Source organism: Paenibacillus sp. NPDC056933 (assembly GCF_042674385.1).
GTDB lineage: Bacteria > Bacillota > Bacilli > Paenibacillales > Paenibacillaceae > Paenibacillus.
Map to the genome: position 1 here is coordinate 3,240,270 of NZ_JBHUQN010000001.1, position 115,343 is coordinate 3,355,612.

At 46.5% G+C, this 115,343-nt stretch carries 97 protein-coding genes (2 of these 97 cut by a window edge); 70 read left to right on the forward strand and 27 right to left on the reverse strand.

The features are described 5' to 3' along the window. A protein-coding gene (locus ACFTRD_RS14345) for an RICIN domain-containing protein (protein WP_379380841.1) crosses the window boundary here: on the forward strand, positions 1-1,763 show its 3' portion. The gene continues 82 nt to the left of window position 1, outside the view; only the last 1,763 of its 1,845 coding nucleotides appear in the window; its start codon lies beyond the left edge, outside the window; the stop codon is at positions 1,761-1,763. 218 nt (positions 1,764-1,981) lie between these two features. Here ACFTRD_RS14345 and ACFTRD_RS14350 read toward each other — a convergent pair whose 3' ends face one another. After that, positions 1,982-4,588 carry a winged helix-turn-helix domain-containing protein gene (locus ACFTRD_RS14350; protein WP_379380843.1) on the reverse strand — a complete coding sequence of 869 codons (2,607 nt, stop codon included), beginning with the start codon at positions 4,586-4,588 and terminating at the stop codon, positions 1,982-1,984. A gap of 130 nt (positions 4,589-4,718) precedes the next feature. Here ACFTRD_RS14350 and ACFTRD_RS14355 point away from each other — a divergent pair, with 130 nt between their 5' ends. The 5 genes from ACFTRD_RS14355 (at position 4,719) to ACFTRD_RS14375 (ending at position 7,467) form a co-directional block, all read left to right on the forward strand. Then, entirely contained in the window at positions 4,719-5,474 is a 756-nt protein-coding gene (locus tag ACFTRD_RS14355; protein WP_192269700.1) for an exodeoxyribonuclease III, read from the forward strand. 29 nt (positions 5,475-5,503) lie between these two features. Next, positions 5,504-5,716: a hypothetical protein gene (locus ACFTRD_RS14360; RefSeq protein WP_379380846.1), complete on the forward strand. Its 213-nt coding sequence runs from the start codon at positions 5,504-5,506 to the stop codon at positions 5,714-5,716. Positions 5,717-5,742: 26 nt separating this feature from the next. Further along, on the forward strand, positions 5,743-6,177 hold the full coding sequence (locus tag ACFTRD_RS14365) for a hypothetical protein (protein WP_379380848.1): 435 nt from the start codon (positions 5,743-5,745) through the stop codon (positions 6,175-6,177). Positions 6,178-6,193: 16 nt separating this feature from the next. Next, a complete protein-coding gene (locus tag ACFTRD_RS14370; RefSeq protein ID WP_379380850.1) occupies positions 6,194-6,340 on the forward strand; it encodes a hypothetical protein in 147 nt (48 codons plus the stop codon). 149 nt (positions 6,341-6,489) lie between these two features. Beyond that, positions 6,490-7,467 (forward strand): diaminopimelate dehydrogenase, encoded by a 978-nt coding sequence (locus tag ACFTRD_RS14375; RefSeq protein WP_379380852.1) that lies wholly within the window; start codon positions 6,490-6,492, stop codon positions 7,465-7,467. Between the two features lie 142 nt (positions 7,468-7,609). On the opposite strand, the gene ACFTRD_RS14380 is transcribed toward ACFTRD_RS14375, so the two are convergent. Continuing rightward, positions 7,610-8,467 carry a pentapeptide repeat-containing protein gene (locus ACFTRD_RS14380; protein ID WP_379380855.1) on the reverse strand — a complete coding sequence of 286 codons (858 nt, stop codon included), beginning with the start codon at positions 8,465-8,467 and terminating at the stop codon, positions 7,610-7,612. A gap of 198 nt (positions 8,468-8,665) precedes the next feature. Between ACFTRD_RS14380 and ACFTRD_RS14385 the strand changes: the two genes are divergently transcribed. After that, positions 8,666-11,380: an S-layer homology domain-containing protein gene (locus ACFTRD_RS14385; protein WP_379380857.1), complete on the forward strand. Its 2,715-nt coding sequence runs from the start codon at positions 8,666-8,668 to the stop codon at positions 11,378-11,380. A gap of 83 nt (positions 11,381-11,463) precedes the next feature. On the opposite strand, the gene ACFTRD_RS14390 is transcribed toward ACFTRD_RS14385, so the two are convergent. Next, the gene (locus ACFTRD_RS14390; RefSeq protein ID WP_379380859.1) at positions 11,464-11,730 is read right to left on the reverse strand and encodes a hypothetical protein; all 267 of its coding nucleotides are present in this window, start codon (positions 11,728-11,730) and stop codon (positions 11,464-11,466) included. A gap of 248 nt (positions 11,731-11,978) precedes the next feature. Here ACFTRD_RS14390 and ACFTRD_RS14395 point away from each other — a divergent pair, with 248 nt between their 5' ends. Further along, complete coding sequence (locus ACFTRD_RS14395) at positions 11,979-12,518, forward strand: NADPH-dependent FMN reductase (protein WP_379380861.1); 540 nt, start codon at positions 11,979-11,981, stop codon at positions 12,516-12,518. Positions 12,519-12,746: 228 nt separating this feature from the next. On the opposite strand, the gene gdhA is transcribed toward ACFTRD_RS14395, so the two are convergent. Next, entirely contained in the window at positions 12,747-14,123 is a 1,377-nt protein-coding gene (gdhA, locus tag ACFTRD_RS14400; protein ID WP_379380863.1) for an NADP-specific glutamate dehydrogenase, read from the reverse strand. Positions 14,124-14,512: 389 nt separating this feature from the next. Between gdhA and ACFTRD_RS14405 the strand changes: the two genes are divergently transcribed. The 5 genes from ACFTRD_RS14405 to ACFTRD_RS14425 all read left to right on the forward strand — a co-directional run bounded on the left by ACFTRD_RS14405 (position 14,513) and on the right by ACFTRD_RS14425 (position 18,882). After that, positions 14,513-14,986: a GreA/GreB family elongation factor gene (locus ACFTRD_RS14405; RefSeq protein WP_379380865.1), complete on the forward strand. Its 474-nt coding sequence runs from the start codon at positions 14,513-14,515 to the stop codon at positions 14,984-14,986. Continuing rightward, positions 14,976-15,482 carry a cation:proton antiporter regulatory subunit gene (locus tag ACFTRD_RS14410; protein ID WP_192269655.1) on the forward strand — a complete coding sequence of 169 codons (507 nt, stop codon included), beginning with the start codon at positions 14,976-14,978 and terminating at the stop codon, positions 15,480-15,482. The genes ACFTRD_RS14405 and ACFTRD_RS14410 overlap by 11 nt, the downstream gene beginning before the upstream one ends. Before the next feature lie 3 nt (positions 15,483-15,485). Further along, the gene (locus tag ACFTRD_RS14415; RefSeq protein WP_379380867.1) at positions 15,486-16,691 is read left to right on the forward strand and encodes a cation:proton antiporter; all 1,206 of its coding nucleotides are present in this window, start codon (positions 15,486-15,488) and stop codon (positions 16,689-16,691) included. A 367-nt stretch (positions 16,692-17,058) separates the two neighbouring features. Then, a complete protein-coding gene (exlX, locus tag ACFTRD_RS14420; RefSeq protein WP_379380869.1) occupies positions 17,059-17,775 on the forward strand; it encodes an expansin ExlX in 717 nt (238 codons plus the stop codon). 150 nt (positions 17,776-17,925) lie between these two features. Next, positions 17,926-18,882, forward strand: coding sequence for an alpha/beta hydrolase (locus ACFTRD_RS14425; protein ID WP_379380871.1), 957 nt, complete (start codon positions 17,926-17,928; stop codon positions 18,880-18,882). Here the strand turns inward: ACFTRD_RS14425 and ACFTRD_RS14430 are convergent. Next, the gene (locus ACFTRD_RS14430) at positions 18,877-19,755 is read right to left on the reverse strand and encodes a PhzF family phenazine biosynthesis protein (protein WP_379380873.1); all 879 of its coding nucleotides are present in this window, start codon (positions 19,753-19,755) and stop codon (positions 18,877-18,879) included. The two genes, ACFTRD_RS14425 and ACFTRD_RS14430, sit on opposite strands and share 6 nt — an antisense overlap. Before the next feature lie 320 nt (positions 19,756-20,075). Between ACFTRD_RS14430 and ACFTRD_RS14435 the strand changes: the two genes are divergently transcribed. The 5 genes from ACFTRD_RS14435 to ACFTRD_RS14455 all read left to right on the forward strand — a co-directional run bounded on the left by ACFTRD_RS14435 (position 20,076) and on the right by ACFTRD_RS14455 (position 24,601). Next, positions 20,076-20,627 carry a GNAT family N-acetyltransferase gene (locus ACFTRD_RS14435; protein ID WP_379380875.1) on the forward strand — a complete coding sequence of 184 codons (552 nt, stop codon included), beginning with the start codon at positions 20,076-20,078 and terminating at the stop codon, positions 20,625-20,627. 272 nt (positions 20,628-20,899) lie between these two features. Continuing rightward, on the forward strand, positions 20,900-22,015 hold the full coding sequence (locus tag ACFTRD_RS14440) for a hypothetical protein (RefSeq protein WP_379380877.1): 1,116 nt from the start codon (positions 20,900-20,902) through the stop codon (positions 22,013-22,015). Positions 22,016-22,092: 77 nt separating this feature from the next. Further along, entirely contained in the window at positions 22,093-23,055 is a 963-nt protein-coding gene (locus ACFTRD_RS14445) for a helix-turn-helix transcriptional regulator (protein WP_379380879.1), read from the forward strand. 91 nt (positions 23,056-23,146) lie between these two features. Then, the gene (locus tag ACFTRD_RS14450; RefSeq protein WP_379380881.1) at positions 23,147-23,776 is read left to right on the forward strand and encodes a type 1 glutamine amidotransferase family protein; all 630 of its coding nucleotides are present in this window, start codon (positions 23,147-23,149) and stop codon (positions 23,774-23,776) included. 87 nt (positions 23,777-23,863) lie between these two features. Continuing rightward, positions 23,864-24,601 (forward strand): cyclase family protein, encoded by a 738-nt coding sequence (locus ACFTRD_RS14455; protein WP_379380883.1) that lies wholly within the window; start codon positions 23,864-23,866, stop codon positions 24,599-24,601. Positions 24,602-24,683: 82 nt separating this feature from the next. Here the strand turns inward: ACFTRD_RS14455 and ACFTRD_RS14460 are convergent, their stop codons facing one another. Further along, a complete protein-coding gene (locus ACFTRD_RS14460; protein WP_113053611.1) occupies positions 24,684-24,884 on the reverse strand; it encodes a hypothetical protein in 201 nt (66 codons plus the stop codon). A gap of 186 nt (positions 24,885-25,070) precedes the next feature. Between ACFTRD_RS14460 and ACFTRD_RS14465 the strand changes: the two genes are divergently transcribed. Beyond that, positions 25,071-25,565 (forward strand): hypothetical protein, encoded by a 495-nt coding sequence (locus ACFTRD_RS14465; RefSeq protein WP_379380886.1) that lies wholly within the window; start codon positions 25,071-25,073, stop codon positions 25,563-25,565. Positions 25,566-25,643: 78 nt separating this feature from the next. On the opposite strand, the gene ACFTRD_RS14470 is transcribed toward ACFTRD_RS14465, so the two are convergent. The 3 genes from ACFTRD_RS14470 to ACFTRD_RS14480 form a co-directional block, all read right to left on the reverse strand. Then, complete coding sequence (locus ACFTRD_RS14470) at positions 25,644-27,470, reverse strand: ABC transporter substrate-binding protein (protein WP_379380888.1); 1,827 nt, start codon at positions 27,468-27,470, stop codon at positions 25,644-25,646. Positions 27,471-27,746: 276 nt separating this feature from the next. Then, entirely contained in the window at positions 27,747-29,261 is a 1,515-nt protein-coding gene (locus tag ACFTRD_RS14475) for an ABC transporter permease (RefSeq protein ID WP_379381364.1), read from the reverse strand. A 12-nt stretch (positions 29,262-29,273) separates the two neighbouring features. Continuing rightward, a complete protein-coding gene (locus ACFTRD_RS14480) occupies positions 29,274-30,716 on the reverse strand; it encodes an ABC transporter permease subunit (protein WP_379380890.1) in 1,443 nt (480 codons plus the stop codon). A 146-nt stretch (positions 30,717-30,862) separates the two neighbouring features. On the opposite strand from ACFTRD_RS14480, the gene ACFTRD_RS14485 reads away from it, so the two are divergent. Next, a complete protein-coding gene (locus ACFTRD_RS14485) occupies positions 30,863-32,614 on the forward strand; it encodes an ABC transporter ATP-binding protein (protein WP_379380892.1) in 1,752 nt (583 codons plus the stop codon). Between the two features lie 101 nt (positions 32,615-32,715). Here the strand turns inward: ACFTRD_RS14485 and ACFTRD_RS14490 are convergent, their stop codons facing one another. From ACFTRD_RS14490 to ACFTRD_RS14500, 3 genes are all read right to left on the reverse strand, one after another. After that, complete coding sequence (locus tag ACFTRD_RS14490) at positions 32,716-33,504, reverse strand: hypothetical protein (protein WP_379380894.1); 789 nt, start codon at positions 33,502-33,504, stop codon at positions 32,716-32,718. Positions 33,505-33,619: 115 nt separating this feature from the next. Then, positions 33,620-34,378, reverse strand: coding sequence for a LuxR C-terminal-related transcriptional regulator (locus tag ACFTRD_RS14495; RefSeq protein WP_379380896.1), 759 nt, complete (start codon positions 34,376-34,378; stop codon positions 33,620-33,622). A gap of 18 nt (positions 34,379-34,396) precedes the next feature. Beyond that, complete coding sequence (locus tag ACFTRD_RS14500; protein ID WP_379380898.1) at positions 34,397-35,461, reverse strand: suppressor of fused domain protein; 1,065 nt, start codon at positions 35,459-35,461, stop codon at positions 34,397-34,399. A 148-nt stretch (positions 35,462-35,609) separates the two neighbouring features. On the opposite strand from ACFTRD_RS14500, the gene ACFTRD_RS14505 reads away from it, so the two are divergent. The 7 genes from ACFTRD_RS14505 (at position 35,610) to ACFTRD_RS14535 (ending at position 44,056) form a co-directional block, all read left to right on the forward strand. Continuing rightward, positions 35,610-35,900: a hypothetical protein gene (locus tag ACFTRD_RS14505; protein ID WP_379380900.1), complete on the forward strand. Its 291-nt coding sequence runs from the start codon at positions 35,610-35,612 to the stop codon at positions 35,898-35,900. 279 nt (positions 35,901-36,179) lie between these two features. Next, positions 36,180-37,637 carry a glycoside hydrolase family 1 protein gene (locus tag ACFTRD_RS14510; RefSeq protein ID WP_379380902.1) on the forward strand — a complete coding sequence of 486 codons (1,458 nt, stop codon included), beginning with the start codon at positions 36,180-36,182 and terminating at the stop codon, positions 37,635-37,637. Between the two features lie 139 nt (positions 37,638-37,776). Continuing rightward, a complete protein-coding gene (locus ACFTRD_RS14515; RefSeq protein WP_379380904.1) occupies positions 37,777-38,700 on the forward strand; it encodes a hypothetical protein in 924 nt (307 codons plus the stop codon). Next, positions 38,619-39,458 (forward strand): S-layer homology domain-containing protein, encoded by an 840-nt coding sequence (locus tag ACFTRD_RS14520; RefSeq protein ID WP_379380906.1) that lies wholly within the window; start codon positions 38,619-38,621, stop codon positions 39,456-39,458. The genes ACFTRD_RS14515 and ACFTRD_RS14520 overlap by 82 nt, the downstream gene beginning before the upstream one ends. 49 nt (positions 39,459-39,507) lie before the next feature. Continuing rightward, positions 39,508-40,932 (forward strand): glycoside hydrolase family 1 protein, encoded by a 1,425-nt coding sequence (locus ACFTRD_RS14525; protein WP_379380908.1) that lies wholly within the window; start codon positions 39,508-39,510, stop codon positions 40,930-40,932. Between the two features lie 231 nt (positions 40,933-41,163). Then, positions 41,164-42,015: a BglG family transcription antiterminator LicT gene (licT, locus tag ACFTRD_RS14530; protein WP_379380910.1), complete on the forward strand. Its 852-nt coding sequence runs from the start codon at positions 41,164-41,166 to the stop codon at positions 42,013-42,015. A gap of 127 nt (positions 42,016-42,142) precedes the next feature. Next, the gene (locus ACFTRD_RS14535) at positions 42,143-44,056 is read left to right on the forward strand and encodes a beta-glucoside-specific PTS transporter subunit IIABC (protein ID WP_379380912.1); all 1,914 of its coding nucleotides are present in this window, start codon (positions 42,143-42,145) and stop codon (positions 44,054-44,056) included. Positions 44,057-44,158: 102 nt separating this feature from the next. On the opposite strand, the gene ACFTRD_RS14540 is transcribed toward ACFTRD_RS14535, so the two are convergent. After that, positions 44,159-45,052, reverse strand: a complete 894-nt coding sequence (locus ACFTRD_RS14540; RefSeq protein WP_379380914.1) for a LysR family transcriptional regulator — start codon at positions 45,050-45,052, stop codon at positions 44,159-44,161. Between the two features lie 185 nt (positions 45,053-45,237). On the opposite strand from ACFTRD_RS14540, the gene ACFTRD_RS14545 reads away from it, so the two are divergent. Both ACFTRD_RS14545 and ACFTRD_RS14550 read left to right on the forward strand, forming a co-directional pair. Further along, the gene (locus tag ACFTRD_RS14545; RefSeq protein WP_379380916.1) at positions 45,238-45,822 is read left to right on the forward strand and encodes an ankyrin repeat domain-containing protein; all 585 of its coding nucleotides are present in this window, start codon (positions 45,238-45,240) and stop codon (positions 45,820-45,822) included. Beyond that, on the forward strand, positions 45,819-47,165 hold the full coding sequence (locus ACFTRD_RS14550; RefSeq protein WP_379380918.1) for a uracil/xanthine transporter: 1,347 nt from the start codon (positions 45,819-45,821) through the stop codon (positions 47,163-47,165). Before ACFTRD_RS14545 ends, ACFTRD_RS14550 begins: the two co-directional genes overlap by 4 nt. 58 nt (positions 47,166-47,223) lie before the next feature. On the opposite strand, the gene ACFTRD_RS14555 is transcribed toward ACFTRD_RS14550, so the two are convergent. Further along, the gene (locus tag ACFTRD_RS14555; RefSeq protein ID WP_379380920.1) at positions 47,224-47,601 is read right to left on the reverse strand and encodes a PilZ domain-containing protein; all 378 of its coding nucleotides are present in this window, start codon (positions 47,599-47,601) and stop codon (positions 47,224-47,226) included. A gap of 253 nt (positions 47,602-47,854) precedes the next feature. Between ACFTRD_RS14555 and ACFTRD_RS14560 the strand changes: the two genes are divergently transcribed. The 9 genes from ACFTRD_RS14560 (at position 47,855) to ACFTRD_RS14600 (ending at position 55,741) form a co-directional block, all read left to right on the forward strand. Next, the gene (locus ACFTRD_RS14560; protein WP_379380922.1) at positions 47,855-48,304 is read left to right on the forward strand and encodes a DUF6386 family protein; all 450 of its coding nucleotides are present in this window, start codon (positions 47,855-47,857) and stop codon (positions 48,302-48,304) included. A gap of 111 nt (positions 48,305-48,415) precedes the next feature. After that, on the forward strand, positions 48,416-49,039 hold the full coding sequence (locus tag ACFTRD_RS14565; RefSeq protein WP_379380924.1) for an SMI1/KNR4 family protein: 624 nt from the start codon (positions 48,416-48,418) through the stop codon (positions 49,037-49,039). Between the two features lie 46 nt (positions 49,040-49,085). Then, positions 49,086-49,412: a hypothetical protein gene (locus ACFTRD_RS14570; RefSeq protein ID WP_379380926.1), complete on the forward strand. Its 327-nt coding sequence runs from the start codon at positions 49,086-49,088 to the stop codon at positions 49,410-49,412. 141 nt (positions 49,413-49,553) lie between these two features. Then, entirely contained in the window at positions 49,554-50,102 is a 549-nt protein-coding gene (locus ACFTRD_RS14575) for an RNA polymerase sigma factor (RefSeq protein WP_379380928.1), read from the forward strand. After that, a complete protein-coding gene (locus ACFTRD_RS14580; RefSeq protein WP_379380930.1) occupies positions 50,092-51,234 on the forward strand; it encodes a DUF4179 domain-containing protein in 1,143 nt (380 codons plus the stop codon). Before ACFTRD_RS14575 ends, ACFTRD_RS14580 begins: the two co-directional genes overlap by 11 nt. Positions 51,235-51,432: 198 nt before the next feature. Further along, positions 51,433-52,485 carry a pectate lyase family protein gene (locus ACFTRD_RS14585; RefSeq protein ID WP_379380932.1) on the forward strand — a complete coding sequence of 351 codons (1,053 nt, stop codon included), beginning with the start codon at positions 51,433-51,435 and terminating at the stop codon, positions 52,483-52,485. A 288-nt stretch (positions 52,486-52,773) separates the two neighbouring features. Continuing rightward, on the forward strand, positions 52,774-54,255 hold the full coding sequence (locus tag ACFTRD_RS14590) for a methyl-accepting chemotaxis protein (RefSeq protein ID WP_379380934.1): 1,482 nt from the start codon (positions 52,774-52,776) through the stop codon (positions 54,253-54,255). A 261-nt stretch (positions 54,256-54,516) separates the two neighbouring features. Then, entirely contained in the window at positions 54,517-55,047 is a 531-nt protein-coding gene (locus ACFTRD_RS14595) for a hypothetical protein (RefSeq protein WP_379380936.1), read from the forward strand. 22 nt (positions 55,048-55,069) lie between these two features. Next, entirely contained in the window at positions 55,070-55,741 is a 672-nt protein-coding gene (locus tag ACFTRD_RS14600) for a GNAT family N-acetyltransferase (protein ID WP_379380938.1), read from the forward strand. A 51-nt stretch (positions 55,742-55,792) separates the two neighbouring features. On the opposite strand, the gene ACFTRD_RS14605 is transcribed toward ACFTRD_RS14600, so the two are convergent. Both ACFTRD_RS14605 and ACFTRD_RS14610 read right to left on the reverse strand, forming a co-directional pair. Beyond that, positions 55,793-56,158: a VOC family protein gene (locus ACFTRD_RS14605; RefSeq protein ID WP_379380940.1), complete on the reverse strand. Its 366-nt coding sequence runs from the start codon at positions 56,156-56,158 to the stop codon at positions 55,793-55,795. A 260-nt stretch (positions 56,159-56,418) separates the two neighbouring features. Beyond that, complete coding sequence (locus ACFTRD_RS14610; RefSeq protein ID WP_379380942.1) at positions 56,419-58,071, reverse strand: alkaline phosphatase; 1,653 nt, start codon at positions 58,069-58,071, stop codon at positions 56,419-56,421. A gap of 285 nt (positions 58,072-58,356) precedes the next feature. On the opposite strand from ACFTRD_RS14610, the gene ACFTRD_RS14615 reads away from it, so the two are divergent. The 4 genes from ACFTRD_RS14615 to ACFTRD_RS14630 all read left to right on the forward strand — a co-directional run bounded on the left by ACFTRD_RS14615 (position 58,357) and on the right by ACFTRD_RS14630 (position 65,433). Beyond that, positions 58,357-59,664 carry a hypothetical protein gene (locus ACFTRD_RS14615; protein ID WP_379380944.1) on the forward strand — a complete coding sequence of 436 codons (1,308 nt, stop codon included), beginning with the start codon at positions 58,357-58,359 and terminating at the stop codon, positions 59,662-59,664. 284 nt (positions 59,665-59,948) lie between these two features. Further along, the gene (locus tag ACFTRD_RS14620) at positions 59,949-61,463 is read left to right on the forward strand and encodes an AbgT family transporter (protein WP_379380946.1); all 1,515 of its coding nucleotides are present in this window, start codon (positions 59,949-59,951) and stop codon (positions 61,461-61,463) included. Between the two features lie 50 nt (positions 61,464-61,513). Further along, positions 61,514-62,773 (forward strand): amidohydrolase, encoded by a 1,260-nt coding sequence (locus ACFTRD_RS14625; RefSeq protein WP_379380948.1) that lies wholly within the window; start codon positions 61,514-61,516, stop codon positions 62,771-62,773. A gap of 416 nt (positions 62,774-63,189) precedes the next feature. After that, the gene (locus ACFTRD_RS14630; protein ID WP_379380950.1) at positions 63,190-65,433 is read left to right on the forward strand and encodes a carboxylesterase/lipase family protein; all 2,244 of its coding nucleotides are present in this window, start codon (positions 63,190-63,192) and stop codon (positions 65,431-65,433) included. 108 nt (positions 65,434-65,541) lie between these two features. Here the strand turns inward: ACFTRD_RS14630 and ACFTRD_RS14635 are convergent, their stop codons facing one another. Then, entirely contained in the window at positions 65,542-67,128 is a 1,587-nt protein-coding gene (locus tag ACFTRD_RS14635; RefSeq protein ID WP_379380952.1) for a choice-of-anchor I domain-containing protein, read from the reverse strand. A 258-nt stretch (positions 67,129-67,386) separates the two neighbouring features. Here ACFTRD_RS14635 and ACFTRD_RS14640 point away from each other — a divergent pair, with 258 nt between their 5' ends. The 5 genes from ACFTRD_RS14640 (at position 67,387) to ACFTRD_RS14660 (ending at position 71,093) form a co-directional block, all read left to right on the forward strand. After that, positions 67,387-67,605 carry a helix-turn-helix transcriptional regulator gene (locus ACFTRD_RS14640; protein WP_062325685.1) on the forward strand — a complete coding sequence of 73 codons (219 nt, stop codon included), beginning with the start codon at positions 67,387-67,389 and terminating at the stop codon, positions 67,603-67,605. Further along, a complete protein-coding gene (locus tag ACFTRD_RS14645; RefSeq protein ID WP_379380954.1) occupies positions 67,586-68,029 on the forward strand; it encodes a hypothetical protein in 444 nt (147 codons plus the stop codon). Before ACFTRD_RS14640 ends, ACFTRD_RS14645 begins: the two co-directional genes overlap by 20 nt. A gap of 163 nt (positions 68,030-68,192) precedes the next feature. Then, a complete protein-coding gene (locus ACFTRD_RS14650) occupies positions 68,193-69,140 on the forward strand; it encodes a helix-turn-helix transcriptional regulator (protein WP_379380956.1) in 948 nt (315 codons plus the stop codon). A 116-nt stretch (positions 69,141-69,256) separates the two neighbouring features. Next, positions 69,257-70,573 (forward strand): MFS transporter, encoded by a 1,317-nt coding sequence (locus tag ACFTRD_RS14655; RefSeq protein ID WP_379380958.1) that lies wholly within the window; start codon positions 69,257-69,259, stop codon positions 70,571-70,573. 76 nt (positions 70,574-70,649) lie between these two features. Then, positions 70,650-71,093: an Hsp20/alpha crystallin family protein gene (locus ACFTRD_RS14660; protein WP_379380960.1), complete on the forward strand. Its 444-nt coding sequence runs from the start codon at positions 70,650-70,652 to the stop codon at positions 71,091-71,093. 168 nt (positions 71,094-71,261) lie between these two features. Here ACFTRD_RS14660 and ACFTRD_RS14665 read toward each other — a convergent pair whose 3' ends face one another. Beyond that, positions 71,262-71,819, reverse strand: coding sequence for a DUF1697 domain-containing protein (locus tag ACFTRD_RS14665; RefSeq protein WP_379380962.1), 558 nt, complete (start codon positions 71,817-71,819; stop codon positions 71,262-71,264). A 34-nt stretch (positions 71,820-71,853) separates the two neighbouring features. Continuing rightward, positions 71,854-72,504 carry a hypothetical protein gene (locus ACFTRD_RS14670; RefSeq protein WP_379380964.1) on the reverse strand — a complete coding sequence of 217 codons (651 nt, stop codon included), beginning with the start codon at positions 72,502-72,504 and terminating at the stop codon, positions 71,854-71,856. Positions 72,505-72,747: 243 nt separating this feature from the next. Here ACFTRD_RS14670 and ACFTRD_RS14675 point away from each other — a divergent pair, with 243 nt between their 5' ends. Beyond that, complete coding sequence (locus ACFTRD_RS14675) at positions 72,748-73,554, forward strand: alpha/beta fold hydrolase (RefSeq protein WP_379380966.1); 807 nt, start codon at positions 72,748-72,750, stop codon at positions 73,552-73,554. A gap of 29 nt (positions 73,555-73,583) precedes the next feature. Further along, the gene (locus ACFTRD_RS14680) at positions 73,584-74,576 is read left to right on the forward strand and encodes a sensor domain-containing diguanylate cyclase (protein WP_379380968.1); all 993 of its coding nucleotides are present in this window, start codon (positions 73,584-73,586) and stop codon (positions 74,574-74,576) included. 139 nt (positions 74,577-74,715) lie between these two features. Here ACFTRD_RS14680 and ACFTRD_RS14685 read toward each other — a convergent pair whose 3' ends face one another. Then, positions 74,716-76,206, reverse strand: coding sequence for a DUF5123 domain-containing protein (locus ACFTRD_RS14685; protein WP_379380970.1), 1,491 nt, complete (start codon positions 76,204-76,206; stop codon positions 74,716-74,718). Between the two features lie 219 nt (positions 76,207-76,425). Between ACFTRD_RS14685 and ACFTRD_RS14690 the strand changes: the two genes are divergently transcribed. Together ACFTRD_RS14690 and ACFTRD_RS14695 are read left to right on the forward strand one after the other, a co-directional pair. After that, entirely contained in the window at positions 76,426-77,082 is a 657-nt protein-coding gene (locus tag ACFTRD_RS14690; protein WP_379380972.1) for a DUF2625 family protein, read from the forward strand. 42 nt (positions 77,083-77,124) lie between these two features. Continuing rightward, positions 77,125-77,580 (forward strand): SMI1/KNR4 family protein, encoded by a 456-nt coding sequence (locus ACFTRD_RS14695; protein ID WP_379380974.1) that lies wholly within the window; start codon positions 77,125-77,127, stop codon positions 77,578-77,580. Between the two features lie 118 nt (positions 77,581-77,698). Here the strand turns inward: ACFTRD_RS14695 and ACFTRD_RS14700 are convergent, their stop codons facing one another. Together ACFTRD_RS14700 and ACFTRD_RS14705 are read right to left on the reverse strand one after the other, a co-directional pair. Continuing rightward, on the reverse strand, positions 77,699-79,042 hold the full coding sequence (locus tag ACFTRD_RS14700; RefSeq protein ID WP_379380976.1) for an MFS transporter: 1,344 nt from the start codon (positions 79,040-79,042) through the stop codon (positions 77,699-77,701). Positions 79,043-79,234: 192 nt separating this feature from the next. Further along, positions 79,235-81,886 (reverse strand): cation-translocating P-type ATPase, encoded by a 2,652-nt coding sequence (locus ACFTRD_RS14705; RefSeq protein ID WP_379380978.1) that lies wholly within the window; start codon positions 81,884-81,886, stop codon positions 79,235-79,237. A 312-nt stretch (positions 81,887-82,198) separates the two neighbouring features. On the opposite strand from ACFTRD_RS14705, the gene hcp reads away from it, so the two are divergent. The 5 genes from hcp to ACFTRD_RS14730 all read left to right on the forward strand — a co-directional run bounded on the left by hcp (position 82,199) and on the right by ACFTRD_RS14730 (position 87,927). Beyond that, complete coding sequence (hcp, locus tag ACFTRD_RS14710) at positions 82,199-83,491, forward strand: hydroxylamine reductase (protein WP_379380980.1); 1,293 nt, start codon at positions 82,199-82,201, stop codon at positions 83,489-83,491. A 551-nt stretch (positions 83,492-84,042) separates the two neighbouring features. Next, the gene (locus ACFTRD_RS14715; RefSeq protein ID WP_379380982.1) at positions 84,043-85,713 is read left to right on the forward strand and encodes a ParB N-terminal domain-containing protein; all 1,671 of its coding nucleotides are present in this window, start codon (positions 84,043-84,045) and stop codon (positions 85,711-85,713) included. After that, positions 85,710-86,639, forward strand: a complete 930-nt coding sequence (locus tag ACFTRD_RS14720; protein ID WP_379380984.1) for a ParB N-terminal domain-containing protein — start codon at positions 85,710-85,712, stop codon at positions 86,637-86,639. Before ACFTRD_RS14715 ends, ACFTRD_RS14720 begins: the two co-directional genes overlap by 4 nt. Positions 86,640-86,795: 156 nt before the next feature. Continuing rightward, positions 86,796-87,209, forward strand: coding sequence for a hypothetical protein (locus ACFTRD_RS14725; protein ID WP_379380986.1), 414 nt, complete (start codon positions 86,796-86,798; stop codon positions 87,207-87,209). Beyond that, positions 87,148-87,927, forward strand: a complete 780-nt coding sequence (locus ACFTRD_RS14730) for a hypothetical protein (RefSeq protein WP_379380988.1) — start codon at positions 87,148-87,150, stop codon at positions 87,925-87,927. Before ACFTRD_RS14725 ends, ACFTRD_RS14730 begins: the two co-directional genes overlap by 62 nt. A gap of 120 nt (positions 87,928-88,047) precedes the next feature. Here ACFTRD_RS14730 and ACFTRD_RS14735 read toward each other — a convergent pair whose 3' ends face one another. Beyond that, positions 88,048-88,773 carry a MerR family DNA-binding transcriptional regulator gene (locus tag ACFTRD_RS14735; protein WP_379380990.1) on the reverse strand — a complete coding sequence of 242 codons (726 nt, stop codon included), beginning with the start codon at positions 88,771-88,773 and terminating at the stop codon, positions 88,048-88,050. A gap of 462 nt (positions 88,774-89,235) precedes the next feature. Between ACFTRD_RS14735 and ACFTRD_RS14740 the strand changes: the two genes are divergently transcribed. Next, positions 89,236-89,427, forward strand: coding sequence for a collagen-like triple helix repeat-containing protein (locus tag ACFTRD_RS14740; protein ID WP_379380992.1), 192 nt, complete (start codon positions 89,236-89,238; stop codon positions 89,425-89,427). A gap of 350 nt (positions 89,428-89,777) precedes the next feature. Next, entirely contained in the window at positions 89,778-90,656 is an 879-nt protein-coding gene (locus tag ACFTRD_RS14745; protein WP_379381366.1) for an alpha/beta fold hydrolase, read from the forward strand. Positions 90,657-90,684: 28 nt separating this feature from the next. Here ACFTRD_RS14745 and ACFTRD_RS14750 read toward each other — a convergent pair whose 3' ends face one another. After that, positions 90,685-91,443 carry an undecaprenyl pyrophosphate synthase gene (locus ACFTRD_RS14750; RefSeq protein ID WP_379380994.1) on the reverse strand — a complete coding sequence of 253 codons (759 nt, stop codon included), beginning with the start codon at positions 91,441-91,443 and terminating at the stop codon, positions 90,685-90,687. A gap of 425 nt (positions 91,444-91,868) precedes the next feature. Here ACFTRD_RS14750 and ACFTRD_RS14755 point away from each other — a divergent pair, with 425 nt between their 5' ends. The 3 genes from ACFTRD_RS14755 to ACFTRD_RS14765 all read left to right on the forward strand — a co-directional run bounded on the left by ACFTRD_RS14755 (position 91,869) and on the right by ACFTRD_RS14765 (position 95,736). Beyond that, the gene (locus tag ACFTRD_RS14755) at positions 91,869-92,411 is read left to right on the forward strand and encodes a CueP family metal-binding protein (RefSeq protein ID WP_379380996.1); all 543 of its coding nucleotides are present in this window, start codon (positions 91,869-91,871) and stop codon (positions 92,409-92,411) included. A 284-nt stretch (positions 92,412-92,695) separates the two neighbouring features. Beyond that, positions 92,696-93,691, forward strand: a complete 996-nt coding sequence (locus ACFTRD_RS14760) for an ABC transporter substrate-binding protein (protein WP_379380998.1) — start codon at positions 92,696-92,698, stop codon at positions 93,689-93,691. After that, positions 93,688-95,736, forward strand: coding sequence for an iron ABC transporter permease (locus tag ACFTRD_RS14765; RefSeq protein WP_379381000.1), 2,049 nt, complete (start codon positions 93,688-93,690; stop codon positions 95,734-95,736). Before ACFTRD_RS14760 ends, ACFTRD_RS14765 begins: the two co-directional genes overlap by 4 nt. A gap of 665 nt (positions 95,737-96,401) precedes the next feature. Here ACFTRD_RS14765 and ACFTRD_RS14770 read toward each other — a convergent pair. Beyond that, positions 96,402-98,462, reverse strand: coding sequence for a methyl-accepting chemotaxis protein (locus tag ACFTRD_RS14770; RefSeq protein WP_379381002.1), 2,061 nt, complete (start codon positions 98,460-98,462; stop codon positions 96,402-96,404). Positions 98,463-98,682: 220 nt separating this feature from the next. After that, positions 98,683-99,852, reverse strand: coding sequence for an aminotransferase class I/II-fold pyridoxal phosphate-dependent enzyme (locus tag ACFTRD_RS14775; RefSeq protein ID WP_379381004.1), 1,170 nt, complete (start codon positions 99,850-99,852; stop codon positions 98,683-98,685). A gap of 486 nt (positions 99,853-100,338) precedes the next feature. Here ACFTRD_RS14775 and ACFTRD_RS14780 point away from each other — a divergent pair, with 486 nt between their 5' ends. The 4 genes from ACFTRD_RS14780 (at position 100,339) to ACFTRD_RS14795 (ending at position 106,366) form a co-directional block, all read left to right on the forward strand. Then, positions 100,339-102,246 (forward strand): carbohydrate-binding protein, encoded by a 1,908-nt coding sequence (locus ACFTRD_RS14780; RefSeq protein WP_379381006.1) that lies wholly within the window; start codon positions 100,339-100,341, stop codon positions 102,244-102,246. Positions 102,247-102,320: 74 nt separating this feature from the next. After that, positions 102,321-104,393, forward strand: coding sequence for a beta-xylosidase family glycoside hydrolase (locus tag ACFTRD_RS14785; RefSeq protein WP_379381008.1), 2,073 nt, complete (start codon positions 102,321-102,323; stop codon positions 104,391-104,393). A 258-nt stretch (positions 104,394-104,651) separates the two neighbouring features. Continuing rightward, complete coding sequence (locus ACFTRD_RS14790) at positions 104,652-105,344, forward strand: hypothetical protein (protein WP_379381010.1); 693 nt, start codon at positions 104,652-104,654, stop codon at positions 105,342-105,344. After that, complete coding sequence (locus tag ACFTRD_RS14795; RefSeq protein ID WP_379381012.1) at positions 105,341-106,366, forward strand: leucine-rich repeat domain-containing protein; 1,026 nt, start codon at positions 105,341-105,343, stop codon at positions 106,364-106,366. The genes ACFTRD_RS14790 and ACFTRD_RS14795 overlap by 4 nt, the downstream gene beginning before the upstream one ends. An 82-nt stretch (positions 106,367-106,448) precedes the next feature. On the opposite strand, the gene ACFTRD_RS14800 is transcribed toward ACFTRD_RS14795, so the two are convergent. Beyond that, entirely contained in the window at positions 106,449-108,734 is a 2,286-nt protein-coding gene (locus tag ACFTRD_RS14800; RefSeq protein WP_379381014.1) for a helix-turn-helix domain-containing protein, read from the reverse strand. A 265-nt stretch (positions 108,735-108,999) separates the two neighbouring features. Between ACFTRD_RS14800 and ACFTRD_RS14805 the strand changes: the two genes are divergently transcribed. From ACFTRD_RS14805 to ACFTRD_RS14825, 5 genes are all read left to right on the forward strand, one after another. Further along, on the forward strand, positions 109,000-109,968 hold the full coding sequence (locus ACFTRD_RS14805) for an ABC transporter permease (RefSeq protein ID WP_379381016.1): 969 nt from the start codon (positions 109,000-109,002) through the stop codon (positions 109,966-109,968). 13 nt (positions 109,969-109,981) lie between these two features. Beyond that, the gene (locus tag ACFTRD_RS14810; RefSeq protein WP_379381018.1) at positions 109,982-110,851 is read left to right on the forward strand and encodes a carbohydrate ABC transporter permease; all 870 of its coding nucleotides are present in this window, start codon (positions 109,982-109,984) and stop codon (positions 110,849-110,851) included. Positions 110,852-110,899: 48 nt separating this feature from the next. Then, complete coding sequence (locus ACFTRD_RS14815) at positions 110,900-112,459, forward strand: extracellular solute-binding protein (RefSeq protein WP_379381020.1); 1,560 nt, start codon at positions 110,900-110,902, stop codon at positions 112,457-112,459. Between the two features lie 68 nt (positions 112,460-112,527). Next, the gene (locus ACFTRD_RS14820) at positions 112,528-114,804 is read left to right on the forward strand and encodes an Ig-like domain-containing protein (protein ID WP_379381022.1); all 2,277 of its coding nucleotides are present in this window, start codon (positions 112,528-112,530) and stop codon (positions 114,802-114,804) included. Between the two features lie 42 nt (positions 114,805-114,846). After that, on the forward strand, positions 114,847-115,343 hold the 5' portion of the coding sequence (locus ACFTRD_RS14825; protein ID WP_379381024.1) for a glucosamine-6-phosphate deaminase. The gene runs 286 nt beyond the window's last position; only the first 497 of its 783 coding nucleotides appear in the window; it begins with the start codon at positions 114,847-114,849; its stop codon lies beyond the right edge, outside the window.

Consider the following 115,343-nt stretch of genomic DNA (forward strand, 5'->3'; position numbering starts at 1 on the left):
CAGCCGCAGGTTCTTACACAGCTGTGGCCGATCCCTCGAAGCAATATCAGACCATCGAAGGATGGGGAACATCCCTTGCCTGGTGGGGCAAAGTGGTTGGAGAGTACTCCAATCGGGATGAGTATGCAGAAAAGATGTTTAGCCCTGTCAACGGGCTCGGTCTGAACGTCCTTCGTTACAACATTGGAGGCGGCGATAATCCATCATCCAATGTTCTGGAATATCGCAAAGCTGTGCCGGGATATCAGCCTTCTCCGGGCGTATATGACTGGAATGCAGATGCGAATCAGCGGTACATGTTACAGGCTGCCAAATCGTATGGAGTCAACGTGTTTGAAGCCTTTGCGAACTCTGCACCCTACTGGATGACGATCAGTGGAAGTGTTTCCGGCGCAGCGAATGGCGGCAATAATCTTAAGCCGGATTACTATGATGATTTTGCAGATTATCTTACGGAGGTTGTGAAGCATTTCAGAGATAACTGGGGTATCACGTTTGACACAGTTACCCCGCTCAATGAACCGATATCGACATGGTGGAAACTGGGCAATGATCAGGAGGGCATGCACTTTGACCGCGCAGATCAAAACACGATTCTCAGTCAGGTGCAATCCTCGCTTACAGCAAAGGGACTGTCCACGAAGCTGAGTGCGCCGGAAGAGTACAGTCTGGATGATTCACCAACTTCCTTCAACAGCTACAGCAGTGCCGTGAAGTCGGCTATCAGCCAGATCAACACCCATACGTATGGCGGCAGCAATCGCACAGCTCTGCGCAATACAGCGACATCTGCGGGCAAGCATCTGTGGACATCCGAATACGGGGATGGCGATGCAAGCGGGTTGACGATGTCACGCACGATCCTTAAGGACATGCGCAGCATGGGCGCAAGTGCGTGGGTATACTGGCAGGCGGTAGACAGTGCAGAAGGATGGGGATTTTTCAAAAACGTACTGAATAATACCCAAACCACCAGCTACACTGTGAACCAGAAATATTATGTGATGGGCAATTACAGCAAGTTTATTCGTCCGGGGTACAAGATTATCGGCATGAGTGATGCCAATACGCTTGCCGCCTATGACGCTGCTTCAGGTAAAGTGGTGCTGGTCACCACCAACTCGGAATCCACCGATACAACGGTGACCTATGATCTGAGCCGATTTACAAGCCTGGGGTCTTCCGCTCAAGCTTATCGTACATCTTCTACAGAGAAGTTGCAGCAACTGACGAACCTTTCGCTTCAAAACAAAACGTTTACAGCAACAGCTAAAGCTAACTCGGTCACGACTTATGTCATCTCAGGTGCAGCATACAACGGTAGTACAGGATATGAAAGCGGGGCCATCTACAAGCTGATCAATCGAAACAGCGGCCTTGCTCTGGATGTCAACGGCGCTTCAACTGCCGGGGGTGCAACCATCATCCAGTGGAATGACAACGGAGCGGCCAACCAGCAATGGAAGCTGGAGACGGCTGGCAACGGGTATTATATCATCCGCAATGTAGCCAGCGGGCTTTTGCTGGATGTGAATTCGAGTTCCACGCAGGGTGGAGCTGCACTGATCCAGTGGCAGGATAACGGCGGCAACAATCAGCAGTGGCTGCCCGTGGACGTTGGGGGTTATCTCGTTCTTGTGAACCGCAACAGTGGTCTAACAGTAGATATCAATCAAGGGTCCATGAGTGCGGGAGCTTCAACGATCCAATGGGCCGACAATGGCGGGGCCAATCAGCAATGGAAACTCGTTAAGGTCAATTAGCTTCTGTCCATGTTTGGAGCAGCATCAGGAGGTGAGGAAGGGGAGAGGCATCATTTGAAGCTATGAAAAAGCCGCGGTGCTCCGCGGCTGCATGAAGGCCGATCATGATCCGCCCTGTGTATGAGCAGGCTAACCAGAATGTGCTGGTTAGCCTGTTTCGGTATGTTTGACCTGACTGATCGACTTGACCGACTTGGTGTGTCATCCTTCCGTCATCTTCATTCTTCGTTTAATCCGGCTTCCAGCGCCTTACCAATGGCTTCCAGTCTGGACGTGACGCCAAGCTTGCTGTATATGCGATTGATATGTGTTTTTATGGTGCCCGTCCCAATATTCATTCGGCTCGCAATTTCACGGTTTGCATGTCCATGTGACATATGGATCAGTACCAGCCGCTCTTTCGGGGTGAGTGAAGCGATGGTTTCCATCAGGTGGGGAGCCGTGGAATCCTGCCCGAAAAGAGGGCGGGGATTGAAGGCCTGAAGCACCTGCTTCACATAAGAGGTGGACGGTTTATTTCTGATGCTCCGTTCATGTCTGGGCTTCAGCTGCATATAGGACTGGATCAACCCGGCTGAGGCAGCGTTCTCTTGCAAAAACAGGGCAATAAAGTCTTCGGCCTCTGCCAGATGAAGCGCTTGGCCCATATAGATCAGTGCGGCATCCATTCGTCCCGAGCCGGAGAATGCGAGTGCATGAAGCAGATTGGCTTCAATGGCTTCGATGGGGCGTTTCTCCTGTTCAGTCAGTTGATCTAGCCGTTCAATCAGCGGCAGGGCCTGCTCTGTTTTGCCCATTAGGATGAGAAATCGTGCCAATTGCAAATAGATATGCAAATGATAGATGGAGATGGGATCTGTGGCAGCAAGTTTCCACCGACCAATCCAGTCGATGGCCTGTCTGGTATCACCATTCATCAGGAGCATGCGAGCGAGCTCTGCCTGCACGTGAATGACGGCATCATCCATCTGATGCTCTTCCAGTTCAGCCACTGCTTCGTTCAGGTATTGCACCGCTTCTTGATGCCGTTGCTGAAGAGTCAGGCTGCGCGCCATGTAGATCCAGCCGGGAAGGCGGATGCTTGCGCGATGTTGTGTATCTTCAAACTGATCAGCGGCTTCCATGCCCAGTTGAATATAATGCTGTGCTTGGTCCATTTCATTCCAGTGATAGTGCAACTCGCCGAATCCAATATAGAGCCAAGCCAGCACAGGTTGATTCAGATTGCGCATCAGTTCGATAATGTGCAGCAGAAAGGGCTCTGCGATAGACTTGGCAAGCTGTCCGAGTTGACCACGGAATGCACCAAGCATGGTAGGATGGGCTGGCCCGTCAAACATACCAAGAATAAAGTTGCCCATATGGGGCAGATGCTCCTGGAACCGCTGAAGATTGTTCAGTGCAGCCAGATTGTTCTGTTCGTTGAACGTCGAGTAGAGCGAACGCATCAGCACCAGATTGCCGGATACCGATTGACGCTCGGTTTCAGTCCAGTTCGCCCCGTCTGAGGCAAGCCTGCGTTCCATTTTGCGTAGCTCGGATTCAAAGCGTATACTTTGGCGTCCGAACAGGAGCGAGAGTATATAAGAGAAGTGCAGGGTGGGCCGGGCAAGCAGCACGTATTCAGGCAAAGCCCCCAGCCAGCTACCAATCGTCGACCATTCACGCATGAGGGTACGATCCGCCATGTTCTCCAGCAGATCGGCCACCTGATCATAATCGCCTGCGGCTAGCCATTGCTCTATGGCTTCTTCGGGCATGTGCTGCGACATGCACCACTCGGCAGCCCTGCGTCGTCGTTCATTCTCCCTGCCGGGATATAACTTCATGAGGTGAGCGAGCAAAAAAGCGGAGAACAGGGGGTGAAAACGATACCAGCCTCCTGCATCATGTAGCGGAATCAGAAACAGGCCTGATTTCTCGGCTTCTTCCAGCATAATTCCGGGCTGCGGGTGCTGGCTGACGGCACCGCACAGAGCGGCGTTGAAGCGTGGCAACACACTGCAGTCCATCAGAAATTGCTGCATTACCGGAGCAAGGTCGCGGAATACTTCCTCCAGCAAGTAAGATTCAAACAAGCGAGGGTTGCTCGTAAGCTCTTTGAGCACGTGGTGTGAGCTATGCTTTTCCATCGCGAGAGCAGCAAGCTTCAATGCAGCAATCCAACCTTCGGTACGATCCACGAAGGAACGTGAGGTCTGTTCGGGCAGCTCCAGTTTCATCAGATCACGGAAAAACAATATTCCTTCTACCTCCGTAAACCGCATATCATCGGCTTCAATCCGGAGCACCGCCTGTTCAAGCTCCAGTTTGGCAAGTGAAAGATCGGGCAGTTCACGGCTGATCAGAATAACATGCAGGCTGGCAGGCATGAATTCAAGGAAATAAGCAAAGGCGTGCCTGATTTCATCCGCCTGAATGAAATGGAAATCGTCCAGCACGATAACCAGCGGCCCTGCCATTCGACTGAGTTCATTCAATAGATATACCGTCGCCATCTCGTTGTCGCCACTGAGGAGCAGGTGGTTGAACGCGTTAATCTTCACACCGAATTCAGGCAGGGCGGTTTGAATACCGGCAGCGATATATTGCCAGAATCGGATAAGCTCGTTATCTCCGGCATCCAGTGATATCCACACCAACGGCTGTGTGATCTGGCTGCACCAGCGGCTGACCAGCGTTGTCTTCCCATATCCGGCAGGCGAAGTGACCAGCGTTAATTTTCGAAAAAGTCCTTCAGCCAGTAGGTGATTCAGACGTTCACGCTCCAGTGTGGGAACATGGAGGTAAGGCAAACTCAGCTTGGATTGAAGGGTCATCAACATATATGTTTCCTTTCATGATCATTCGGAGTATATCCCCCATAATTCGACAAAAACACGGGAATTCCTCTTCATCTGCTTGTCCTTCCGAATTCGCGCATGCTATATTGGAGAGATGTGAGGAGATGAGGATATGAAGCTGGTGTCCTGGAATGTCAATGGATTACGGGCATGTGTAACCAAAGGATTCATGGATTATTATAACGAGAGTCAGGCCGATATTTTCTGTGTGCAGGAGACCAAGCTGCAGGCAGGACAGATCGAGATGGATCTGGGAGAAGACGTGTATCAATACTGGAATTATGCAGTGAAAAAAGGATACTCCGGCACTGCCATATTTACTCGAATCAAGCCGTTATCCGTCTGGTACGGGATAGAGGAAGACAGCGAGCCGGAAGGCCGGATGATTACGCTGGAGTTTGACCATTTTTACCTGATCAATGTGTATACCCCCAACGCGAAGCGGGATCTGACCCGGCTTCCTTACCGACTGGAATGGGAGGATCGATTCCGGGAATATGTGCTGCAATTGGAGCAGACCAAGCCGGTGATCATGTGTGGAGACCTGAATGTAGCCCATCAGGAGATCGATCTGAAGAATCCAAAGTCCAATCTGGGCAACTCGGGGTTTACACTCGAAGAGCGAGCCAAGATGACCGATCTGCTGGCCGCAGGATATGTGGACAGTTTCCGCCATCTGTATCCGGATCGGACGGATGTGTATAGCTGGTGGTCTTATATGCCGAAGGTCAGAGAGCGGAATGTGGGCTGGCGTATCGACTATTTTCTGGTGTCCAATCAACTGACTTCGAAGGTGAAAGACGCACATATCGATTGTCATGTCATGGGTAGTGATCATTGCCCGGTGGGTCTAACACTGGAGCTGTAGCTGCAAGATGGCCGGGAAGAAGTCGGTTTATGATCATTAAAAAAGTGCTACCGCAAGTTTCCGTCATCGGAGATTTGCGGTTTTTTGGCATGGTATCCATCCCCGCAGGACAGGAAGGCGTAACATCTTTTTACGCCACAGGTAGGGGAGAGAAACTGGACTTTGGTTGGGGAACGAACTGGACCCTGGATTGTTCCGTTTCCACCAGTTCTTGGTTAGGATTGAAGCATACATATAGATGAACCTGGGAGTAAGGGGTTGAGGATGAATGAATAAAGGATTACATCGAGGATTGAAAGTGCTGGGAGGGTTGATGCTGGCCGCAGGACTTGTACTGCTGACGGGTACGGCATATGAGGCTTATCAATCGACGCAGGATATGAAGGCTTATTCCCCATCAGGCACATACGACGAAATGAGCGGTTCCAATATGGATCTCTACACAGCAGGAAAAGATGGCGCAACGATGGTGTTTGCCTCAGAGTGGGGGGCGCCTAACCCTATGGGTTTCAGTTCGTTGTATGAACCGTTGAAGTCGCATATGAAACTTGCAATGGATGATCATTTTGGTTACGGGTACAGCGACTTTACGGATCGCCTTCGCGGGTTGGAAACCGTGACGGAGGAGATTCATCCGTTGCTGCGAGTATCCGGTCAAGTAGCCGCAGAATTTCTGAAGATAGCGCACTCGTTCAATGAGTAATGAACGGGAGAGCTGGATGAAAAATATAAGCGTTGTCGCCCGCTTTCTGTCCATCCTATTGGCAAGTTGCCTGTTATCCTTAACGGTTTTGATCGTATCGGTTGTAGGGGCAACATCCCCTGTAAATGCCTTTCCTGATATGCATTCGATTGAACATGATTAGAACAAGGGGGAACGCGTTTAGCAAAATGCGATAGCGAATTTCTGTTGAAATAGCCTTTACCTACTGGAAACCTGACAAGTTACATGGTATGTTATATCATTATACTAGAGTAGTAGGCAACTATAGATGAAGACAGGAGAGGATTGAACATGATTAAAGTTGGTATCGTAGGGTACGGTAACCTGGGTAAAGGTGTGGAGAAAGCCATTTCACAAAATGAGGATCTGGAACTGGTTGCGGTCTTTACGCGTCGTAATCCGGAGCAGATGGTCGCTGAAGGCACAGAGGTTCGTTTCGAGCATATCTCTGCGGCTGAGCAATACATAGGCAAAATTGATGTCATGATTCTATGTGGCGGCTCGGCAACGGATCTTCCGGAACAGACGCCTGCCATCGCCAAATTGTTCAATACGGTAGACAGCTTCGATACACATGCCAAAATCCCTGAATTCTATAAGGAAGTTCATGCTGCGGCAGAGCAAGGTGGACATGTGAGTGTCATCTCGACAGGATGGGACCCGGGTTTGTTCTCGATGAACCGTCTGCTTGCGCAATCCATTCTGCCAGAAGGCAAAGAATACACATTCTGGGGCAAAGGGGTCAGCCAAGGGCACTCGGATGCCATCCGCCGTGTTCCAGGTGTTAAAGCTGGTGTTCAGTACACCGTACCTGTCGAAGAAGTGATTAACCGCATTCGTGCCGGAGAGACACCTGAACTGTCCACACGCGAGAAGCATTTGCGTCAATGCTATGTGGTGGCTGAAGAGGGTGCCAATCAGGATGAAATTCGTGAAACGATTGTATCCATGCCGAACTATTTCTCGGATTACGATACTACGGTGACGTTCATTACTGAGGAGCAGCTAAAGGCTGAGCACGAAGGCATGCCGCATGGCGGGTTTGTCATTCGCAGTGGAGTTACAGGCGCAGGCCAGAAACAAATTATTGAATTTGGTCTGAAGCTGGACAGCAACCCGGAATTCACAGCGAGCGTGCTTGTGGCGTATGCCCGAGCTGCACAGCGTCTGAGCCTGGAAGGGCAGAAGGGTGCGAAAACGGTATTTGATATTCCGCTGGGTCACCTGTCTCCGAAGTCGGCTGAGGACCTTCGCCGCGACCTGTTATAATACGGTAATGCAAGTCACAGGGCATTGCATTTGAACGGCTTTTTTATCTTTGTAAAATAGAAAATAGCAGCCCGCCCTTCGCCTAAAGAAGGACGGGCTATTTGCTGTACAATCTGCTCTACGCGTCTTGGCTGAATCATGCCTATGACCAATGCTCAGGCATATGCAGATGGACCGGCAGCTTGGTGCGGGCGTTGCCCTTAGCTGCATTGATCTGGGATTGCGTCAGGAAAATGCCGCCGGTCAGATCCGCTCCGCCAAGATGGGCATCACGCAAGTCGGCACCGATCCAATCGGCATGTCGCAGGTCCGCATTGCGCAGATCACAAGCGATCATCAGAGCACCCCGGAAGCTGGCGCCCCGCAGATCAACCCCTGTCAGATTCGCTCCTATGAAGTCACTTCCAGTACGTTTTTGGCTCTTCTGCTTTCCCTTTCCATGTTCACGACTCGTAGGTGGTGCACTGGCGCGTACCAATGTACTTGCCTTGACCAAAAGCTCGTTCACCCTCGCACGATGAGCTGGAATGTCCAGGCGCAGCAGGGCCGATGGCTCCAGATTGGCAAGATGCTGTATCTCCTCATATCTTTCTCGCAGAGCCGCATGAAGTGTAGACGTTTCTGGCCGCATCAGCATTTCATTCAGATAACTGAGCAGCTCATGAAGTTGTCTCAGGGCAGGCAGGCAATCGAACATCTCGCTTGCGGATTCCGGATGATCTCGCCAATCCTTGCCTGCATAGGTTATCTGGGACAGCTTTTGTCCGGCGCCAAAACAGTCATACACGGTACAGCCCTTGAACCCTTTTTGCCGGAGCTGGGTATGGATTCCGCAGCGATGGTCTGTACGCAGGTTGGGACAGGGAGTACCACTGGATTTGTCAAAAGCAAAATCGGATGATTTGCCATAGGGCAAGGCAACACAGCACAGACCGAAACATTGCTCGCAGTCCGCTCTCAAATGAGGATTGGCTGTGGTGGCGTATGGTTGGTTAGACAAAATACACACTTCCTTTAATAGTAAAAAACAGATTGAATCAGTTCAGTACCACTTTACCATTACACTGGGATTCGATCAATTCGAATCAGGAATTTTGTTTTCTCTACCGGGGGGTAGACGCCGGCTTTGCATTTTAATCTTAAAATAGGGTTATTCAATTTGCAGGTACTACACTGCTGGTCATGTGGGGGAGAACAAATGCGGATAAGAAAGACGGGAATTAGTTTGTGGATTGCAGTATTGGTGACAAGTCTGTTGTATGGGTATGGACCAAACGTACATGCCGACGCCGGTGGTCGAACGTGGGAAGTGGATGTCACCAGATATGACGGTTTTTCGGTCATTGATGCCAAGCCAACGGAAGATGGCGGATATATTTTGGCAGGCAGGAGCGGGAATCAGAGTGCGCTGCTGAAAACGGATGCGGAAGGTAAGGAGTTATGGCGTAAACAGCTGACCGAGGGAGCGGAGTCGAAATACGATGTGAGAGCTGTTATTCCGCTGCGGGACAATGAGTACATGTATGCAGGAATCGATAACAATGATCTGAATCAATCCGTCATTGGCAAACTGAATGCGGATCAGGAGATTGCCTTTTCTGTAGTGGTCGAGGGCAGTGTAAGCTCCTTGCTCAAGACAGATCATGAACTGATCCTGTTAACCGGTTATCGACGTTCTGCAAACGGTGAACTGGACCCGATGGCAGTGATGCTGAATCCAGGAAGCAGTCAGATATTTAATACAACCTATGCGCAGCCCTATAATCAATTTATACACGCCAGTCTTCGCTCCTTTAAGGGCACCCACCTGCTTGGAGGTTCGACCCAACAGGATGGGGTCAGCTGGTATACCGATGCGCTCTTGACAGAAGTCGATGTGACAGGTGTGCAGATCAATCAGAGAACATATGGTACACCGGATGCAAGCGAAACGATTGAGGCTATGGCGCCGGTGAATGATTTTGGGTTTATTCTGACGGGAAATGTGGTCATTGGCTCAAAACAGGAGATCATGCTGCTTAAACTGGATGCCAATCTGGACCAAGAGTGGATGAGGACATATCCTGTAGGAAACCATGGTGTGGACGTAAAGCTGGCTGTTGAAGGGGGATATGTGGTATCAGGCACGGATAGCGATCTGAACATGCTTGTATTGAAAACCGATGAAGTAGGCAATATGCAGTGGGTTCACCAGCTATCCGAAAAGGGATCAGGTTCAAGCACCAAACAAAACCCTGATGGGAGTTACTCGTTTCTAGGCGGGGACGACAATGGTGGATGGTATGGCCTTCGGGTTGCTGCGCCTGAACAAATTGCCGTGGACGATCAAGCCAATCTTATTGTAGGCACAACGCCCGATATGGAGTTTTCAACCAATGCTGGCGTGAGCTATACTTCCTTTGCCGTTGAACCATCACCGACTTTTCCCGGGAATGAAGAGGTGTGGGTAAGGTATCGGAAAGACAGGGAACAAGGTTATGGTGCGGGCCAAGTCCGGGTTCTACAATTTACTGCCAATGCAGCAGATGCCCGTTTACACAAGCTGGCTATCGATGGATTGCCCTTGACCGGATTCGATCCTGAGCTTGAAGAGTATACAATTCAAGTCTCGAAGGATGCATCATCCATTACGGTAACAGCCAGTACGTATGAGCCCGCTGCCAGCCTGCTAGTTGATGGACAGTCTGCACAATCGGGTCAGGGTGTAAATGTGCCTGTAATTGCGCCAACGCAGGACGTCGTTATTGAAGTTACAGCGGCGGACAGGATCAATCAACGAAATTATACCCTGCATGTTGTTCAAGAGACTGATCCGGCTACAGGGGAACCGGGAGGGCCCGAGAACCCGGAAAACCCGGAGAACCCGGAGAACCCAGGAAATCCAGAGAACCCAGGAAATCCTGAGAATCCAGGGACTCCAGGGACTCCAGAGGAACCTCCTGTGCAGCCAGGGAATCCATCTGGACCATCGGTTCCAAGTGTTCCCTCATCTCCAGTGGGACAGCAAAGTGCATCGGCTGCACCTGCCATCTCGTCCAACTTAACAGGGTTGAACGTTTCGCCAGGCAAACTTGAACCTGCATTTTCCCCGGAGCAGTTTCGCTACCGGCTAACATTGCCAGCAGATACCTCAGCGGTAACCCTGCATTGGCCTGTGATCGGACAGAGTATTACGGTGAACGGCTCCCCGGCGCAGCAGGGCAATATTACGCTGGTGAACCTGAACCCTGGCAGCAATCCGGTTACGATCGGTGTCAAAGGCTTGGATGACGAGGCCAAGGAATATTACATTGATATCGTTCGGGGTGAGACGGAGACTTCTGAATCGGAGGAGGGTCCTGCTCTCGGGGAAGATCTCACTGCCATTGAAGGCCATCCGGATTGGGCTGATCGGGCGATGGCGCTTGCCGCTCAAAAGGGCATTGTGCTGGGTTATGGAGATGGCACCTATAGACCGCATGAAATACTTACCCGGCTGGAATATGCCGTTATGCTGCAACGAATGCTTCAATTGCCTTTGAGGGAAAGAGAGGCAACACAGCGTAGCTTCAAGGATCAGGAGAATATTCCGGCTTGGGGGCTCGCGGCCGTATCAGCGGTAAGTGAAGCAGGCATTATGCAGGGCTACCCGAATGGAAATTATGCCCCTGATCTTGCCATAACCCGGGCAGAGATGTCGGCCATTGTAGTTAGAGCTTTTCAGTTGAAGAACGAATCGGATTCGACGAATTCATCGTTACCGTCATTCCGTGATGTGGATCAGGTGGCCCTGTGGGCACGCCCCTACGTGCTGACCCTGCAACAGCTCGGTATTGTCCAAGGGAGAGCAGGCCATACATTCGCTCCACGGGATGTGCTTACACGGGCTGAAGCGGTCATGATGCTGCTTCGGATGCAACAGAAAATGAATTAATTCATGAACGACAATATGAATGAAAATAACCGACTTCCATCAGGGGAAGTCGGTATATTTTCGTTCTCCCTGGTAAAGGGCAATTATTCTTCAGGTGAGCTGACGAGAGGAATACAGGATCTGCGTTCCACAACTTTTGTATTGACATAAATATGGGCACCGCTATTCTCCCGATTATCCAGATGATCAATAATCAGCTTCACGGCAGAGCCGTATATATGGATATTCAGGCGAAGCAGCAGGGGCAAGTGAACCAAGGTGAAGCTCTGATCACTGTAAAATAAAGGGATGCCAGACAGTTCAGCAAGGCTACGACGAAAAATAACAGAAAGGTCCATTCCCAGATTCATCGGGAATGGACCTTTTTTTTATGTAGTTGCAAGGGCTGGCAACATAAATAGGAACCGGCATTGATATGATAGATAGAGATAAAAAATAATTTGCAAACTTTATGTAAGTTACTTGACTAAATAAATTAAGTCACTTATATTTAATACAAAGCTAATCAACTAAACGGATGCAGGATGGTGTAAATATGGGATTTATGGATAAGTTATTCGGAAAAACAAATAACAATACACAAGAGGAGGAAACAATCATGTCGAAATTGAACATTGGAATTATTCTTGGGAGCACACGTGAAGGGCGGTTGAGTCCGCAGGTCGGAGAATGGGTGAAACAGATTGCAGATGCGCGTGGAGATGCCAACTACGAAATCGTGGATATTGCTGATTACAAGCTGCCGTTATTGGGCGAAGCTGATGCAACAGAACAGGCTGCTGCCTGGAACATGAAGCTGGCGAGCTTGGACGGGTTCGTGTTTATCGTGCAGGAATATAATCACAGCATCTCGGCATCGCTGAAGAATGCATTGGACTATGCCCGGGAGGCATGGAACGATAAAGCTGCAGGGATTGTCAGCTATGGCTCGGTAGGTGGTGCACGTGCTGCAGAACATCTGCGCGGCATTCTCGGAGAATTGTCAGTTGCGGACGTGCGTGTTCATCCGGCATTGTCGCTGTTTACGGATTTTGATAACGGAACGTTCAAACCGGCTGATCTGCATTTGACCAATCTGAACGGCATGTTGGATCAAGTGTTATCCTGGAGCGGAGCGTTGAAAACCATTCGTTCGTAAGCCATATTGTCTGTTAGATAGCCGCCATTTAGGCGGCTTATTTGTTTTAGTAAGGATAAAGACTACATTGTATCTATATGTTCTGTTGAACTTTTATACGGCTCGCTTCAGTTAAAAGAAAAATGAAAAAAGGACAGCTCTCCTCATGGGGAACTGCCCTTCATCAATAAAGGTAAGATTAATTCTGATGTTACACACTCTTTGAGTCAACGACCCAATTTCTTGAAGTTAGACGATACCTTGCGCGAGCATGGCATCTGCCACCTTCAGGAAACCAGCGATGTTTGCGCCGGCAAGCAGGTTACCTGCACAGCCGTACTCATCCGCTGCCTGAACACAGCTAGTGTAGATGTTCGACATAATGTCATGCAGCTTGGCGTCCACTTCTTCAAATGACCAGGACAACCGCATGCTGTTCTGTGACATTTCAAGTGCGGATACGGCTACTCCGCCAGCATTAGCCGCTTTGGCTGGTCCAAACAGCACGCCTTCTTTATGGAAAAGGTCAATCGCAGCCAGAGTGGAAGGCATATTTGCTCCTTCACCGATGGCTTTAACTCCGCCTTTCACGAGCAATGCAGCAGACTGTTCGTCAATTTCATTTTGCGTAGCACAAGGCAGTGCGATATCACAAGGGATCGACCAGATGCCTTCACAGCCTTCGGTATAAACGGCATGCGGATGCTCTTTAACATATTCGCTGATCCGCAGACGATCAACCTCTTTTAATCTTTTCACTGTATCCAGATTGATTCCTTGAGCATCATAGATGTAACCTCCAGAGTCACTACATGCTACAACAGTAGCTCCAAGCTCTTGAGCCTTCTGGATAGCATAGATGGATACATTACCTGAACCGGAGACAACTACCGTACTGTCCTTGAAGCTCAGTCCTTTGGATGCCAGCATCTCCTTCACAAAGTACACACATCCGAATCCGGTAGCTTCCTTACGTGCAAGACTTCCTCCGTATAGGAGCCCTTTACCTGTAAGTACGCCGGCTTCATGTCCACCGCTGATGCGTTTGTACTGTCCGAACATATAACCGATCTCCCGTGCACCTACACCTATGTCGCCGGCAGGTACGTCCGCATCGGAACCGATATATTTGTACAGCTCCGTCATGAAGCTTTGGGTGAAACGCATGACTTCCAGATCTGACTTTCCTTTTGGATCGAAGTCGGAACCGCCTTTACCACCGCCGATGGGCAGGCCAGTCAGGGCATTTTTGAAAATTTGTTCGAACCCGAGGAACTTAACGATTCCCGAGTAAACGGAAGGATGGAAACGAAGTCCGCCTTTGTATGGCCCAATTGCGCTGTTGAACTGAACACGGAATCCACGGTTCACTTGTACCTTGCCCTGATCATCTACCCAGGGTACGCGGAACGTAATGACACGTTCTGGCTCAACAAGCTGTTCAAGCAAGCCATTCTCCCGATATTTCGGGTGAGCTGCAATGACAGGAATAAGCGAGTCCAGGATCTCTTTGACAGCCTGATGGAATTCACTTTCCTGTGGGTTTCTGGCGATAACCGATTCGTAAACGGAATGAACATACTCTGCAGCAGTTACTTGAGTTGAATCCTTAGTTATAGTCGACACTTTTTCAATGCACTCCTTTATTGTGTTAAAGTCTTGGGATGGCTATTTGTATAAATTGCATAAAAGTTTGTAGTTAAATATACAGGAAACCAAATAAAAATACGAGATGAAAATCCATAAAATGTTTTTTATGACGTTATTAAAATCTTCTATGGATCTGTCATATGATGTAAAGGTTAAGTTTGGAAGCTGGATGGACTGCCCTTTTATCGTTATATAACACGAAGTTAACGGAATAGACTGGATTAAAAAATTTGTTTTGGTAAGATGGTAGTAAGACCTCGGTATCCGTGGTTTTTTTATCTATAAGAAGGAGGAGTACAACATCATGAAGAAAAACATGCGAATCAACATGGAGAACAGGGCTTGTATAGGAGGTGAGATCTATTATGAACCATAGGTCTACTCGCCAAAACTGCAGAGAGAAGCTGGTAAACCAGCTGATTATATTGGGTGAAGAGAAAAGAACATTTCTCGACGCCTATTTTGACGTGCGTGATCCGGAACGTTCCCAGATGGAGCGGCTGCTTGCGACTTATACGACATGTGTGGAGGAACTGCTCCTCGGAACGGATGAAAATCTGGACTCGGTGGTACTCATTGGCAGTTTGATTCGTTTTGAATACGTTGACTTCCACACATCCGATTCGTTCACGATTGTTATGCCGGATGACGCGGATCCTGATGCGGGATGTATTTCCTTCCTTTCCCCTGTAGGTCGGCAATTACTGCTTGGACACAAGGGAGAAGTGAGGTCGATTAATATACCGGCTGGCTCCATGCGGGTTCGCATTACGGATATTGTGTTGAACAATGAATCCTTGAACCGGATGCCGACTGGTGGTGCAGATAATGCACTTTAAAGAGACGGATTTGCCGGGAATTGGACGTAAGTATTGGCTGCATACACGCAGCGGTGAGCATCTGGTCATCGTCATCCATAATGATGAGCGACGTGACCTGTTTCACATGGAATCAGGCGATTCGCCTGAAGAACTGGGAGACATGGTGTCACTGGTCACACTGGATGATGATGAGGCACGTGCGGTAGCGGCTATTGTCGGCGGCATGACGTACAAACCAACGTTTCAGGATGAGCGTGAAGTGATGCTGGAGGGACTGTTAATTGAATGGCTCCGCATTGAGCCGCATTCAGAGAGTATAGGAAGAACGATCGGAGAACTGAACATCCGCCAGGCAACAGGAGCAGTTATTCTGGCTGTGGTGGAGAAGAACAAGACGAAGCAGTTTAATCCGGGTCCAGACTATACCTTTACCGCGGGGGCTACGATTGTTGTCGCCGGTGAACGGGATCAGATCAAACTGTTAAAACGGTTGTTATCCAATGGACGGCTCTAGCCTATGGATATGCTCATATTCGAAGTGGGAATTGCCGTTGCGCTGATTACACTTACGGGGCTGATATCTGCACGATTACGATTTTCGGTTATTCCTTTCTATATTCTGATTGGTATGGCTGTTGGACCGCATGCACCACAGATCGGCATTGTAGATTTGCGTTTTATCGAAAGCTCGGAATTTATTGAATTTATGGGCAGGCTGGGTATTCTGTTTTTGCTCTTTTATCTGGGATTGGAATTTTCGGTATCCCGTCTGTTGAAGTCAGGTAAAGCCATTCTGACCGGAGGTATGTTCTACGTTGGACTAAATTTTGCTTCCGGTCTGCTGCTGGGATGGTTCATGGAGCTGCCACTCAAAGAAACGTTAGTTGTCTGTGGTATTATGACGAGTTCTTCCACAGCAATTGTGGCTAAAGTACTCGTCGATCTGAAGCGCACGGCGAACCCGGAGACGGAGATTATTATGGGGATGATCATGTTTGATGATCTGTTCATCGCCATTCATATCTCGATCCTGACGGGGCTTGTACTTAGTGGGGCTACCTCATTCCTCAGCGTCTTGCTTGTCTCCCTGTCTGCGCTGCTCTTTATTGTGCTATTTCTGATTATAGGCAGGAAATGCATCAAGTATATTGATAAGGCACTCAACATCAAGTCATCGGAGTTATTTCTGCTTACGGTTATGACACTGCTCTTTCTGGTGGCAGGTTTCTCGGAAACGCTGCATGTAGCCGAGGCGATTGGAGCTCTGATGATGGGGCTGGTTCTGGGGGAATCCAGACATGCCAGCCGAATTGAGCATCAGATTATGCCGTTCAAAGATTTCTTTGGTGCCATCTTCTTTTTCAGCTTTGGCCTGACCATTGAACCTTCATCCCTAGGCGGGGCGGTTGGAATGACTGTTATTGCCGTTATTCTGACGATTGTCAGTAACTATGGTGCGGGCATGATCGCGGGCCGATTGGCCGGGATGACACCAAAGGCTTCTCTCAATGTGGGCTTCACGCTCGTTTCTCGGGGAGAATTCTCTATCATTATGGCGAACATCGGTAAGGCAGGAGGCCTGATGGCGTCCATTCAATCTTTTGCTGTGTTATACGTGTTGATTCTGGCAGTGCTTGGCCCGATTCTGACGAAAGAATCTCCCTGGATTTATAGTCAATATGCTCGCTTGAGGAAAAGAATGAAACGAAGGCAGACGGGATGAACTGTGCAGCTCTCTGCGGCGCTTGTGAAGCGGAGTGGTAACCAACAGATGTGAATATGGATTGAGTTTCTGATCTCGTGTCCATAAGCGTCACACCGCTTGGAGAAGTGAATTTCTCCCCGGTGTGGCGCTTTTCTTTTTTTAGGAATGGATGAGTACATTGTCGGGTCTAAGCACCTGACTCCAGTGAGATAAACAAGTTGTTTTCATACTCGTGAAGGTTCAAGCCTGGGACAGGACTTTGGATGCAATTTAGCTAATTAAATTGAAAATAATCATAATTTATGTAAAATAATGTTATATTCGAATCTAGCAACCTAGCAACCTAGCGATCTAGCATGTATTTGACGACAAGGAGGATTTTGACATGAATCAAAAAAGCAGATTTCAACGGTTAAAATGGGTAGGTACCTCGTTATTGTTAGGCTTAGTCCTGTTTGCATTACCGGCATCTGCCGCATGGAATGATACATACAAAGGTTACGCTACTTACACAGGTTCAGGATACTCGGGAGGGGCTCTGCTATTAGACCCTATTCCTGCGGACATGAAAATTACGGCACTTAATCCATATCAGCTTAATTATAATGGCGTCAAGGCTGCTCTGGCGGGAGCGTATCTGGAAGTGCAAGGTCCCAAAGGCAAAACGACCGTATATGTAACGGATCTGTATCCTGAGGGAGCCAGTGGTGCGCTGGATCTTTCACCCAATGCCTTTAACCTGATTGGGGATCCGAAGGCAGGCAAAATCGATATCAGTTGGAAAGTCGTGAAAGCTCCGGTCATAGGTAACGTCTCCTATCGGATTAAGGAAGGCAGCAGTCAGTGGTGGGCAGCGATCCAGGTTCGTAATCATAAATATCCGGTGCTGAAGCTCGAAGTGAAGCAAAAGGACGGCACATGGCTCAATCTGGAGAAACAGGACTATAATCATTTCCTGGGAACTGGACTGGGCAAAGAAAAACTGAACATCCGCATCACTGATATTCGCGGGCAGGTAGTGAATGATACCATTGTGGCTTTGCCTGAAAGTGGATCGGGTGGAGCCTATATTGTACCGGGCAATGTACAGTTTCCTGACTGACAGAGGTATGAAGATTTTTTACAAAGAATCATGCTGCTCAAAAGTATGCTGAATGAAAAGTCGTGCAATGCACGGCTTTTTTTGGTTATATAAGATGATGCTCATGCAACTGAATTAAATGGGTTTTACGACAAGAGGAGAATGTAAAGCATGGATAATCTGCCTTCATATCATTCATCACATCATTACTGGAAACAGTATCAAGCCTTCTTCCCGGAAGAATTCAGGCTAGGGGAACATGCGAATCCTGAAGAGGAGTGGTGGGAATCAAACGGGGTTCATCTGCACATCGATCGTCTGCCTGCGCCCGAGTCACCAATTAAAATTCTGTTCATTCACGGAGCCGGAGGCAATGGCAGGTTGCTCGCTCCTTATGCCCGAATGTTGCAGCTCCAAGGCTATGAGGTCGTATCGCCAGATCTTCCACCGTATGGGTTAAGCTATGCGTTGTCTGGCACACGTCTCAATTATGATCTATGGATCAAGCTGCTTGTTTCACTCGCTGATCGTGAATATAAGAAAGACGGCAAGCCGATCGTGGCGTTGGGAAGCAGCATCGGGGGAATGCTGGCGTATCACACAAGTGCACGCAGTGAGCACGTACAAGGCTTGATTGTAACAACCTTTGTGGACACGAGTGATGCTGATATGCGTGACCAGCTTGCACCGAACCGTCTGGTTAGCCGCTGGGGCAAACGCATGATGGATCAGTTCTCGGCTTTACTGGATCATATACGAATCTCTGTGAAGCAAGTATCGCGTATGCAACTGATTACCAATAATCCGGATTTAACCCGACTTATTATGAATGATCCACAGGCGGCAGCGACGCGTGTCCCGCTGGAACTATTAAGAACATTCCTGAATAAGAAGCCGGAGGTAAACCCGGAAGAGTTTGACCAATGTCCCGTATTGCTGGTTCACCCCGAACTGGACCCGATGACCCCATTACGGTTCAGCCATTCTTTTTTTGAGCGATTGAAAGTGGAAAAGGAATGCGTAGTGTTGGAAGGAGCGGGCCACTTCCCTATAGAACAACCCGGCCTGAATCAATTGGAAGAAGCCGTGTTACGGTTTTTACATCAGATTCAAGCGCAAAATTCATGAAAGTTGGATTCGAATGTTCTCTATATGAACCGCGACTCCGCCCACTTGAATCTTTGTAATGTCATTGGAATGGTCTAGCGTTAATTTGGCTCGGATCTCCGAAGGACGGTTCATGGTGTATCCTTGTCTAATCGTATAGGTTGTATCGTGGGGATCTGAAAGTTGGTTGTATTGATGTAAATAACAGAGTAAAGCACCGTTAGATGTACCTGTTGCGCTCTCTTCCGGGATATCGTAAAGGGGAGCAAAATTCCGGCATTCTGCCAGAGCGACCTTAGCATCTGGTTCGAGTGCAAACACATGATAACCTACGACATGGTTAGCTTTGCTAATTTCAGTGATAAGCCGAAAGTCAGGGATGATTTTGGACAGAACATCAACATGTTTAACCGCAATGAAGATATCGCGTAATCCGGTAGACACAATCTGTACAGGTAATTCGGCGTGTAAATCATGTGCAGGAATACCCAGAGAATCTGCAATGTTTTGTCGGTCAACAATCTCTCCAAACTCCGGTAGCGCTTGAGATAGATAGACTTCACCATTATTCTGGACAACCACTTCAAGTATTCCGGCCAGCGTCTCCAGTGTGTACATACCTACCTCAACGATATGCTGTGCTTTCATTAAATAAAATAAGGCAATCGTTGCATGCCCGCATAGATCAACTTCATCACTAGGGGTGAAGTAACGAACTTTGAAATCAGCCTGATCCGATGGCATAACAAATGCCGTCTCTGAAAATCCGACTTGTCTGGCAATCTCCTGCATCTGGGAGTCGGATAAGTGTTCTGCTTGTAAAACAACGCCTGCGGGGTTTCCTCCAAGAGGCTTGTCCGAAAATGCATGTAACGTGCTTACTTCAATTTCCACATTGCTACCTCGCTTGTTCAGTTATTTGGATTCAACAGTTCTACAGTATACCACAGTTCCTGATCGGGATTGTGAACCCAAAATTGGACATACCCAAATGGGGAACCAGTGACATTTTAGTAGGTGTATTTTTTGTGCGGAAAAGAGAGTACACGAATAATATAATTTGAAGGAATGGAATATTACGGTATATACTTGATGTAAGTGTTGAAAGGAATGAGAACGATGTAATCTTTGAAGACATAGCTCCCAAGGCCAGATCTCCGCCTTAATTCAGATATGAGTAAGGTAAGAGTAAATAAACCTTAGGAGGATCTAAAATGAAAAACAATATTTGGACAGGTCATAAAGTTAGATTACGTGCAATTCTCCCAACTGATTGGGATAAGTTCCACAATAATGATTCTGATTCTGACTGTGCTAGACTTTGCGATGTAATAAATTTCCCAAGATCGGAAGAAGGTACAAAGGCTTGGGCTGAACAGCAAGCATCCCATGGTCCTGATGGGGATAAAATTATGCTCGCGGTCGAGACTTTAGATGGAGTATTAGTGGGAAGTATAAGTTCGAATAACTGTGATACCCGAAACGGAACTTTTACGTACGGTGTTGCTATCTTTAGAGAATTCTGGCGTAATGGTTATGCTTCAGAAGCTGTAAAAATATTGTTGCGATATTACTTTGAGGAATTACGCTATCAGAAAGTTACCGCACACGTTTATGCTTTTAATGAAGGTTCGCTAGAACTTCATGAGCGTCTTGGATTTGTCCAAGAAGGGAAACTCAGAAATATGGTATTTACTAATGGACAGCATTACGATGAATATCTCTATGGTTTGACTAAAAGTGAATACTCGAAAATGAAGATATGAGAGAAGGCTACCCTAGTGGTAGCCTTTTTTCGAATAACGGAAACGATAATTCAAATCTGAGGCGGAATGATTTTATTTAAGAGACGCTTCGTTTTGAGGATGTTCATACTCAAATGAAATCTTAGATCATGACCCTCTAAAAGGTGTCTTGGTATTAGGCCACGAATAAGATAAATGTCCCAAAATTGCTAGGATCAGTTTTAAGCTAACCGCTACTTTAACGAAGGTGTACAGGAGGACAATATTAACTTGAATTATAAGGAAGTGATCTGATGGTTGATGTTTTTGCTGTCTCAGACATTATTGTAAAACATATTAAGACCCATTACCCTCAAGATGTTGCCATTGTCGGATATTACGGATCATATTTGCAGGGGCGGGCGACTGAACGTTCGGATTTGGATTTCTTCTTCATTCCGGCGACGGCCAAGGGTAGAGAAGTGGAGTGCCAGTTTATGATCGACGGTATCAGTTTTGATTTCTGGCCCATCGGATGGGATCGTGCTGAAAGAATGGCAACATCTGAAGAGTGGAATACGACGATTATAGCAGACTGTAAATTGTTATATGTCCGGTCAGATGATGATTTTGCCAGGTTCATGAAACTTCGCGAAACAATATCCAACATGGGGAGTAAATCCAAAACACCTGATATGATCAGCAAAGCCGAATCCGTATTAAAGGAATGCTTGATCAGCATGGCTAAAATGCGTCTTTCCAAAAGCGCCAAGGATCTGTCCTATTGTCGAACCCAGGCTCAAGAGATTTCTGGAAACATTTTTATGTCACTTGGCTTCTTGAACCAAATCTACTATAAGCGCAGTTGGGGCCACTACCGTGAGCAAGTCAGAAATCTCCCCATTAAACCGGATCAACTGGACCCATACCTTGATACCATTATGTTCAGTACTTCTCCAGATGAAATCATGTCAGCGTGCGAGAATTTGATTGCGGATACAATTTCTCTTATATCGGAGCATCAAAACAGCCAAGGAGAGGTTCGCTCTTATAAAGATCAAATGCGGGGGTACTACGAAGAGGAAAAGGGTATGATGAATAAACTGTTAACCGCGTGCGAAAAAGGCCATTACGAAACAGCTTTCTTCGTTGCTATAGGGGTGCAAGACGGGTTATCCCGAATATTGTACGCGGCGGAAAAGGGACGCTGGCCTGGTGTTATTGACTTGGGTGAGCATCGCGAGTATTACGTTCAATATGGGTACCCAGATCTGGTTGGACTGTTGGATCCAACCGATTTTGAACCGTTGCGACTAGCCGTCCTGCAGCTTATAGATATGTTGGAGAATCAGCTCGAAAGAGAAGGTGTATCTATCAACCAGTTCGACTCTGTTGCTGAGTTCGAATCATTTTACATAAACAGAGTTTAAGGATGTGGTTGTTGATAACTCCATTTCAATTATCATAATGAAGGCTCTAGGGTCTAACGAATAATGAGGTGAAATGAATGACTAAAATAGATAATATGATGAATATCTTATGGATGTTGAACTCAGGCAGAAGAATTACTGCAAAGCAAATATCCGAAAAGTTAGAGATGAATATCAGGACTGTTTACCGTTATATGGATGCCCTTTCAGCCAGTGGTGTGCCGATTATATCGGACACGGGTCATCATGGTGGGTATATTCTATTGAATACGTTTATTAAAAGTCCGCTTCTTTTTGATGTTGAAGAGCAAACAACATTACTTCACGCTGCTGTGTTTGCCAAAGAAGCTGGATATTTTTCAGGTGAGGCATTAGACAGAGCAACCTCAAAGCTGAAGATGTATACCAATCCAGAGCAGGAAAGAATGATCAAGCAGCATGTTGAAGGGCTTGAAGTAATAAATCCCATTGGAGATCCATCGATGGAGCCCATACTGAAAACATTGGAGCAAAGCGTAGTAAGCGAATCAGCTGTAGAAATTGAATATCACAGCAATCGTGAAGAGCAGTCCCAATGCAGGATTGTTGATCCATATGGAATTGTATATTGGAATAACAACTGGTATGTGGTTGCGTTTTGTCATCTAAGAGATGAAATCCGTAGTTTCAGAGTGGGGAGAATACGCCGGATTATTCAAACCGAAATGACTTTCAATCGTCCAACAAATTTCTCGGCAGGTGAGTTTTTTATGAAAAGCCTGCTTCCGGAAGTAGAAAATAAGCAAGGATTCATGCCTCTAGTTGTTGAGGGTGAGACAAGTGCACTGGATAACTTATGCCAGCATTGGTTTCTAGGATACTATGTCAAAGAGCGGACTCCGAAGAAAGTGACATTTCTGCTAGAAAAAAAAGCAATTCATACGTACGTACCCTATTTACTTTTACCCTATGGCAAATCTGTTCAAGTCATTGAACCCATAAGTTTGAAGCAAAAACTAATTGAAGTTCTATATGAGTTAATTGATTATTATCAAGTTTAAAAAACTTTACTGACGGAAGATGTCAGTAAAGTTTTTTTATAATAAGGTATATCGATTAATCGATGAATTGATTACAGAAGGAGAGTGCATTATGCATACCAAAAAAGTGTATCTTTATGTATTTAATACGATGTCAGACTGGGAGGTAGGTTATTTAATTGCTGAACTAAACTCGGGAAGGTATTTTAGAAAAGAGCTGGCGCCGATAGAAGTGGTTACCGTTGGTCCTGATAAAAGTCTGGTGACTACCATGGGAGGGTTAGATATACTACCTCGTATTTCTGTGGATGAGTGTATGTTGGAAAGTACGGATGTGTTGGTTCTGCCAGGTGGAAATACTTGGATGGAAGCCATTCACGAGCCTATATTGAGAAAAGCCTCGATAGCTTTAGAAAAGGGTCATGTTGTTGCGGCCATTTGTGGTGCAACCGTTGGACTTGCCAGGATGGGGTTGCTAGACTCCAGAAGGCATACAAGCAACGATCTGGAATATATGAAAATGATTTGTCCTCATTACAAGGGAGAAAAATATTATGAGAGGGTACCGGCGGTAACGGATGACAATTTAGTTACAGCATCGGGCATAGCTCCGTTGGAATTTGCGATGCATGTATTGAAGGTGCTAGATGTATTTACACCGGAGACTTTAGATTCATGGTTCAATCTGTATCAGACTCATGAACCGAAATACTTCTTCGAGTTAATGAATTCTATCAAATAGCTGGCATTTCGATATTTTCGCATGGAGTGGAATAAGATATAATAGGAGGAATTTATTCCATTCTATTCTATGTATGAGGTGATTCGGATGTCCAATGAGCTCATTCAAGCGATTCAATTATTAAAAGAAAAGAAGTGGGTGGATCTGACCCATACGTTTGGACCGGAATCTCCACATTTCTCAGCTTTTGATGCAGCATCTTTCGATACGCTGTTTAATCACGATCAAGGTTTCTTTGCCCAGAGTTTCAGGTTTCCTGGTCAATATGGTACGCATCTCGATGCGCCGATTCACTTTGTGCGGGATACCCGGTATCTGGATGAACTGGGTTTGAAGGAGCTTGTGCTGCCGCTTGTGGTCATTGACCAGTCTGCCGCGGTGGAGCGCAATCCGGATTTCACGCTGGATGTCGAGCATATTCTTGAGTTTGAAAAAGAGCATGGCGTTATCGAAGCAGGCAGCTTTGTCGCACTGCGTACCGATTGGAGCAAACGCTGGCCGAGTCATGAAGCATTCGACAACAAGGATGCTGAGGGCAATAGTCATGCACCGGGATGGTCAGTCTGTGCGCTAATGTTTTTATTCGAGGAAAGAAAAATACAGGCGATTGGCCATGAGACCTTCGACACCGATTCTGCCGTGGATTATCAAAAGAACGGGGCACTTCTGGCAGAGTATTATGTACTTGCCCAGGATACATATCAGGTAGAGCTGTTAACGAATCTGGATCAGGTGCCAGCCAAAGGTGCGGTGATCTTCAATATCGTACCCAAGGCGGAAAAGGCATCCGGCTTTCCAGTCCGTTCATTTGCCATACTACCGTAAAACAAAGTTGAACATAGAGGGATTTGTGCAAACTGCTCATGTAAATAACAAAGGAGGCGTATTCCGCCTCCTTATTATGTGGTTACTTTTGATCCGAAGAGGGATCCTGATTGAATCGTTGTGAAATTTTCTTCTCTGTCTTCTTACGCCGAATCCAGCGTTTGAATATACTTTCTTCTTTTCTTCCCTGCAGTGTTTCCTTCATGCCTTGGATCATAAATTCGGATCTTCGTCTGTCATCCCGACTAATCTCGCGTAGTTCCTTAATAAATTTGTCGTCCATATCTGCCTCTCGCTCATTAAGTATAACCCTATTATACCGAACGTATGTTCTTTTATCAAGTTTTACCATAACCTAATTTTTTCGGGACGATTTTAGTGAGAAAGAGCACAGGATCTGTCTTCTCCATATGTGAAAATGAAGTGAAACATTCATCAAAATCTGTATAACATGTCTGGAGGGTGAGGGATGAGGAACGGTGATGATGATGAAAGGAAGCATAAATGTGGACCTGAAAGATCGTGGGTGCTCATTATAATGCAGGGGCTGTTGGGCATCGGTGCAATTATTGGAGGGGGAGTTCTCATTATTGATCCATCGGGAAGTCTCGTCGGTATGCCGCCTTCGTTGTTGGAGCATTCCCCGTTTGGCAGTTTTTTGATCCCGGGAATTATACTATTGTTGGTTCTCGGCGTTGTACCGATGATCATTGCGATTGCACTCATTCGTCACGCTCACTGGGGAATAGGTGAAAAACTGAATCTTTACCCGAATCAATATTGGGGATGGACGTTCTCGTTATATACAGGATTTGCTCTGATTATCTGGATTATGGTGCAGGTATACTGGCTCCAGCATGTATCTGTTATCCATCTGTTCTATTTTGCCTGGGGAGTGGGGATCCAGATTGTTACTCTGTTGCCTGGCATACAGCGAAGATACAAGGCAGACTGCTCATCATAATCTAATTCTCTCTATAAAATAAAACGTCTGTCATCCGGATCTTGGAGTGATCCAGATGACAGACGTTTATCTTTATTGTTACTTGGAGGCCTGGTAGGCGCTCAAGAATTCTTTCACTTTTGCCGGATCGGACTTCAATTCATTCCCGGTCTGCACGAGTGGACTTACGGTAGAGTATGCCTTAAGTTTATTGTTTTTGTAGAACTGCAAAATGTCATTCTGATTGATGGAGTACAGTACGGCTTTTCTCAGGTCACTGCTCTTGGCAACTTTCCGATTGGCTGTGTTGAACAACAGATAGGAAACCGCATTGCTTGGAATGCTCTGCAATTGCAATTTGCTGTCACCTTTGATAATGTCATACTTCGTTTCAGGTACCCCATAGTATAAGTGGATTTCGCTACTGCGAAGAGCAGACAACGCACTGTCGGCATCCGAGATGAAACGGACATTCACCTGAGAAATCTTGGGTGCATATTCAGAGCCTTTACGGTAGCCGGGGTTCTGATAGAATACACCTTCATAATCATTTTTATAGGCCAAGATATATGGGCCGCTGGCATACAGAGTGTTGTTGTATGCAGCGCCTTCTGTCACCGTATTCTGATCGCCGTAAGGAATGTCCTTATTCACGTCAAACGAAGCCACATCATACGTATTGATGCTCTCCACCTGCTTTTTGGACACAATGCCAGCAGATTGGTGGGCCAGATAGTTCAATACTTGCGGGAAAGGTTCCGTGGTTGTGAGTTTCACGACCTGATACTTGCCGGCAGCATTATCGGCTTTGTTTTTGTCCGTGACCAGTTCCGTAATTTGGGTGCCAAGCCCTTGTTCCAATGCTTCTTTAATCGAACCTCCGCCGCTGGATTGCTGAATGGATTCCAGGGAACTTAGATCCGTTACCAACTCGGCCTCCTTGATATGCTCGTGAAGGCTGTATGTCCGGTGATCCGGTACAGAATCTTTGTTTTTGGCGCGATCAAGAGAGAAAATGACATCATCTGCACCGACACGCTCACCCGTATCTACAGCTTTTTTATGTTCAATCTTCGCAAAGTTGATATCGTCTCTGAGAATGAAATAATACTCCGAGTTTCCTTCTGCAATACTGAAATTGTGGGAGAGTGACCCGTCTGCTGTCAGTTGATCGTCATCCGTCAGGTTAACGAGACGTACATACATGTTGGTGTTCAATTGGTTGATGGAACCGTCATTTCCTTTGATCGGGTCAAGGGAAGTCAGGACGGAAGCGGTTTGAGTCAGTATTAATGGTTCTTTTGTATTTTTGGAGCTGTCTTTGAATTCAATGGGTTCCCATGCCATGGCACGGGATTTGGACAGACGAACGGTGTCTGCATTCAGAATGTCTTTGTTCACAGCCTGACTTTTCAGGGAAATGTACAGCGGAGCGATATAGGCTTGATCGGTTACCAATCGATCCTCCAATTGTTTATATGTATCCTTGTATTCATCCGGAGTCTGAGTAGCGGCCTGGTCAATAAGCTTATCGATTTCCTCATCAGCCAGAATGCTGTAATCCCCACCTGTTTTGAAAAGAGAACGGACTGCATAATCCGGGTTTCCGGTAACGGTTGTCCAGCTGGACAGGGCAATATCATAATTGCCTGCATCCTGTTGGGATTTGTAGCTACCGTAATCCGGCTGCAGGTTCAGCTTTACATTGAAGCCATTCTTGGTGAGCTGGTCGCGGATAATATTCACGTCATTTTCGGAAGAGCTCTGAGCCAGTAATTCGATGTCCACTGGTTTTTGGTTTTGCGAATTTTCCGTTGTATCCGAAGGAGTGGTTTCCGATTGGGATTCCGTCTTGGTCTTCACATTGCAACCGGAGACCACAAGGACGAGAATCAATAGTAATGCTATCAACGTACGTTTTTTCATGGAAATACCTCCAGATAAGTTCATATTCAATAGAATTCAATTTGAGTTGATCGACAACTTTACACTTAATCACTACGATGACAGAATAACCTTCCGATCGCTGTTATCCCCAGATTTTTTTGATTACCTTATGAAAAGGTAAAATCCGGTGATAGCGTATGCTTCCGATGCAGCTTTCTTTCAGAAAGCTTTTAGGCGAACGCTTCGCTTCTCCAGTTTTTTTCTGTCCTCTCCGTTATTGTGTAAAATCCAGATCACTTTATGTTGTATAAGCGGTTAATCCTTTTCCAGCTTTGGATCAAGCGCATCGCGCAGTCCGTCTCCAAGAAAGTTGAACGAGAGTACGAGCAGAATGATTGCCAGACCTGGATAAATGGCCAGATACGAATGGGTTTCCAGATACGTACTGCCCAGCTTGAGAATGTTGCCCCACTCGGGAATATGCGGCTCCACGCCGAGCCCCAGATAACTTAAACTGCTGGTGGCGATGACCGCCCCGCCGATGGTGAGCGTAGACTTGATAATCATGGGTGCGAGCGAATTCGGAATAATATGTTTAAAAATAATAGAACGATTGTTGTAACCCAGTGCGCGTGCAGCTTCAACAAATTCAAATGTAGATACATAGAGCACACTGGCCCTCATAGTTCGTGCATAGGTTGGAATCGAGCCCAGGCTGAGTGCCAGAATCAGATTGATCGTATTGGCCCCGAACGCCGCAATGATGGCGATGGCAAGCAGAATACCCGGTATGGCATAGAGAATATCCAGCAGTCGCATGATGATATTGTCCGTGTGTCTTCCGTAGAATCCCGAGAATGCTCCCAGAATTCCACCGGTCAATACCGGAATCAGAGTGGACATGAATCCCACGATCAACGATATACGGGCTCCGAATACAATCCGGGAAAATAAACACCGTCCAAAGTCATCCGTCCCCAAGGGATAGGCGAGTGACGGGGGCTGGAGCAAGGCAGAGTAGTTATTTTCCACCGCCATGCCATAGTCAAAGGTAAAAAAGCTGCAAATCGATATCGAGAACAGGAAAATGATAAAAAACAAACCGGACATTGCCGTGACATTCGGAGCAAGACGCTCCCACAGATCATTCCAGAAGTTTGATTTTTGTTTACCCTGTCTGCGGATTCGTCCAATGATGGAAATCCCCAGCAGCAGTGCGAATACATTCCCTGTGACCGATGTCAGGATTAGTATCGTACTCACGCCCAGCATCCAGCGCGGGATGATCGAGCCTGAGGTATACCGGGATACGATAAACAGCACAACCAGATCAATCACCAGGATAAACACCAGCGCTGCCATGGCTGGCAAGAACGTATCCGAAACATACGGTTTGAATATATTGAGTGCCGAGACCCCAATAACGAACAGCTGGGTCAGCAGCATATACACCGCAAATGTATACTCAATGCTCTTTGTCTTTTTGATCAGGTGGAAAGCGGCTGTGACGATAAAGATATTGCCAGATACGATACCCAGTAGCTGAATCCAGGCAAGCCTGCGAGTCCGTACCGAGATTGTGCCCTGCCGAAGCAAGTCTCTTCGAATCCGAAGCGTCAGAACACTTTGGACGAGTGTGAAAAATAGATAGATAACGAGTGCTGTCAGCAGAAATGGCTTGAACACCTGAACACTCCAGTCATAGCTGTTAAGCAGCAGCAGTACCGTCAATAGAAGGGAAGCGACCCAGGCGAAGTTTGCCTGGCTGTACTCCTGTGACGACTTAAGCCGAAAGCGTATTTCTTGAGATAAGGAACCCGATTTTGTCATCATGCACCTGCTTTAATATTGTTTCATCTTGGAACGTACCCGCGGATCAACAAAAGCGTAGAGAAGATCTACCACCACATTAATAATAGAGATCGTGATTGCCGTGTAAACTACTCCGCCCATAATACTCGGAATATCGGGTATAAATTGTTTATCCACAATGTAGCTGCCGAGTCCGCTAATATTAAACACTTTCTCCGTTACTGCCGCCCCGCCCAGCATGCCTCCGAATTGCAAGCCAATCACCGTCACTATCGGAATTAATGCATTGCGTACTGCGTGTTTCAGCATGACATGCCGCTCACTTAATCCTTTGGCGCGAGCGGTCATCACGTAATCCTCATGAATAACCTCCAGTGTGGAAGACCGGGTCATACGGGCCACCGCGGCGGTTAATCCCGTTCCCAGAACAATCGTTGGCATAATCATAGATAGCCAGTTCTGTGGATTGAAGGTAGCGGGAAGCCATTGCAGTTTGATCGAAAAATTCAGGATGAAAATAAGTCCTTGCCAGAAATTCGGAATCGATAATCCAATCAATGCGATAAACATGAACGTGTAGTCAAACAGTGAATTGGGCTTGATCGCCGAGATGATGCCGATTGGCAATGCAATGATAAGGGCAAGCAGCAAGGAGATAACGGCCAGGGTTAACGTGATTGGAAACTTTCTGGCGATCGTAGCCGTGACATCTTCATTCCCTGAAAATGACTTGCCGAGATCAAATAGCGCTATGCCCTTGATATTGTTCCAGAGCTGGACAAGATAGGGCTGATCCAGGCCGTACACATGGTTAAAAGCTGTGATCTGTTCCTGTGTCGCTGTCTCTCCGAGAATGTTGGCCGCCGGATTGAATGGAGACAGGTATAAGATGGTGAATACAAGTGCAGCTACGCCCAGAATGACAAAAATCGTCATCAGAATTCTTTCGAATATGTACTTTAAATAAGGATTGCCATACAACAATAAAATGGCGTACATCAGACAGCCTGGAATAACCGATATTGCAATAAACCAAGGTTTATCGATTAGTGATTGGAATGTATCGGCCATTGTCAGGCGCTGTTTTCCCTGTTCCTGAAGTTTGCTGAAAGTTCGCTCCTTCAACTCCTTCTGAGCCGATTCTTCCAGCCACTCCTCCGTCTGACGCTTAAACTCTGCCTCACTAACTCGCTGCCGAAAGAAACGGTGTTTACGCCTCAACTGTTCTTCCACTTCCGTCCGAAGCCTGTCCCGATAATTGGTGGAAAGCATATCGTGTTCAACGTCCTGTTGAACCATGGCCCAACCATCCTTTTTCCTTCTGGATTGCCAGATTAGAAGCACAACCAGATTAACGGGCAGTCCTAGAATTAACAAAACATATCGATAGGAGGGATGAAGCAGCATTTTGCCATAAATGAACCCTAGATTATGCACAAGCCGTGACATTCTGCTGCCTTCTGCAAGATTCAAACCATGCGAGCCTCCTTTCATCTTATTTTAAATTGCATTATTCCGATTGATATAGTATATATTATTTAGAGTCTATTCGATTGTCAAGGTATGGAAGAGAATACATATGAGTACATGTGAAAATATGGATGAGGACTGGTGATCACATGCAACCCTTGCTAAAAGTAAATGAGTTGTCCATTTCTTTTCATTCCGGAGAGAGTGAATTTCAAGCGGTGAAGGAAGTCAGTTTTGAAGTGCAGAAAGGGGAGACCCTTGGCATTGTAGGGGAATCCGGCAGTGGGAAGAGTGTAACGGCACGTTCCATTATGAGGCTGCTCGCCTCTCCTCCTTCGCAGATGAAAAAGGGTGAGATCCTGTTTAAAGGGGTAGATTTGGTCCATAAAACGCAAAAAGAGATGGAGGGCATCCGTGGCCGTGACATCGGCATGATCTTTCAGGACCCTATGAGCTCTCTTAATCCGACCATTAAAATAGGGAAACAGATTACTGAAAGTCTGATTAAACATCAGAAGCTTTCCAGAAGGGAAGCGAAGAAACAGGCGATTGCCATGCTGGAGCTGGTTGGTATCACCCGGAGTGAAATACGATTCAATCAGTATCCACATGAATTCTCCGGAGGCATGCGCCAGCGGGTGATGATTGCCATAGCTCTTGCTTGCCGACCTGAATTGCTGATCGCAGATGAACCCACAACTGCGCTTGATGTAACCATTCAGGCCCAAATCCTTAATTTGATGAAGGAAATGCAGGCCCAGCTGGGAACCTCCATTATTCTGATTACCCATGATCTTGGTGTTGTAGCAGGTATGTGTGATCGGGTCGCAGTCATGAAAGACGGGCAGATCGTGGAATCCGGGACAACCACAGAGATTTTTGCGAATCCAAAACATCCGTATACCTCCAGACTGCTGAATGCATTGCCTCGACTGGATGAGAAGAAAAAGCCGAAACTCGTTTCGTTAGTCCCGCGGGATTTGGGGGATGATCAACCTTTGCTGGAGGTGAAGTCCCTCCGGCAGCACTTTAATTTGGGTAAAGGCAACACCTTAAAAGCTGTGAACGATATCAGTTTCGAGATTCGTCAAGGAGAGACGCTTGGGGTCGTCGGTGAATCTGGTAGCGGAAAATCCACGACAGGTCGAGCCATCCTGAGACTGCATGAGCCTACAGGTGGGGATGTGCTGTTCAAGGGTGTGCCGCTCAATCGTCTGTCTGTCGCGGAGATGAAAACGATGAGGCGTCATATGCAGATTATTTTCCAGGACCCGTATGCCTCGCTTAATCCCAAGTTTAGAATCATGGACATTATTGGCGAAGCCTTGGATATTCATCATCTTGCCAGCAGCCCGGCTGAGCGGGAAAAGCGTGTGGAGGAATTGCTGGAGATGGTCGGTCTCGATCCGGCTCATGCCCAGCGTTACCCTCATGAATTCTCGGGTGGACAACGGCAACGGATCGGAATTGCTCGCGCACTGGCTGTGGAACCGGAATTCATCGTATGTGATGAGCCGTTATCTGCGCTGGATGTGTCCATTCAGGCTCAGATTGTACAGCTGCTTGAGGAATTGCAGCAGCGACTTGGTCTGACCTACCTGTTCATCGCGCATGATCTGTCCATGGTTAAACATATCAGTGATCGTGTGGCTGTCATGTATAACGGGAAGATTGTGGAATTAGCAGAAAGTGAGGAGCTCTATTCCAACCCTCAGCATGCATACACAAAGGCATTGTTGTCAGCCATCCCGGTTCCGGATCCGGCTGTGGAGGCGAAGAAAAAACGTCATGCTGTGAACGGAACGTCAAGAGAAACGGTAGAAGTGGAAGACCGCTATAATCTGGAACAGTCCAGATGGGTGGAAGTAAAAGAGGGACATTGGGTGGCGATTTCCGGATAAGTTGAACCATTCAACTTCACCATAAAAAGAACCCCGGCAGTGATCTGTGGAAGATCATTGCGCGGGGTTCTTTTCCAAGCCCGTCAGGCACGGTGGATGTATTATTTGAACTGAACAGATTTCTTAATGGTGTCGATCTCGGCCTTCGTTGCATCATCCAAATAGGTGAAGATGAAATTGAACGCATAACCTTCAATAATGGTGCTGTAGTAATCCTGGGTAATGGTTGAACCATCGCCTGCATCCATGGTGATCTGCATCAGATCCATCTCTTTGCCACCAATGGTTTCGGTTGTGAACTCCTTATATTCATACGGGAACTGGCTGTCGACCATGAATTTCTTGGTTGCTTCCAGATAATCTTTACCTGTACGAATCCCTTGGAGCAAGCTGACTTTCTCAGCAATCGCCATGGCGGAAGGTCCGACTTGTCCTCCGTCCAATGGATATTGTGAAGCCATGAGCAGGTTCAGTGTTTTGGTCTGAGATAGTTCAATTTGCTTTTTCTTCGTTTCGTCGTCACCAGCTATAGCCTCGGACGAAGCGCTGGTTAGTTCATTCATGCCTTCAGCATCCTGGAACTCCCACGCTTCCGGGAATTGAAGTGATACTCCAAAATATTCATTGGTATAAGAGCCTTTTTTCGTAGTTCCCAGTTCAACATCTTTGGAGTTATCGGCTTCCTTGGACTCCGAAGTCGATGCTTCTGAGCTTTCTGTATTCTCTGTATCTTCCGTCTTGGCAGTGTCTGTATCTGTGCCGGCGGTGGTTTCAGTCGGAGTGGATTCATCCGTTTTGGCGGTGTTATCCGACTTGTCACCGCAAGCAGCTGCAACCAGCAGAATCATAATTAACATGGCAAACAATAAAGCTTTTTTTGGAATAGACATATTACCCTCCTGAAAAATGTGTGTGTGTTCTTTTTCTCTCTCTAATTCATGCGTACCTAAAAAGCTTAGCACAGATGTTCGTGTTTACTACCTATAGGAATCTATAGGGGTACCCTTATAGATAAGACAGTCGGCTGGCAATTGAAACAGCTTCCGCGCTGGATTGTACACCTAACTTGTTGAAAATCACTTTTTTATGATGATTCACTGTGCATTCCTTAATTTTCAACTTCAATGCAATGGCTTTGACCGTCAGCCCTCTGGCAATCATCTTCAGAATGGTTAACTGGCGCTTGGTGAACTCAACCGATGGCTGGTCTGTTTCCGGTGAGGCAAGGTGAGACTGATAACAATTTTGCATATGGGCTGGAATCAGCTTGGCGATTGCAATCAGTTCACTTTGCATGTCTGCATTAATAGTGGAGACGTCCAGGTACCCGGCATGCTGAAGCCCGACAGACAGTGGCGTTGCGTAACAGTGCCAGCTCTGGAAAAGGGGATGGTCATGCTGCTCTGGTGGCAGAAGAACAGGTTTCTGTTTGTCCTTGGTTTCCGATATGGCATTCACACCACAGCTCGTTGCCGTAAAGACCATGCCCGGACGGATCGGTGATTGTTTCACCACCTGTTCCAGATCACAGCTGTAATCCATGGCGAGCAGCACCCCGTCAGCATCTGTAAGCAGAAAGAGATACGTACTGGACAGATTTTCCTTAATCTCCGAGAGGCTATGCTGGAATGCGCTAATTAAAAAATGATTGATTTTACGAATCCTGTCCAGATTGGTTTTTGATAAATATTGGATAGGTGCTATACCGGGAACATATATTTCGTTCTCGGACCAGCTCTTCCGTAAGGTAGATGTACTAGACATATGGTTTCCTCCTTGTAATCAACCGATCGTTTCGATCACATGACCATCCTGATCGGTAATTTCGGTGCGGGCAATTCGAAAAAGAATGCCAGGCAATGAAGCAATCTCAAATGATTGCTCGACAGGGCGAAGGTTGGCAGCCAAATCCAATACGGCTTGTTCATGTACAACCACCGTAATCTGATTGCCATCCTCCGAAAATGAAGGCGCTTCTCCAGCTTCAAACGTAATGTTCACTCCTGATCCGATGAGGGACAGTGGAGCACCCTTTGAAAAACGGCTGCGGAGTATCTTTCCGATAATTTGGGCCTGTTTTGCCCCGATTTGGAGTTCAGCGGGTGCATTTTTCTGCAATATTCTCTTGCGTGGGGGTGTCCAAGCCAGTTGTTGTATGAATAGAAATGCTGTACTGGAGCCTTCCCGTTCAATACCGTGTTCAACAGCCTGAATCACTGAGGGGATATCCAAATATGAATTCCTCATAAGATCCGTGACATACTTCGGCATGAATTCAACAAAGGCTTCTAACAATCCGCGTGTATTCCATGTCTGCATCGTTTCGAGTTCCGGACCCGTGATTCCTACCATCTGAATGAATTTCACTGTTCCATTGGGTGTGGATATCTCTGTCAAATCAGGATCTTCAATAAAAGAAAGTGCTGTTAATAACGTATCTGAACCAAGGCAAATGGGGCCATTTGCATCCATGTAATCTCCAGCATGAAAGACGTTCCCGCTAGTAAAAACGTATCGTCCAACGTTCTGTAACAGATTCAATGCCCAAGCCGGAGGAGCAGTCTCTTCCTGCCTCCGGGTAAGCCGAAACGTCATTTCAAATCCATAACTGCTGTGCTCCAGATCGTCCGATTCCTTCTCATACAGTTCCGAAAATCCATAAGTAATGAAATGCCAGTGAGGCACGGGTGCATCCACCTTGTAGACGCTAATTCCATTTAACGGATCAGGTCCACCGAGCATATATGGAATGGCTGTACCATAGTGATGTGGTTCCTGATCTCCATATAACTCACCAACTGCTTTATCAATGGCATCCCAACCGGATGTGTTTGTTTCTTCAGTCATTGTTGTGTTCCTCCTTGACTATCCATTTCCCCAAAAAATATTTAAAATTAAGTCTACCTTTTCCAGAATCGGTTTCAAGCGGCTTAAGGATGAATTACTTAACGTAGGACTTCGGGGTTAAGATGTCTAATACAGGGAGGGAATTTACATGAGTATGAAAGAGTTATATCTGACGGAGTTCAATCAACTCAGTTGGGACTCATTTGTGCTGCTTTTCGAAAAAGCCTATTTGCATGTGGACCCAAAATGGGTTGAATGTGCAGAACAGCGGGGGATTCCGGCAGATATTAGCAAGGTTCTTTTATGTGAAATGGGTGAATATGCGCTGCGATGGATAGACATGAAAGTTCCCGCCTTGGGCGACGAAAGTCCTGCCAACTACCTCAAAAATGAGGATTCGAATGCACTAAGAGCAGCCATTATGCGAATGCCTCGATAACGTTCAAACTGGTCAGCGAGTGGATTGAGCGGAAAGTTGATTTTGCAAAACAGATATGTTACGCTTACATTACAAGAGAAAACAACAGAATACGCAATAACATCTTTTGATGGATTGTAACTGTGCAGACAGGCAAAACCTAAACTGATGGTGAAATGAAGGCTCTTTTTTTGCGAGCTATTTTACCTTGAGTTTAGGTTTTTCTTGTTTTTTAGCCTGAAATACAATTGGCCGTATTCGGAAAAAACCTAAATAAAATTCGAAAAGAGGTTGTTCTTTATGACCACGGCAAAAAAAGGATTCCCCGAAAACTTCCTGTGGGGAGGCGCTACAGCTGCCAACCAATTGGAAGGTGCATTCGATAAAGACGGCAAAGGTCTTTCAACGGCGGATATGATTGCGCATGTTCCCAAAGAGAAGCGTACAGGTGGACACGCCATGGAAATCTCCTCTACACGGATTGAAGAGATCCTCTCCGGCAAAATTGAAGAACGTTTCCCTAAACGTTTTGGTATTGATTTCTATCATCACTATAAAGAAGATATCGCGTTGTTTGCTGAAATGGGCTTCAAAGTGTTCCGTTTGTCCATTCACTGGGCACGTATTTTCCCGAACGGTTATGATCAAGAGCCGAATGAAGCAGGTTTGAAATTCTACGACGACGTCTTCGACGAATTGTTGAAATACGGGATTGAACCACTGGTAACCTTGTCTCACTACGAAACTCCGCTGGGTCTGACACAGAAATACAATGGCTGGGCAGGACGTGAAGTGATTGGTCACTATGTGAGATATGCAGAAACGGTGTTCAACCGTTATAAAAATAAAGTGAAATACTGGCTGACATTTAATGAAATTAATGTGATGCTGTTTAGCCCATACACAGGCGGCGGTATCCTGATCGATAAAGTGGACAACCAATTGCAAACAACGTATCAAGCGCTGCATCACCAATTTGTAGCAAGTGCACTGGTAACCAAGCTTGCACATGAGATTATTCCTGGTTCTCAAGTCGGCTGTATGCTCGCTCGTATGGAAACGTACCCGGCGACTTGTAACCCGGTAGATGTTCGACTGGCGCAACATGAGAATCAGATTAACCTCTTCTTCACGGATATGCATGCTCGTGGTCAATACCCGAACTACATGGCTCGTTATTTTGAAGAAAACAACATCGTGATTCAAAAAGAAGCAGGCGATGATGAAATCTTGCTGAACAATACCGTTGATTTCATCTCCTTCAGTTACTACATGTCCGTAACCAAATCTGCATCCGCAGACAAAGAAGAAACAACAGGTAATCTGACTGGCGGCGTAAAAAATCCTTATCTTGAAGCCTCCGACTGGGGTTGGGAGATCGATCCCATTGGTCTGCGCGTCACGTTGAATAACTTCTGGGATCGTTACCAGAAACCATTGTTCATCGTTGAAAATGGACTTGGAGCTTATGACAAGGTAGAGGAAGATGGTTCCATTCATGACTCCTACCGCGTGGATTATCTGAAAAAACATATCGAACAAATGAAGGAAGCCATCAAAGACGGTGTGGATCTGATTGGATTTACAGCATGGGGCCCGATTGACCTGGTAAGCATGTCTACGTCCGAGATGTCCAAACGATACGGTTTCATCTACGTCGATCTGGATGACGAAGGAAACGGAACACTCAAACGTTCCAAGAAAGATTCGTTCGATTGGTACAAAAAAGTGATTGCCAGCAATGGTGAGCAACTGTAGTTCTCCCGTTTCATGAGCGGGCAAAACCTAACATGAAAGTTGGCATATGGATGGAGCCAGGTGTTCCTTTACCGCCCTTTTAGTTGGTATTTGTCCGCTTTTTCGTGTGTTGCACCATTACATTGGAGGGGATGATCCTTTGAAAAGATGGAATATGAACACAAGAAATATGGGGTGGGTACTGGCATTGACGCTAAGCTTGAGTGTGATCTGGCCTGCAACCGTTGGTGCGGAAAGTACCCAGATTACGCGAATCCAGGCCAATACTTATGTGGGTGATCCGGGAGAGATGGTAGAGTCCTTTGATATTACCGTTGCGAGTATGGAGAAATATCAGAATCTGAAAGCTTCTGACTTCGAAATTACAGGTAATTATGATGGTTATCCCTTAAATGAAGCAGAAGAGATCGTGCAAAACGATTATGAAGATGACGGGATAAAATTGACCATTCAGGATCATACCATCCATATGGCTGTAAAGCCTTTCAAGTATCCGGGGGGCATGAAATCACAATTTGCAGTAACCAGCAAGACGTATCCAGAGCTTTCTTTTGACGAGAAAAGTGTGAGTCAGGTGAAAGCACGCACAGTTGATGATTTTGAAAAAGGTCAATTTACAGGCAGTAATGGTGCGACCCTGTCCTATCAACTGAAACGAAGCCCGTCCGAAGGGCCGAAGCCACTCATGGTATGGCTCCATGGTGGTGGAGAAGTTGGTACGGATGGACGCAGTCATCTTACCGCAAATCGTGGAGCCGTAGTCTGGACAGAATCGGGGTATGATACTTCGGTACTGGCTGTACAGTATCCTGAAAATTACAGCTTCAAAATCTATGATAACCCGGAGCAATTGGCCCAGATGCAGGCGTACTTCGTCGCACAATATGAGTTGATTCAGAGCTGGTTGCAGATGGCGAAGTTGATCCGAACCGGATCTACCTGTCTGGTGTATCCAGTGGTGGTGGAGGCGCGTTTCGCTTTTTGGCTCAATATCCGGATCTGTTTGCCGGAGCGATCATCGTTGCAGCTAAAGATACCGTGGCGGATTACACAGGGTCTGTAGAAGCATTCAAGAAAGAACTGAAAGATATTGTGGGTGTTCCAATGTGGATCATGCATGCAAAAAATGATCCAACCACAGATAGCCGGACAAGTTCTCTGGCCTATCAGGCTTTGAGTGAACTTGGTGCGAAACACGTGAATTTAACGTTGTATGACGATGCTTACATGGATAGCGAAAGACTGTATGGAGGCATGAAGCATTGGTCCTGGGTACCGGCTTTTAACAACAAAGAAGTACTTGCCAACCTGTTCCAGCTAAGCAAAGATGCTTCGGGAGAACAGGATGGAGATAACACAGAGCATGGAACGAAACCGACGGAGCCTGTGACTAGAGCACAGATCGCCCTCGTCCTTGCCGACAAGCTAAATCTACCTGAAGTTTCCGAATCAGCCTACCCGTACACGGATTCTGCTCCTGAATGGGCTCGTCAGTCCATCGCAACAGTGACCAGGGCGGGACTGATGAATGGTGTCAGCAATCAGGTATTTGCCCCGGAGTCGGAAGTAACACGTGCACAGATGGCAGTGATTGTAGACCATATTCTGTCGAGTCGCGACTGGAATCCTGAAGGCGAGTCCACTGTATTATCGTTCAAGGATTTGAATGATAAACACTGGGCTTATGAAGCCGTTCAGAATAGTGTCAAAGCAGGTATGATGTCCGGTATGTCCAAAGATCAATTTGGTCCATCGAAGTCGGTAACAGGTGCCCAGTTGGAGCTAATTCTGCAACGATTGGAACAATTGCAATTGAATTAAACGCTATAACTAACCTATACAATGATAAATAATGAGAGGAATGATTGATATGACAACACCATTTCCGAAGGATTTTCTATGGGGCGGCGCTGTAGCAGCCAACCAGCTTGAAGGAGCTTATAATGCAGATGGTAAAGGACTGTCTGTCCAAGACGTAATGCCTCACGGGATTACGACGCCAAGAACGGAAGGGCCTACAGAGGATAATTTGAAATTGATCGGGATCGATTTCTATAATCGTTACAAAGAGGATGTCAAACTGTTTGCTGAAATGGGCTTCAAAGTGTTCCGTACATCCATTGCATGGTCTCGTATTTTCCCTAAAGGGGATGAATTGGAGCCGAATGAGAAAGGTTTACAATTCTATGATGATCTGTTTGATGAGTGCCACAAATACGGGATTGAACCTCTCGTAACGATCTCTCATTACGAAACACCGCTGCATTTGTCCAAGACCTATGATGGCTGGGTTAACCGTAAAATGATCGAGTTCTACGAGCGTTATGTAACCGTCTTGTTCAACCGTTTTAAAGGCAAAGTGAAGTACTGGCTGACGTTCAATGAAATTAACTCCATTCTGGAAGAGCCATTCATGAGCGGCGGAATTTATACGCCAAAAGCAGAACTGTCCAAGCAGGACCTGTACCAAGCGATCCACCATGAACTGGTGGCAAGTGCGCTCGCGGTGAAACTGGGTCATGAAATTATGCCTGAAGCCAAAATCGGCTGTATGGTTCTGAGCATGCCTACGTACCCGCTGACACCAAACCCGGATGATGTGGTGGCTGCAATGCATGCAGAACAGCGCAATGACATCTTTGCCGATATTCATGCACGTGGCTATTATCCGAAATACATCAATCGTTACTTCAAAGCGAATAATATCAACATCAAGTTTGAAGATGGCGATGCTGAAATTCTGAAGCATACGGTGGACTTCATATCGTTCAGTTACTACGTAAGTATTTGTGAGACAGGTGACCCTCAGAAGCGCGTTGAAGGCAAAGGGAATTTGTTTGCAGGTGTACAGAACCCTTATCTCAAAGCAAGTGACTGGGGCTGGCAGATTGATCCGCAAGGACTGCGCGTAACCTTGAACAAGTACTGGGACCGATATCAAAAACCGCTGTTTATTGTCGAAAATGGTTTGGGTGCAGTCGATGAGCTGATCACAGACGAGAATGGCAATAAAACAGTGAATGATGATTATCGTATTCAATATCTGAATGACCATCTGGTACAAGTGGGTGAAGCGATTGAAGACGGAGTTGAAGTCATGGGCTACACATCGTGGGGCTGCATCGATCTGGTGAGTGCATCTACAGCAGAAATGAAGAAGCGTTACGGCTTCATATATGTGGATCGTAACAATGATGGATCGGGTACCCTTGATCGGTATAAGAAAAAATCATTCCATTGGTATAAAGAAGTTATTGAAACTAACGGAGCGAGTCTAAAGAGCGGCAATAATTAATCATTAGTTCTATAGACCTAGTTGATTTGCATCTTCTCGCATCATATTAGAGCAAATTAACCGCTTTCACAAAAACATTGTCAGATGAATAATTATATGGTAAGATAGGCCTAAGGCTAATGAATACTGGATTGTTACTGTTCAATCAGGCAAAACCAGAAGCAGGGCGTGTGAATGACCTGTTTTGGTTTTGCCTTTTACTACTTTGACGGTGCAAGGTGATGTGAAGAAATGAAAATTGAGAAGGTGCTGAACAACAACGTAGTTACTGTGATTGATCCGGGAGGAAACGAACTGGTCGTCATGGGACGGGGAATTGCCTTCAAAAAGCATACTGGTGAAACAATAGACGAGAGTCTCGTCGAAAAAATATTCTCGCTTGAAAGCAAGGAAGTATCGCAGAAATTGAAAACGCTTCTGTCCGATATTCCAGTTGAATATGTCGAATGCTCGGATGAAATTATCCGTTATGCAGAGACCGTGTTAGGTGAGAGGTTACATGAGAGCATCTACATTTCACTGACGGATCATATTCATTTTGCCATTGACCGGCATCGTCAGGGGTTACTGATTCGTAACGCATTGTTCTGGGAAATCAAGCGCATGTACCGCAAGGAATATGCGATTGGGCTCAAGGCGCTGCAGATTATTGAAGAAACCTTGGGTGTTCTGCTTCCTGAAGACGAATGCGCATTCATCGCCATGCATCTGGTTAATGCACAGATGAACGGTGAGATGAGGGAAACGATCAGTATCACGAATATTGTTAAGGATATACTCAACATTGTAAGACGGAGTTTCGTTATTGAGTTGGATGAAGATTCATTGAGTTATTATCGATTTTTAACTCATCTGAAGTTCTTTGCCCAACGTGTGTTGCAAGGAACGGCGATTGAAGATAAAGAAGAAGATAATCCGCTTCATGACTTGGTGAGCAAACAGTATCCGGAAGCACATGCATGTGCAGTAAGGATCAGTGACTATACGCGTAAGATCTATAATCGGGTGTTGTCCAAGGAAGAAATCCTATATCTGACTATTCATATTGAACGAGTTGTCAGAACTGAACAAACAATTGAATAATTTAGGATTGTTACTGCAAAAAAGGCAAAACCTAAACGTTGAATAATGATAAGCTGAAACTGCTTTGTCATTATTCAGTGTTTAGGTTTTTTTTTAACTTCATTACACATAAAAGGAGCAAAACACAATGGATAAACAACAATTGTCCAAGGATATTTTGAAGCTTGTTGGTGGCGAAGAGAACATCGATCAAGTCACACACTGTATGACAAGACTCCGATTTAACCTGAATGACAACAAATTGGCGGACAAAGCGACGCTGAAAAATACACCAGGTGTTATGGGCGTGATGGAGAACGGCGGTCAGTTCCAGGTCATTATCGGGAACGATGTACCTGTTGTGTATAATGCACTTGTAGGCAACATGTCCAAATCTCCAAATGCAGACGCTGGATCAACCGGTGCTTCGACTGGGGAGAAGAAAAAGAGAAATCCAGTAAGTGCATTGTTCGACTTTATTTCCGGAATATTCACGCCGATTCTGCCAGCGATTACGGGTGCCGGTATGATCAAAGGGATCGTGGCAATCCTGGTAGCTGTAGGTTGGTTGTCTGAAACCAGTTCAACCTATATCATTTTATCTGCTATCGGTGATGGTGCATTCTACTTCCTGCCGATCATTCTGGCAATCAGTGCCGCACGTAAGCTCGGTAGCAATATGTATATTGCTGCAGCGCTGGCAGCGGGGATTATGCATCCGAGCATTACAGCATTGCTGGCCGATGGTCACAACTCATCATTTATGGGGATTACAGTTATAGCGGCAACGTATTCTTCTACAGTTATTCCGATCGTTCTGGCAGTTTGGATTGCTTCATATGTAGAAAAAGCCGTTGATCGTGTTACACATGCTTCGCTTAAGCTTCTGATTGTTCCAACGGTTACCCTGTTAATTATGGTTCCTCTGACCTTGATGACGGTTGGACCATTGGGTACAGTGCTTGGTAATGGTTTGTCAGGTGGTATTTCCTGGTTGTTCGACAATATGTCAATATTCGCAAGTATCCTGATTGGTGGTACGATGTCACTTCTGATCATTACGGGTATGCACTATGCATTGTTGCCGATCATTGTTGGTTCGATGACATCACTTGGTTACGATTTTATTATTCCACTGATGTTTGCAGCTAACTTGGCACAAGGTGGTGCAGCATTTGGTGTGGGTCTTAGATCGAAAAATGGTAAAACGAAATCGCTTGCTTATTCCACAGGTCTTACGGCTATTATGGGGATTACGGAACCAGCAATGTACGGGATCAATATGAAGTTCAAAAAACCATTTATAGCAGCCCTGATCGGTGGAGCTGTTGCAGGTGGATTCATGGGGATCGTCAATGTTAAAGCTTATGTACTTACAGGTCTAGTGGGTCTGCCAAGTATTGCAGCATTTATCAGTCCGGCAATTAGCACGCTACTCTACGCTCTGGCTGGTGGTTTGATTGCCATCGTAGCAGCAGCAGTACTGACGTACATCCTTGGTTTCCAAGAAGACAATGCTCCACAGTCGGCTGAAGCTACGCCAGCTGCTGAACCTACAACACCAGCAGCAACGACTTCTGCTGCTGTAACTGAAGAAGCAAAAGCACAAGATGAGCAAGTATTCAGCCCGATCACTGGTGAAGTTAAACCGCTGAGCGAAGTGCCAGACCCTGCGTTCTCTGAAGAAATTATGGGTAAAGGATTCGCGATTCAGCCATCTGAGGGACGTGTGGTATCTCCGATCAACGGAACCGTGTTCTCGTTATCAAAGAGTGGACATGCCATTGGTCTGGTAAGTGATACAGGCGCAGAGATGTTGATTCATATCGGGATTGATACCGTGAAGCTGAAAGGTCAATTCTTCTCTCCTAAAGTTCAAGCAGGTGCGAAGGTTGCCGTAGGTGATGTACTGATGGAGTTCGACCGGGAACAGATCGAAAAAGCCGGTTATACAACGATTACACCAGTCATTATTACAAACATGCACCAGTATGAGTCCATTGAGTCTGCTGGTCGCACTACGATCAAAGAAAAAGAATTGTTGTTTACGGCAAAAGCTTAACGAACATCAAAAAGCAGCAGTCTTTCCGGATGGAATTCCGGCAAGGCTGCTGCTTTTTTGTATCTATGGGCGATATTCTTTATGGAAGATATCCGCTGAATGTTATACCTGACGAGAAGGAAGCAGCTGCTGAACCAGCTGCACAAAGTGCTGCGCGGGCTTGGACAGATGGCGATTGCGATGCCACACAAGCGCAGATCCTACCGTGGATTGTACATCCTGTATACGGTAAACATGGAAAGGGTGCTCGTGATATAGCTGCAGTACCGTATGGGGCACGATGGAACTCGCGAAGCCGAGACGGACAAGCTCCAGCAACATGTTAATATCCGAGCATTCTCCCGTAATGGAAGGATTTACGTGATGCTCACGGAATTTCTCCAGAATCAGTTCGAACATTCCAAGCCCTTCGGTACTGGGCAGCAAGAGAGGAATGTTGGCCAGCGTTTCAAAATAAGTCCCGGTCTCATCCGCTGCCTCCAGCGGTGTGGAAGAAATGTAGAAGAGAGCTTCCTGCGGAAGATGTAACACTTCGTATTGTTCTGTCTTGACTGGCATTCGTACACAGGCCAGTTCAATTTTGCCTTCACTCAAGAGCTGACAGAGCTGGGAGGATTCATTTTGTTGAATTTTATAGGTAACCTGGGGATGAGTCATCCGAAACTGTTGAAGTGCTTGCGGGATCAGACGATCTGAAATGGTATTAATCCCAAGCGACAACTTGCCCCGAATACCATAACGAAAACTCTGCATCTCCATAACAGCCTCTTCCATATATTTGGTCATCGTAACCGCATAATCATAGAAGCTTCGACCCGCCTGCGTCAGCTCCATGCTGCGCCCTTTGCGTTCAAACAAAATCACACCGAGCTCTTCTTCCATCAGCTTGAGCTGTTGGCTTAAAGGAGGCTGAGCCATATGCAACCTTCGAGCAGCAGCTGTGATCTGTCGCTCCTCGGCAATGGCAATGAAATAACGACATTGTTTGATATCCAAGAATGTTCTCCTTTGCTGCAATGTATATGTTTATCATATGGGAAACCAACAAAACATGTATTTTGAATATACTCTCATCCCATGTTAACATACATTAGGTTTAAACACTTAAAACAACAGTTTGTGATTATGACATATAGAACATGAGCCATGAGGGTGAGTTTGAATTGGAGGGTGAGGGCTTCGTGTTTAAAACGATACATGCGGCTGCTGAAGCTGGACATACCGATGATGTACTTCGGTTTATCACACGGGGAACCGGAGTGAATGCTCGGGATGCGCTTGGACGGACACCTCTGATGGCTGCGGTGCACGGAAACAAGATAGAGACGGTCGGTATGCTTATTAACGCCGGGGCGGATATCAATATCAGGGATCAGCGACTGGATAATCCACTATTGTACGCGAGTGCGGAAGGGTTATGTGAAGTGGTTGAACTGGCGGTCAAAGCTGGAGCGAATACCAGGCTTACGAATCGGTTTGGAGGTACAGCACTGATCCCTGCTTCAGATCGAGGTCATGTTGATATTGTGGAAATCCTCCTGACCTCCACCGATGTGGATGTGAATCATATCAACAATCTGGGATGGACCGCCCTACTGGAAGCGGTCATTCTGGGAGATGGCGGCTCTCGCCACCAGCAGATCGTTGCATTACTTTTGCAGCATGGCGCTGATCCGTTCATCGCTGACCGGGACGGGGTTACCGCACTTGAGCATGCCTGCAGGCATCATTATATAGAAATGGAGCGAATGTTAACTCAATCATGAACAGACATCAAGAGAAAACGCTGCAAAACAATATAAAGGGAGTATCATCGCTTGCATTGGCAGGCATTCAGTGGTTCTTCTTTTTGTTTACCAACACCGTAGTAGTTCCATTATCGATTGGGCATAACTTTCATCTATCACCGGATGCCATCGCTGCATCCATGCAGCATGCTTTTTTACTTACTGGAGTCGTGTGCATATTACAGGCAATATTCGGGCATCGTTATGCAGTCATGGATGGTCCTTCAGGGTTATGGTGGGGACTGACACTAAGCTTAACAGTCTCGGCTTCCTCGGCAGGGATGAGTCTGGAGCGTATTGGGGGAGGACTGGCTGCGGGTTTTCTGTTAGCCGGCCTGACGATGATGATCCTTGGCGGGCTGGGAGCGGCACATGTGCTTCAGAAGCTGTTCACACCTATGGTCAAGAGTGCAATGTTGTTTCTGATGACGATCCAGTTGACCATGAATTTTTTTAAAGGCATGATTGGATACACCGAGTTTGGCTCATTCAACCTGCCTGTAGCGGCTTTGTCCGTTGCTATTGCGTTTCTCGTCGCTTTGATTCAGCTTAAGGGAAGAGGCAAGCTCGGTAACTATTCCATCCTGATTGGCATCGTGACGGGATGGATTGCATACAGTCTTGTGTTCCCTGGTCAGCATGCCGGGTTATCAAGTCATGCTGGAGGCAGCTCGATTTCTCTATTTCCTTGGGGGAAACCTGCGTGGGAGCCGGGGATTGTAATTACCGCTTTCTTCGTCGGGCTCGTCAATATGACCAACTCGATCACAACGCTAAGTTCAGTAGAAAAAATATACGGGGTGCGGACGTCAGATCAACAATATAAACGTTCGTATATGCTGACTGGATTGTTCACCATGTTATCAGCGTGTGCAGGTGTACTGCCATTTGGTCTGTTTGCTTCTTCCATCGGATTCCTGGAGAGCACTCGTATTCTGCGTCGTGCTGCGTTTGTCGTGGGAGCAGGCATGTTATGTATTTTGGGTCTTACACCCCCGGTAACGGCCTTCTTTGCACAAATCCCTCCCAGTGTAGGCAGTGCGGTGCTGTTTGTAGCCTATCTGCAAATGTTCGGGACGGCGTTAAGAACACTTGAGGGAACAACCTTTAACTCCAAAACCATTTATCGTGTAGCATTGCCTGTTCTCACAGGTGTTGCTGTAATGAACATCCCTGCTGAAGCCTTTCAGTCCTTGCCCATGTATCTTATACCGATCATTAGCAATGGACTCGTCATCGGGGTCATGGTGTCACTTTTGCTTGAAACCACGGTGAACTGGTCCAAAATGGAGCATACAGCTGCGGCCAGCAAAGCTGCCTAAACGTTGATTTATTGAAACAGTCCATATTTTGGGCTGTTTTTTTAGGTTTTGCCCAAGTTTACTTCACCATAATTTTGCCCTGTCCCGCAAGCATTCTCATCTCTCTGGATAAACGCTCGTGATTTCCTTCCGGAATCTCAAGATGTACACCGTAATGCCATTGGTTATTCTCTTCTTTGCCCCAGCGCAATGTCCCTTCCAAATATAAGGGGTCTTCAAAAAGCAGCAAATTCATGCCGATCCGAATTTCATTGGACTCGACATGCAGGTTTAACGGAAACGAAAGCTGGCAGCCGGATCGGCTGATATCGCATAATTCTGCCTGAATGGGTTTGGATGGTGCAGATACTCCGTTAATGCTGAGAATAAAGATTTCAAACGTTATGGGTTCTTTTAAAGTATAGCGGAAAGGTTCTCTTCTAAGGTTGATTGACATAGTTTCCTCCACAAAATCAAAAAAAGTCAGTTATGATTATATCGTCCATTTTGCTATTAAAATGAAGAGGTGAGCTCTTGTTTGCAAACACCTTCTATTAACCTCATATACAACATGAACTGAGATAGCTCTTGTGTTCCTTTAACCCGTTTGCCGGGCTTGATATAATGGTTGGATAGGGTTCTGATTATCTCATGCGGATCAGAGGGGAAGGGAGCGGATATTATTTTAAATAAGGAAGGGGAGACGTAGAATGAACGGGAAATTTGAAGTCTTTACGGATACGGCAGCATTGTGCCTGTATGATCTGGCGGCGCTTAAGCATCGGATGGAAGACACACCAGACTGGTGGTCTATTGCAGAGGATGAACTGACTGAGGTAAATGCAGGTAACGTTTTGTTTCTGAACCTGGGTGATGATGGACAGTATGAGGTGCAATGGAGTCTGGATGATTCGGTTAAGGAAGTGGGGACGGCAGAGGTGTACTATATCCGAGTTCCTTCCGGTCATGTGTATCTGGGAGCTGCGGAGGATGTCACTGGAGGCGAGCTGGAGCCCGATGAGTCGTGCGGGGGTAAGCTGCTCCAGTTGGAACCCGGAAATTATGCGTGCAGGGTAACGAAGGAGAATAATCAAATTTCGATTGCCATGAAGGCCAGTCTGCAAAGTAAGAATCGTTTGAGTGACTTGATTCGAATCTAACAATATAGGTACGTGAGTGAACAAGATTCATTGCGAAGTATGAAATAGAGACAGGTCACCAAGGGTGGGACATGACCCTTTTTAGGAGCAGATTGAAGGAGGCATCCGGACATGTATATATCCCAACTGGAACGCATACGGCAAAAATTGGAGAAAATCAAAATTATGGACCCGGAGCGGAATCTGTTTGGGGCGGAAAATCATCAATATGAAATGGCTCCGGTATGGACATTGGACAAGATTAAGGCATTTGAACGGGAATGGAAGATAGAACTGCCTGAAGCGTATCAAGCTTTTTTGCTCGTAATTGGAAGTGGCGGAACAGGTCCTTATTATGGGCTGGAAAAACCTGAGAACGGCGTGTATCTGGTGATGGATTATGAGGATGAGTTGAATGCCATTTCCGAGCCGTTCCCACATGTGGAATCCTGGAATTGGGATGTGGACTGGTACGATGACAGTAAGGAAGAGGACGAGTGGGCAGCGCTTGAACATGAATATTATGATCCGAAATGGTCGGCAGGGATGCTGCGAATCAGTGATTTTGGCTGTGGCGTGTCACTCAATCTGATCGTGAAGGGATCTTCCTATGGAGAGATTTGGACCGATGATCGGGCGAACAGTAATGGAATTTATCCGGATCATTATATGGGCAACACGGAGCGGCTGGGTTTTCTGGATTGGTATGAATTATGGCTGGACCGCTCGATCAATGAATTGAATGAGCAGGAGTAGTAGCTTTTAGCTAACTTTTAGATTGAAGGTTGAAGGAGGTACCTTGATGGGCCGGGAATACGGCATTAGAACAACAAATCCTGTCATTTTACCAGGGGTTATGAAGCGACTGGCGGACTCCTTAACTTTCTCCGACTTGTACAGGCTGGAGCATGATGAAGATGGTTTTGCATTACTTCAGGAGGATTCTTCCTGGGCTGAAGCACTACAAGTCTCGATTGAGGTAGCTTCGGGAATGGAAGAGGTTGTAGAGGGAGAGTTGTACATCTATTGTCTGTTTCATACCGGGGGTGAGTTTGCAGCAGACTGGCTGAGACAGATGAAAACGGCTACGAACCGGGAGGACAGCAATTTGGAATGGTTTGAACTTTAAATAATGATGCGGAAATCAATACAAGAGCTTCCTCCTCAGGTTTAGGCGGGGCTTTTTTTTGTGATGGAAAATAAATAAAAACGGTTTGGCTTGTTCATCCGTCTTAAACCACAGAAAGAGAGAGAAGGAGGGGATTGCGGGGTGGAAACCAAAGCCGAGATGAAAAAGATGCTGTTCGTACAGAGCGAAGATGAGACGTTGTTTGTCCAGTCCATCATGGAGCATCAGGACACGCTGATCTCCATTGCCTACAGTTACCTGCGAAACCGTCACGATGCACTCGAAGCCGTGCAGGAGATGACATGCCGGGCCTGGATCAAGCGTCGCACACTAAAAAATGAGAAGGCGTTCAAATCGTGGATTATTCGTATCCTGATCTACGTGTGCATTGATGAACAAAGACGTCGCAAACGGTCCACGCCACTGCCCAATGAAGGGTTGGAGGAGGAGATAGCCGAGTCTGCAATTACCAGATTTAACGATAACAAGCTTGCGATGTGGTCCATGCTGGAGAAAATCAAACCGAAATACCGCCATGTGTTACTGCTGAAATACTATAACGACATGACGTTGATTGAGATTGCCTCCATTCTCGGCAAACCGGAGGGGACCATCAAAACCTGGCAGCATAAAGGGTTGGAATTGTTGCGGAAGCAGATGAAGAACAGGGGGGATTGGTATGAAAACTAGTCCAGAAGAACAGGCGCTTTTCGCAGATGCTTCCCAGGCTAAGCTGGAGAGACAACAATTGAATCCCGCAGACACGGCATTTGCGATTCAGCGAGGTCTGGCAAAAGCAAGAACCCGGCGAATGACAGGTCATGTGCAATTAAAGTGGATTACTGCGGTGCTCGTAACAGCTCTGGCAGCTGGTTGGCTGCTGATGGGTCCACTTACTGGTTCTACACCACAACAGTCAATGTACAGCCAGCCCGCACAGAATTGGGGAGTTCTTGAACCTTTTCGGGATTTGGTGGAATCCGATGTCGACGGCAACACGATTGCATCCGCAATTAACAATGGTTATGTGCAGGTCGTAGATCGTTCTGTGAAATCAGGAATATATCAGTTAACCGTCAATGCAGTGATGGCGGATGAAAACAAGATGATCATATTGTACACAGCCCAGACGGATGCTTCCCAGAAGATATATTCAGTTCCCAAAACGAATATGATCAATGGCATGACGAACCAATCGCTTGGCAATGGCGGTATAAGCAGCCTGTACACCCCAAATGGAAAGTATACACTTTACGGACGTAGCACCGTTGAAATGGATGGTGATACACCACTTCCTGAACAAGTGAGGTTCGATTTTCGCATTTCATCTGTAGTCCCTGATCTGCTGGCTGACACGAATAAGGTTAAAAAAGATACCAAATACCAATTTTCGAAACCGATGGAAGTGAGCTTCGATCTGGATCCTAAATTTTCGGTATCCAAGGCAGAGAAGATCAAACTTAATCAGTTATTTACGATTGGGGGTCATGAGGTATTGTTATCTGAAGCAGAGATATCCCCACTGGTGACACGAGCAAGGTTTATCTATGAACCGAATCAAAAGATTGATTACAAAACAAAACTATTGGTAAGTGAAGTGGTGAATCCTACCGAAATTGTGTCCACAACCAAAGATGGGAAGCAGACTAAACTATCTTCAGTGTCAGGTAACGGAACGGAAGACGGTATGATCTATTCCTTCAGCAGCAATCTTCTGGATGACCCGCAGTCCCTGGTATTGAAGCTCCGTGGTGAACCGGGCAAAGTATACGATGATCTACAGGAAGCCGAGAAACATAAGCTGGAGTTAAAGATCAAATAGGATTCAGAGGAAGGGCGATACACAGTCATGGTTTTTGCAGATGACTTCGTGTCGCCTTTTTATTTTCCTTATACGGGGACTGGTGTTGCAAAAAAATAAAAGTAATGGTTGAATTGCAATTTTTGTATTGTCACATCCGATGTTACACGATATAATCTACTTGTATTGCAGGATAAAATTATAAAGGATGGTGAAATTTTGAAGAAATTTTCAATTCTTTTACTTGCTGTAACTCTGTTATTGCTGACAGTCTCCACAGTCTCTACGGCACCTGCTACCTATGGTGCGGCCAGTTATCCCAACACAGGCACGAATGGTTTAACGGGTTTTGCCGGTAACGCCAAAAATGAGAGTGGTGTGTCCAAATCAGCCACAACAGGTGGCAAGAACGGTCAGGTCATCTACATCAGCAATCTGAACGATCTGAGAACACATATGGCTGGCACTGCGGCAAAAATACTGGTCATTGAACAAAATATTTCTTCCTCTACGTTGCAAAAAGTCGAATTTGGATCGAACAAAACGTTGGTAGGTTCCTTTGATAAACACACGCTAACGAATATCCATTTCAGATCCACGGCCAGCTCAAGCAATGTCATTTTTCAGAATCTGACTTTTGAACACGCTTCCAATATTAATGCCAACGACGATATTCAAATGTATATTACTTCAGGTTCCAACTACTGGATCGATCATGTGACGTTCTCCGGCCACAGCTATAGCTCCAGCGGCAGTGATCTGGACAAGCTCCTGTACATTGGGGATCGGGCTGATTATATTACAATCAGCAATTCCAAATTTGCAAATCACAAATACGGAATTATTCTCGGATATCCGAATGATGGCAACAGCAGTTATAATGGTGTACCTCATGTAACCATGGCGAACAACTATTTCGAGAATCTGTATGTACGTGGTCCTGGTCTTATGAGATACGGTTATTTCCATATTAAAAACAATTACGCCAACAATTTTAACCAGGCCATTACAATTGGTGAAAAGGCACGCATTTATTCTGAAAATAACTATTTCGGTGCTGGCGCTGAAAAAGGCGGGATTCTGGACGATAAAGGAAAAGGGGAATTTACGGATACAGGCAGTACGCCTGCGCTGAGCAGCCCGTCTTCTCCGAAAACGAACTGGAGACCGAGCTCCAACTATAGCTATGAAGTTCAAACAGCCAGTTACGCACGCGAATTTGTCACCAAGTATGCAGGTTCGTCTAACAACACACTTGTATTCGGCAAGTAGGTTTGAACGTCAAAAGCCCGTATCTTCTGATGCGGGTTATTTGTCATTAAGGAAGCTAAACTGAAATTTTAAAATGTTAGTACATATTATATTCCTTCATATATTAAAAATTGATAATTAAATTCCGATATACTTAAAGTATATTTTCATGTTTGTGAAGACCTAATGTACTAGAAAAAAGCTCTAGGATTTTGCGATTTAAGCCTAAGCAAGGACCATAGACTGATAAAGCATAGTACAGAAATGTTTCACATCCATATTTAATCTCATAAAAAGGACGGGAAATTCATGAATCGTTATGACGAAATCATCTGGAAAAGGAACAAGTTGATTTGTGTCATCCTATGGGTAATTGTTGCTATAGGTTTTGGTTTGTCCTTTTTGACTCCAAAGCTGCTTGTTTCGAATGGGGTAGCTGTTTTGTTCGCTATTTGGGTAACATACGCCAATGTCAAAAAGAAGCATATTCATGTCATTCCGTGGCTGTGTACGCTCCTGATTACGATCTGTGGAGTCTATGTAGGGTGGGGAAGTGTTAACATCACTTTAAGTCTGGTGATCACTTCAGTATTGCTGCTCTATCCCGACAAAAAACTGTTCACGACCGGATTTCTCGTGCTGCTCATCATTAGTATTCTTCAGGTCATTCTGGTCGAGACGGTGAACTCTGAGGAGTTTATTGGCCATATTGTGGATGTAGGATTGTTTGCGCTTACCGGAGCCATTCTGATGCTGGTTTCCCAGTTGAATGAAAGACTCTTTTGGGATAGCGAAGCACGTTGGCAAGAGGTGGAGCATTCCAAAATGAGAGTGGAAACGATGCTTGTAAGGGTCAAAGAATCCGTAGAGGGCCTCTCTCGTTATACAGACCAATTGAAGCAAAAAGTAACCGATACCGGTTCCATCACCCATGAAGTAACGCTTGGATTCAGCGAAGTGGCCAAAGGGGTCGAATTCCAGGCCACCAGTGTGGCTGAGATTTCAGAGTCCTTGTCCTTGTCGGATCAGCATATCCGCGATGTAGCTTCCTACTCGCATCAGATGAAAGAACTGTCTGCCAGCATGGCAACGAGTACGGAAACAGGCAGTGCACAGATGGATCAACTGAATGTTCAGATGCAGGAGCTGTATGAAACGATTGATACGACGGCTGGTGATATGAGAAGGTTTAACGAGGAAAGTGAGTCCATGTCGCTAATGCTGAACAGTATTTCAGAAATTGCGAACCAGACGAATCTGCTTGCGCTCAATGCAGCAATTGAAGCAGCACGTGCAGGAGAGCAGGGACGCGGGTTTGCAGTCGTGTCGGAGGAAGTTCGCAAGCTGGCGGAACACTCGGGTCAATCAGCCAATGAGATTGGAACCATTTTGTTCCGATTGAAAGGACAGACTCAGGCGTTGACGGATCGATTCGAGCGGATTCGCCTCGCTTTGCAAGCAGGGAAAGATAGTGTGCAAACGGCAGAAGAGGTCTTCCGTACAATCAATAGTAACTCTCAGCAAGTGTTGAATCAGGCGGCCGATATTGAGAGCAGTTCTGTCACCATGAGGGATTCTTCTACGAAAGTGGTTAATGAGGTATCGGAAATTTCAAGTGTGACCCAGGAATCGAGTGCCGCTACGGAAGAAATTCTTGCCAGTATGGAAGAACAGCGCAATCTGACCCAGAAGATGGTGGACAGCTTCGGAGAACTGGAGCAATTGATCGTGGACCTGAACGAATTGGTGTCGGACGAAAACGAAGTACGTTCTGCAACCGGTACCCTGTAAAAATAAAGCGGGGCTGAAACCGGCCTGCTGCATCCGAGTCACCTAACATACCTACTTATGCTACATTCGAATTTCAATCTACTGAGCCTGTCTCCAATCATGATGCGGAGGCAGGCTTTGTTGTTTTAAGATGGGGTGACTGCTCTGCCCGTCTACAACGAAACAATTGTCGATGTTCATCCAGGCCCACTATAATGGAGGAATAAGAATTTGTAAAAAAAGAGTACTGGCAGGAAGTTTGGGTAATTGGGGGAGCAGAACGTGAATAATGCAGTAAAGGAAAAGGGGCCCGATCGCTGCGCCCGTATAGATACAGCGAAGAGTGAAAAACGTGATCATCGCGTTCGTTTCTATGATCGGAATACGCTCGAAGACATGGACTGGCCCAACACGGAGGACGGCAGAGATGCAAGAGCCTATTTGGAACCCATGATGTTGCAAGGGACACGGGACTTCATTGTAAACGTAAACACAACCCTGCTCATTGCCCGGATCGACGATCTTGTTCTTCCGTTGACGGTAAATGAGGCAGAGTACGACAATGCTTACGTTTGTTCGCCTTATACGCATTATGTGCGGTATGCCAAGCAGGAGTTGACGCTGCTTCGGAAACCGTTGCTGGAAAAGGGACTTTCCGCGCTCCTTAGTGTGGTGGGGTGGGGGATGCAGCGATCACAAATAAACAAGGTTGTACACGTCAACAACTGGCTGTTATCAACAAACCTGTATCCGGCCATGTCCGGTGAGCAGGCGGTTTGTCTAGCTTGCAGCAGTAGAGGAACGTTATCCTGAGCATGCTGTCGTATTTCGCTCTTTGTGCCCAGGGCTTCACTCCGATCTGACGAGCAAGCTGAAGCAAGCAGGCTGTCAACTGATTCCGAGCCGGCAAATCTACTTGTACCGGGCGAATGATCCAAATTTCGGGAATGCGAAGTCGCGCTGGCTGCTGAAACGGGATTACGAATTGCTCGCCAAGCACGGATATGAAATCGTTTCACAAGCGAGTCTGACGGATGCGGATATTTCACGAATCGCGGAGCTGTACAGACTGCTGTACCTTGAAAAATACTCTTATGACAATCCACAATTCAGTGAACATTTCATTGCAACAGCAAAAGCTTCTGGAGCGCTGGCCCTGTACGGTTTGCGGAAGGAAGGACGTATCGATGCGGTTATGGGATACTTCTGCCGGAATGGGGTGATGACAACGCCGCTGTTCGGTTACGATACGGCGGTACCCCAGTTTACCGGGCTGTACCGCATGCTATCGGCCTGCCTGATTGGACAGGCTCGCGAGAACGGTCATCTGTTACATGAGAGTTCCGGCGCTGCCCAGTTCAAGCGCAATCGCGGGGCCGTGGCGGATTTCGAGTATTCCGCCGTGTATGAGCGGCATCTGCCCTTGGGCAGACGCTGGTGCTGGCTGCTGCTTGATCGGCTTCTGAACCGCGTGGGTGTGCCGCTAATGCGTCGGATGAAGCTGTAAGCATGTACAATTAGCACACGGACACTCGCCACCATACATAATCATGCCAGCTCAAGTATGTTCGGCCAGCTGCACTTCGAAGCCATCGGGGTCGGCTATGTAAATAAATTGCAGATGCGGATTGGGTTGAACAGGGCCTCGTACAATCGGGATGCCTAATGCGGCGAGCTGCTCCATGGCTTCGTCCAGCGATCTTACCTCATAGCCGATCGACACACCGGCCTCTGGCTTAAGGATGGTTTCGCTGCCTTCAATCAGTTCCAGTTTCGTTTCGTTTTCGGGGCCCAGCATGGCAATCTGCCGTCCACGGCTTTCAAATCTGCGTTGAATCGGCAGCCCCAGCATACTGTGGTAGAAGCGGAGCGATGCTTCCAGATCGCGTACCCGCAGTGTGATCCAGTTTAGTCTGATCAACATAGGTGAACCTCTCCTTTATGGCGTCAATATTCATAAACGTTATACTTATTATACGATAAGCCTGTGCGTGGGCCTACCAAGGCAACGAAGGGTTTGAGCAGTGACAAGAGCAGCTTGCGAAAGTGGTGACGTGCTGTTGAGGTGTTTATTGGAATTCAGGCTCTTGCCCAGCAGTTTAAAATTGAATTCAGAAAAAACTGCCCGAGAATATTCTCGGGCAGCTTGGCTAAGAGTGCCGTTCACAGTGAACGGGCACTTTTTTATTGAATCAGATCTATTGCATCCTGTGGCACAAAGGCTTCTACGCCATTGTAGACAATCACGCCATCCAGGGTTGTCTTTTTGCCGTTCACGAGTGCTACGTTTTTGTAGATTTGCAGTTCCAGCTTGGTGTTGCCCTTGGTTACGAGGATCTTCGGATTTTTGGCATCCGTCAGATCGAGCTTGTACGCTGCTCCTTTGGCAGTAAAAGCCTGTTTGGCGGGCACAAACAATTGTTTGCTTACGCTGTCGAGGTCAAGGTCCAGCACGCGTGCCATGTATTTGGCCACATCCGTGTTGTCGATGACACCAAAAGGTCGATCATTGTTCGGAGCATACGTATACAGTACAACATCTCCGCCCGTATGACCGCCAGTGGTCCAGCCGATGCCCGAACGTTTGCTGATCATCGGTCCAACCGCATAATTGAGGCTTCCCGGGCTGGCCGCTTTGATGGCCGCGATTTCCTCAGAAGTCAGGTCGGTAATGCCATAGTATTGCTTCATCACGGCTTTGATATTGGTACGTTTGGCATTGAGCTTGGACTCAACGCCTTCGCCTGTCAGCTTGGCCTTTTTCAAAGGTCCGATAAATGTGGACAACGGCTCTTTATCGTAAGTGCCTGTAGTGGAGGCGTTACCGATAGTCAATCCACCGTTCTGGTGATCCGTTACAGCGACAACGACGGTTTCTTTATCTTTTTTGGCAAAATCCACGGCTACTTTAACGGCATCATCGAATGCCAGCACATCACTGATAATACCGATTGGATCGTTGGCATGCGCTGCCCAGTCGACCTTGCTGCCTTCGACCATCAGGAAGAAGCCGTCGTCATCTTTGGAGAGCACTTCAATGGCTTTTGCCGTCATCTCGGCGAGGCTTGGTTGTTTTGCTGGATCACGATCCATATTGTAATCCATGCCTGCCGGGGCAAACATGCCCCACAGCTTGCCTGAAGTGGAAGCTTTCATCGCTGACGGAGTAGTCACATAGTCATAGCCCTGTGCTTTGATGGAAGAGACCAGATTTTCGCCATCTTTACGTCCCGCAGGCTCCAAGTAACTGCTTCCTCCACCGAGCACAACATCCATGCCGTTATAGACCTGCTGTTTGCTCAGAGCATCATAGTTTTTACGATCCGGATAATGGGCCGAGAAGTCAGCCGGTGTAGCGTGCATAATTTCGGATGTTGCAATAATGCCAGTTGCTTTGCCTGCCAGTCTGGATGCTTCGAGGATAGAAGCGACCGGTTTCTTGGCATCTCCCGGGGCGATGGCCTTTTGTCCAGGCATTGTCGCTTTATCCGGCAGCACTCCGACATATCCTGTATGTGATTTGTGACCTGTGGCAAAGGCTGTTCCCGCAGGGGCTGAGTCCGCAATCGGCGCATCCGCAGAGTGTGTACGAACCATGCCGCTGGCCATGGAGTCCAGTGTAAGAGAGGAACCCTTGTACCAACGGGCCAGAGCGGTGGCATCGTTAGCCATACCGTCAGGAATGAGTATGATGACATTTTTGATTGGTGAACTAGAAGTTGTTGAGATGGTGTCTTCCACAGCCCAAGCTGCACTACTGCCTCCCAGCGTAGCCGTAACAATCGTCGTTACCGCGAGCATCATTTTGGCCGCACGGGTATTGAATCGGTTTAACATGAACACATCCTCCTAATAATATGTATAGTTTGGTATCCAAAACCCAGTGTATACAATGAATGATAAGTGAGCGTATGCACTGGATTAACTAAATGTAAAGTTTACGATTAGGGAGAAGAAATCGAATCAAAAAAATGAAGATGAGTAAGGTTGGAACCGTTCTGTATATATTAGGGTTTACACTGGTTGTTTATGGAGAGGTTTACAGCGGAACCTCAGTTCGGTATGATTTTTGTATTGAAATATGTGTCTGAAGAAGCGGAGTGTGGACAAGGAGGTGTGCGAATGTATTACCGTATCGGAATTGTTGGGCCGAAGCCGTCCATCGAGCGTACCATGCGTGCTTTGCACGAGCAGAATCTGGGGGCGAGCTTTGAGCTATACCCGTATGAACACGCCAGGGAAACGGGGGACATTATTACCAGGAACCGAGAGAATGTACATGGGTGGGTGTTTACGGGTCCGATTCCCTATCTGACAGCCCAAGCCGTGTTGCATCAAAAAGAACATGCCATCTACTGTCCGCCTACAGGGGCCAGTTTATATAAAGCAATGCTCCAAGCCGTTTATACATTGGACAGCCCCGTGAAAGACATCTCTATTGATATGACTGACAATGAGAGCTGGGGGCTGATGGACAGCCTGGAAGAGCTGAATTTCTCGGAGGAGCAGTTACGCAAATACGTGTTTTCCATAGACTATGATGTACAGGAAATGATCGAATTCCACGTTCGTCACTGGCAGGAAGGGCACACCAAGGCAGCGATTACATGCCTGTATGCAGTATATGAAGGACTTTTCGAGAGAGGGGTTCCAGTCTTCAAAATCGACTCGACCAAGTTAGAGACGGTGCAGGCCGTTCGCATGCTGATTGAACAGATTCGCAGCTCCGCATTCAAGGACAGTCAGATCGGTGTGCTTATGATCGAGATCGACCGGCTGCATGAGGCAGGAGAACAATCAACTGAGCGTTACCAGCTGCAGCATATGGAGTTGAAGATCAAGAGTGTCCTGCTCCAGCATTGTGAACAAATCGATGGTTCTCTTCACCAGGATGGCACAGGAAGATACCTGATGTACGGATCAAGGGGCGCAATGGCCCGTAATATGGACTCGCTGCATGCGACGATGCACCAGCTGGAGCTGGATACGGACTTGCTTTCTTTCGCGGGAATCGGGTTCGGAGAGACTGCGTTTGATGCCGAACGGCATGCCCGCAAGGCTATTCAATATGCCAAGGACGACGAGGCGGGGCGGATCATTATCTATGAGACGGATGGTACGATTGTGGAGGCGGCAGGCGAGGACCATGAATTGTCCTACGAGACGTATTCAAGTGATACCGAATTGCTGGAACAATTGAACAAGGCAGGAGTTAGCATCCGCACATTCCAGAAAATAAAGGCATACATACGCCGAATGGGCAAAGAAGAATTTACAGCCAGTGAACTGGCTTCAGGATTGTCAATGACCATCAGGCACGTACAGCGCATTATGGGCAGCCTCACCGCTTTTTCCCTGGCCGAAATTACTGGAAATGAGCTGAATACCCGCCGGGGACGGCCAAGCAACCGTTATCGTCTTTTGTGTTAGATTATCGAACATCGAATCTGAACAAGTATACCGATTATGCAACCTTATGTCTCATGTCCATCTGGGGTGGACAGTGTGATAAGGATTGCTGATCGGTTTTTTTTATTTTTAGTGTCAAAATACATCACATAGGTATTGAGTTTTATGCGGCGTTAATTATATAATGTCCTAAAATTACGACATTATCGTTAAATGTTCGTTAATAACTGCTCACGAGGACATGACCTTCATCCGCATGTTCAGTCCACCGAGAGGCAGTTCCATCACAGTCAGGGGGTATTTGCATGGTGAAAGCTGACAGGCAGGAGAATACAGGACTTTTTGGTTGGGTAGAGAAAATGGGGAACAAACTTCCCAATCCGTTTTTATTGTTTATCTATCTCATTGTTGCGCTGATGGTTGCCACACTGGTGTTATCTTTCTTTCATGCGACAGCACACAATCCGATTGATGGGGAGAAGGTTCAGGTTAAGAACCTGTTGAGCCGGGAGGGAATTCAATGGCTGCTGCCGAATGTGGTCAAGAACTTTGCCGATTTCAAACCGCTGGCTTCGATTCTGGCTTTGGTACTGGGGATTGGTCTGGCTGAGAAAGTGGGTCTCCTGGAAGCGGTTATGCGTAAAATGGCCGTTCGGGTACCTGCACGCTATGCCAGTTATCTTGTCATTTTCATCGCTTTCTTCAGTCATGTGTCCTCAGACGCAGCGCTTGTCATCATGCCTCCACTCGGAGCGTTGATCTTTCTCGCCGTAGGCAGACATCCAGTCGCTGGATTGATTGCCGCCATTGCCGGGGTTGGCGCAGGCTTCACAGCCAATATGCTGATTGTGACCACGGATGTATTGCTGTCAGGCATCAGTACCGAGATTGCTGCTTCGGTTGATCCGAACGTGGGCGTTACGGTTTTGGATAACTGGTACTTTATGTCTGCTTCTGTGATTGTCCTGACCCTCGTAGCAGGTTTCATGACTGACAAATTCCTGGAACCCCGTCTTGGACGCTACGAAGGAGAGCGTGTCTACAAGCTGGAAGCCCCTACGCTGGAAGAGAACCGGGCACTGCGTGCATCCGGAATCGCTGCTCTCATTTTTATCGCTGCAATCGCGTTCATGGTTATTCCTTCGAATGGGGTGCTCCGCAACCCGGAAACGGGAAGTGTAATGGGGTCACCTTTCCTTGCAGGGATCGTACCTGTCATTTTACTGTTCTTCTTCACCGTGGCACTGACATACGGCATTAAACTCAAAGTAATCCAAAACCAGAACGATCTGCCGAAACTGCTCATTGAGCCGATCAAAACGATGGCCGGATTTATCGTAATGGTTTTCCCGCTCTCCCAATTTGTGGCGATGTTCAACTGGAGCAACATGGGTAAGTTTCTGGCACTCACCATTACCGATCTGCTTGAAAAAACAGGCATTAACGGCATTCCGGTCGTGATCGGACTGATTTTCCTGTCCGCCCTGCTGACGATGTTTATTGCGAGCGGATCTGCGATCTGGTCCATTCTCGCCCCGGTATTTATTCCAATGATGATGCTGCTCGGATTCCATCCGGCATTCACGCAGGTCATTTTCCGGGTATCAGATTCGGTGATCATTCCACTGGCTCCGGTATCGCCCTTTGTACCGCTATTTGTCGGATTCTTGCAGGAATACCGTAAAGACGCCAAGCTGGGCACATACTATTCATTGATTTTGCCATATTCTATTGCATTCTTCTCAGTCTGGGTTGTCATGGTCATTCTGTGGTACGTCTTTAACCTGCCGCTCGGTCCAGGGGTCAACGCAAGGTTATAGGAAATAGAGAGATTGAGAAGCAGAAAGAGTTGAGAGAGGGGTAAAAAGTAATGATCGATATTATCGCGCTTCGCAGAGATTTGCATCAACATCCCGAACTTGGATTCACCGAATTCCGTACAGCGACGAAAGTGGTGCAAGTGTTAACGGAACTGGGATACCGGGTGACTTATGGAAAGAATGCAATTGACGATACCTCCCGGCGAGGCTTGCCCAAACCGGAAGTGCTGGATGATGCCTACCAGCGGGCGATCCGTGAAGGTGCAGATCCAGCGATTGTGCAGCAGATGCGTGGCGGGTTTACCGCCGTTGTTGCAGAACTGGAGGGATTGCAGGAAGGACCCACAACAGCGTTTCGCTTTGATATGGATGCACTGCCAATTCGTGAAAGCGGGCTGGACAAGCATGCACCAACGGCCGGGCAGTTCCGCTCAACGCATGAAGGCCTCATGCATGCCTGTGCGCACGATGGGCATACAGCGATCGGTTTGGCGCTTGCGGAACGTTTGAGTAACAGACAATTTGCCGGGAAAGTCCGGCTGTTGTTCCAGCCTGCCGAGGAGGGAGTGCGCGGTGCCTATGCGATGGTGGAAAAAGGGATGTTGGAACAGGTGGATCGTCTGTTCTGCATGCACCTCGGTACCGGCGTACCCTCGGGTCATGTCAGAGGGGCGTCTGCCGGATTCCTGGCAACGACTAAACTGGAAGCCCGCTTTACAGGTGTATCCTCCCATGCGGGCGCTTCACCGGAGGAAGGACGCAATGCGCTGCTTGGTGCGTCTACGGCGTTGCTGAATATTCATGCGCTGCCACGCTTCAGTTCGGCAGATACTCGCATTAATGTGGGCATTCTGGAAGGGGGAACGGGTGCGAATATCATTGCCGAACAGGCACGCATGGTCATTGAGACACGTTCTACGAACGATGAGACCAACCGGGAATTGGAGCGGCGGGTGCGGCAGATCATTGAGCACAGCGCAGCAATGCATGAGTTAAGCTCAACGGTGGAGGTGATCGGCGGCGCAATCCCTATCCGGTGTGATATGGAACTTGCAGAGCTTGTGGTACGGGAAGCGGAAGGCATCGCCGGGTTCACCTGTGCCGAGGTCATTTCCGATAGTGCCGCACTTGGCAGTGAGGATGCCAGTTATATGATCCGGCGGGTGCAGGAGCAAGGAGGCAAGGCTACGTATATGATCGTTGGCAGCGAACTGCCTGCCCCCCATCACCACCCGGAATTCGATATCGATGAAGCGGTATTGGCTCCGGCTGTGGAACTGCTGGAGAGATTGGCGCGATCGCTGGAATAAGTGTACTTCATTCAAAAGAGCCATCCATGTAGGGATCACTTCCTAGTCATGGGTGGCTCTTTACTTCGGGTCCCTAGGGGAGTTCATAATGAGAATGATTAAAAAGGTATTGCGAGCGCTTTCATTTTGTGCTAACATCTCCATAACAACAGGGTTGTAACCGATCTCTCGGGCAATACCTGTACCGGTTTACTCGTTTATGATTTCATTATCAAATTATTGATTGCGTTTACAACTGGAAAATGGTTTTAACCTCATTGATCCTCAGGGTTGTTACTGATTGCAGGCAAAACCTGGATTGAGGGCAGAAGACCGCGCTAAGCGATGTCTGTTTGCCTTTGATTCAGGTTTTTTTATATGAAAAAACGCCTGATTCATTCCATCACACACTAATAGACAGCGAGGAGATTTATGACATGAAAACCATCAAACGTACGATTGCCGTAGCAACCATTCTGGGTTTATGTGTATCAGGTCTGCCTGCGTATGCGGCCGGAATGTCAGGTTCCGCTTCTTCCACAGCCATGGACAAACTGATTCAATCCCAGCTGATTCGTGGCAATGGTCAGGGCGTTAATGAAGCTTATCTGAACAAAAAGGCAACCCGTATACAGGCTGCCGTGCTCTACTTGCGTCTGTCAGGTTTGGAACAGGAGGCACTCGCCTACAACGGCACGGATACGTATGAAGATGCTGCACACGCAGGCAAGCTCCTGCAACCGGTAGTTGGCTATTTGAAGTTGCATCCGTATGTGGCTGATATTGCAGCAGGAAGCGAACGTTTTGAACCCAATGCACCGTTAACAACGGAAGGATATGCCGAAATGCTGCTGAAGGTACTTGGATATGAAGAAGGTACAGACTACAATCAGGGAGAGGCTTCCAGTTATGCATCCGTTAAGGGGGTGAAGGCGCTTCAAGGTAAGGGCATGAGCGAACTTACCAATCGCCAGATGGCGGAGGCAACCGCACAGGCATTGCAGGTACAGCTCAAGAATGGTAGCGAGACCTTGGAGCAGAGCTGGATGAAACATAAACAGGTTCAGGCATTCAAACCTCAAACGTTGCAGCAGACGAAATATGGCGCCATTGATGGCAAAACCTATGAACAATACGGTACACTCGGCTGGCTCGGTGTTCCTTATGCCGCACCTCCGGTAGGTGAACTGCGCTGGAAAGCCCCGCGTGAACCGGAGTCATGGACGGAAACCAGACCAGCGAAAGAATTTGCTGCAAACAGCTTGCAGTTATCCGGTAAAAATACAGCCGGCAGCGAGGATTCGCTGTACCTCAACATCTGGCGTCCCGATACAACCAGCTCGAAACTTCCGGTGATGGTGTTCCTGCACGGCGGCGGGAATATGACCGGATCAGGCAAGGATTTTCAGGGTGAACAGCTTGCGCGTAAAACGAACAGCATCATCATTTCCGTGAACTACAGATTGGGAGCACTTGGATTCTTCCAACACGCGGCGCTGAAAACCGGCAATGCTCTGGATGATTCCGGCAACAACGGTTTGCTGGATGCATTCCGTGCATTGCAGTGGGTACAGGATAATATCGAAGGTTTCGGCGGAGACAGGGGCAATGTGACTTTGGCCGGACAATCTGCAGGAGCCCGTGATGTTCTGGCAACCCTCATATCTCCACTCAGCAAAGGGCTATACCAGAAAGTCGTCGCATTCAGTGGAGGCTTGACCACAGCGGCACCGGAAGATGGAGAGAAAAAGTCCGGGGATGCGCTCGTAAAATTGCTCGTGGAAGAGGACAAAGCGACTACGGATGAAGAAGCGAAAACATGGATTGGCAAGCAATCTCAGGCACAGCTGGAGACCTATCTGCGCGAGTTGCCTGCGGACAAGCTGGTCACTGCATTCGGTTCCACGGCGATCCGCATGGAGCCGTTCCCTCACCTGTTCCGCGATGGTACAGTCATTCCAAAGGAAGGATTTGACGCCATCATCAGAGGTAATTATGCGCAAGTGCCTGTACTGCTGGGCAGTCTGGAAACCGAATTCTCCGGATTTGCCTTCGGCGATTCGAACTTTGTTCCATCGATTGACGATGGAACCCTGTTTACCGATAAGACCAAGGCGGAGCAGTATGCTGCAGCTCTGAAATACGGCAGCGAGGCTTATGCAGGTTTTAATGCAGAGCGTGTAGCTGAACGTTTGACCAGTGAGGAGGGACAACCTCCGGTATATGCATACCGTTTTGCATGGGGCACACAGCCTGGTGTCATCTCCGAACGGTTGCAAACGTTGCTTGGCGCACCACATGGAGCGGATATGGACTTTTATACAGGACATGCGGACGGTATAGCAGCCTATTTCCCGGAAGGTTATTTCAGTGAAACGAACAAACCTGGTCGTGAGCAATTGTCTGAAGCCATGGCAGCTTATCTGAAACAGTTTCTGTACACGGGCAACCCGGGTAATGGTGGCTCGACTGAACTGGCGGCATGGACACCTTGGACGAAAGATGCCAAGACTCCGATCATGCGTCTGGATGCAAACAATACCACAGCAGAGATTGGCATGTCCTCACAGTATAACGAAGGCAAGGAAGCGGTAATGGCGAAGATGAAGAAAGAATTGTCTGAAGAAACGTACAAGCTGTTGACGGAAAAAGTATTTGCAGGCCGATTCTTCTGGGAATAAGTCCGGCATATAGGAGTCAGTAAAATAAAAAGGACAAGAAAGCATGCTCTCTTGTCTTTTTTATTTATGGTTGTGAAGCTAATTCCTTCTACCTAAAGGTTGCTTGACCTATTTTTTTGCGAAAAAACTAAGTGTCCCTGTGCTCTCGTCCGCGCTTACAAACAGGCTGCGCCCATTAACCCGATGGATGCCTTCCGGCGATTCACCAGCAGTGGGGATAAGCCCGAGGTAAGCCGGATTTACCGGATCAGCAAGATCGAAGAACAAAATGGCATCTGCCCTTTCGGAAGCCACCGCTGCGTAAGTCTTGCCTTCGATCGTTGCTACCGTCAAATTCTCAACTTCACTGCCTTTGTTGGGACTGCGGTCATCCGGGTACAAGCCAGTCTTGGCCGTTGCTTCGTCAATGAGGTTCTGGCTGTCGTACATCCGCTTGCCCTGCAGATCCCAGACCGCAATATTGCGTCCGCCTGCTTTTACACCATCGTCAAATTCATTCTTGCCCAAATCACCTTCATTGGCAGTCAGCAGGTATTTGCCATCAGCAGAGAAAGCAATACCATCCGGCTCATAACGAGCGGTTAAACTCTCAGTAAATTGGACAATGCCGTCATCTTTCAGATCGGCTTGATGTGAAGTGGTGCCTAGCGAAAAGATCGAGCTGATCTTCTTCGTCTCCAGATCAACAACAGCAATGGCATTGTTCTCCTGCAACGTTACGGCTGCTGTTTTGCTGTCAGGACTAATGGCAACATACTCTGGTTGTGGATCATGCAGATAGCTTGCTCCAGCTACATTTTCCAGGTCTACCGGCAAGTTGGTGATCTCACCTTCAAGTACGTTTCCGCCAGCAAAAGATACAATCATGATGCTGCCTGGACGCTTCGCATTGGCATAATCAATCTCATCGGCGGCTTTGTTAAGTTCTTCATCCTCAATGGCAATAACTGCATGCAGGCCATCAGGTGACAACGCGATGGAGTCTGGCCCGATGCCAAGTTCATACGTCTTCACGGTTTTGTAGGTTGCGAGGTCAACAATCGCCAGCAATCCCTTATTGGCTTCAGTGTCCGTATCGCCTGTACGAATCACGGCAAGCCCATATTTGCCATCCTTGGATACCGTTACGCTCGTTACTTCCGCTTTGGCGGAGAGGTCATGGAAGCTGACGTTCTTCAAAACGTTGATGTTATTCAGGTCTGCAATATCCAGCACGGAAATGCTGCCATTGTCCGCTTCGGTTACCAACAGACGTTGACCATCAGGAGTAGAGGCTGATATTTCAGCTTTGCCTCCGGGCATCTGAAAGGCCGCAGTCTGTTCAAATCCGGTTTTATTTTGGTTCAGGATCAATTGATTCGTGATTAGCTTTAGCGTTTTGGGAGATACATACGTTGTTCCATTGGCGATATAGCTTTTGCTGTCCAGTGGAGTTTTCACACCGTTAATGGTGGCTGTGGCCGTTCCGACAGGGAGCTGTGCCTGTATGCCTCCTAGCTGAATATCGACCCTTTGCTTGCTTCCGTCCCAAGTGACTTTTCCCTGCATATTTTGTATCGCTGTTCGCAGTACGACATGATCGTTAGCAGGTTCAAGTGTGTTAGCCGCATTGGCCATCGACGTGTAGCTTGTTGCTCCTGTAGTGAGTATGGCTGTCATGGACATAACGGCGAGCCATTGATTTCTCTTTTTCAATGTTCCAGATCCCCTTTACCATTTCGTGTGTGATGGTATGTACAATTGTTTTAGTATAGGGATGAAATGTTACGGAAGGGTAAAAACACAAAGTGAGTTGTGTAAAAACGTAAACAGGAACGATTTTCAACTGAATAACAGCTGAGATAGCGGGGAATCAACAACAAATCCCTGAAATGGAAAGCTGGCTTTACATGTTGAATGAATCTTGATATATTTACGGAAAGTTAACTTTCCATTTTTGAAGGAGCTATTATATTGAAAAACAGACTGGAAGAAATTCGAAAGAAAAATGGAATCAAGCAGGAGGAACTTGCCGACAGATTGGAGGTGTCCAGACAGACGATCGGATCATTGGAGAACGGTCGTTACAATCCTTCCATTATTCTTGCATTCAAAATTGCCCGTTATTTTGACATGAGCATCGAAGAAATTTTCATTTACGAGGAGGAGCAGGATGATGAAAGCAACCAATAAGTGGGTGCATGTACTACTGGCATTGGCAGGTCTGGTTATAACATGTATTGGTGGATTTGCTCTGAGAGGTGAAGCATTAAGCGGAGTCTCGGGTTTGTTGATCGGTTCAGGTTCGGTGCTTCTGGTTCTGGGGCTTGGCAATACGGTGCATTCCATATGGATGAACAAGTCTTCTAATCAGGCAATGTATGCTGAGCGATTGAGACAGAAGGAGATCGATGTTCAAGATGAACGCACCATTCGGTTGAAGGAAAAAGCAGGCTGGAAAACAAACATTACTATTTTTTATATTCTGATGGCCGTAACCGTGCTATTTAGTCTAATCGGTGTAGAACCGATTGTCGTGACTGTACTGGCGAGTGTTTTCATTTTTCAAATTGGGCTGGGCATCTTCCTATTCAATTATTACGCGAAAAAAATGTGAAAATGCCCCTTGGGACGACCGCTTCAATATGAAGGGTAACGATCTCGTCATGGGACTGGTCGAAAAGGGGAAATTGCGGTAAAATTAATTGAGAATAGTTCTCAATAAGGTTGAATCCATTCCTTTTCGAGGATCATGATCAATACAGGCGAGGTGAAAACTCATGGGCTCTGATGCGTTAGCCGTTGTATACCAGCATTACTTAACGCAGGAACCATTCCGTCAGCACGATGAAAATACGTACCTGCTCTCTGCTAAAGCAGGCAGTGGCAATATCAAAAGAGTAACCACGTATAGTGGTATCGAAATTGTGTATTCTCAGATTAATTATAGCGAGCCGTGTCCTACATTCTTTGCGTCGAATATTCCCATCATTGAGCTGCAGTTTGCATTGTCAGGTGCGCGTTATGTAGACATATCCGGTCAGGAATATACGCTGTCTACTGGACAGGGAGCGCTCCTTATGATGCGTGATTTTGAAGCCTGGTTCCATCCACCTGCACAGGAGAATTATACTTCTTTTGCTCTCGGGATTCCGATCTCGTTGTTCAATTATGCGGGTGCACAATTGGCAACAAAATGTATTCGGTTCAAGGACATTTTGGGGCATCGTGTCTTCAAACCCATCGTATTTCAGTTGGATCACAGAATACGAACGATGATTGACAGTCTGATTGTGGAATTGAACAACCCCTATAGATCATCTTTGATGATGGAAGCGACCGCATTGGAGATATTGAATCGGTTTATGATTCAGCTGTTTGATCTGGCTCCGATTCCAGCAGGGTTCTCCAGAGAGGATATACGGAAGTTGCATACCGCTCGGGAGATTATGGAGGTTTGTATGGTGGAGCCGCCATCTTTACTGGCATTGTCCAAACAGGTGGGTCTCAATGATTTTAAATTGAAAAAAGGCTTCAAGGCGCTGTTTGGCACTACCGTATTTGAATATTTGCGTCAGATTCGCCTGGATAACGCTATGAAATTGTTGCGCCATCAGGAGAACAATGTCACCGAGGCAGCGATAGCGGTCGGTTACAGTAATATCAGTGCTTTTTCACAGCAATTCTATCGCAAATTCGGCGTGAAGCCATCGGAAATGAAAAAATGATATTAATAATCCGTTTAACCGTTAATTGCTCCGTATGGAGGCAGTCTGAGATTATCTCAGCCTTGTATACTCCAGGTACAGTACATACTGTACCGAAAATAAAGGAGTGTATGAGCGTGAACAGAATTAGAGGAAGTATCTTTTTTAGCGTATTTTCAGCCATGCTGGGTCTTATGCTGATTGCTCCCATTATGCCGCCGCTTATTCGTGAGTTGGGGATGAAAGAAAGTCATTCCGGGCTTATTATTTCGCTCGGCTCGATTGCGATGGCTGTAATGGCCCCGGTGTGGGGCAGATTCAGTGATCTGAAAGGGAGAAAACCAATTATATTAATTGGATTTATAGGTATGTCCGTAAGTTGCGCTTTGTTCGCTTTGGCCTTGTATAGTGGATTGAATGCTTGGATGGGAGGGGGACTCCTGCTGACCCTTCTGATTGTGACGCGCAGCTTGATCGGGGCATTCATTCCGGCAGTGTTGTCTTCTTCCCAGGCATATATGGGAGATGTGACCGAAGGGGAAGAGCGAGGAAGCGGCATGGCGATTATTAGTGCAGCGAATGGACTCGGACTTGTATTTGGTCCTGCGATTGCAGGAGCTTTTACCATCATAGGTCTGCTGTGGCCGTTATATTTTGGCATCTTTATTGCAATTGCTGCCTTTATCATTGCCTTATTGCTCATTCCTGCTGCCAATCCGGTCATTCAGGAGAAAGCGACCAAGGTCAATCCGCTTCAACGTGGTTTGCGTATGTACCTGGCTGCCGGGTTGGTTACGATGATTGGCATTATGACGTTACAGGTTGTCGGCGGATTTTACTTTCAGGATCAACTCGCTTTATCCCCGGCGGCTACGGCAAGAATAGTCTCGTTTGGACTGATGTTCTCCGGGGCTGCGATGCTGATCATGCAGGTGATCCAGATGAAGTGGTTGAAATGGCAGCCGCGGTCAATGATTTCGCTCGGGTCCCTTTTTCTGCTCGTAAGTATGGTTTTGTTTCTGATTTCCAGTCCATTGGTTATCTATTATCTCTCATTCTTCCTGTTCGGCATGGGTTCGGGTCTGATGATGCCTGGTTATATGGCGGGAGCTTCTCTTTCGGTCAGCAAAGAACAGCAGGGCGGCGCAGCCGGATTGGTTGCAGCGATTCAGGGCATATCTGCCGTGATCACCCCTTTACTGACAACAACGCTGTATCAGGTGGATAAACATATTCCGTTCATGCTGGTAGCTGTTCTGGTTGTCTTGCTGGTAATCATGATGCTGGGGATGAAGAAAAATCAATCCAATGCTGTAGTAGACTCCATTCATTCTTTAAAATCAGACAAAGTCAAAAAGTCAAAAAAGGTCAAAATAAAAGAAAAAAGGATTTATTTTAAAATATTGAACCATGCTGGGAGAAAATCGTTTTTTTTCGCCTTTTACGAACTTTGAGCCTTCTCTACACCGGTATTATAATAATCAATGTAAGCAACAACAATAACCAACCACACAAAAGGAGATGATTTTCATGTTTGATCTGATTCCGTTTCGTAAACGAAATGAAGACCCGTTCGGACACATGTTGAAATCCTTCAATGACATGGTTGAGACCTCATTCCTCTCACCTTTTGGAAGTGGCTCCCAGCCATTTCGAACTGACATCCGTGAGGAAGGAGACAAATATTGGGTAGAAGCCGAACTTCCGGGCATTGCCAAAGAGGATATAGACATTCAGGTTGAGGGTAATGAATTGATCATTCGTGCCAAACGCAATGAAGATTATGAGGAGAAGGATGACTCTAATAGGGTCATTCGACGAGAACGCCGTTCAGGCAAATTTATCCGGAGTTTTTATGTGGATCATATTGATGAGGAGAATATTAAGGCCAGATTGGAAGATGGTGTATTGAAGCTCGAGATTCCAAAACGTCCTGGCGATGATCAACCTCGCAGACGCATTCTGATTGACTAATAAATGACTAATATGCGTAGAAAAGAAATAGCTTCTCTACATGGCAAAAGCATGCAGGAGACATCGTTTAAGATGCTTTCTGCATGCTTTTTAGTGAGAGATGTTCACTTTAAATTGATATCTGTCTGATTGCATAAGCTACACGGTATAATCCGTCTTGGTCCGGTTTTATTTCTCCGCTGCTGCCAGCATTAGTGTATAGATCTTACGTGTGGTATTCACGTTTCTAACCGTCATATAGGCATAGACCTTGGATCCTACGAGCTTGTTCATGCCACTTTTACTCGCATCTTCTTTGCTGACCGAATACAAAATGGCTCCGGGAACATACAGCAGTGTGCCGATCTCTGGTTTGATGGGAAGTCTGTCCAGAACTGAAACATCATTCACCTCATCCCAAAGAAACATGACATCACTTTTGGCGGTTGCATCGTTGGTCCACTCCTCCGGCAATGCTTGAATAACAGTACGGATTTCATCCAAATTACGCACCATCACCTTGATCTGTAAGCTAAAATCAACAGTTATGGCTTGTTCCAGAATTTGGGCTAATTCCGCATTGGCATCCGAGCGTTCCTGATGATCAGCAAAGATAATATTGCCCGAGTTGATGTATGTGACGACATCCAGCATTCCTGCTTGTTCGAACGTTTCCTTTAACTGCTTCATATTGATTTGGTTATTCCCGCCCACATTAATACCACGAAGCAAAGCAACGTAGATCATGATTCAACCCTCCGTATCTGTGTTATCCTTCAGTTTAACGAAATGACAAATACTCAAATAAATGTGCAGTATGCTCTTCTCCCAGCAAATCATTCAATACAGGTTCAACATGTTCCAGATACTCCGGTTTGGTCTCGTAGGTTTCTTCATCCTTTAATTCCCCGCCATAGGAGCGGGCAGCTTCAATCAGGATGGACAGTGCAGTGAAAAAGTCTGTTAATGAATCGGCGATAAGCTGAGGTTCTTGGCCTGCCAAGGCTGCATATACCGGCGAGTCCGGCGCAGCTGTATCCACGATTAATGGATCATCGTTATAATTCGCGATCACGACATGACTTTTATGCCAAGAGGCAGACTCCTCATAAGGCTCGTTTATGCCAATCCAGCGGTAACCTAGTTGCTGACGATGGAGATGTTCAGGTGCGACAAATGAGAGTAGAGCTGCATCACCAATTTCAACGGCTGCATTTTTCATTTTGAGTGTACCTTTGGCCTGTTCATCCATCATCTCATAGTGACTGTACAGATATAGTAGCTCGGGAGAGAGCGGGATTCGTTCGTCCACGTCCGGCTGGCGATGTTGTTCGCGAGGACGCAGATCATGATTTTTGAAAAGTCCATAAGCTTCATTATATAAATCTTGCTGCTCTACAAAACGGATTAGGGCGGCATTTAGCTGTTGCATGGTGTCTATCTCCTCCTGTTGCTTCATATCATGCGGTTAGATGTAATTACCGATCACAAGCATTATCATATATCAAAATGGGAAAAGCTTACACCCTGGAGTTGAGTTGGTATTAATATTGATAAGTTTAAATTACCCTCTGAACTGGAAAAATTAATATTTTTTATCCATCTCTCAGCAATTTCCGATATAATAACCAGATAGAATCAAACAAAAGGATATAACCTCAGAGAGGTGATTGGTATGACGGTTGATGTGCTTGTACGCAATAACGTGAAGGTACTCGGTTCAGGCAGTCAAACGATTATTTTTGCCCATGGTTTTGGATGTGATCAGGATATGTGGCGTTATATCGTTCCGAGCTTCATGGATAACTATCGAATCGTATTATTTGATTATGTAGGCTCTGGCCAATCTCAAATTGTTTATTATGATGCTGACAAATATAGCAGTCTGCATGGATATGCACAGGATGTGCTGGAGATCATGGAAGCGCTCAATTTGCGAGACACCATATTTGTCGGGCATTCTGTCAGCAGTATGATTGGCATGCTCGCATCTATCCAGGCATCCAATTATTTTAGACATATCGTAATGCTGGGCCCTTCTCCGCGTTATGTTAATGATCTTCCGAATTATTATGGCGGTTTCGACCGACGCGACATCGATGAGCTGCTGGAAATGATGCAGATGAACTTTATCGGATGGGCCAGTTATCTGGCTCCAATCGTGATGCAGAATCCGGAACGGAAAGAGCTGACGGACGAGTTGGAGAAGAGTTTCTGCTCAAGAGATCCGCATATTGCCAGACAATTTGCGGAGGTGACGTTTTTCTCGGATTGTCGGGATGAATTGGAGCGGGCTTCAGTGCCGACGCTGATACTTCAATGTTCGGATGACAGCATTGCTCCCGTTGAAGTCGGGAATTATTTGCATGCACACTTGAAGAACAGCAGGTTTCAGCAGATGACCGCGAAGGGGCATTATCCACATCTGAGTCAGCCTGGAGAGACAAGCCGTTTCATTAAAGACTATTTGCAGAGCGTGTAGAGTATAGTGAGAGGAAAGGCAACTATTTCATGGATAATCAATTAGATGTGGCTCCCTGTGGCTACTTCTCGATCGCTGATTCGGGAATCATTCAATCCATTAACCAAACCATGCTGACCATGCTGGGATATGAACGCAATGAGCTGTTGGGACGGCATATCGAGTCCACCATGTCGGTGACCAACAAGCTTTTTTTCCATACGTATTTCTACCCCTATATTCAGTTATATGGGCATGTGGATGAGATGTACTTCTCGTTTCGCACCAGCGATCAGCAGGATATTCCAGTTCTTCTGAACGGGGTTCGTCAGAACCGCAACGGCGAAAGCGTAATCGATTGCGTTGTGGTTGTCATGCGCAAGCGAATTGAGCATGAGAAGGATATTTTGAATACCAAAACGAAGCTGCAGGAGTTGTATCAAGCCACCCACGAAGCGAACAAGGAGCTTGAGCGGCTGCATGAAGAATACAAAGTGAAGCAGCAGGCGCTTATGAAAGTGAATGATCAATTGGAGACGATGGCTTCAACGGATTTGCTTACCGGACTTAGGAATCGCAGATTTTATCAGGATAAAATGCTTGAAAGCCTGGCACTCTTCCGGGAAACTCAGCGTTACTTTTCCCTTCTGGTCGTTGATATTGATCATTTCAAGAGTATCAACGATACGTATGGACATCCGATAGGGGATCTGGTACTGGGAAATCTGGCAGGTTTGCTGCAATCGATGTCAAAGAGTACAGACGTGGTGGCGCGTTATGGCGGAGAGGAATTTGTTATTATTCTTGCCGATTGTGATCGGGAGCAAGCTGTGGCTACAGCCGAGAGGTATCGTTTGCAAGTTGCCTCTGCCGATTGGGGTGAATATAATGTTACAGTTAGTATTGGCGCGGCTACGGTTTCGCAGGATGATACAGAGCAGTCTTTGTTTCAAAAAGCGGACAAGGCACTCTATGCCTCCAAAACGGATGGGAGAAACCGGGTGACCCATTCTGCAGAGCTTGTAAAGAAGGAAGCAAATTGAACTTCATATGGAAAAAGTAAGGAGCCTGTGCATCATAAGGAGAAGCCCCTATGGAGCAGCACAGGCTCCTTTCTATCTGTGTGAACGGAATGAACAAACAAACTCGGTTTGATTGGCTTCGGTTGCCTGTTCTTTCAATTTATCTCGAACCCTGATAGCCATATCCTTCTGCGGGAGAATCGGTAGTGAGACTGAAGTTTTGGTTGTCCTCGTCGATAAAGTCCGGGTTCACATACCGAGAATGAGCATCATTGCCCGAGTCCTTCATATAGGCTTTAAAGCCGGAGTACTGGTTATTTTTCCAGACCCATAACGCTTCATCTTGCGGTCCAGGGGAGTAGTATACGTTATGATCAAATACATTCCCTGAATTACTGGTGTACTCATTATATATCAGCACGTCAGAGCTGCCGGATACGAGAATGTTACGCTTAAACGTATTGTTCTTCGTATTGGCTTGCATGAAGAGCTGTCCATTGCCTGTACCCAGACTGTCATTCTGAACTAACGTATTGTACATCATCGTACTGTCCACGGTAGAACCGCGTTCCTCATCATAGCCGCCCATGGCGATGCCTGTCAGCCTGTTGTGAAAAATCAGGTTATCCTGCAACGTAATGTTGCTCGTTGAACGTCGGGCGTGCTCCGAAGCAATCTCGATCCCGATATCGTTGCGGTATACCCGATTATGGTCAATGATATGATTCTTGCCTCCATCGACATAGATTCCCCCGGCAGAATTGCTGTCATTGGGAAGAGGAGTTCCGTAGGACGGATTAAGGTTGGAAGAGACATTATAGATCTCGTTTCCCCGTACAATCCCGTTGCGCGCCTGGTCGTAATTGTCGTCCTCCGAAGTTCCTTCATACCCGATCAGATCGATGCCGATGTTGTCGGTGTCATGGATCGTATTGTCCAGTATGGCAAACGTATCCACATTCCCGTTGACCGCCAGTGATTCACTTGAACCGAGCACGAGATCATACAGTTCATTGTCCTTGATGATGATGTCTCGCAATGATTGGGGATGCTCCGTACCATAAATTGCGATCCCGTGGGCATCTCTGCCCCGTAAATCCGGTCCTGAAGGTTTGGCATCATTTGCAATGGAATGGACGATGTTACCGAGTATTTGAATGTGCTCTCCTGCTCCGTGAACATATATACCCGTAGGCACTTGTCCCCGAAGAGTGGTTGTAAAGTTGCGAATTTCAAGATTTTGAATCGCAATATAGCTGGCATTTTCAACTTCAATCAGACCCTCTATGCCGCGTACAGACAGACCTTCTCCATCGATAATGGCCTTCTCCTGTGGATAGCTGGAAAATAGGGTCGGATTGCCCGGGGAATTACCGCTCCGTGTGATTTTAACCTTTTGATGATATACACCTTCCCGCAAATAAACAGTGCTTCCCGGAGTGGCATGGTCGGCAGCATGCTGCAACGTTTTCCAGGGAGATTGAATGGTTCCGTTGTTCAAATCGTTTCCTTGTGGGGATATGTAATAAATCTCCTGGGAATCCGGTACCTGCACAGCATCGGGAGAATGGATGTTAGAAGCCTCCTCTTTCTGACAACCCGTTGTGAACAGGATCAGGGTCAGGAGTGCAATTGCAGCAATACGATACAAGATGGTTCCTCCTTATGGATTAGCTATAAAGTTTGATTATAGCAGATTTGATTGGTGAAATAGGGCGTGATATGCTCATAGAAAACCAGTTCCGAAGCATGTCTTGCCAGAATGATATAATTACTTCTCAGTTATTTTAATGGGTGAGAATTCCCAAAAAAGGGGTTGTCCTCTCCATCTATCGAATCAGAAACAGCTTGAGTGAAGGGAGCAATGATCATGCATACATTATCCGCAAACGAATTAGTGGATCGGGAGAATCACGCTTGGGAGGAACTCAAGGAACTGCTGGACCAGGGACAAAATAAATACACTTATGTTCCTGCACAGCGAGAGGCCGGAGAGGATGCGCTCTATCGTCTTCAGATCAGCACCAAATCCTATTTGGGAGCCGTAGCCTATGAGACAGCGGGCATCCTGCTGGATGATGGATGGATTACATTGCTTGGATCGGGTGGTGACCGCATCTTCGGGAGTCTGACCAGTTGGAATGGTGTGAGTGACAAGCCATGTGTACCCGCATTGGAAGGCATAATGGTCGTCGCCTACGATGCGGCGGGTGGATTTTTCGGAATGGATATGGGCAAGTATGGCCGTACAGGACATGTTTATTATTTTGCCCCCGACACACTGGAATGGGAATCAACAGAACTGGCTTATTCGGGCTTCATTAACTGGTTGGCTAATGGTGATCTGGAGCAGTACTATCAGACCTTTCGCTGGAAGGGTTGGCAGAACGATATGGGACAGCTTCAGACAGGACAAGTATTTGCGTATTATCCACCACTTTGGACGGAGGAAGGTGGCGGCGAGAGCAGCAGCAAAGCTCCTGTAGCGGTGGAGGAAGCCTGGAAGGCAGCATTAGATGGGGAATAATATACTGTGACAGGACTGGATGGAAAGGAGTGCTTGAGTAATATGCAGATTGAGAACATTCAGAAGTATTACGATATCGTATTTCCGCATGAGTATCTCGCGTTTCAGCAGAAGGCTGGCAGTAATGCATTTGATGTGATTGAACATGAAGAGGTCATCGATTGGGAAATCCGTTTCTCTGCTCTCGATGAGCAGTTCATTGTGAATAACATAAATCTGGTAGACGATGTGAATCCCGATCCACGCCGAATCATTCCATTTGCTTGGAGTGTCAGCAGCGGCAACAACTATTTACTGGATTACCGAAAGAACTCGGAATCTCCTGCGGTCCTGGTTATGGTTCATGAAGAAGCGATGGTGCGCGAAGATGCCGAGAGTGAATCGGAGACGCCGGAGGAAGCCCAGCAACTGCTGGAGGAAAATGTACGAGAGATCGCTGCCAATTTTAATGCATTCATAGCTTGTTTGAAAGCCAGAACGAGTGATCAAACAGAATGATTCACCGTTTTAATATCCTCGTGAACGACAAAAGGCTCGCGCCATGCGCGGGCCTTTTACTTCAAACGAATACATAAGTGCTTTTTAGAACGACGTAGCTTACTTTCATACTTGCAACCTATCCAAGCTCAGTCATCGTAACCGTAGAAGTTGATCGTGCAGCCTTGTTATGCCAGATCACGATCACAAGTGAGACCAGACAGACCAGGAGCAGACATCCATATACAACATGATAGGCTTCTTCTACTCGAACACCCGGAATGCCGTGCAGCAGCAGCCCGCAGACAGCCACGGATACCGAGCCGCCAAAAAACTGGATCAACTGTAACAAGCCCATGCCGGAACCGATGTGCGCTTTGGGCAGCATCCGAGATGCCTCGTTATTCAGCGAAGCGATCGAGGCGGAGAGAGCCGGGGAGAAGAAGAGATAACCTCCGGTGATAATTAGAGCAGACTGATTCAGTCCCAGCATAAACAGAGCAAGCACTGCGGCAAGTAAAATGTGCCCGATCATCAGAAAACGCATATTGCCGTAACGGTCGATCCAGCGACCTACAAAACGGGTACAGAATGCCGACACGATGGCTCCAGGAGCAATCAGCAAACCAATAGCGAGTGACGAGCGTCCAAACAGATCAGCAAGTACTAGCGGCATCAGGAACAGATTGCCCAGATTTACGACCAGAACACAGAAACCGATGATCATTAGCCGGGTAAACCCTGGTGTTCGGAATACATGTGGATTTACAAAGGGAAGTCTCGCCCTGCGAATGTACACGATGTGCACAACAAGGGAAAGGACACCGACGGCCAACCACAGCCATGACTGCTGGGTGATGGCAACCAAAAGGGTGGTTGCATTAATGACGGTTAATGCTGCACCGATCATATCAAAAGGATTCTCCGGCTTGGCCGTTTCACGTGGTAGAAAATAGAGCAGTACTGGTAGTGCAAACAGGACAAGCACCGTTATGGCAAAAAGTCCATTCCAGCCCCAGTACTCACTAATGAGTCCACCCACAATGGGGCCAAGCCCAAACGCCATGGCACTGCCTGACGAGATTAATGCGATAGCAGCTCCACGTCGCTCCACCGGGATGTAACGGCTCGCGATAACAAGCCCCAAACCGGCCATAACTCCTGCACCCGCAGATTGCAGAATGCGTGTCATCAGTAGGATGGCAAAACTGTGTGCAAATAATCCGAGCAATGAAGATAAACCCAGAATCAGCAAGCCCACCGTCAGCAGCTTGCGCACCGGAATACGGTCAGACAATCGACTGTAAATCACCGTCGACAAGGCATAACCAATGGAGTAGCTAGAAATGACCCAGGACCCCAGGTCCGATGTAATCTGAAGATCGTGAATAATAACGGGTAAAGAGACGTTAAACATGGTGGTATTCATCACAACGATGAACAGGCAGCACGTCCAGAGAGGCATTACAATTTTATCTTTCACATGACCATTCCTGTCTATGAATTCAATTGGGTCAACAGGCACCCAAAATCAATAAACCATTTTACGCCTAATCTTTATATATGGCAATAATGTCATACGTTCGTCAGAATTCTAGCACATGCTGGCGGCAGGATGGAAAATTGATGTAATCAAAAACAGGCGCCCTTTGTTGATTAGGAACGCCTGTTACTGTTAAGCTGCGCTGGTTTGTTTGCCACGATTGCGAATCCATTTGATGATGTCCATCAGAATGACCGCGGCGAGAGCGAGTCCTCCTGCCATCAGGAACTCATTCCAGCCAAACACAGAAGGGATGGCGAAGATGCTGCGAACCCCTGGGATCAGTGTGATTCCATATAGGCAGAGACACACCAGAATGGAGCCAAGAACATATTTGTTAGTGGTGAAACCCACCTGGAAAATCGTCTGTGTGTTGGAACGCGCTGCAAATGTTTGCAGACTCCGTGCCAGAATCAGGGTTGTAAAGGCCATAGCCACACTCATTTCTTCCGAGATCCCAAGTCCAATATATTGGGACACGATGACAGCCACCCCGATTAGAACACCACGTGTGATAACAGCCTGCAACGTTCCGCCGGCAAAGATGCCTTCGTTAATATCCCGCGGTTTGCGCCGCATGACATCCGGTTCAGCTTTTTCGGTACCCAGTGCAATGGCAGGCAGGGAGTCATTCACCAGATTGATGAAGAGCAGCTGGAGGGCTGTAAAGGGGTTCACCCAACCGACCACAAGTGCAAATAATATGGCAATAATCGCGCCCAAGTTTCCTGCAAACAGGTACGCAATGGCTTTTTTGATATTATCAAACACCATGCGCCCGACACTGACGGCATTCACGATGGATACAAAGTTATCATCCGTCAAAATCATGGCTGCCGCATCTTTCGCGACATCTGTCCCGCTGCCCATCGCTACACCGATGTCGGCCTGTTTCAGTGCAGGGGCGTCGTTGACACCATCTCCGGTCATGGCTGCAACTTTACCTTTGCGCTGCCATGCACGCACGATGCGGATTTTATTTTCAGGAGAGACGCGTGCATACACCGAGATATGTTCGAGCTGCTGATCGAGTTCTTCATCCGACAGTTTGTCCAGCTCTGCTCCGGTAAGGGCCAGGTCGTCCGGACCTGCAAGTCCGATATCCATACCGATGGCCTGGGCTGTTGTTTTATGATCGCCGGTGATCATGATCGTGCGAATGCCCGCCTTCTTGGATTCTTCGATGGAACCATATACCGCTTCACGCGGTGGATCAATCATGGCCGTCAGACCAACGAGCGTCAGATCATATTCGTCCTCTAGCGTGACCTGATTTTTGTCATCAAACTTTTTGTAGGCGTAAGCCAGCACACGGAAGGCACGTTTGGAGAACGCTTCGTTTTTCTCTTCAAACTGTGCACGAATCTCAGGCGTCAAGGGCTGGACTTCCCCGTTTATAAATACATGGCTACAGCGACTGAACAGTACGTCCGGGCCACCTTTCGTCAACAAAGCCGTCTGTCCCTCAAACGTATGCACCGTACTCATCAGTTTCCGATCCGAGTCAAAAGGAAGCTCGGCTTCACGCGGGAACTGGTCACGAATTTCATTGTAATCCTTGTTCACCCGGTTACTGAAGGCAATAAGCGCCACCTCGGTGGGATCACCGAGTTCCTTGCCTTCCTGGTTAATATTCGAATCATTGCAGAGTACTGCAATATGTAACAATCGGCGCTCCTCTTCAGACCACTGTTTGGGATCATCCGGGAATTTGTCTTTGGTGCCATGGGGAATATAATAGTCAACCACAGTCATTTTGTTTTGAGTAAGCGTTCCTGTTTTGTCGGTACAGATAATGCTGGCAGAACCCAAGGCTTCCACGGCAGGAAGACGTCTGATGATGGCGTGCTGCTTGGCCATTTTATTCGTTCCCAGGGACAATACAATCGTCACTATGGAGGAAAGGGCTTCAGGAATGGCGGCGACAGCTACGGCCACAGCGAACATCAACGCATTGACGATAGAGGGGCCGATATTTTCTGTTCCTTCCGTTAACCAGACTCGCCCTGCTTCGATGGCGAAAATGAGGATGGACAAGCCCAAAATGAAAAAGCCCAGCTTCTTGCTGAACGATTCCAATTTGCGTTGTAACGGGGTTTCCTTCGCTTCTGCATTTTCGATTAATTCGGCAATCTTGCCGATTTCCGTTTTCAGTGCCGTACCCGTAATGACGAGCGTACCCCGACCATACACCACCAATGATCCACTGAATGCCATATTGCGGCGATCCCCGATTGGAGCTTCTTCCGGGATGGCATCTGCGTGTTTCTCTGCTGCTTCGGATTCTCCTGTCAGCATGCCTTCGTTGATTCGCAAGCTGCCTGATTCCAAAATGCGGCCATCTGCCGGGACATAATCACCTGCATCGAGCAGGACAATATCGCCGGGAACGAGATTCCGCGCGGGTATCGTTTTTTTCTGTCCATCACGAATGACCTTGGCCTCGGGAGCAGACATTTGCCGGAGTGCATCCAGAGAACTTTCGGCCTTTTTGGTCTGCACAACACTGATTACCGCATTTAACAGAATGACGAGAAAAATGATTAGCGATTCGATCAGGTGTCCAAGGACGATCTGAACAGCGGCTGCGATAAGCAGCACAATGACCATGGGATCTTTAAAATTTTCAATAAACAGCTTCCAGATGGGTGTTGCAGCTTTTCCTTTTAACTCGTTATATCCTTCTGTCTCCAGTCTCTTCTCAGCTTCGGAGGTTGTGAGTCCGTTATTGGAACTCTGTACGTCCTGAAGTGTCTCCTCTGTACTGTGTCTGTAATGCTGCAATGGGGGGACCAGCTCCTTGGATCATAGATTTCGGATATTATATTTCTTTGTGTATATAACCTTGCAGACGTATAAGAATCAGTGAATTTTCATCATTTTGATGAACTTCATAGGTAGAATCTCCGTGTCTGGTGAATCTCATTCGTTTGCTAGGATTACGAGTTGTATCTTCTGTGGGTTGCACTTTTTAGGAACGGAAAGAGATCTTGGAAGGATATCGAAAACTGTGTGCGTCATCACACTTGGTCACTTATGGGTCTGCTACGCTATTTGATAACGAACATCGTTTAATCCAAATAGGAGGGGAATCATATGTTTTGTTATCAGTGTGAACAGACGCCCAGCGGCGGGTGTACCGTGGTTGGCGTATGCGGCAAAAATGAAACGATCGCCAGCTTGCAGGATACGATGATTTTTGCGCTAAAAGGAATCGCTGCCTATGCAACACATGCGCGGCAGCTCGGCTATCACGATCCTGAGGTCGATCGCATTACACATGAGGCGTTGTATATGACGTTAACCAATTCCAACTTTAATGTGCAGGAACATCTGGATATGGCGATGAAAGTAGGGAATGCAGCGATTCGTATTATGGATGTACTGGATCGTGCGCATACAGACCGTTTTGGTATTCCTCAGCCGATAACGGTTAGCCAGAACCGGATCGAAGGACAGTGCATTGTGGTAACGGGACATAATCTCTATGCACTGGAAGAACTATTACGCCAAACAGAAGGAAAGGGCATCAACGTTTATACGCATTCAGAAATGTTGCCCGCCCATGGATATCCGGCCCTGAAGAAATATGCTCATTTGAAAGGCAATATCGGTAAAGCCTGGTATGATCAACGCAGATTGTTCGAGCAGTTCCCAGGTGCCATTCTTGCGACGACCAATTGTGTCATGCCGATTAAGGGAACCTATGCAGACCGCTTTTTCTCGTACGAAGTGGCTGGTTTGGAGGGGGTTGCCAAAATTATGGACGATGACTTCTCTCCCCTGATTGAACGAGCGTTATCATTGCCTGCGGCTGATATCCAGTCCGAGCAAGTGTTAACGACCGGATACCACCATGAGACGGTGATTGGACTTGCTCCCGAGATTATTCAGGCGGTAAAGGATGGACATATCCGTCGCTTCTTCGTTATTGCAGGCTGCGATGCACCGGGTAAAGGCGGCAACTATTATCGTGAATTGGCTACATCGTTGCCGAATGATACGGTAATTCTGACCACATCCTGCGGCAAATTCCGCTTCAATGATGTGGATTACGGTACAGTGGGGGATACGGGCATTCCGCGTTATATCGATCTGGGGCAATGCAACAACTCCGGTTCCACGGTGAAAATTGCAATGGCCTTAGCGGATGCTTTTGGCTGTACGGTGAACGAATTGCCGGTCAGCATTGTCCTGTCCTGGTTTGAGCAAAAAGCAGTTGCCATCCTGCTCGGCTTGTTTAGTCTCGGCATTCAGGACATTCGTATTGGACCAAAACCGCCAGAGTTTATTTCGGCTGGTGTGCTGGATGTGCTCGTTGATCTGTTTGGTCTGAAGCTGATCACAACGGCGGAGGAAGACATGAACGCCATGCTGGCGTTGTCTTAAGTTGCGGTGAGTAGTGATGATGCGTGCGGCTATCTGAAACAATAAATGTAAATTGGAGTACGCAGTGGAGTAGAGAAAATGATTCATAAAATAAAAAGTATGAGGACTTGCCCCGAAAGGGATGTTCTCTCGCACTAAGCGCTTTTGAACCTAGGAACTGGCATACAATTGGACACCCGTTGTATGCCTCCAAGGAGTATCTCAGATATCAGTTACTCGTTTTTTGAGAAAAATAAGGTTATTTCAAGCAAATAAAAACTGTATAAGTAGAAGAGTTAACGTCTCTTAGCAAGAGCCAGATCTGTGTCGATATTTTATCGAACATGCATCGGGCTTTTTTTGAGGGAATCCTATGTATTCTCGTAATAAAAGAGATATTAAGGTTCTTATCAACCAGAATTAAATTATTTCTATGGGAATCTAAATAAGATATTTTGTCATAAAAACCACTTTGCTGTTGATAAGTTAGAACCTTTGACGAATGAAAGATTTCCCTCAACTATTAAATTATAATTATAGAAATGATGATATCTGGAGAGGGGGACTTGCGTTTGAATCAGCCTCAATCCACAGAGATAACAATAGAAGAAGTCATAGATAAACATGCTAAAAACGTAAAAAGAACAGCAAGAAAATTTTTCTACTCTAGAATGTTATATGACAAGTGGCTGTTGGACGATCTTACACAACAAGGCTATTTAGGAGTTATAGAGGCGTATTCGAAATTCAATTTTAAAAAAGGAAAAGAATTTTTCTGGCGTTATGCTTATAAATTTGTAAAGGGAAGAATGATAGAGTTTACAATACAACACTACAATATTGTACGACCTAGCCAAAAAATAAACAGCATAATCCTTAAAATAATGAGTCGGAATCTATTAGGAATGTCACCAGGTGTTATCTCTCAAGAACTCGGATGTTCTTACAATATGGCCGTTCAAGCTATGCATTTTTATGTAATTAGACGTCAGCTATACTTGTATGAATCAATTAATTCAAACCAAGGAAGCCAGGATGAAAGACAGCTTATAGATGTGATAGCGGTTGAAGAAAATCAGGATCAGATATTTCAAATCGAAAGCGTAGGAAGCTTTTCTACTATAGAACAGAAAGTTGCTGACAAGCTAATAGAAGGCTATAGCAGAGAGAATATAATAGAACACTTTACGATCTCCGCAGCTCAATTAAGAATAAATATTGATGAAATATTAAAAAAATGCGATTTCGACACCCAAAAAATTATCAATAGAAACGAGGCGTTACTTATGCAAATTTCAGCACTCAATATAAATGGTCAACCACAGCAGAATATTGATGATTTTAAGTGGGTGCAGATTGAATATATTTTTGCTAATCCCAATAACCCCAGAAGAGATTTGGCCGTTGATACAAACCAAATACAACAAATAATAGAAACTAAGGGCTGGGAAGAGCCAGTAACATGTTATAAAAAAGGAGAGTACTACATCTTACTGTCTGGACACCGTAGATGGTATGCGGCAAAACAATTAGGCCATGATAAGATGCCTGTATTTGTAGTGGACGCGCCTACTACATCTGCTGAGGAGAAAGATCGTTTAGGCTCATTACAAAGTGTACAAGTGGAATGGACGCCATACGAAATAGCGAAAAACATATACGATCGTTGGATATTCAGCGGGGGTATTGCATATGAAGAATTTTCAAAAAAAATAGGTGTACCCAGAACGAAAATAGCTGCAAAAATCCGCGTTTACAAATATTATTTACGTGTTGAAATTGAAGACAAACTGAAAAATGGTATGTATTCGATCTCTATGCTTGACTATATCATTACCTGGATTAAGCGGTTGTGTGAATTTCATCCTAACTTGGTTAAATCGCTAGATGAGGATTTTATAAGAAAACAAATGTTAAAAAAATACGAAAACAAATGTTTTAATAGCAACATTATGAATGATAGAAATTTCGTGTGTAATGCTAGTGAAAAAGAGATTATATCCTTTCTTTCGGACACTACCAAAACGTTGAAACAATCAGAGATCGAAATGACGATCAATCGTTCGGGAAAAGATGATGATTACAACGGAATATATAAAACAATGGATGATTCGATAGCAACTATTCAAAAAATCGAATGTAAGGATCGGAAAGAAGCACAAATATTAATAGACGAGTTAAATGATTTAATGGAAATGTTAAAGAGTAAGAGCCTTGAATTACAAGGAGGGAGTTTGACTTGACTAACTATTCCAAGTTAATAAGGGCGGATATAAAGGATGTTATACCAAATCCGTTGAACCCACGAATGGATAACACAATTAAAACTGAAGAATTACAACGAGTAATTAAAGACAAAGGATTTGAGGTTCCTATAACCTGCTATGAAAGAGACCATAAGTATGTAATTCTATCAGGTCATCGAAGATGGCATGCAGCAAAAAAATTAATGCAAAGAACAATTCCAGTGTATCTAGTTGAGCCGCCACAAAGTATCCAAGAAGAACAAGAAAGATTAGGATCAGTCCAAGGTGGCAAATCAGATTGGAGTGTATATGAATGGGCTAAACACACTTACGATATGTGGATTTATTGGGAAAAGTGCTCGTTTAGTGAGCTCGCACGCAAAATGAACAAAAGTGTTGCTTTTGTATCGGCAAGAGTAAAGGTATTTAGCTATTATCCACATTCTGAAATCGAACAAAGTTTGGCCAATAATAAAATATCGATCTCCGCACTAGCATATTTAATACAATGGTTGAATAATTTAAATAGATCAAAACCTGAAATAGTAGAAGATAACAAATTGGATACAGTGAGGACAACAATGTTGTCCAAAATTGAGAGGGGATTAGTTGGAATATTGGATCTTAAAACGGACTCATTTATCCACAAAGCTAACATTGAACAATTAAAAAGTTTTTTAGTAGATCCTGATAAAAGGCTGTCTGATGCACTTCTCGAAATAGATGGGGATAGTATGAGATATAGGGGGAAAAGCAAAATTAATACCTATGTCCAAGATATAAATAACGCAAAAGATATTTTTAAAAGAATAAGTTTTACTGGTAATGAGCATGAACGTATAAGATTACAAGAAAGAATAGAACAATATTCAAACACAATCTTACGTCTGAAAACTGATTTGAAATTATATCTCGATAATTAGAAAACTAAAAAATAGCTGTGCTCCCTTTTGGGAGTCACGGTTATTTTTTTATATCTGAGAATTTAGACGGATGAAATATAATTTGATCCAAGAAATGATATAATGTTGTCGAATAATATCAAAATCTGTTAGTTGAAAAAATGATGGGGGAAGCATATGAGGAAAATTAACAAAGTTATCGCTCCTCCTCTTGAGTTTGAGGTTTTGGAGCATGATCGAGTCATTGCTAAAGTGAAGCTGGATTATAGAAATCAAACGGTTGAAGTATGGCAAGACCACAATGTATTGCCTGTTTTTCTTCCCTTTCCAAACAAGTCAAAGGTGACCGTAGGCGATGTACTGGATTACTTTGAATCCAGATGTTTCCCTCGCACCAGACACCATGCCGATAAAATTTTGCAATCATTGGGTCTGAATGATTATGTAGCTTCGGAAATCGTAAAACAAACACATGGCGTGTTATATGATGATTATGTATGGATTCGATTTTCTAATGAGGAGTTGACCTGTGCCGATGTCCATCCCCGTTTTGCAGGTGAACAAGAATATTCGTCAAACTTTTGTGAGTAGTAGCAAGGGTGACCAACTAAAATGGAAAATTGATGATAAGTGGGCGAAAGCTAATAAGTTTGGGTATGAGGGATTGGCAGAATGGGTAGCGTTCGAGTTGATTCATCGTTCCAACATCCCTACACAACTTAAAGTTCCTTACAAACAATGTGTTCTGATAGAGGACAACATCAAGTATGAGGGCTGCTACTCTGAAGATTTTCTTCATCCAGGAGAGAGTATTATTACTTTGCATCGCATTTTGGAGAGCTATGGTGTTAAATTTGATGATTTACAGCAGGGACAGAGCACACGAGATTTAGTGTTATCCGTTGTTGAGTTTCTCAACGATGTATTGAAATTAGATACGCTAGAGTACTTCTCACTGATGTTACCTTTGGATGCTATTTTGTTAAATGAAGACCGACATCTGAATAATATTGCTTTTATACATGGTCCTAAGGGTTATAGACTCTGTCCGCTGTTTGATCATGGTTTAAGCCTTCTGTCTGATACAACGGACTATCCCATGAGTATGCCAACAAGTGTTGCATTGCGTAAAATCAAAGCAAAGCCATTTAGCAGTGATTTTTCAAAACAAGCACGCGCGCTTGAAACAAATCTTCAATTCGATCGATCTTCAGTTATACAATTCATTGAAGAACATGAACGTGAGCTTGGAAGAATATCACAAATTTTAAAATTTCAAATTCGGAAATATGAACACTTATTTGTGTGATTTAACAGCGTGCATCGTTTAGTTCTGGTGTGCGCTGATTGCACGTTTTCTTTCTTGGAAACTAATTTTTCTCTGTTGAATAAGCCAATATGGTAGTGGACCAGAAGTTTAGAAGAAGTATTAACTCGACGTTACCTTTGTAGTTCCTGGATGTAATTCAATATATCTCATAAGTTCCTTTATTCCTGCAAATTGAAGCGTCAGTTGCTTGTTTAGCTTTTGCAAAGCAAGCTGGAAGGCGTTCTGGATGTGGGTGTAATTCTGAGTATCCAGCGAGTTTAAAAGTTCTTTCATATGTTCAATGTAATAGACGGATTTTCGCAAACTGCTTATGACCAATATCTTTCTCAGATCAGCTCTGGTGTACATTCGATAACCATTGTGCTTGTCCCGTTCCGAACGAATTAACCCTTCATTTTCCCAATGCCTGATGGCAGAGGTGTTGACCCCCGCTACTTCAGCGACTTTCCCAATCGTCAATGCATTCGTAATTTTAACATTCCTATATTCTGAAAAATTGGTCTGTTGAATCATGCTCCATATTTCATCAACCCGTTGTTTCTCCAGTTGGCTGTTATACAACTGCTGGTTCACGAGCCAAAGTGCGTCGTTGACTTCACCACGTTTAACTTTCCTCATCACTTCATATACAACGGGAATCTCATAACCCTTCAATAACGAACGAATCACGATGAACGCTTGAAAGTGAATGGATGTATAGTACCTGTGATTGCTTGGGGTCCGTGGAACATGGGGAATCAAGCCTTCCTTTTCATAGCGTCTCAACGTGGTTGTGCTAATAGCCAGTTCAGTTGCAATCTGACCAGGTGTATATGTAAAGTTCATTTGCTTCTACTCCTCATCTTTCAAGTAAAACCTTCAAGTGCTACACTAACATATAACGCGCCAAAGTCCATATTTGATCCGCATTTTATAATGAAAACCGGAATATTGCATCAATGTTATAGACTGAATGTATAAACTGCAAAGGAGTAGTCACTAAAAAGAAAATAATTAAATTGCAAAAAAAACTGAAATGGTGGGGAGGTGGACATTGAACAGCAGAAGGATGTGATGTGAATTAATCGATTTAATAGACAACTTTTCTCATAATAGGCACTATAATTTTCCGAATTATGGTTAACTGTCTATGCCCCCGTGATTGTTACACATAGTATGAGGAGAAATATCACGGAGGTGAGCTAATTGATAAATCGTCATGGGAAACGTATTTGTAGACGTAAATTAAAAAAACAATTGCATTGTGGTGTTAAGGGTAAGATTTTTTTTAGGGTTAAACCTAAAATTGTGATTAATGCACCGCAAGGCTCTCCAGGGATTCCTGGCCAACTTGGACCGATAGGTACCAAAGGAGCGACTGGAGCTCAAGGGATACCGGGACCAGCCGGACTGCAAGGGGTCCCTGGTATACCGGGACCAGCCGGTCCGGCTGGCGCGATCGGAGCAGTTGGCCCAGCTGGTCCTGTTTCCAATTCTTAATATAGTTTATGTGAGCATAAAAATAAAAGTTTATGTCTTTTATCCAGTCGATAAGTCTATTTATTCTAAAAGATAGTTTGAATGATCGAAGGGGCTGAAGAGTGGCGGTACGATGAAGTTAACAGACATCGCCGCCGCTCTCTCCGTTTCCGAAGCCAAGCCCTCAAGTCTTGTAAGAGAATCACGGTGTTGGTAGCTACCGAAGGTATGAAGGTCACTGAGATATGCCGTTCGACACCTTCAAGCTGGACAAGATACTTAAGCAAGAGGAAGCTCTGGTTAAAACATGGATAGTCCCAAAAAACGCATATAATGTTTTACTCTGCAAAGGAGTGGTTCAATTGAAGAAAATGATTAAGATGAAAAATGGTTCAGAGCTGGAAGTGGGTCTAACCGGAAATTCCGATCGCAAATTCATTATGCTACCCATCGCTAAAAAGTCCGTAACCGGACAAGTAGCCGAAACCTTAAAGTTATGGGGTGTTGATCCTGAATTGGGTGCAAAGTTTATTGCTGGACTTTCGGATGAATATCAGATTCTGCATTTTGATTATGAAGGACACTATATGGCACATCCTTATCCGGATCATTTCACACCCGAACATATAACCCAGGATTTATTACGAATTGCAGATCAAATGAATGTGAATCAATTCAGTTATTACGGATACTCTTGGCTGGCCCTTGTCGGGTTGCAACTCGCACTTCGGACCGACCGGATCGAAAGTCTTATTATGGGAGGATTCCCGCCATATAAAGGACCTTATGAGGAAATGCGAGTAGTTACGGCAAGGACATATGAAGAAGCATTGAAGCAACATGGGAAATTGGAACATGAACAAGAAGGACAAGCATCGATGAACTCGGAGCAGATGTACCCGGATGAGGTCGACTGGGACAACATTCAGATCAAAATTGATCCGGCTCAAACGAAACAATTCGTCACCATGTACCAAAGTTTATTGGATTTTGATGACCAACTCATTCAAGATCAGCTGAGTATCCCGAGATTAACTTTTGCAGGTGAGAAAGATACAATTGTATATGGTGAAAAGTTTGGGAATGTGACAGTGGATATTGCTGGATTGTTGCAAAAGAATAAAAAAATTCTTGAAAACTTCGGCTGGACCGTCGAAATCATCAAGGGAGAGGATATGGATCACACCAAAGCAATGCAGCCCAGTACCGTTCTCCCTGTTATCCAGCCCTGGTTAAAAAAGCACATCTAGGCTGAGGATCGACAGGAACAAAGATGAATTATTTTGTTACATCGTCTAATGCTCTTTGCTTGCGCTGCTGATAATCCAGGATGGATTCATATAACAATAGTTCGTTGAAGTCCGGCCACATCACATCCGTAAACCATAGTTCGGAATAGGCGGCTTGCCATAATAGAAAATTGCTTAGCCGTTTCTCTCCACTTGTCCGGATCAGCAGATCGGGGGCAGGATTCTGTCCTGTATACAAAAACTTTTCGAATTCCGCCTCGGAGATTTCCGAGGTTTCCTTGTTCTCTTCAATGTACATTTTGATGGCTTGCACAATATCGTTTTTTCCTCCATAATTCATCGCAAAGTACACGGCCATTCCGCTATTAGTTTGGGTAAGATCCACTACTTTGCGCATTGCTTCCTGTGTTTCTTCTGGGAATTTCGAGATATCACCAATAAAATTAACTTTAATATTATTCTGATTCAATTCCTGGACCGTTGTATCCTGTACAAATTCGACCACCAGACTAATGATGTAGTCGACCTCTTCCTTGGGTCTTTTCCAGTTTTCAGTAGAGAACGCATATAGGGTTAGAGAGGCGATCCCGTTTTTGTGGCACATGCTTATCACTTCCCGCATCGTCTGCATTCCTGCATAGTGTCCGGCACTTCTGGGCAACCCTCTTCTCGTCGCCCATCTCCCATTTCCATCCATCATGATCGCGATATGTTTCGGGACCAACCCGGTCCAGTCGACGGAATGTATAGCATTAGGTTTTTGTTTATGTATACGGTGCCATTTCAATGGAAATTCCTCCTGCTCCTCAAGTTAGAATGGGTTAGACACGTATAATTGATTCAACTTGTTCAAAGTGATTTCCAGAATTTATATTATTATATAGGATTGGATAGGAACATGCCATGATAGGCTTACCATGTCACCATCGTGCGAGCGGTAGCCCATATGCACAACATTTGTCAGGAAGAGACTATACCCTTATGCGTACAAGCTTATGGAGCACTGTACTTATATGTCAAATTCGATGAAGGACAATGGAGTGACCCGATCGCCGGTTTTTGGCAGTTTTTATAGAGCCTCAATGACCATCTAACATGATGCGAATGGAGCATACAGATATGTGAATATCTGGTGAACTCCATGTCGATTAAGTCCATGATGGTACGTTCTCCCTTATAATAAACCTAAACGGACGAGGAGATGAACGTCAGATGAAAAAACAAATGTGGATCTTTGCCAGTTTAGTAGTTGTCATTGTGCTGGGAGCCTATCTGATTACTGGTAATGTGGGGAGGGAGGAGGCAGGTAACGCCGAAGCACCCAATATTAGAAAATTGGTAGAAGATATCAGCACAGGCAAAGAGACACCGGAATCTGCCTCGATCAACGCGACTCAATTAACGGTTACCGATAAGGATAACGAAACGACAACCTACGATTTGCCTGAAAATGAGTTTTTTCTTTCCATTGCGCCTTACTTGGAGCAAACTCACCCTTGTGCAATTCATAGCCTGACCGGATGCCAGGGCGAAATGAAAAATAAGAAATTCATGGTGACGATCCATGACTCCGAAGGCAATACGCTGATGAAAGATGCTGAGATAAAAGCCGGTTCCAATGGTTTTATGGATTTCTGGTTAGCCAGGGATAAGTCATACCTCATTCGTGTGGTGCACGATGGTAAGGTCGCAGAGACACAGCTGTCTACATATGAAGAAGATAATACATGCATTACAACGATGCAGTTGAGTTAGTTATGGGAAAGAGAAGATACGGAATATCTTCGAATGATCCCTGTTTTCCACAATGGGACCCAGTCCATCTTTCCCATCGGAGAGCAGGATGTTTCTTGTACGCTGGAGAGCCCGCCTAGATCGCGGGTTCTTTCATTTTTTACTCCTCATATTGTGACGGGAGCGATTATAAATGATAATAATAACTCTTTTGAATTGACAAAATCGCAATTCTACAGGATAATCCATAAGTGATAATGATAATTGTTATCATATAAATACATATAAACAGGGGAGAAAGAGATATGAAAAAAAGCTTGAACGGACTTCTAATCATGCTGGCGTTTGTGTTGGTTCTGGCAGGTTGCGGTAAAACCAATAGTACTACTGAACCAAGTCAGGATGCCGATTCCGGTAGTGCTCCGGCTGAAGAGACAGCAGGTCCTGTTACTGTTAAGCATAGTGGTGGAGAGCTCAAACTGGACAAACCAGCTAAGAGAGTTGTTACACTGGAATGGACATATACGGAAGATGTAGTTGCACTGGGTGTTCAGCCAGTAGGTAGTGCAGACAACGCCAACTATAAAGTCTATGTGACTCCCGAAGCAGCTCTGGATGACACGGTGACGGATGTTGGAACACGTGACGAGCCAAATCTGGAGGCGATTGCAGCCTTGAAGCCGGATCTGATTATCGCCAATTCAAATTCGAATATCTATGATCAGCTCAATGCCATTGCACCAACGCTTGAATATGACCTGTATACGGGTGATGGCTATACTTATGACAAAATGACGGAAACGTTCAACAATATCGCGGTTGCTCTTGGAAAAGAAGACCAAGCGAAGAAGGTACTCGATGAACTCGATCAGCATTATGTAGAAGCCAAAGAAAAGCTGGCTGCTGCAGGTAAAGATAATTTCCACTTTGCTCTGACACAGGCATTCACGTATCAAAATGCAGCAAGTCTTCGCATGTTTACCGATAATTCGGTCGTCATTGGCACATTGGACAAGATCGGTATGGTTAACGATTGGCAGCCGGACAAGCTTGAAGGGTATGGCTTCTCTACTGTAGGTATTGAATCCCTGTCGACTGTACAGGACAGTAATTTCATTTATATTACACAGCCAGACGATGATGTTTTTGGCACAGCGATGAAAGATAACTCGGTTTGGAATGGGCTGAACTTTGTGAAGGATAAACGTATTTATCAACTCGATAGTACAACTTGGACATTTGGTGGACCGATCTCCTCCAAAGTCTTAGTTGACGGGGTTGTTGAGGCGATCACCAAATGAGTTCGGTTCAGGGAGCAAAGCCAGCTATGAACTGGCGCACAATAAGCATATATGGGGGCGGTCTATCCGCTCTCATCGTGCTTTTTTTTGTAAGCCTTTGTTATGGAGAGGCAGCCATTTCATTGCACACCGTTTGGGACGCACTTACGGGCAGACAGAATACATTGGAACACAATATGATTTGGGATTTGCGCATGCCACGTACGGTAATTGGTATTATCTCGGGAGGGGCGCTAGCTGTTGCGGGAGCGCTGTTGCAGACGATCACTCGAAATCCGCTCGCTGCGTCAGACACACTGGGTATTAATGCAGGAGCATATTTTATCGTGGTGCTGGGAGCCATTCTCTTTCCGGGCCTATTGAGTCAGTCGCCTTTTCTATTCGCAGCTCTTGGGGGGTTGCTTGCGGCATTCGCAGCTTATTTCATGGGCGGAGGACGAAGATCCAGCCCCGTTCGACTGGCGTTATCCGGTATGATCGTGTCGATGGTGCTTGGTTCATTTACAAGCGCACTGCATATTTTTTTCTCCATGGAAACGCAGGGACTTTTTCTTTGGGGTTCGGGAACACTCGTTCAGAATGATTGGAGTGGCGTAACTTATGCTTGGCCTTGGGTAATTGGTATTACCATTCTCGCGCTAATCTTGTCCAGACAGTGGGATATGCTGGAGCTGGATGAATCCACGGCCTCCTCTTTGGGTCTAAAGGTTGGACTCGCTCGTGCCGGTGGTTTGATTATCGCGGTATTGCTGGCAGCGGTGATCGTCAGTGTAATCGGGCCAATTGGCTTCGTGGGACTCGTGGCACCGCATCTGGTTCGATTGAGTGGTGTACGTTCCAATCGATTACTGTTACCCGGTGTTTTTATATGGGGAGCGGCGCTCCTGATTGGTGCAGACGTACTCGCCAAGATGGTGCATAACTCCAGCATGGAGCTGCCGACAGGGGCTGTAATGGCGATCATTGGTGCGCCATGGCTGATCTGGCTTGTACTTACACGCATGAAGACAGCAAACGGGTCGGGCATGTCCGCTTCAATGAGTACAGGAGCGCCTTCACGTCATTTTGCATTCGGCCCGATGGCCATATTATTTTCGGTTATAACCGTGCTTCTGATTTTGCTCAGTACGATGTTTGGCGGCATGCGAATTCCATTGGCCGATCTGTTGCCGAGTTTGTTCCAATCGGATGGACTGTTCTCCGCGTTGATTCAGCTTCGCATTCCGCGTACGCTTGTAGCCGCAGGTGCGGGTGCTGCACTGGCCATCAGCGGTGTACTCATTCAGATGGCAGTACGTAATCCGCTGGCGGATGCTTCCATTGTAGGTGTATCCTCTGGCGCAGGGCTTGGGGCGATGATGGTCATTATTTTGTTGCCAGGTCTTCCTGTTTATTTGTTGCCCATAGCGGCAATCATCGGTGCAGCCATCGCCGCAGTGGTTGTATTCTCTCTCTCTTGGAAGAAAGGGCTTAACCCGTCTGCGGTTGTGTTGCTGGGGATCGCGATGTCTGCCATTGCTGGAGCAGGTATTCAGATTCTGATTGTACGTGGTGCGGTATATGGCAGCAGCGGATATATCTGGCTGACCGGAAGTACCTATGCCCGTACCTGGGATCAGGTGAGGACAATCGGTATATTTTTAGTTATCCTGGTTCCGGTGGCTTGGTGGCTTGCTCGCAGATTCGAATTGTTGGTATTCGACGATAATAGTGCATCAGGACTTGGACTGAGTGTACGTCGTACACGATTACTGGCCATGACGACGGGTGTGCTGCTGGCAGCAGGAGCTGTTGCTTGTGTAGGGACCGTTGGTTTTATTGGTCTGATTGCACCACATATGGTTCGGCTACTGACGGGACATAAATTAAGACGATCCATGTTTTTATCCGCATTGGCGGGGGCAGTCATGCTGGTATTGGCCGATACGATCGGCAGAACGGTCATGGCGCCAACAGAGATCCCATCAGGCATACTCATTGCGATCATTGGAACGCCGTACTTCCTGTATCTGATGTATCGTTCCAACTGGCGCAGGTCAGTATAACGATGTTAATTTAGGTGGGGCTCGAAAGGGATTGATTCCATTCTCGCCTCAAAGCGCTAACGAATCTATCGCACCCTAATGCGGATTTTCAAGGCAAGCAATTTCTAACGAACTTCAGTGACGTTATTTTGGTGCAAAACGGCGTCAGGGCCTAAAAATCAAGCAAATTGACGAAATAACGTCTCTGTGATTCGTTACATCTCAGAACTGTGCAAATGGTAGCAATTAACGTGTGCCAGATTCATTAGAGCAAGATACCGCTAACAATAGGCGTCCCCCGTCATGTCATGCTCATGACTTATGGGAGAGCCCTTTTTGTTTATGTTTATGCCTGTTTGCATGTTTAACTATGCGAGGCAACACCATCGAATACATAGTCAGAACATACTAAAGACCCCAGTCTACAGTGTGTGAAGCTCACGTTCATAAACGTAAGCTCACGTGCACTGTACCTGGGGGGATTTAGTTGATGAGTAACGCTTGATGGAGCGACTCCTTATCCTTTACCAATGACAATCTGGCGTACGCTTCACCGGAAGGATCGAGAAATGATGAGGTGTCACCATGATTGATTATTCGTTCTCCAGTCATGGCTTGAGTTATCCTCCAGTCCTGTTCGACACTCAGCTCAAATGAAAAGAGGAGGGCAGGTTTGACCAACGGTTTTATTCGACCTTGAATTCGGTTAATTCATCCTGTAACTTCGTAGACAACTGATTCAATTGTTTCGAGAGTTCCGCTACCTGTTCGATGCTATCCAGTTGTTCCTGTGTACTCGCGCTTACCTCTTCGGTTGAAGCGGAGTTCTGCTCCGTTGTGGAAGAAATGATCTCGAGTGCCTGCAAAATCTCATCTTTATGCTTATGAATATTGGCGGTGTTGCTGCTGATCTGAATCATGCGCAATTTCAAATGTTCCAAATCCTTGTTAATGTTAAAGAAGACCTGTTTGGTGTTCTCTACGGACTTGGCATTTTCTTCAGCAATGTTCAAACTGCGGGCGGTATGCTCTACGGATATGTTTGTTTTCTCTTCAATCACATGTACCTTTTTGTTAATTTCTTCAGTTGCCTCTGCAGTCTGCTCAGCAAGCTTGCGTACCTCTTCGGCAACGACAGCAAAACCTCTGCCATGTTCACCAGCACGCGCAGCTTCAATGGAAGCATTTAGCGCCAGCAGATTGGTCTGTGAAGCAATTTGTTTCACGGTGTCTACAAAGCTGGATATTTCATTACGACTCAGATCAATATCCTGAATAATGGATGACATGGTCTGTGTGGAGTAATGATTTTCTGCGGCCCATTTGGATAACTGTTCCACTACATGGAGCCCCATTTCGCTTTGTTTGGCAGAAGTCTGCACCATCGTCTCGATGGCTTGGGCATCGCTTGCGATTTCATCAATTTGTCCAGACAAGTTTCCGGTTTTGCGTAAAATGTTCTCGGTTTCAATGGACTGATAGTTGGTTGCATTCGCGATTTCATTGACGGCGGTTGCTGTATCATTCATCGTTATAGCCGTTCTCGAAGAAATGGATTGCAGATCGTCAGAAGACTGATTCAAGACCTGAGCGGAACTGCCAACCATCTGCAGCATTCGCTGGATATTTTGCACCATATGGTAAATCCCCTGAGAAATTTGCCCGATTTCATTATTGGATTTGGTATCAAACGGAACCGTTAAATCCCCGTTCTCAATCAACTTGATTTTCTCCAGCAGCTTCGGTATGGATCTCAGCAGGTAACGAAGGGTGATATACGCCATGGCAACGAGCACAATCGCCGCAATAATAAATCCGCCAAGTGTAATGGTAGTAAAGGTTTGTAATTCATCCATGACTTCTTTCTCGGAAATGGTGAGGCCTACCGACCATCCGGTATCCTTGCTGGTGGCATACCCGATATATCGGCGTTCTCCATTGTCATTAATCAGCTGTACTCCTGATTGCCCGGCAATCATTTTTTTACCAATGTCACCGAGGTCCCCTGTACTCTCATTTATTTTTTCTTTAAGCACTTTACTCTGATCTGGATGGTACAAAAGCTCTCCGGTTTTGGAGGCTAGGATGGAATACCCTGTACTTCCGAGCGTGTAGCTTTTCATAATGGCAGGAATGTCTTTAAAGGCGATATCAGCCACGACAAACCCGATTAATTCCCCGCTGTCATTCTTAACCGGGTAGAAGATACCCATGAGTACATTTCCCGAAGCAATATCTGCATACGGATCGGAGTAATACAAGCCGTTTGCTGCAACTGCCGGTTTGTAATACGGACGATCCTGGATAACAAACGCGGAATCGGATGATACACCGTCATTCTGGAACCAGAATCCTTTGCCGGATACACCTGCTACCCACGCATCTGCAAAGGAAGGCTCGGCCGCAACAATGGCTGCCAATGTGGCTTGCGTCTCTGCGGCATATTCTGATGTTTTTACCGTTCCGGGCTCCGTCGTTTCAATGTATTGTTTAAATAGATTATTTGTAGACATCTGTTTAACAAGTGAACCTTTTTCCTTAAATAGTGCATCGAATTCACTGACGATGGCTTGTGTCTTGGTTTGAAGCATAGATTCCTGCTGCTTAATCAGGATGCTTCGGGTACTGGAGAACATAAACGTTCCCAGAATAGAAAAGACGACAACGATAATGACTAATAACACCATGGACAAAGTGTTAGCGATGCTTGATAATCTGAAGCCCCTCTTTTTTGCAAGCTGTGACATGTTGCCATCTCCCCCCGAAATCTGTAATGAATGAGCTGATTAGCTCTTATGTAATATGTCGGAATTTGGGCTGCTTTTCGATAGATGGAGAGGGGAGGATATAATGAACAATTCAAAATATGGTGCATAAAGGCACAAAAAAAGAAAAGAGAGCCTAATGGCTCGCTTTATAACGGTAAAATAAATTGCAATTATACGGTTGTTTTGTTTGCATAAATCACTAGTTTAGGATACCGGAGTCTTCCACAAATTTTATAGCCTGGTGGAGCATCTTAACATCCTGAACCAATGCTAAACGAACATATCCTTCGCCTGAAGGTCCAAAGGCACTTCCGGGGGTTACGATGACCCCTGCTCGGGTGACCAAGTCCATGGCAAATTGTTCTGACGTATCATAGTGAGCAGGAATTCGCGTCCAGATGAACATCGTAGCTTCAGGTTTCGCGATCTTCCATCCCAACCGGCTTAAGCCCTCACACAGGATGTCTCTGCGCTCCTCGTAGATGGCTCTCACCCGGCCAACTTCCGTCTGGTCTCCGGTAATTGCTGCAATGGCAGCCTTTTGGAGCGGCAGGAACATGCCATAGTCCATATTGGACTTTAATTTTTTCAGCATGGATACGATATCCGGGTTACCCACACAGAAGCCGATCCGCGCTCCTGCCAACCCATAGGTTTTGGACAAGGAGTTGAATTCCACGCCCACATCCATCGCCCCGGGAAACGAAAGAAAGCTTCCACACGCTCGTCCATCAAACACAAGCTCACTATAGGCATTGTCATGGAGAACGATAATATCATATTTCTTGGCAAATGCAATCAAATCGAGGTAGAACTGCTCCGGTGCCATCGCGGTAGTGGGATTGTTGGGATAGGAAACCAGCATGAATTTGGCCCGGTGTGCGATATCCTCCGGGATGTCCTGAAGTTGAATGACATATCCGTGCTCTTCCTTTTGCGACATGTAGTACAATTCAGCTCCCGCCAGTAAGGGTCCATCCGCGAAAATTGGATAACAGGGATCGGGAACAAGCACGAGATCCCCTTCATCAACAATGGACAGGGATATATGAGCCAATCCCTCCTGGGAACCAAGCAATGAGCAGATTTCGGTCATGGGGTTCAGCTGCACCTGGTATCTGGTTTGATACCATTCGCTAACAGCCCGCAGCAGCTCGTTCTGATCATTGATGGCGTATATATAGTTCTGCGTGTCTGCTGCTGCTTCAACCAAAGCGTCAATAATATGTTGTGCCGGAGGAATATTGGGTGTGCCCACACTAAGATCGATGACAGGTTCACCATTCTCCAGTCGTTGCCGTTTCATCTCGAGTAAACGGGTGAAAATTCCCTCTTTAAAATAATTCATGCGTTTAGCAGATTTCATCATCACAGCCTCCGTAACTGATTCTCCAGTAGTCTCTTTCTATCATAAATGGAGGAAGGACAAATGAGAAGTGAACGAGAGGATCTTCATCGACATCACATCAAAATTTGAGGATAAAGCAAGAGAATTGGTTGTATTTTGAATAAAGTATGATATGATGTCTTTAAATGATTATATAAAATGACATATATAGAAAATAATTACATAAATCACTCTGCACTTCGAGGTGAACGTTTCTTGGTCTATCATATTGAAAGCGTTTCCAATAAACAACCGGAGTAATTATATGATTTGGACTGATTCCTATCTTCTGTTTAATCAAGGGTTGGTGTCTGAGTCATGGTAAACCTTGCAAAACAGGTTGCGATCGGCTCGGCTTAAACCATATATGCTAGCGCTTTTCCAGGAGGCAATCTGCACAGAAAAGAGGTGAGCGATTCAGCTTCAAGTCTTTAACACAAATTCAACTTAAATTGGGAGGAAAAGTGAATGATGCGAAAACGATTGGTATTTTTGCTGGCATTGGTTCTGTTATTCAGTGGTTTGCCTATGGGATTCGCCCATGCTGCGAATCAGCCTCTCGCGAAGCTTCCTGGAAACGCGAACCCGCTCATGGATCATAAATTGGGAGCCGACCCCAGTGTGCTTGTACACAACGGCCGAGTTTACATTTATATGTCAAGTGATGCCTATGCCTACAATAGTAATGGTACGGTTAAAGAGAATGACTTTAGCATGCTGAACAAAGTTCATGTCATATCCTCTGCCGATATGGTGAACTGGACAGACCATGGAGCCATTCCGGTGGCAGGCAGCAATAATGCCAATAATGGTCAAGGCATTGCCAAATGGGCATGGGGCTCATGGGCTCCAGCAGCTACCAAAAAAAATATAGCAGGAAAGGATAAGTTCTTCCTTTATTTTGCAAATAGTGCATCAGGCATTGGTGTACTTACGGCGGATTCACCCATTGGACCGTGGAGCGACCCGCTGGGCAAGGCGCTGGTAACACACAGTACACCTGGCATGTCAGGTGTAACATGGCTTTTTGACCCGGCTCTGCTGGTTGATGACAACGGAACGGGATACCTGTATGTCGGTGGAGGCATTCCGAATAATTCCGATCCGGCGTCGATAGCAAATCCCAAAACGGCCCGTGTTCTCAAACTGGGAGACAATATGACGAGTGTTGTCGGAAGTGCGGTCATGATTGATGCACCTTATTTGTTCGAGGACTCGGGCATTCATAAGTACAATGGTAAATATTATTACTCGTACTGCATTAACTTTTCCGGTACACACCCGCCTGCCTATCCGGCTGGAGAGATTGGTTACATGGTAAGTGACAATCCAATGGGTCCGTTTACGTACAAAGGTCATTTTTTGAAAAATCCGTATGCCTTCTTCGGTGTTGGGGGGAACAATCACCATGCTGTATTTAATTTCAACAACCAGTGGTACACCGTGTACCATGCCCAAACGGTGAGTAAAGCTCAGCATGGTGATGGCAAGGGATACCGTTCGCCGAATATCAACAGGCTGGTGCATAATGCCGATGGAACGATTCAGGAGGTGCAGGGCAACCTGGCGGGCATTTCGCAGATCGCCAATCTGAACCCATATAACCGGGTGGAGGCTGAGACGATTGGATGGCAGGCGGGAATTACAACCGAGGCGACTCAGGCTAGTGGTGGACCGTTCAGCAACCAGAATGTCACGAATATTCATAATGGCGACTGGATCGCTTTGGGTAACGTGGACTTTGGTTCTGCTGGCGCTAATACCTTCAAAGCCAATGTCGCTTCAACCGTAGGCGGCAAAATTGAAATTCGTCTCGACAGCGCGACAGGTCCGCTTGTTGGCACGCTTAATGTAACTCCAACGGGTGGTGCACAAACTTGGAAGGAAGTTCAAACCACTGTAAATAATGCCACAGGTGTACACCGATTGTATCTGGTATTCACGGGTACAGGCGGCGCTAACCTGTTCAATCTGGATTACTGGCAGTTTGGCAACAACACATCCAGCAATCCGGTGACCAAGGTTGAGGCTGAGAGCATGACGATTAGTGGTCCATATGCGGGAGCGATCAGTTCCCCCTTCAACGGGGTAGCGTTATATGCCAATGAGGATGCTGTGGCGTATAATCAATATTTTGGCAATCCGACGCATCAATTCTCGGTCCGTGGAGCCTCCAACAACGGCAGTACAGCGAGAGTGGATCTGGTGATTGGCGGCGTAACACATGGTTCCTTTTATTTCACCGGAACTCAGCCTACCGTTCAAACCTTGTCCAACATCACCCATGCAACTGGACCGCAGGAGGTCAAACTGGTAGTAACCACAGATAATGGGACATGGGATGCGTATGTGGATTATATGGAGTATTCCTTGTGATCCATGGTTAGATCCCAAAGGTCAGCTCGGCATTTGTTGCAATGATTCCATGAAATGATCAGGAGGCCATGCAAATGTTGTTGAGAAGGATGGGCATGTTTTTACTGGTTCTCCCGCTGCTTGTGATGGCGATTCCTGTTGCTCCTGCTTCAGCGACTACGACGTTCAGCAATCCGGTGATTCATGCCGATGTACCGGACAGTGACGTCATTCGGGTAAACAACGCGTATTATATGACCAGCACCACGATGCATATGAGCCCAGGTGTGCCCATCATGAAATCATACGATCTCGTAAATTGGGAAATTGTGAATTATGTATATGATACGTACGCAAATACCGACTCTCATCACCTGAACAACGGTCAGAATGAATGTGGGAGAGGCTCCTGGGCAAGCAGTCTGAGATACAACAACGGTATCTATTACGTAGCCTTTGGCTCGCTCTCTACGGGCAAAACTTATATCTACAAATCGACCAATATTGAGACAGGGCCTTGGACCATATCCACATTAGGCAGTTATTATCATGATGCTTCACTTCTTTTTGACAACGGACGGGCTTTTCTGGTGCATGGTACTGACAAAATCAGCATCGTTGAGCTTAATGCGGAGGCGACGGCAGTCAAAGCCGGGGGGCTGAATCAGGTCCTTATTGCCAACGCCAGCAATGTGGCCGGTTCGAATTTTGTTGTGAAGGCGGAAGGGGCCCATATTCAGAAGATCAATGGAAAGTATTATGTTTTCCTAATTGCCTGGCCTACAGGAGAAGGGCGTGTCCAGATTGCATATCGCGCGGACAGTTTGACAGGTAATTATACAGGCCGCGTTGTTTTGAGGGATTCAGGCATAGCACAGGGAGGCATTGTCGACACAGCCTCAGGTTCATGGTATGGATTGTTGTTCAGAGACAGTGGTGCGGTTGGACGCATTCCGTATCTGGTTCCGGTGACATGGTCCGATAACTGGCCTGTGTTTGGGGTGAATGGCAAGGTTCCGCTGACGATGAATGTTCCGGTGGAGGGGTATCCGGCGAAAAAGATTTATGGCTCTGACGAATTTAACGCCGGATCAGGTACAGACACGGGCGCAGTTCAACCGTTAATAGTCAATGGCGGTTTTGAAGATGCCAGCCTGAGTCCATGGACCAGCAATAATACGGCATCGATCGCAGTGACCTCCTCAGAGTATGCTGGAGGTTCCAAAAGCTTGCTTGTCAGTGGTCGACAACAGACGGCAGCGGGTGTGAAACAAGTGATTACCGGTAAAGTAACGGCGGGTGGCGTATATACTTTCTCGGCCAAAGTGAAATATACTACGGGACCTGCAACCAAAACGTTTAATCTCAGTATTCAGAATGGTCCAAGCTATACGGGGATTTCCATTATGGGCAGCGCGACGCTGACCAAGGGACAGTGGGGAACCATTCAGGGAACGTACACCGTTCCGGCTAATGCGGACCTGTCGCAGACCTTTGTATTCCTTGAGACGCCTTACAGCGCGAACCCGGATGCAAGCCATGATCTTATAAATTTTTATGTAGATGATGTTTCCTTCTCTACGACTGCTTCGGCTGGAGGGGAAAGCGCGAGTCTTGCGAAATTCTGGCAGTGGAATCACAATCCAGACCCGGTAAATTGGTCGCTGACCCAACGTCCCGGTTTCATGAGACTCACGACAGGGAAAGTAAGTTCCAGCATTTTGGAGGCCCGCAATACGCTGACCCAAAGAACCTTTGGGCCCAAAAGTACAGGCATTACAGCCATGGAAACGGCAGGTATGAAGGACGGCGACTATGCCGGTCTTGCCGCTTTTCAAGCCAGGTATGGCTTCGTTGGCGTGAAGATGTCGGGGAATGCCAAATCCATCGTCATGGCCAATGCCGGCTCCGGGACGATGACCGAGGTGGCAAGTGTGCCGCTGAACCAAAACAAAGTATATTTCCGGGTGATCTGCGATTTTACGAATCGAACGGACAAGGCCTACTTTGCATATAGTCTGAACGGCACCAACTGGACATCGATCGGGAACACACTACAGATGTCTTATACGATGCCGCACTTTATGGGCTACCGCTTTGCTTTGTTCAACTATGCAACCAAGTCCACCGGAGGGTTTGCCGATTTTGATTATTTTCATGTAGAGTAGATGAAGCGCTAAGCGCCTTCTTCTTGAAATGCTGAACCCTCGCATGAAGACGTGCGGGGGTTCAGTTCATTTTCCGAGGGGAGGAGCGGGTGCTCGTTTCATTTTCATTTGAAAAAACGGTATGTGCCATGAGATACCTTGGTTTTTCAGGAAAGGATGATATTTTGTGGAAGATCGAGTATAAAACGTGGTAATGTATCTATTTAAGCTGATCTTACAACAACGGGCGGCATCAACTTTTTCACTGGAGGAAATGGAATGAAACGTGCACATCTGTTATTAGTAGTTTTATTTACCCTTAGTGCATGCGAACAGACTAATACTAGTATTAACGAAGAGGATACTGCTGCTGTTGCAGGAGATATTCAGGCGAAGGATGCTAAAAACACAGAAATTTCGTTGAGCACAAAAGGAGATTTATCTAAAGATTCCTCCGATTTTTTAGCTGAAGACAAAAGTGGTCTGTCTTCTTGGGATTTTGAAACGGCATATAAAATGTGTGCGGAAGCCCTGTCTGAATATTACAAGGCGATTTGGAACGGTTCAGACATTGATTTGGATACCTATATCGATAACGGAAACCTTAAACAATATACTCGAAAAAAAATTACATCTCAATATGATTTATTCCTCAAGAACAATCTCATTCATAATCGGGTGACAGGCGTTGATATCGGTGCTGGAAAAGTAGAGTTTATTGAAGGAGATAGTAGTTTTTTCTATCTGAAATTAGATGCACGTGTTAAAAAGGATGTAGGCAACTTTGCTGAACCTACTGAATTTCTTGTACAAAGTTTGAATGGAAAGTTAGTTATTGTTGATTGGTATACTAGTGCGAAAGATAGCTATGATTCCACTGTGCGTGGAGAAAATCAGGCTATTGATAATCCTGATATCTGGAAGAATAGGGAATGGGCGAATATCAGAGAAATGGAGGGTGATCAACAATGAACGAACCCTGGGCCGCTTCGATGAGTGGAGTTCCTTGGAACGAGGATAAAATGGACAATGCTATCAATCAATTGCGGAATCGGGCGACGATTAGCTTTGTTGTCGGGCTGGACGAGGTGTATGATCTGAGGAAACTGGATGAACATGTGTTTGCCAAACGACCGGATTTAATTTTGCATATATCCAGCACAGACGCGAATGGGCGTTATAGCGAAGAATTTCTGGAGACAATCGCTGGTTTAAAGCATGTCGTCGCTTTGCAGCTGGATCTTAAGCAGCCGCAAGATTTGAATGTACTCAGTGCGTTGCAAAACATGGAATTTCTGAACATTCGCTCACCCAAAAAGCAAAATCTGGACTTCATTCGGAAGTATAAATACTTAAATTACCTTGCACTTAGCGGAAAGTTTCCGGATCTCTCGCCCATTGAGGACTGCATTCGACTGAGTACCCTCGTCCTGAACTGTGACATTGATCAGCTTGATTTTGTTGTAGGCTTGCCATTTATCGAGTATTTGGCAATCGATCATTGTACATTGACTGGTTCACTCGAAGTACTGGCTGAATCGAATATCCGTATGCTAAGGTTATCGTCCGTAAAGAATTTGAGCGAGATCGAAGCATTAGGGGCATTACATAATCTAGTCTTTCTGCATCTGTCGTTGCCCAAAATCGAGAGGCTGTGCGATTTCTCACACATGAAGAATCTTAGGCAGCTTGAGCTGGATTTCATGAAATCATTACAAGAGATTGAGAGTCTGTGGACTGCGGGCGGATTGGAGGTGCTGGGACTGAAAGAGATACATAAGGGAATAAAGGCAGAAGCTTTTGAGCGTTTGACCGAAATGCAAAGTTTGCGACAGGTTGATTTTCGTTTTATTGATCACAGCAAAGGCCGTATTGCTGCCATGCGCAAACAAATGATTGAAGCGGGGAAAGGGCACGTACTTTATGAGAATATTCCTGAAGAACAGCGAATTCCTTCGATGGCTCTTGTGCATCTATCCCAAATTCTAATGTAGACAATACACAAATGCACGCCTACAAGCGGGCATTTGTGTATTTATTATATGCTATTTTCAGTTCTTGTCCGCTCACGCCTGTCTAACCATTGCTGGAGGAGATGAACGTGGCATCACCAGCATGACGTTTGCGGTATTCTCCGGGGGTCATCCCGTACCGACGCTTGAACATGCGGATGAATGAGTTGACATTCTGATAGCCGACCTGTGTGGCGATATCCTGAATTCGCAGATCGACATTCACAAGCAACTCCTTGGCTCGCTCAGTCCGCAGATTATTCAGATATTCGCTGAAGTTGATGTTGGTCTTTTCCTTGAAAATACTCGAAAGGTACCCCGAAGTTAGATTCAACTTATCCGCAACAATATTCAGATTAATATCTTCCCCATAGTGATGGTCCAGATAGTCCAGCACAAAGCTGATGACCGGATCGCGCGTTTCCGACCGACTGCGGACGGCCGTAAGTACCGGTGTAACGAGCGTCTGAAGCCATTTCCTGTACTGCTGAACGGAATGGAAACCAGCTAATGCTTCTCCGGGAGGAGAAGAGCGAAGTTCGAATTCGATGTGCGTCAAATTCAGTTTCATAACCGTCTTGCCGATTTGTTCTGCTATACCGATTGCAAATGTGCGGAAATCTTCTGCGGCTGCATCCTTATGCTGCAGTTGTTCCAACTGGCGATCCAGCCAAGCGAAAACAGCCTCCTCATTACCGGATTGCAGCAGATTGTGCAGTTCCTCCCCATAAGTCACCTTCACATGGAAGGCATTCGAGGAGGAAGCGCGCGGCTCTACAATAATCTGCGTTTCCCCATTCAGTCTCCGCTCTTTCAACAATTTGGACAGATCGCTGTACGCATCGGTAAATGGAATTTCCCCGGAATATACCGGACTTACCGCGATGGTCAGGTAGAGGGATTCTTCGGTAGCGAGCAATTCCTTTAGTGTATCCAGCGCCTGTAAAATACCGCTTTGCGGACCGGGATCGAACAGCAGCAGGAGCAGTTGATCCTGCTCGGGCTGAAGTGCAACGCTGTTATTTTTACTGGTGGTGAAGAGGCTCTGAATCAGCTTCCACAATAACAGGGTATGTTGATCGAATTCATCCGACAGGGATTTAAAGCCAACCTTGAACAGTATGGAGACATAGGGTTGCTCGGGTTGCCGAACATCCTCAAGCTCCGCCAGGTAGGAGCTAAGCGGGATGTTCTTCACTTTATGAGTATAGGCAAACTGGCGTACAAGAGAGTTCTTCTGTGCGAGATCGCTTTGAATGTAGCGATTATTCTCCAGAATGGAGCTCAGACGGTCGCCGATCATGGCGAACTCCTTTACACTGCTCCATTTGTCCGGTCCGCTGTCCGTATTTCGGTCAAGGGCTGCAATGAGTCGCTGAAGCGGCTGGTTTAATCGCAGGCTGAAAAACAGGGAGGAGAGCACACTGATCAGTATGGCAGCGCCGAGCAGGACAGCCAGTAGCAGCTGCATACCGCGCATTTCCGCGGCAATTACTGCCGCCTGGGTGACTCGGACATAGGTGAAGCCGGTTTGCTTGCCTTTCTCATAGAAGTAATACTGATCTCCAATACGTTCATGTTTGCTTCCGTCTGCAGGGAGCTGAGGGTTTTGCATATTCCCTTCCACTGTGGTAAAGAGCAGGTGCCCCTCATTGTCCAGAATGTAGAACGGATTATTGCCGGCATCGCCATACGTATCCTGCATACGCTGTGGGTTCAGCATAACAATCCCGTACACATCCTCGTAAGGAATGGCCTTCATCATGACAGGCATCAGTTGTCCGAGAGAGCGTGAAGAATGAAGAGTATTTTCAGTGAAAGCTGCGGCAGGCATCACTTTCAGGAACTGGTTGTTCATCGTTTGAGTTTTCCAGTAATCCGGCGGATATTCCTTACTATAATAATATTTCCCGAACATATCGCTGGCACTGCTGAGGCCTTCCTTCTCCAGTACATAGTCTTCTTGCTTGAAATAGAGAATGAAATTGTCGATATGCAAAAAAGGATTGGCGTACAGCGTGGAAAGGTCTGACTTGACCTCTGTGGGAATATCGTAACGGCGGTTCTCCTTAATGTGGCTCAAAATGCCCAGGTTAGCTGTCCAGGTATCCGATTGAGTGAGGGCGAGAATCATATTCTGGGTCAGTCGGAAGTGATTCTCATACCCTTCAACGGTCTGTGCAAGTCCCAGTTCATTTTGTCTGACCATCTCCTGATAAACCTTGTTGCTTAAGTACAGATGGGAGAACAGGTTAAATGAAGCCAAAATCAGGATGACACTGAGAAAGCTCAGCATTAGCTTGACAAACAGTCCATTCAGTGCGAATTTGCTTGTAAGCAGTCCCTTCATTATGATATTCCCCCTTAAGTACAGCCCCGGATCAAGTGATTTAATCCTATCATAGCGGCATAAAGCTGACACAAACAATATACACTTTTACTGAATTATACGCGGATATCTGGAAAAAAGGAGTAAAGGCGAAAAGTTATATAACATGTAGATAGCGCTTTCTAAAGGATTGTCGCTATAATTCGGAGACGAACCCCGGGAATTCAGGGTAAGTTAGCTGACATACAAGTCAATTGCAATCATCTAAGCAAGAGGGGGCATGCCGATGGCTGATGCTGGCGTAATACAAAGCAAACTGCAAAAAGAAGCGCACCGGCCGCCTCGGCGGAAGTCGCGTTTGGTCCGAACCTGGAACAGGAACAAGGCGCTATGGCTGCTATTCCTGCCATGCCTCCTGTATTATTTGATCTTCCGCTATGCGCCGATGTTTGGTCTGGTCATCACGTTTAAGGATTACAATTTATTCAAGGGAATTTGGGCCAGTGATTGGGTGGGATTCAAATATTACCGGATGTTTCTGGAGAATCCTGATTTTTGGCCGCTGATGAAGAATACGTTTCTGCTGGGACTGTATAAGCTGGTGTTCGGCTTCCCGGCCCCAATCCTGCTGGCCATATTGCTCAATGAGGTACGAAGGGCGGCATTCAAACGTTTTGTACAGACAGTCAGCTATCTGCCGCATTTCATCTCGAATGTGATTGTGGCAAGTATGGTGATTATGTTCCTCTCCCCAACCGGAGGGCTGATTAACAATTTGCTGGCAGGGATCGGCATCGAGCCGATCAATTTCATGAATGAACCCGGGCTGTTCCGGGGCATCTACGTCCTTTCGGAAATCTGGCAGCACATCGGCTGGGAGACCATTATTTATCTGGCCGCGCTGACGGCGATTGACCCGCAATTGTATGAAGCCGCGGATATGGACGGAGCAAGCCGATTGCGCAAAATCTGGCATGTCACCCTGCCCGGTATATCTCCCGCCATCGTTATAACGCTGATACTGAATATCGGCAAAGTGCTGGAGATCGGCTTCGAGAAGGTCTTCCTGATGCAAAATCCGGCCATCTACGATACGGCAGATATTATCAGCACATATGTCTACAGGGTGGGCATGGTACAGGGGAACTTCAGCTATGGTGCATCCATTGATTTATTCATGGGAGTCATCAGTCTGATCTTCATCTATACAGCCAACTGGCTCAGCCGTCGATTAAGTGAGACCAGTCTATGGTAGAAAGAGGTGTAGCGTGAAATCACTCCGATTTTCCTGGTTTAACGTTGTGGCATCCCTGATTCTGCTGCTCGTTGTTGTGGTCACACTCTATCCGTTCCTTCATATGCTGGCCGTCTCCCTCAGCAGCAACGTGAACGTCATGCAAAACAATATTTCCTTCTGGCCCAAGGGGTTTAACCTGAGCATGTATAAACTGGTGCTGGGAGATCCGCAAATCTGGACGGCTTACCGAAATACAATCATTTACACCGTGCTTGGCACACTGATCTCGCTGGTGGTCACCTCGACCGGAGCCTACGCATTATCCAGAAAGGATATGGCGCTGCGCAATACCTTCACCATCCTGATTGTCATTACGATGTTTTTCAGCGGCGGGATGATTCCGACCTTCCTGGTGGTCCGTTCGTTGAATCTGGTAGATACCGTATGGGGCATGGTTCTCCCGGGGGCAGTCAGCACCTGGAACCTCATTCTGATGCGCACGTTCTTCTCGGGCATCCCCAAAGAGCTGGAGGAATCGGGACGTATGGACGGTCTGAACGATATTGGCATCTTCATCCGTATTATTGTGCCGCTGTCCAAGGCATCCTTTGCCACGATTGCCCTTTTCTATGCCGTGGGTATGTGGAACAACTTCATCTTCCCGCTGCTCTATTTAAGATCTCCCGATTTGTTTCCGCTCCAGGTGCTGCTGCGTAATCTGGTGCTGGCTGGCAGTGCAAGTTCAGGCGATGTAACGTCCATTGGGGGAGATAATCTGGTCGTGGAAGAATCGCTGAAGTATGCGACCATTATGGTCTCAACGCTGCCTATTCTGGTCATCTATCCGTTTGTACAGAAGTATTTCGTCAAGGGAGCCATGGTTGGAGCGGTGAAAGGTTAAAGCTACACAAGGGATGCACCGCAAATTCAGATTAAGGGAGAGAAGCTTATGGGCAAATGGAAATCGGTAATACTTCCCCTGCTGATTGCAGTAACGATGGTTGCAGGGTGCAGTGGCGGCAATGGTGCCGACCCGCAAACGAATACCAAGGGGAACTCTAACGGGGGAAGCGATAACTCCGCCGGGGCAGAAAAGACATTCACGGCGCTGCTGGACAATAATGCCACGTTCCCCTATTCCAAAAGCTGGCCCATTTGGAGCTGGTTGAAGGAAAAGACCGGCGTTACGCTGGAGGTGCAGACACCTTCCGGCAAGCTGGATGAGAGCTTGAATCTGGCAATAGCCTCCAAAGCGCTGCCTGATCTGATGTATATGCCCAATCGCAAGGATTCGAACAAGTTTGGTCAGCAGGGCGCACTGGTTGATCTGATGGAGTATATGGACAGTATGCCGAATCTGAAGGCATGGATGAAGCAATATCCCGAAGAGGCGAAGGCTGCCCTGTCCGCCGACGGCAAAATGTATATGTTTCCCAATCAGGGCTTTGGCGAGACGAACCGCATGATCTGGATGTACCGCAAGGATGTTTTTGACAAGGAAGGCATCCAGGTTCCAACAACTTATGAAGAGTTACATGCGGCGCTGAAGACGCTGAAGGAGAAATACCCGGACAGTTACCCGCTCTCTATTCGCTACGGCCAAATCCCGGATGAGATGAATGCCAATATGACGGTGAACTACGGAACAGGTGAGGGTGCCTACTATGATTTTGACCAGAAGGAATGGCGCTATGGACCGACTGAAGACAACTACAAGGCCATGGTGGGAATGTGGAAACGTTTCTACGATGAAGGGTTGGTCCCACCCGACTTCTTATCACTACAAACCAAGCAGTGGCAGGATATGGTCTCTACCGGCAAATCATTCGTAACGATTGATTATATCAGTCGAATTGACTTCTTCAACAATGCCATGCAGCAGGAGAATCCCGAATTCAACATGCAATTCCTGGCCCCTCCGGCAGGCATCTCTGGCGGCAAACAGCTGAATCCGTATTTTCATTATATGGAAGGCGGATTGACGGTGGCTTCCACTTCCAAGAACATGGAGGATGTGATGAAGTACATGGACTTTTTCTATTCCGAAGAAGGTCGTACGCTCAGCAGCTGGGGTGTAGAGGGCGAGACCTATGTAAAGGAAGGCGATACGATCAAGTTCAAGCCGGAGTATAACGATGTCATTGAAATGCGCAAGCAAACAGGGCTTCAGACCAGTGGGACCTATACCTGGATTGATTTCAACGCCCATTTGTCGCTGTTCTCGGATGACCTGAAACATGCCTATGAAGAAGCGGTGAAGTATGATCCTCCCGCAATGCAGCCAAGACCTGCTTTTACAGAGGGGGAGAACGAAATCATATCCATTACCGGGCAGGCGATCAAGAAGCACCGTGACGAGAGCTTTGCCAAATTTGTGACCGGCTCCCGGAGTCTGGCGGATTGGGAGAAGTATGTCGAGGAGATTAGCAATCTTGGGGTAGATCAGCTGCTAAACACCTATAAGGAGGCGTATGACCGTGTTCAGAATGTACAGCTGAGCGCGAAATGAGCGAATGCACGTAAGGTACGGCACGGAAATCCTAGACCATTAACGAATGGAAAAAGGAGGCTTCGCTTATGAAAAGGCAGCATCTGCGTGTGTACTCCGGATTCAGACTGGGATTGTTTCTGTTGATCTGTATGGTGACGATTGGAATAGCTTTACCTGGCAAGGCAAAAGCAGCGGGTTCAATCTCGCTGGATGCGCCTGCGGGTGGGTATGTGTCGGATGGAGGGCTGGTTGAAATTGGGGGAAGCTATACCAATCTGTATGATATTCGGCTGTTTGTGGATGGAACGGCCCAGTTCGAAGTGGTATTGAATGATCCGGATGGGGATGATAGCGGCACATGGTCTTACATGCTGGATACCTCAGGCTATAACGGGACGGTGGAGCTGGTCGTTCGTGGTCTGGATACGTCCACCCGTTACGGGGTATGGGGCGAGCCATCCATCCTTACCGTTAATAACCCGGCAGCTGCTGTGCCTGTAGTAACCATTACCGATCCGTCCGAGAGCGTGTCTCTTAGCGGTCAGGTGGAGGTGTCGATCGAGACCAGCTCGCCACTTCCAATCATGCTGGTAGAGGTTCGGGTGAACCGCGGGCCTTGGGAAGAGGCTGTTCAGCAAGGCCCCGCATATGTATACACCTGGGACACGGCGGGACTTGGCAATCGCACGGTCAGTCTGGAGGCCAGAGCGGCCAGCGCCCCGGAGCGTTATGGTTATAGCCCGACGGTGTATGCTCAGGTTGGAACCGGGACACATGAGTCTGCCGTTTCCCTTCCTGTACAGGAGCGCGCCATGTGGATCTGGGAACCGGAGAGCTATAAGCTGCTGCTGAACCCTGGATCGCGCCAGGTGCTGGAGTCATTCATCACGGATACGCAGACATTCGGCCAAACACCGGTCCAGACGCTTTATCTTGCAGTGGGAGGTTATGCCGGATACGATGCACTGGAAGCGCAGGAAGCGGAGCTGCGTTCGTTCGTGAGCTGGGCGCACAGCAAAAATCTGCAGGTGCATGCGTTAATTGCAGGGGGCACTACACCGGCCTATATGGGCGCTTACGAGAAATATCACCATCATGCCGTGCAGGAAATGGAGCAGGTGATCAATTACAATCTTGCAGCAGGCGATACGGAGAAATTTGACGGTATTAATGTGGATATTGAGCCGTATATCTCTCCCGACTTCAAAGATCCGAGTCATTTTCTACAGAAGGAATACCTGGATGGTCTGCAAAAGATGATTGGTCGCCGGGATACCGCAGGTATTCGGCTTCCGCTCGGTCCTGCTGTGCCCAAGTGGTATGACACATCGGATCAAGCAGCGAATATTTCATGGAATGGCTCCAGCAAATGGCTGTCTGAGCATGTTCAGGATATATCAGACTATATCTCCATTATGGATTACCGGGATACAGCGGATGGTTCGGCTGGCATTATTGCCGGGGCTGCTGGAGAACTGGCATACGCAGATCAGATCGGCAAGCCAAATTCCGTGGTGATTGGTGTAGAAACGCTGGATATTGCTAACAGCGGCGACCCAGAGAGCATTACTTTCTGGGAGGAAGGCCGCATCCACATGGAAGCCGAGCTGGATAAGGTGTATGCAGCATACGGGCAGAGCAGCGCCTTCGGGGGCATTGCCGTCCATCACTATGATTCCTATCGGACACTTCCTTCTTACTGGGGACCAGGCGGTTTAGTGTGGACATCGCCGGATGACCAGGTAGCCCCTTCAGCTCTTTCCGGGGTTCCGTCCATCGAGGCCACTGATTATCAGACTATACATCTGAATTATGGAATGGCTTCGGATAACATGGAAGTGGAACGCTATGTGATCTATCGGAGTACCGTACAGGGGTTCACGCCTGTGGCTGCAGATATCGTCGGATTCGCCCGCGCCCTGAATTACCAGGACAAGGGACTGCTGCCGGATACGACATATTACTACCGTGTTGCAGCCCGCGATTTGCGTGGTAATATTGGGCCACTCACTGATGAAGTTTCGGCGACCACGGGTAGCACCATACTGAAGCCCATGATTGTAACGGACATGAATCTGGTCTATGGCGGATCAGGGGCATCCGTCACCTTGAAAGTTAGAGATTACGATACAGGCGCAGTACTGGCTGGAGCGAGAGTCGAGGGGAGATTCACTTATGCTGCCGGACGGTACATCAGCGGAATCACCGGAGTGGATGGAGGTGTAGCGCTTGGATCGGAAGCAGTTGGGCCGGGAAGGCAGGTTGGTTTTGAACCACGCAGAATCCGTTACAACGGATATTACTATGCAGCAGGTCATGATTCGCCGCATACAACGCTGCTGATGCTAAATGCCGGCAAATGAACAAATCGGGAGAGAAACAAGCTTGAAGGAGGTTAACGAAGCATGAACGGAAATGGCTTGATAAAACCGATGGGAACTCACGTCGTTGAGCGCATGTCTGTACAGGTTTATGTCGACCGGGATCAGATGGGGGTAGCGGCTGCCGCTGCGGTGGCTGCCCGATTAAGACAGCTGCTTCAGGATTCAGAGCGCCAGGTTCGCATAGTGTTCGCTGCCGCGCCTTCGCAAAATGAATTGTATGCAGGTCTGATACGGGAGCAAGGCATTGATTGGTCACGGGTCTGCGCCTTTCATATGGATGAATATATCGGTCTGGCGGATACGGCTCCCCAGCGCTTTGGCCGATATTTAACGGAACGTTTGTTCAGTCAGGTGCAGCCTGGGCGGGTGGAACTGCTTGATGGGCTTCACGATGTGGATCAGGAGTGTCAGAGATATGGGGATTTGTTGCGTGCGGCTCCCATTGATATCGTCTGTCTCGGAATCGGAGAAAATGGGCACATTGCCTTCAATGATCCGCCTGTTGCCGATTTTGAAGA

What these genes read in the sequence shown, in the direction of transcription:
- ACFTRD_RS14350 (WP_379380843.1), bottom strand. Translation starts at nt 4,588, where the DNA reads ATGTTGATGACCCTTCAATCCAAGCTGAGTTTGCCTTACCTCCATGTT.
- ACFTRD_RS14355 (WP_192269700.1), top strand. Translation starts at nt 4,719, where the DNA reads ATGAAGCTGGTGTCCTGGAATGTCAATGGATTACGGGCATGTGTAACC.
- ACFTRD_RS14360 (WP_379380846.1), top strand. Translation starts at nt 5,504, where the DNA reads ATGATCATTAAAAAAGTGCTACCGCAAGTTTCCGTCATCGGAGATTTG.
- ACFTRD_RS14365 (WP_379380848.1), top strand. Translation starts at nt 5,743, where the DNA reads ATGAATAAAGGATTACATCGAGGATTGAAAGTGCTGGGAGGGTTGATG.
- ACFTRD_RS14370 (WP_379380850.1), top strand. Translation starts at nt 6,194, where the DNA reads ATGAAAAATATAAGCGTTGTCGCCCGCTTTCTGTCCATCCTATTGGCA.
- ACFTRD_RS14375 (WP_379380852.1), top strand. Translation starts at nt 6,490, where the DNA reads ATGATTAAAGTTGGTATCGTAGGGTACGGTAACCTGGGTAAAGGTGTG.
- ACFTRD_RS14385 (WP_379380857.1), top strand. Translation starts at nt 8,666, where the DNA reads ATGCGGATAAGAAAGACGGGAATTAGTTTGTGGATTGCAGTATTGGTG.
- ACFTRD_RS14390 (WP_379380859.1), bottom strand. Translation starts at nt 11,730, where the DNA reads ATGAATCTGGGAATGGACCTTTCTGTTATTTTTCGTCGTAGCCTTGCT.
- ACFTRD_RS14395 (WP_379380861.1), top strand. Translation starts at nt 11,979, where the DNA reads ATGTCGAAATTGAACATTGGAATTATTCTTGGGAGCACACGTGAAGGG.
- ACFTRD_RS14405 (WP_379380865.1), top strand. Translation starts at nt 14,513, where the DNA reads ATGAACCATAGGTCTACTCGCCAAAACTGCAGAGAGAAGCTGGTAAAC.
- ACFTRD_RS14410 (WP_192269655.1), top strand. Translation starts at nt 14,976, where the DNA reads ATGCACTTTAAAGAGACGGATTTGCCGGGAATTGGACGTAAGTATTGG.
- ACFTRD_RS14415 (WP_379380867.1), top strand. Translation starts at nt 15,486, where the DNA reads ATGGATATGCTCATATTCGAAGTGGGAATTGCCGTTGCGCTGATTACA.
- exlX (WP_379380869.1), top strand. Translation starts at nt 17,059, where the DNA reads ATGAATCAAAAAAGCAGATTTCAACGGTTAAAATGGGTAGGTACCTCG.
- ACFTRD_RS14425 (WP_379380871.1), top strand. Translation starts at nt 17,926, where the DNA reads ATGGATAATCTGCCTTCATATCATTCATCACATCATTACTGGAAACAG.
- ACFTRD_RS14435 (WP_379380875.1), top strand. Translation starts at nt 20,076, where the DNA reads ATGAAAAACAATATTTGGACAGGTCATAAAGTTAGATTACGTGCAATT.
- ACFTRD_RS14440 (WP_379380877.1), top strand. Translation starts at nt 20,900, where the DNA reads ATGGTTGATGTTTTTGCTGTCTCAGACATTATTGTAAAACATATTAAG.
- ACFTRD_RS14445 (WP_379380879.1), top strand. Translation starts at nt 22,093, where the DNA reads ATGACTAAAATAGATAATATGATGAATATCTTATGGATGTTGAACTCA.
- ACFTRD_RS14450 (WP_379380881.1), top strand. Translation starts at nt 23,147, where the DNA reads ATGCATACCAAAAAAGTGTATCTTTATGTATTTAATACGATGTCAGAC.
- ACFTRD_RS14455 (WP_379380883.1), top strand. Translation starts at nt 23,864, where the DNA reads ATGTCCAATGAGCTCATTCAAGCGATTCAATTATTAAAAGAAAAGAAG.
- ACFTRD_RS14460 (WP_113053611.1), bottom strand. Translation starts at nt 24,884, where the DNA reads ATGGACGACAAATTTATTAAGGAACTACGCGAGATTAGTCGGGATGAC.
- ACFTRD_RS14465 (WP_379380886.1), top strand. Translation starts at nt 25,071, where the DNA reads ATGAGGAACGGTGATGATGATGAAAGGAAGCATAAATGTGGACCTGAA.
- ACFTRD_RS14470 (WP_379380888.1), bottom strand. Translation starts at nt 27,470, where the DNA reads ATGAAAAAACGTACGTTGATAGCATTACTATTGATTCTCGTCCTTGTG.
- ACFTRD_RS14475 (WP_379381364.1), bottom strand. Translation starts at nt 29,261, where the DNA reads ATGACAAAATCGGGTTCCTTATCTCAAGAAATACGCTTTCGGCTTAAG.
- ACFTRD_RS14485 (WP_379380892.1), top strand. Translation starts at nt 30,863, where the DNA reads ATGCAACCCTTGCTAAAAGTAAATGAGTTGTCCATTTCTTTTCATTCC.
- ACFTRD_RS14490 (WP_379380894.1), bottom strand. Translation starts at nt 33,504, where the DNA reads ATGTCTATTCCAAAAAAAGCTTTATTGTTTGCCATGTTAATTATGATT.
- ACFTRD_RS14495 (WP_379380896.1), bottom strand. Translation starts at nt 34,378, where the DNA reads ATGTCTAGTACATCTACCTTACGGAAGAGCTGGTCCGAGAACGAAATA.
- ACFTRD_RS14500 (WP_379380898.1), bottom strand. Translation starts at nt 35,461, where the DNA reads ATGACTGAAGAAACAAACACATCCGGTTGGGATGCCATTGATAAAGCA.
- ACFTRD_RS14505 (WP_379380900.1), top strand. Translation starts at nt 35,610, where the DNA reads ATGAGTATGAAAGAGTTATATCTGACGGAGTTCAATCAACTCAGTTGG.
- ACFTRD_RS14510 (WP_379380902.1), top strand. Translation starts at nt 36,180, where the DNA reads ATGACCACGGCAAAAAAAGGATTCCCCGAAAACTTCCTGTGGGGAGGC.
- ACFTRD_RS14525 (WP_379380908.1), top strand. Translation starts at nt 39,508, where the DNA reads ATGACAACACCATTTCCGAAGGATTTTCTATGGGGCGGCGCTGTAGCA.
- licT (WP_379380910.1), top strand. Translation starts at nt 41,164, where the DNA reads ATGAAAATTGAGAAGGTGCTGAACAACAACGTAGTTACTGTGATTGAT.
- ACFTRD_RS14535 (WP_379380912.1), top strand. Translation starts at nt 42,143, where the DNA reads ATGGATAAACAACAATTGTCCAAGGATATTTTGAAGCTTGTTGGTGGC.
- ACFTRD_RS14550 (WP_379380918.1), top strand. Translation starts at nt 45,819, where the DNA reads ATGAACAGACATCAAGAGAAAACGCTGCAAAACAATATAAAGGGAGTA.
- ACFTRD_RS14555 (WP_379380920.1), bottom strand. Translation starts at nt 47,601, where the DNA reads ATGTCAATCAACCTTAGAAGAGAACCTTTCCGCTATACTTTAAAAGAA.
- ACFTRD_RS14560 (WP_379380922.1), top strand. Translation starts at nt 47,855, where the DNA reads ATGAACGGGAAATTTGAAGTCTTTACGGATACGGCAGCATTGTGCCTG.
- ACFTRD_RS14565 (WP_379380924.1), top strand. Translation starts at nt 48,416, where the DNA reads ATGTATATATCCCAACTGGAACGCATACGGCAAAAATTGGAGAAAATC.
- ACFTRD_RS14570 (WP_379380926.1), top strand. Translation starts at nt 49,086, where the DNA reads ATGGGCCGGGAATACGGCATTAGAACAACAAATCCTGTCATTTTACCA.
- ACFTRD_RS14580 (WP_379380930.1), top strand. Translation starts at nt 50,092, where the DNA reads ATGAAAACTAGTCCAGAAGAACAGGCGCTTTTCGCAGATGCTTCCCAG.
- ACFTRD_RS14590 (WP_379380934.1), top strand. Translation starts at nt 52,774, where the DNA reads ATGAATCGTTATGACGAAATCATCTGGAAAAGGAACAAGTTGATTTGT.
- ACFTRD_RS14605 (WP_379380940.1), bottom strand. Translation starts at nt 56,158, where the DNA reads ATGTTGATCAGACTAAACTGGATCACACTGCGGGTACGCGATCTGGAA.
- ACFTRD_RS14610 (WP_379380942.1), bottom strand. Translation starts at nt 58,071, where the DNA reads ATGTTAAACCGATTCAATACCCGTGCGGCCAAAATGATGCTCGCGGTA.
- ACFTRD_RS14615 (WP_379380944.1), top strand. Translation starts at nt 58,357, where the DNA reads ATGTATTACCGTATCGGAATTGTTGGGCCGAAGCCGTCCATCGAGCGT.
- ACFTRD_RS14620 (WP_379380946.1), top strand. Translation starts at nt 59,949, where the DNA reads ATGGTGAAAGCTGACAGGCAGGAGAATACAGGACTTTTTGGTTGGGTA.
- ACFTRD_RS14625 (WP_379380948.1), top strand. Translation starts at nt 61,514, where the DNA reads ATGATCGATATTATCGCGCTTCGCAGAGATTTGCATCAACATCCCGAA.
- ACFTRD_RS14630 (WP_379380950.1), top strand. Translation starts at nt 63,190, where the DNA reads ATGAAAACCATCAAACGTACGATTGCCGTAGCAACCATTCTGGGTTTA.
- ACFTRD_RS14645 (WP_379380954.1), top strand. Translation starts at nt 67,586, where the DNA reads ATGATGAAAGCAACCAATAAGTGGGTGCATGTACTACTGGCATTGGCA.
- ACFTRD_RS14650 (WP_379380956.1), top strand. Translation starts at nt 68,193, where the DNA reads ATGGGCTCTGATGCGTTAGCCGTTGTATACCAGCATTACTTAACGCAG.
- ACFTRD_RS14660 (WP_379380960.1), top strand. Translation starts at nt 70,650, where the DNA reads ATGTTTGATCTGATTCCGTTTCGTAAACGAAATGAAGACCCGTTCGGA.
- ACFTRD_RS14665 (WP_379380962.1), bottom strand. Translation starts at nt 71,819, where the DNA reads ATGATCTACGTTGCTTTGCTTCGTGGTATTAATGTGGGCGGGAATAAC.
- ACFTRD_RS14670 (WP_379380964.1), bottom strand. Translation starts at nt 72,504, where the DNA reads ATGCAACAGCTAAATGCCGCCCTAATCCGTTTTGTAGAGCAGCAAGAT.
- ACFTRD_RS14675 (WP_379380966.1), top strand. Translation starts at nt 72,748, where the DNA reads ATGACGGTTGATGTGCTTGTACGCAATAACGTGAAGGTACTCGGTTCA.
- ACFTRD_RS14680 (WP_379380968.1), top strand. Translation starts at nt 73,584, where the DNA reads ATGGATAATCAATTAGATGTGGCTCCCTGTGGCTACTTCTCGATCGCT.
- ACFTRD_RS14690 (WP_379380972.1), top strand. Translation starts at nt 76,426, where the DNA reads ATGCATACATTATCCGCAAACGAATTAGTGGATCGGGAGAATCACGCT.
- ACFTRD_RS14695 (WP_379380974.1), top strand. Translation starts at nt 77,125, where the DNA reads ATGCAGATTGAGAACATTCAGAAGTATTACGATATCGTATTTCCGCAT.
- hcp (WP_379380980.1), top strand. Translation starts at nt 82,199, where the DNA reads ATGTTTTGTTATCAGTGTGAACAGACGCCCAGCGGCGGGTGTACCGTG.
- ACFTRD_RS14725 (WP_379380986.1), top strand. Translation starts at nt 86,796, where the DNA reads ATGAGGAAAATTAACAAAGTTATCGCTCCTCCTCTTGAGTTTGAGGTT.
- ACFTRD_RS14735 (WP_379380990.1), bottom strand. Translation starts at nt 88,773, where the DNA reads ATGAACTTTACATATACACCTGGTCAGATTGCAACTGAACTGGCTATT.
- ACFTRD_RS14745 (WP_379381366.1), top strand. Translation starts at nt 89,778, where the DNA reads ATGATTAAGATGAAAAATGGTTCAGAGCTGGAAGTGGGTCTAACCGGA.
- ACFTRD_RS14755 (WP_379380996.1), top strand. Translation starts at nt 91,869, where the DNA reads ATGAAAAAACAAATGTGGATCTTTGCCAGTTTAGTAGTTGTCATTGTG.
- ACFTRD_RS14760 (WP_379380998.1), top strand. Translation starts at nt 92,696, where the DNA reads ATGAAAAAAAGCTTGAACGGACTTCTAATCATGCTGGCGTTTGTGTTG.
- ACFTRD_RS14765 (WP_379381000.1), top strand. Translation starts at nt 93,688, where the DNA reads ATGAGTTCGGTTCAGGGAGCAAAGCCAGCTATGAACTGGCGCACAATA.
- ACFTRD_RS14770 (WP_379381002.1), bottom strand. Translation starts at nt 98,462, where the DNA reads ATGTCACAGCTTGCAAAAAAGAGGGGCTTCAGATTATCAAGCATCGCT.
- ACFTRD_RS14775 (WP_379381004.1), bottom strand. Translation starts at nt 99,852, where the DNA reads ATGATGAAATCTGCTAAACGCATGAATTATTTTAAAGAGGGAATTTTC.
- ACFTRD_RS14780 (WP_379381006.1), top strand. Translation starts at nt 100,339, where the DNA reads ATGATGCGAAAACGATTGGTATTTTTGCTGGCATTGGTTCTGTTATTC.
- ACFTRD_RS14785 (WP_379381008.1), top strand. Translation starts at nt 102,321, where the DNA reads ATGTTGTTGAGAAGGATGGGCATGTTTTTACTGGTTCTCCCGCTGCTT.
- ACFTRD_RS14790 (WP_379381010.1), top strand. Translation starts at nt 104,652, where the DNA reads ATGAAACGTGCACATCTGTTATTAGTAGTTTTATTTACCCTTAGTGCA.
- ACFTRD_RS14795 (WP_379381012.1), top strand. Translation starts at nt 105,341, where the DNA reads ATGAACGAACCCTGGGCCGCTTCGATGAGTGGAGTTCCTTGGAACGAG.
- ACFTRD_RS14800 (WP_379381014.1), bottom strand. Translation starts at nt 108,734, where the DNA reads ATGAAGGGACTGCTTACAAGCAAATTCGCACTGAATGGACTGTTTGTC.
- ACFTRD_RS14805 (WP_379381016.1), top strand. Translation starts at nt 109,000, where the DNA reads ATGGCTGATGCTGGCGTAATACAAAGCAAACTGCAAAAAGAAGCGCAC.
- ACFTRD_RS14815 (WP_379381020.1), top strand. Translation starts at nt 110,900, where the DNA reads ATGGGCAAATGGAAATCGGTAATACTTCCCCTGCTGATTGCAGTAACG.
- ACFTRD_RS14820 (WP_379381022.1), top strand. Translation starts at nt 112,528, where the DNA reads ATGAAAAGGCAGCATCTGCGTGTGTACTCCGGATTCAGACTGGGATTG.